Origin of the sequence: Legionella moravica DSM 19234, from assembly GCF_000423305.1 — a bacterium.
GTDB classification, from domain to species: Bacteria; Pseudomonadota; Gammaproteobacteria; order Legionellales; family Legionellaceae; genus Legionella; species Legionella moravica.
Window position 1 is genome coordinate 57,672 of sequence record NZ_AUHS01000003.1, and the last position, 115,343, is coordinate 173,014.

The following is a 115,343-nucleotide window of genomic DNA, read 5'->3' on the forward strand; positions in this document are numbered from 1 at the left end:
TAGACAAAAGAATACGGGCTGAAGACGCCATAGTCTACGATTATAAAATTCAATAAACGAAAAACTTTGACTATTCAGGGACTCGCTGATTATGCGAGTAATGAGAAATCCGGAAATAACAAAAAATACATCCACCCCCACAAACCCGGAAGGGAGAAATGCCAGGCCTCCGTGGTAAATCAAGACCAGCAAAATCGCAATAGCCCTTAACCCATCAATATCCGGCCTGTATTTCATGAAAATAACTCTTGGGAATAAAAACCGGATGATTTTATCATCTTCAACCCAATCGATAAAATTAAATTTCTCTTATTCAGTGATTTGCGATAACTCTTTTTAAGAACTCTGAATCGATGTTCACAACTATTTACCCTATTCAATGAGTGCGTATTGCCCCGCTCATCAAATGATTTCCATCGTCGCGCGAATTATATGATGAGTAAATTACCCCGATTAATTTTTTCTTAATTTATTATGAGTATAATCCGTTTTCCTTTACTAACGATGAACGTACTAATGACCATTAAAAATAGCCTGGATCAACATCAACAACTTCTTCAAATCTGCAGCAATTATAAAACGCACCTGGTTTCACAGCCTAATCTGGCAGATCCGGTCATCAAAAGAAAATTAGAAATTATTGACTCATTACTTGAGTCTTTGGGAGATAATTTATATAGCATGAAAAATCAGGAACGCAGTCAATTCGTCGAACAATTTAAAAGTAAATTTATTGCTGTTAAAGGTGAACTGTCACAACATAGGGATCCGTGTTCAATCCAATTTTTAAAAAATATCGGATATGCACTATCTATTCTGTTATGCGGTAGTGGATTATTGATTTCTTTAATGACAAAAAATAGCCTGGCCTTTTGGAAATCACATGGCCAAATTACATCAGACCAAGTGTCTCAAACACTGTCTATCAAAATAGATGATAGCGAATTGGATCCCAATCAAGAATATACAGTTCAACCAGGATGGAATTCGTAAAAAGTCCTGGCACATTCTCCCTTGCCCTGATTTTCTATCACGATAGAAATACAGGCAGGGAATCTGTCGAAAAGATCAGTTTGAATTGAATCAAAATGATCATTTATATATTCAATGAGAAAGTAAACCGCCAATATCCCAATAGTACTTAAGTCTTCAAGAACAACAGAGAATGCACGATACATCCCTCAATCACGTGACAGAGGCAGCCGTATTGTATAAACTAGCTCATACCACTGCCAGGTGTGATCCATACTTGCGGATGTACATTTGGCGCAATACCTACTCTCAACATGCTAATCAATGAGAGTAAATAAAATTATCGTATGACACATGATACTAAAACATATACCCAATGCGTTAACATTGTTTCGGTTAGGGCTAATTGTTCCATTTTTGATGTATTTATATCATCATGAGTACGTTAATGCTTTTTATACCTTTATCCTGGCCGGAATTACTGATGGACTTGATGGTTGGTTAGCCCGTCATTTTAATTGGCAAAGTTTTTTTGGTTCTTTTGTTGATCCTCTGGCTGATAAACTGTTAGTAGCCTCAAGCTTTATTTCATTAGCTCTCATTGGCTCGCTACCCTGGTGGCTAGTTATTCTGGTATTCCTTAGAGATTTTACCATCTCAATGGGAGTACTGGCCTGGTTTTGGTTTATTCAACGTAAACTTGATTTTGAACCCACTTTATTAAGTAAATTCAATACCACATTTCAACTCATTCTGGTTACCCTATGCTTGTTTGAACTGGCATACTTTAAATTTTCTGTCTACTTAGTAGACTCTCTCATTTACTTAACGGCATTCACTACAGCAACCACGTATCTTGATTATATCTGGACCTGGGGTAAGAAGGCCTGGCCCAAAAAAGAACAAACGCAATGAACAAGCAATTGGCTTTAGCAATAAAACTCAACGATGAAGCTACTCTCGCTGATTTTAATTGGGAGAATAACGGTCTATTACAACAACAGCTAGCAAAGATGCTGACCTTGCAGGAAGACAGGTTACTTTATCTCTGGGGTCCCAAAGGCAGTGGAAAATCACATCTGCTGCAAGCCTGTTGCCAATCCGTCAATTTAAAACAATCGGCAATTTATCTTCCCTTGACGCTTCTTAAGGACTGGGGACCGCAAACGATAGAGGGGCTGGAAGAGCAAGATTTAATTTGTATCGATGATATAGATGCCATTGCGAATAACCCTGCCTGGGAAGAGGCCTTATTTCATCTTTATAATAGAATAAAAGATATGGAAAAAGGATTACTAATCATTTCCGGAAATCTGCCCCCAGCTAAAAGCACTATAAACCTGGCAGATCTTCGCTCACGCCTTGCCTGGGGATTAGTTATTCAACTCAATGAGTTAAGCGATGAAGAAAAAATCAAAACGCTTAAATTACATGCGTTTAAACGAGGAATTGATTTGCCCGAGAGCGTAGGGCAATTCTTGTTGAACCGTTGTTCACGTAATATGCATGATTTACATCAGCTGCTTAATCGTCTGGACGATGCATCCCTGGCAGCCCATCGTAAAATCACCATCCCCTTTGTTAAAGATATTTTAAAAATTTGAAAGACAATTCAAAACGTTTGACAATGCTCAAATTCGGTCTATAAATATTAGAGTTGGTTAGTTTTTATCCGCTCTTCGCCCAATACATTTTATGGATAAATTGAGACGAACGAATAAGCGGAGATGTTCAATGGAGAGAACTATGAAAACTCAAGATGTTATAGCAATTGATTCGTTTGTCATTGCAACTCAGACTTCTTTTTCAGGGCAATTAAGCAAAGATTTATATCGTTTTCTTTCAAAATCCTATCACCTGGCAGATCATGATGAATTTGAACGTTTGATCCTGCAACCGGAAACAGAGGGTGAATTAACAGTACTGTATGGAATGAATAAGGAAATAGCCGGATTTTCACGTATCTACAGGCACCAGGTTGATCTGAATAAAAAACAGGTGATTGTGTACTCTGCTTATATTTATCTGAATCCGCTTTATAAAGTGCGTCCAACAATAGAAAGCTCAGGGTTGACGCAAGCAATAAAAGAAAAACTGACAAACCCTCATGAAGAGATTATCTATCTCGCATTTGCAAACAACCCACTGACTTATGATTATATTTATCAGCTTAGTGATTCCATTTATCCTAAACCTTCTCAAAGAGTTCCTGAGCAAATACTGACGCTCATTAATGCTTTTAAAAGGCAATATGGATGGATTACAACCAATTCCCATCCTCTTGTGATTAATTCACCGTTGGTGCCGCTAAGAAGTCAAAGCAATTTTACAATTGATGAGGGAGATGAATTGCATGAATTTTACTTATCAACAAACCCGGATTATTTACAAGGTAATTCATTGTTAGTCTACATGCCGCTTCATTTAGCAAACATCAATTATGGACTGGATCATCTAGACTCTAATTGTGAGTACAGCCAGCAGCCTTTTCATAGCCCATCTCACTTTGGCTACTCTCCTGCCTTGAAGAATTAAGATGAAATGAGTAGATATTGTTACTGGTATTAATAACTGGATTCTTATCCTTATTGGCACTTGAGGATTCTTCTGGACTATGAGTTTCCTTAAGTGTTGCACTACTACTGACTTGTTGCCATTCAGAGATCTTGTTGATTAATGCCTTGGTATTTGAAACACGCTCCAATAAAATGTCCAATTTGCTTTCTTGATTTGCCAAATTTTCAGAATCACAGAGTTTATCTATTTTTTCTTCGTCAAGCCCAAACCAGGTACTAATCAGTTGTTTTACACCAATCCGCTCTACATTCCAGTAAAGACCGAATGCCGCAAAACCTATGCCTAATCCAAACAAAACTATTGGAAAAAAAACAGGCGACACTGCGGTCATAAACAAACTCAAAACAAATACAGCAACAGACTGGCCTGCAAAATATCCACTACCAAAAAATAACAACCCAGCCACCCAGGAAACAACGGTCTCGGCTAATTTCATGTTCTCGCTATTCAGTGCCATTTCAAATTGCTTACTCGCTTGTGCTACGGCTTTAAGGCGAAATTGCAGCATTACAATTGTATGCTCATAGAGTTCCAATTTTTGCCCTGTCAATTGAGTCAGGTCATAAGATTCCAGTGTTCTTCTAATTGCTTTAATTTCATCCAGCTGAGTTAGATAAATGTCTAGTAATTTAGGAGTATCTCTTAATTTCACTCCTAAATTCTGAGACACCTGGACGAGATCAAATCCATAAAAAACCACAATGGACAAGGCTGAAAATACAACACCAACTGCGAATATGGCTAAAGGGGGAAATGGCAAAACCGATAATAAAGAGGCAATGCTGTCAAAGCCTTCGCAAGCAGCTAATAACGTCCCGGCAATTGCCAAAAGAATAAATTTATTTTGATTACTTGATGAGGCTGGTGGCTCTGCTTTTCTAACATAGGCATTAGTGCCTGGCATGGCGGTCAAAAGATCTTTTAATAATTCAGCACGCAACGAAGCAATAATGAACTCAATTTTTTCTTTATAGGTTTTGGAAGAAGTCTCTGGAATTTTGAGTTCATCAGCCAGCCAATCAATCAATCGTACTGAGTCTACTGGGGAAACCAAAAATTCAGGAATTACAGCTTCAGGTCCATAAGCAGTGATCAATTCGTTCATTAATTTCTGAGAAGTTTCACTTAATTCAACCTGCACTCCCATGCCCGCTCCTTACTCTTTTGAATTTGAAATTTTAATATGAGGCAGTATTTATTTTTAAATTGTTCCGGTAATACCTCGCCAGTGACGACATTTTAACCAATTATAATTAAATAAACATTAAGTGATCAGTATAATAACAACTTATGGGCGTAATTTGAATTTGATATGCTGAAATAAAGGATCCTGGAACAGAATTGCAGTTAGGAGTTAGTTTTCTGAATCATTAAAAGCGCAGTACATAGGCATAAAGCACTATTATACGCCGATTTCAAAAATATGGTATCTTGGAGAAAAGTCAGATTTGCGTGCAGGTTGAGCGAAAACCATTCTGAAAAAGCGCAGCATAGATGACTATGTGAGCATTTTTCAGAATGGTTTTCGCTCAAGATGCACCAAATATGGCTTTTCAATGAGTTGTGCACAAGAGCCAGGGACAAGGCCGCGGCAAATCAAAGAGATATCACTGCCCTTAATGGCTGGGAATATACGTGGTTGAAAACTCAACTGATTCGATTTCATTATTCGAACTTTTGTTGTTTGTAGCAATATATCGGCTTAAGCGCGGTGATAAAATCCACATAATCAAAGCAATCATCAACGTTACAAGACCGATACAGGCAAACACATTAGTGTAAATAAAGAGAGACTCAACGCCAGGTTTTATGTTCTCGGGAAGCGCTGTATATGAAGCCACATAAGCCCCTATAAATCCAGCCACTGAAGAAGTCAAAAACCACATACCCATTACAAAGCCAACAATCCGGGTTGGAACCAATTCGGCAACCATAGCAACCCCGAGAGCGGAAACCAGGAGTTCTCCGAGACTTTGAAATAAGTAACTGAATATAAGCCACCAGGAAGAGACCATGCCATTATCGGTATAAAAATAGCGGGCAAAATAAAGCATCAAGAAGCTCACCGCACACATCGTCATTCCCAGAGCAAATTTGTAAGGGATTGAAAACAAAATTCCTTTGCGATTTAAGGCCCCGTAAATATAAGCTAATACTGGACTCATCAACACGATCCAGATGGGATTAAGTGCCTGAAAACTTTGTGCATCAAAAGTTATCCCCATGACATTGGGAATCACATTGTTTACCGCGAACAAATTAAGTGACGTAGGCATTTGTTGGTAAAGAGTAAAGAAAATGACCGCCTCCACCATTAAAACAAGAGCCACGAGCATTTTCATAAATGCAGCTCTTTTTTCTTTCCTCATCATCAACCCATATGCTACAAGGACCAATATGGTGATACACCACAACAAATTTTTAGCAATCATCACGTGTTGGAGTAAATAAGCGGACAGTTCAGTGAAGAATACAATGCCAACAAAGATTAAAGACCAATGCCAAAGCGTCATCTTGCGCATGTCTGCTTCAGTATTTATATGAGCAACATGGTGATGTTGAAACCAGTAATTGGCAAGCCCCAGAACAAGTCCTATTGCACTGATTAAGTATGCATACGAATAGCCGTATTGACTGGAGATAGAAGGCCCAACAATCAAAGCAACCATACTGCCTAAATTAATAGCCATATAATAAAGAGTAAACCCGCCATGCAACCGAGGATCATTTTCTTCATAACATTTTGAAAGTAAATTAGATGGGTTTGCTTTAAACAAACCATTACCCACACATATCAATCCCAAGGCCAGAAAAACATGCTCCTTATCAACAAAAGCAAGGGAAAAATAGCCTGCGACCAAGACCACCAAACCCAACACAATAGTCCTCTTGGTACCTAGAACCCGATCGCCCATATATCCGCCAATGACCACCATACCATAAACCAAAGCAGAAAAGGCTCCGAAGGTATAGTAGGATACCATATCACTGTATCCTAAATATCGGATAAAATAGAGAGTGAGAATACCCTGGACTGTATAAAAACCGAATCTCTCCCACAATTCCAACATAAAAATCATGTGAAATGCGCGCGGTTGTTCACGTAATAAATTCAGCATGAGTCCTTATTCCTTAAGGAGGGTAAAATTTTAAATTATAGGAATTTTTTGCTTTTTGCAACGGACTTTCAAAGATAAATATTATGGAGTCAGGGATGCTCACTAACCGCTTCATTTTCCCCTTCATCTTCAGTATCGACAACTTCTGAATCCATGTTCGCATCAGGAGTTGGCTCTGGCTTAAATAATAAAGTTCGTTTCGGTTTTAAACCATCCCCATCCAGTTCAGAAACATTGTCTGATTCATCAGACTGTTCATGCTGATGCTCCGAGTATTCTTTAATAGCCTCCTTGCTCATTAAACTAGCCAATACAACGGCAGTAGAATCGACTTCGTGAACCATTAATCCATGCTCGGGTACAAAATCTTGAGAAACAGTTGGGGCAATGACTTTGCTCTCAGGAAACTCATCATCAGGAATCTCACTATTAGTGACCGCACTATTGAGCAATTGATCATCAGGTGATATTGGACTGGATACAGGGTTATTGGACTCTAAAATATTCTCTAAAACGGCCTTATGACTATCCTCCAGCTGATGATCGTTCTCCAAATGCTCTTTTGACTCGTTTTGAACTGGCTCTTCAGTGGGTTTAAATTGATTGATTAACCAATTACCAAGGAATTTAAATACCGGGGTCATTAACCTTGCGAAAAGATAAACCCCACCGGCTATCGCAGCACCAGCGAGTATCCATCCACCTACAGGAGGAACAAATAAGGTCACCACAAGGCCAATAATGGATAGTGACGTTAAACCAATACCAATGCTTTTATCCAGTACACGCATCATACCGACACGCGCTATTTTTTGTTCTATATGGAGCTCTTGATTTTTCAAATCAGAAAGTAGCGATTTTTGTGAATTATAGCGCTCTTCTAAATCCTTAATGTTCAATGCCAGCAATTCATCCCCGGTCGATGCAGTCAATTGTTGTTCTAAATCTTTAGCCTCTTCCTGGAGAGTTTTCATCTCCTCCTCTGCCTTGATAATTTCTTCATGGAGCAACTTTCGCTCTCTACCCAGTTTGTATTGATTGATAAGGGTTCGAGCCAATAAAAAGATACCAAAAACCAAACCAGTCCCCGCGCTAACAAAAGCAATCACTGGAGCAGTCACTGGACTAACGAGAGCGGTTATTGTAAGACCTAATAAAAATGCGGAATAAGCCCATCTTAAGTTAGTACTCATTTTAATAGGAATTTTTTCATTAAAGAGATAGGCTGCAAAATAAATCAAAGGGATACGGACAAAATCAAGAATAGCCATGGCAAGCACTGCGTAATGAAATCCATGGGCTATCGATTCGTTTCCAAAAGAATCATTCACTTCAGTGACGCGTTCGCCTATGTTGATAGCGGTATCTGCTGCATCATCAAACTTTAGAGAAAATTTTGATACCCAGGGAATTCGGGCTAAGGCCGATCTTAATAATGATTTTTTGGTTAAAGGAACCAATGTGTAATTGACAGGAGCTTGAATAGCCTTCAAAACCTCAATCTGCCCTGTTTTATCCTGCTCATCTTCTTTTACACCACTATCGAGTACCATAGTGTCACGCATCAGTGAAATATCTGTATAAATAATATACCAATTAATTCTTAAGATAAAATGACGTGTCATTTCTTCCTTGGAAATTTTCATTAAAATCAGCTATATTTTCCAATATAATAATTAAAAAAAAATCACGATGGTTAAAAAAGCCCTTTATCTAGCAGGTGGTGGTGCCCGAGGCGCCTATCAAGCAGGCGTTCTGAAAGCAATCGGTCATATACTGCAAACCAAAAAACTTCCCTTCGATATGGTGAGTGGAGTGAGTGTCGGCAGTATCAACGCTGCCGTACTCGTAGAAAACGCCGATGATTTTCCTGCTGGACTGGATAAACTGGAATCTATATGGGGCGAAATTCATTGCCAACAAATATATAAAGCCAGTAATTATGAACTAGGCAAATCCGTGATGCGAAACCTGAGTACCTTGATAATAAAACAACGTCAGGCGGGTCATCTTCTGGATACCTCCCCTTTGCGCCAATTTCTTGAAGAAACCATAGATTTCACTCGTATTGAGCAAAATATTGCAGCAGGTAATCTGGATACCTTCGAAGTTTTAACTGCACGCTATGAAACACACCAAACCATTTCGTTTTATGATCATTGCCAACCTGAATTTGAAGATTGGAATTACCCTCGTCATAGCAGTCAACGAGCAACGATTAACGCTGAGCATATTTTAGCATCCAGCGCCTTACCTTTATTCTTTCCGCCAATTCATCTTGATGGATTTCATTACGGTGATGGAAGCGTGGGACTTGGTACTCCGCTAAGAGGGGCAATACGATCTCATGTCGATAAAATCATGATCCTGGGTACAAGAGAACTTCCTGAATTCACGGACCCTGAAACCTTACGAAACGGTGACATTGCATTTGCTCATATATTGGGAAATATGATGAATGGGTTGTTCCTGGACAATCTTGATAGAGATATTGAGATGGTCAACCGGATGAATGAAATAGCTACTCTTCTGTCCATGTGGAAAAAGCGCCGTTCGCCATGGCGACCAATAACAACCCTACACCTTCGCCCAAGCAGAGACATGGCTTCTGTAGCACAAGAACACTTTCAAAGTATGCCGGCTTTACTCCGTTATCTGCTCAACATTCTGGGAGCAAAGAGCCACTCAGGTGACCTTTTAAGCTTTTTGCTTTTTGAAAAAGAATTTACTCGTGTGCTGCTTGATCTAGGCTATCAGGACACGATTGCATCTGCTGATGAAGTGACCGCTTTTTTTAGTTAGTTAGTAACTACCCACGTCATCCCGTTCGCAGTGAGGGATCTCCTGTCTGGTGGCACAATTTTAAAGAATCAAATGGGGCTAATGTGCCAAATGCAATTTGGTTAAATCTTACCAGTGTTGCACTGGAAATCTGAATACCATATAAATCAGAAAATATCGGCTGAAACCTGTTTTCAGGAATAAAATGCTGGAATTTTCGTGAATATGGGCTTCCAGCTTTTTTAGCACAGCAGAAGTTCTCATTCAGTTATTTGGTCATGAGCAAATAATTTTTCAAGTGTTTTGAACTTATTGATTACGTGCCTTTTGCTGGAGATCCCTCACTGCCTTCGGGAGTTGGTAGTTACGTTAATTAATCGATGTAAAATATTTGTTCAATATTTGCGATTGTAGTGATGTTTAACTACATTTGAATTAAATATAATTACAGAATTAACATATGTCTACAAAACTATACAAGCTAGAGTGGATAACCATTTGAAAGAAGTCGGAGATGGCATTTTAAAAATGCTAGGAGTTATAACGAAATAAGCCTTAAAATACTATCAAATAAAGGGAATTTAAAAGAAATTCATATAGTGTCGAAATAGCTAAAACCCACTATTTTTAATTCGTTGTAAACAAGTCGTCGTTGCGATCGAAGTGAAGCAGTACAACATGTTAGCAAAGGCTCGATCTGGATTGCTTTGCTAACGCTCGTAATGACGTTCCTTTATGCAATAAACAAATTGTGATCACATCCCCCTATCAGGACGCAAAAATTTTATAACCGGCTCTGAGGATGGCCTAACTCCATTCCAAATATAAAAGGCTTCTGCAGCTTGTTCGACTAACATGCCCAAACCATCAACAGCCTGACATCCCATCGCTTTTGCGTACTTAACAAAGGGAGTGATGCCCTGTTGAGTGTAAGCCAGATCATAACACAACGGACTGTTTCTCATGACTTCTTCTGGCAAAACCAACCCATGTCCCTCGAGGCTGGCTGAAGTTGCATTAATTATCAAATCGAAAATCCCGCTCACTTTATCCAGGTGGTTCACTCTGATTTGCGGGAAGGCCTTCTGCAGCTCTTCCGCTTTTTCAACAGTCCGATTGGCAACTGTTATTGAATTGGGGTTCATTTCCAATAAAGGATAAAGAATGCCTCGAGTCGCCCCACCTGCTCCTAAAATTAATATATTTGTATTTTGCAGTTCAAACATGCGGGTTAAATCACAAACCAAACCAATTCCATCCGTATTATCTGAATGCAGAATGTCATCCTTCATCCACAATGTATTCGCTGCACCAGCTAATGAACAACGAGGGGTGCGTACTTTTGCCAATTCAAATGCTCGTTGTTTATAAGGCAGCGTCACATTAAGTCCTTTGCCTCCGAGGGCAAAGAACTCAATGACCTGTTGCTCCAATGAAAAATCCTCTCCTTTAATTTGTTCATAAGTCAAAGATATCTTCATTTGTCGAGCAAATTGCTGATGGATCACAGGTGACAAACTGTGTCCGATCGGATTTCCTATAACTGCAAATCGTTGTAACATTATTTGGCCTGCTCATACTGTTCAATCTCATTAACCCATGACTAATTCATTGTTGCATCATTAAACTTGAATCCATCAATTTTTTATTGCATCTACTTTAGGTATCTACTACCAGATGCCCTGTAGTCAGGGTCACTTACGCTCTAGAGCGCCATTAAGACCTTGAACCAACGACTGTTCTAAATTTGAACAATTCCATACCAAAGCCTATTATTAATAATACCATAGAAAAAAAGGCTGATTTAAACCATGCCCAGTAAAATGAGCCAGCTGACCCAACATGCATTACTATACCAGTTGATCACAAGTGAAGAGCGTTATCAAAACTTCATGAATGCATCTTCAGACGCCATTTTTGTGCATGACTTAAATGGCGTTATACTGGATGTTAACAATGAAGCGTGCATCTCTTTAGGATATTCTCGTCAACAACTCATCAATTCTTATGCTTGGGAAATAGAGATTGCTATTACACAAGAAACAATCAAACAAAATATTATAAAACTAACTTATGGACCTTTTAATCTAGAAGGTCTGCACAGAAGAAAAGATGGTTCTACTTTTCCTGTTGATGTGCGATTAAGTATGTTTAGCACTATGGGGAACCAATTTGTATTAGCTATCGTTAGAGATATATCAGAGCAAAAACGAGCAGAAGCGACGATAAAAAAATTAACCCGTGCACTGGACCAAAGCCCATTATTAATTGTTATTACCGACAAAGCAGGTACTATCGACTACGTTAACCAGCAAGTTATCAAGAGAACAGGTTATAATAATCACGAAATTGTCGGCAAAAATTTCCTGATTTTAAAATCAGAAAATGCGCCCCTGGACACGTATCAATCCATTTTAGAACATTTAACAAAAAAGAACGAATGGCATGGAGATTTATTAATCAAAAATAAAAAAGGTGAGCATCTTCAGTTCACAGGAGTTTTTTCACCATTACGTGATGAAACAAATAACCAAATTATTCAATATTTAATTGTCATCGAAGAAGTACCAAAGAAAAAGAATTCGAAATAATGCTTTTCAGAGATTATTGGGCCAATTTCCTGTCCTGCAATTGAACACTGGTCAAAAAACAAACGAGTTTAATCCATTAACTATAAGAATCAACCGGATACTAGGGTCTGTTGACCATTCAAGTTTCGACGTCCCGCGACTTCTTCGCGGGATCCAATCCAATCTTTATAGGCGCAATATATTCTTGTTTTGCGCAAGATCTATCGATTCCGCGAACAAGTCGCGGAAAGTAGGCTTGAACATAATGAAATATAAACAGCCCCTAATAATGGAAAATGTCTTAATCCATGGAGCAGTTTTATCAATAATTGAAAATAATGATCATTTTATGTAGACATAATTCACAAGCTTTGTTACAGATAGAACTGATTTAGCTCATCATCAACAGAGGATGTAAGTACAGGAGGACTTCATTTTTTCTTAAGTATTTTATGCATATAATCCAATTATTGATCTAGTCAAGCATTTAAATGGGGTTGCCTAATGGCTTTAAGTGAGAAAATAAAACTCGAAAGTTATAATACTCTGGTTCATTTATACCAGAGCAGATTGAATGAAACAGACAAGGAGATACTGAATCATATAAATAATTATGCTGCAGATAATGATATACCTTTACATCTCCAGGGAAAGGCTATTACTGATTATTTAGTCAATCAAATCAAACTGGCGAAATCAGAACATAATGAAGATTTACCTGGAACGGCCAATCTGATCTATGGATTAGTTCTTGAGCACATGGATTCTCTCTCAAAATCAAATAGAAGCAGGCACAGCAACCAAGGGAGGTTTGATCTGTCAGGGCTTCATACGCGTTCTCCCAGAGATCAAATGCAAGATCATGACATGACCTTACTGATGCCCAAATCGACTGGCAATATTTCAGTTATGGCAGTACTTAATCGCTTTGATCACAGTTCAGCATTGGCGATCCAGGATGTTCTGGCCAGCGAATTATTCAATGAGGTAATTCAACACGTTATCATCCCGATTGGTCCAGGGCACTGGCGTGGAGCGTATTTAACCAAACCATCAAAAGATGGGGTTATATACGACCTTGAGCTATTTGACCCTTATGGCCGCTCCGGTGGATCTGCAATCAAAGACTACACACTAAATTTGTTAGAGCAATGTGGGATAAACAGAGAATTAATCCGCATAAACTATTCAGGTCCTGCACACCCACAGGGAGATGCTTATTCCTGTGGTGATTTTACCTGCGCGTACAGTCACAAAAAAATGCAAGAATTAGGAGCACCAAAAGGCTCGTACAATAATAATCTCATTGCAACTCTTGATAACTTAGGTAATCAATATGATGCACTCCGAATGGCAACCCGTGCAGAGATTCAACTAATACTTGAAGGTCGACGTGTTAATCCATCACCGGTAGAGTCTGTTGGTTCTTCTGATGAAACGATAAAAAATCCGGAGCAGCCTGAATCGCCCATAGTTCCAATATTGCCTCATTTAAGAGATGATGCAGTAAAACCTGAAATGGATCAGGGAACACATACAGCCAAAATCAAACCAGCTATTAAATCGAGTTCAGATGGTATAACAACTGAAATCACTAATCTGTCTTCTGGTGCCCGTATTGGCATTGAGGCAGGCAGCGTAGCCGGAGCCACTGGAATCGGAGCATTGATTGGTGGATTGATTGGTTTTTTTGCCTTACCAATAGTGGGCGCTCTCGTAGGTTCATTGGTAGGTGCCGGGATTGGTCTATTGTTGTCAACTGCAGCAGCCGGTTTAGGCCGCCTTTTATGGAGTAATGATGCAGGCAACCATCAAAAATCCTCATTAAAATCAGATAATAACGAGGCAGCAGCTTCCAAATCCAACTCTTGTGCAATGAGAGATCTCCCCAAACAGGAACTCGCTGCGGATCAAGAACCGATAATTAGCCCCCCTCTGTTTCAACCCTCATCCCCCCAAACACCCAGGGACGCAGACAACACGGTAGAAAACAGTCCAAATGGCCCAAAGTAATAGATATCACGGCTGTCCCATTAAAAATATGACGTCTTTCCGAGCGTAGCGAGGAATCTCCTGCAAGGTTGCACGATCCCATTACAATGCGGCCATTAAAATCATATCAAGAGTTGAGTCTCCCCAGCCAGCCTTTTTCTGCAGGCGCCTAATGCTCATATCCTTAAATTTCTTTTTGGTATTTTATAACATGCTCCTGAAAATATGCCGAACCATCGCCATATTTTCAGGAGCATGATCTTTGCGTACGCGAGAATCATCTTCACGTAATATAACGTCCAAGACCCAATGTAGACTGTTCTCGACAGCCTAGTAACTACGAATAGTCTGAGCAATTTGTTTAGCATTTGCAACCAAGCTGCTGATAAGGTAATGATAATTAATGCATTAATTCAGATTGTGCCAATTTGCAGGAGATTCCTCGCTACGCTCGGAAAGACGTCACATTTTTAATGGGACAGCCGTGTAATAGATATTAGGGGCTGTTGACTTTTCATTATGTTCAACCTACTTTCCGCGAGTTGTTCGCGGAATCGATAGATGGGGCGCAAAGCAAGAATATATTGCGCCTATAAAGAGTGAATTGGATCCCACGAAGAAGTCGCGGGACGTCGAAACTTGAATTGTCAACAGACCCTAAAATGGCTCAACGAATATTGTACCGTTGAGCCGTATATCTACAACTTTTTACCCGTTAATAATCAGCGCTTTAACTGATTACCAAACTCTTGTCGACCACTTCGCGCAAGTCACGAGACAAATCTTGTTTTGCTAACTGCTTTAATTGATCGCTCATTAATATTTGTCTTGATTTATCATAACGTTTCCATCGTGTGAAAGGCGTTGCCAATCGAGCGGCGATTTGAGGATTTAATTTATCAACAATCAATAACATATCGCTCAAAAATTGATAACCACTTCCATCAATCGCATGAAAATTACGAGGATTGGCCATACAGAATGCACCTATAACTGAGCGCACTTTATTGGGATTTTTAATACTGAATTCAGGATGATTCAGTAATTGTTTAACATGATTTAGTGCTTCAGGTAATTCTGAGGCAGCCTGGAGAGCAAACCACTTATCCAGCACTAAATCATCCTGAGACCATTGCTGATAAAACTCATCAATAGCCTTGATCCGACTCCCCTCATCAGCTGAATTCACCAGTAAAGCAAACCCAGCAATTTGATCCGTCATTGTTTTCGCTGATGCAAATTGCTGTTTGCAGAGCGACAGATTGTCCTTTTCATTCGCTTTCATCAACAGCCACAAACAGACATTTCGTAATTTTCTTCGTCCATAAGCCTGGCCATGCATTTGATGATCTTCTGCTTGCCATAATTGGTTGTAAGCCTGTGTCAAAGAATCATACAAACGAATACCTAACTGTTTTCGAAAATAATCACGTACTGTTTCAACCAGACTGACATCGACTTCTTTTAAAGAGGCGGCAACCTCTTCGAATCCAGGAGGAGTTAATAATTCAGCACGCAAATCGGCATCCAGTGATTCATCAAGCAATACATGCTCAAATGCAGAGATTAACGGCTCAGGAATATGCCATTGAGTTGAGGGCCGGTTTAAACAGTCATCAATACAATTCAATACCAAACGCTGCGCGGCATCCCATTTGGCATAACCGTCAGTTTCGTACCGCAGTAAAAAGATTAAATCATCCTGAGTTAATTCATCCTTTAAACGAATAGGCGCGGAAAATTCACGTAATAGTGAAACCACTGGTTGTTCACTTAATCCAGCGAACACAAAGCTTTGCTCATGTTCTTTCAGTTCTAAAATATCCTTTTCAACAGGCATCATGTGCCCTTTTGAATCAAATAATGCAATCCGAATAGGAATATGGAATGGTTTTTTATCATGACTATCGGGCGTAGGTTGGCAGCTTTGCTGCATAGTCAATGTTAAACGTCCATTAGAGTAATCCGATTTAACCCGTACTTCAGGAGTGCCAGCCTGGCTGTACCAATATTTAAATTGAGTCAGATTGACGCCATTTGCATCTTCCATGGCCGCAACAAAATCATCAATAGTGACCGCCTGGCCATCATGCCGTTTAAAATAAAGATCCATGCCGCGTCTGTACCCTTCCTTTCCTAGCAAAGTGTGCTGCATGCGAATGACTTCCGCTCCTTTATTGTATATGGTAGCGGTATAAAAATTGTTGATTTCCTGATACGACTCCGGTCTTACTGGATGTGCCATGCTACCCGCATCTTCAGGAAATTGTTGGCTTCGTAATGCTTTTACATCCATAATTCGATTAACATCCCTCGAATTCATATCTCGGGAAAATTCCTGATCACGAAATACCGTTAATCCTTCTTTTAAACTTAATTGAAACCAGTCTCTGCACGTGACCCTGTTTCCTGTCCAATTATGAAAATATTCATGGGCAACGACTCCCTCTACATCAGCAAAATCCTGATCCGTTGCAGTATCAGGGCGGGCAAGAATGTATTTTGAGTTAAAGATATTTAATCCCTTATTTTCCATAGCACCCATATTAAAGTCGCTTACTGCGACTATCATAAAAATATCCAGATCGTATTCTCGGCCATAGACCTCTTCATCCCATTTCATTGATTTTTTCAACGATTCCATGGCATGAAAACATTTATCTTCATTGCCTGGTTCAACGTAAATGCGCAAATCCACTGTTCGACCAGAACAGGTGATGAACTCATCACGAATACTTGCCAAATTACCAGCTACCAAAGCAAACAAATAAGATGGCTTCTTAAAAGGATCCTGCCAAACCACCCAATGACGGCCATCGGGCGTTGAGCCTGAATCCACCAGATTTCCATTGGATAATAGAACGGGATAATGTGTTTTATCAGCAGTTATCCTGGTCGTGTAAGTTGCTAAAACATCTGGCCGATCTGGAAAAAAGGTAATGCGTCTAAAACCTTCCGCTTCACATTGAGTACAGAATAAATGATTGGAACGATAAAGACCGGATAGCTGAGTGTTATTTTGAGGTTGAATTCGTGTCACTATCTCAAGACTTGCTTCATTTGGACACTGATCAATAATCAATGCCTCATCATCCAGGGTGTAATCAGAAGATTCAAGCAAACGGCCATTCATCTGTATCTGAACAAGTTCTAATTCATCACCATACAAGACCAAAGCGCCTTCATGTTGACGGTTTAATGTGATGATGCTTTTAACTAAAGCATGGTCGTCATATAAGTCTACATTTAAATCTACAGTATCAACTGAAAATACAGGGGCTTGGTAATTTTTCAAGTAAATGGTAGTGTCTGGCATAGTCATTGCATTCCTATAAAAATAACATATAGTTTATTGATTTATGTATCAAATTAATTTGTTTAGTCTACTATACTAAGAAATAAAAGAAGTTATTTGTTGGTTTTACCAGCGATAAGAACAAAATGCAAAAAATAATAATAAAGAATCACGTTATATCCTAAACAAGGATAAGTAAAAGGGGATGGCACATGAATACACAAGATTTTTTAGCCGGCTATACCAAACGCTTTGTTGAGAACAAAGAAGAGGACATGAGTCTGGACGAATACCTGGAACTATGCAAAACAGATCCTTCAGCATATGCCAACCCGGCAGAACGTTTACTTATGGCCATTGGCGAACCCGAATTGATTGATACACGCCATGATCCGGTATTATCACGTATATTTTCCAATAAAATAATTCACCATTACTCTGTATTCAAAGAATTTTATGGAATGGAAGAACCCATAGAACAAATCGTGGGTTTTTTAAAGCATGCGGCTCAAGGGCTTGAAGAAACCAAACAGGTTCTTTATTTGCTCGGCCCTGTCGGTGGCGGTAAATCCTCTATTGCGGAGAAATTAAAGGATTTAATGGAAAAAACTCCGTTCTATGCCATCAAAGGTTCCCCTGTATTTGAATCCCCCCTCTCATTGTTTAACCCACAGGAAGATGGAGAATTACTTAGAGAGAGATTTGGCATCCCGACACGATATTTACGCTATTTAATGTCGCCATGGGCAGTCAAACGATTACAGGAATTTAATGGAGACATTAGTAAATTCCGGGTAATTAAAGTCAAACCCTCCCGTCTGAAACAAATTGCTGTTGCCAAAACAGAACCAGGTGATGAAAACAACCAGGATATTTCTTCTCTGGTGGGTAAAGTAGACATCCGAAAATTGGAAGAATTCTCTCAGGATGACCCGGATGCTTACAGTTATTCTGGCGGACTTTGCCGAGCGAACCGCGGCTTATTAGAGTTCGTTGAAATGTTTAAAGCGCCCATCAAGGTACTCCATCCTTTGTTAACGGCAACTCAGGAAGGCAATTACAATGCAACCGAGGGTTTATCCGCCATACCATTTGAAGGAATAATTTTGGCTCACTCAAACGAATCGGAATGGCAAACCTTCAGGAACAATAAAAATAATGAAGCGTTTATCGATAGAATCAATATAGTCAAAGTTCCCTATTGTCTTCGCGTTTCAGAAGAAATCAAAATATACCAAAAACTCATAGACAACAGCTCTTTGGCTAAAGCCCATTGCGCCCCCGGCACTCTGGACATGCTGGCTCAATTTTCTGTATTAACTCGATTAAAAGAGCCTCAAAACTCAAGCATTTACTCTAAAATGCGCGTTTATAATGGAGAAAGTTTAAAAGACACGGATCCCAAAGCAAAATCCTATCAGGAATATCGTGACTTTGCCGGTGTCGATGAAGGCATGAACGGAATTTCAACTCGGTTTGCATTTAAAATACTGTCTAAAGTATTTAATTTTGATCACACTGAAATTGCAGCAAACCCCGTGCATTTGATGTACGTCCTGGAAAGACAAATCGAGCAAGAACAATTTCCTCAAGAGGTTCACGAAACCTACCTGAGCTACATTAAAGAATATTTAGCCAGTAAATACGTTGAATTCATCGGTAAAGAAATACAAACAGCTTATCTCGAATCTTATTCTGAATACGGACAAAACATTTTCGACCGTTACATTACCTATGCTGACTTCTGGATACAAGATCAGGATTACAGAGATCCGGATACTGGTGAGATTTTCGATCGCGGATTATTAAATCTTGAGTTGGAAAAAATTGAAAAGCCGGCAGGCATTTCAAATCCTAAAGATTTCCGTAATGAAGTAGTGAATTTCGTATTGAGAGCAAGAGCCAATAATAGGGGCAAAAATCCTGTATGGAACAGTTATGAGAAATTAAAATCGGTCATCGAGAAAAAAATGTTTACGAATACCGAGGATTTGTTACCCGTTATTTCGTTCAATGCAAAAGCCTCTGAAGACGATAAGAAAAAACATGAAGAGTTTATATCTCGCATGGTAGAAAAAGGCTACACACGAAAACAAGTTCGGTTACTTTGTGAGTGGTATTTACGAGTACGTAAATCGCAATAAGGGTCTAATCCATAACTCAAATGTTATGAAACCAGTCAAGGTTGGAGGTCTGAGAAAGAAACAGACTCAGACGACAAGAGAGCACTATCTCTCTCAGCCTTGACCAAAATAAACCTTACCCTGTGCAAGGTGTGGAGCAACTATTATGTCGCAACTGATTGATAGACGACAAAATGCCGGCAAAAAAAGCACGGTGAACCGCCAACGTTTTTTACGCCGTTACAAAAACCAAATTAAGCGAGCCGTATCTGACGCCGTTGGCAAACGCAGTATTACTGAAATCGACCAAGGCGAACAAATTACCATTCCGGCCAAGGATATCTCTGAACCCATGTTCCATCGTGGTCAGGGTGGGCATGTTGAACGCGTACTGCCCGGAAATGACAATTTTATTACCGGAGACCGCATAAAACGACCTAATGGAGGCGGTGCTGGAGGAGATGGCGGCAATGCCAGTGATAGCGGTGAAGGCGAAGACAATTTCGTCTTTGAGCTCTCCCGTGAAGAATTTTTAGAACTCTATTTCGAAGATTTGGAATTACCTGACCTAATTAAAAAAGAATTAGCCCGGATCAGCACCTATAAAACCGTCAGAGCAGGAGTCACTACCAGTGGGATTCCTAACAATATCAACATACTGCGTTCCATGAAGCAGGCGACTGGGCGACGAGTCGCTCTGGCCTCACCCTATAAAAGACAATTGCGAGAAGCAGAAAAAGAATTAGCGCACTTAAAATCACTTTCCAATCCCGATAAAGTTGAGGTATCCAGACTGGAAAGAGACATTGAGTTTTATAAGAAAAAAATACTAAAGGTTCCTTTTATAGACACAATTGATCTTCGATACAACCACCGCGTACGCATAGCAGCCCCCTCAACACAAGCGGTCATGTTTTGCGTGATGGACGTTTCAGGTTCAATGGATGAAGCAAAAAAAGATATAGCCAAACGGTTCTTTATCTTGTTGTATATGTTTCTCACCAAAAATTACGACAAAATTGAATTGGTATTTATTCGTCACCATACCTCGGCAAAAGAAGTCAATGAAGAAGAATTCTTTTACTCTCGCGAAACCGGAGGAACGGTAGTTTCCAGTGCCCTGGAATTATTAAACACCATAATAGAAGCACGCTACCCCCCCCAAGCATGGAATATCTATGTGGCGCAAGCTTCCGATGGCGATAACTGGAATGCGGATTCACCTTATTGCCAGGAATTACTTCAAGAAAAGATTATGCCCTTACTCCAGTACTTTGCTTACATCGAAATTATGCCTCGCCATCATCAAAGTCTGTGGGAAGTATACCAACAGGTAAAAGAGCGATATCCTAACTTTGCAATGGAAAATATTGATAACGTAGCCGATATTTATCCAGTATTTCGCGAATTATTTAAGAGGAAAACGGCATGAAAAAAAAGCCTTTATCAACTGGTGCAGAATGGACTTTTGAGTTAATACAGGCTTACGACCGTGAAATTGCTCGAATCGCCAAAAGTTTTAATCTGGATACTTATCCAAACCAGATTGAGATCATTACCGCAGAACAAATGATGGATGCTTACGCTTCAGTAGGTATGCCTATAGGCTATCATCACTGGTCCTTTGGCAAACATTTTGTCGGGGTCGAAAAAAGTTACAAACGCGGACAAATGGGGCTTGCCTACGAACTGGTAATTAACTCAAATCCGTGTATTTCCTACCTGATGGAAGAAAATACCATGGCAATGCAGGCACTGGTAATTGCCCATGCATGTTATGGACATAATTCATTTTTTAAAAGTAATTATTTATTTAAAATGTGGACCTCTGCTGATGCCATCATTGATTATTTGGTCTTTGCTAAAAAATACATCAGTGACTGCGAAGAACGACATGGTATCGATGAGGTTGAAGCGGTCATTGATGCCTGCCATGCCTTAATGAACTATGGTGTGGATCGCTACAAACATCCGACTGCATTATCCATTCAGGAAGAAAAAATTCGCCAGCAAAACCGGGAAAGTTACATGCAATCCCAGGTTAATGAGCTATGGCGAACAATTCCTCAGAGTAAACAAATTGATGAAAATGGGCAAAAAAAACGCTTCCCGGAGGAGCCCCAGGAAAATATTTTATATTTCATTGAAAAAAATGCACCCCTTTTAGAACCCTGGCAAAGAGAAATTGTGAGGATAGTAAGAAAACTAGCCCAATATTTTTACCCTCAAGGGCAAACCAAAGTGATGAATGAGGGTTGGGCCTGTTTTTGGCACTATACCATTTTACATGCCTTATACGATGAAGGATTAGTGACTGATGAGTTTATGCTGGAAATCCTGCAAAGTCATACCAACGTCATCATGCAACCTGCCTATAACAGCCCCTATTACAATGGCATTAATCCCTATACCTTAGGCTACCACATGATGCAGGATATTAAACGAATTTGTGAGAATCCGACTGAAGAGGATAAAAAATGGTTTCCTTACCTGGCCAATACTGATTGGCTTACCAGTCTGGATACCGCAATGAGAAATTATAAAGATGAAAGTTTTATTGCTCAATATCTGTCACCAAAACTGATACGAGACTTAAAATTATTCCACATAGTCGATGATGACCGCAGCCCAGAGCTCTATGTACATGCAATTCACAACGAGCCAGGCTATCAACAAATACGCGAAGCCTTATCCAGACAATATAATTTGGGTTATTTAGAACCGGATATCCAGGTTTATTCCGTAGATCTGCAAGGAGATCGTTCCCTAACCTTAAGGTACACCCAGCAAAATCGAGTACCGCTGGGAGAGACAACAGCGGATGTTCTAAAACATCTCCATAGTTTATGGAAGTTTCCTGTCATATTACAGGCTGTAGATGCAGAAAACAAAGTAACCGCTGAATATACCTGTCCACCAACAACCGCCAAAGTGCCAAATTAGCAAACACCACCGCATCAAACCGGTTTTTCCTGACCATGCTATTGGGGGAACGACCGGTTTAAAAAGTCCTGAATTCAGAGTGAACTCATATTAAGACGATGTTACTCAGTACCAGTCAGCAGTTCAAATGATGCATCCAGGACTTTAATTCACCCCTGGTAATCCAAAGGAATGAATGTTCGCAGGGGAATCGTTATCTTCATCAGAATGCTCGCCAAAAAAGGTCTGAATTAAAGGCTTTTGAACATCTTTTCGGGGAGTTACATTTCCTTTTGCTTTAAAACTCAACCCTGAAAACTGCTCCTGCTGCAACAGATCATTGAGTTCTTTTAAGCATTCTGTAATATCAAGAACACTCTTGCTTTGTGTCGTTGTATCTTTTGATTTTGCAGCAATGCTGTCAAGGCAAAGCTCAGTTAAAATCATCTGGCCAATTGTTTCTCTTATTCGATGATCCTTGGTAACTGGAGCAAAAATCATATCCTGCAACGATTGTGACTCATCGTCTGTCCTGCTTTTTATAGAAAGGGGCGAAGACAGAGATTGTATCGCAGTAGGAAGAATTTTTAGATACCACATCTTCATAGTGGAATCAGTCAAAAGCTGCGCTTGTTCATAAATGATTGGATTAATGAACCGCAATAAAATTAAAGCCAACAGTTTACGTAACCGAGGCTCATCTGCATTAGACGGTTCTTCTCTTCGTAATAAATCGAAATAACTTAAAGATAAAACTTTCTGAATCAATGAAGGAAACATTTTGGGTGATAAAATTGCACTGACTACACTTGCAAATTTACTCTGAACCGTCTCAACATCCATGGGTTCTGCATCAAAACCTTCAGGAGTCAGGAGCATAGACTCTCGTTGTTTTACTTTTATTTGGGAGAAGGAGGAAGAAAGAGACAAAACAGATTCCCAAATCTTTTTCTTAAATTCGTTACTCTCCTCATGGGCTAAGAACTGTTGTATCAACATGGATAATAATTTATTACCCCGACACCAGCTTTCATCCGTTTCTTCCTTTAATAATTCAGCAAATACTGTAAGAAGTTCTGCCTCTGAAAGATGAGCCGTTAAAAGAGCAGCGATCTGTTTATTGGATTTATGGCAGGCCTCGTTAAGCACGCGCACTCCCCAGATTAATTTCTTTTTGTCTTTAGTCTTAACCAGTGACAGTACAAAATGAGTTGCCTTTTCAAAATCGCAAGAAAAAAGCTCATTAAAATAATCTGCTAATGAGACATCATTCTGCGACGTTCTGCTCAAGGGTAACTTGGAAATAACAGCATGACTTACTCTGCGTTTCACAACTTTATTATCCTCTGAGCTGAGATCCGGTTGATTTATTGAAGCAGGCTCAAGCAAGGAGGCTTTTGAAGAGGAAGCAGAACTACTGGTGCTGCCGATTTTATTTGAACTATAAAAACTGATTGTTCGTGATGTAGAATAAAGACGTCTCTTGGACGATATTAAATCATCTGATTTTTTAGGCCCACTTTCAACTGAACTCTCAGATGCATTCCTTGTTCGTTCAGAACCGTCTCGTTCTATCCGTACCCTACGAGGTTGACTTGAAGTGTCTTCTAATTCATCCCCTAACTCAATGTGTTTTAATTTGACACTGCATTGATGATCACTATCGGATGCTCCAAAACCTGCAAAAATCTGTGTTACTTTTGCCTGGATGTCACTGCCAATCACAAGATCGAGAAATACTGAGGGTTGAGCTGTACTATTCGCTCGAGGTACTGCAAGACTCATTCCAAGTAAAATATGAAATGCACGTGATAACTCAAGTCTTAATTTTTGTAACTCCAAATCCGGCCATGTGCGAGATAATTTTAATTCTATATCGATAATTTCTAACAAAGGTGAAATAAAACAAAAATAAAATGCAGATCTCAAGTACAAATCCGGGCTTGAATTTAATTCGTTAATCTTATCCTCTCTGGCCGCGATATTGTTCCTGGCCACTGAAAGTATATGTCTGAATTGAACGGCCAGATCCAGAGCCGATTCAAAAAGCGCTTGAAAGTGAGGCATAGCGGGATTTACTTTGGCCTCCGACTTTAAGAAATCAATACTGGTAATACTGGTGTCCTCGATTAGCTTCGAAACAAACTGATCACTGATGTCATTACATTTTTTATCTTTTTTAACCATCAATGATAATATTTGAACCAGCATGGTCGAATTACGACAATACAACTGTGTTTGTTCATTTGCAAAAAATGCAGTCATTACCTGACGGTTGTCCTGATTATCTTCAATAAAAAAGTGTAACAATGCACTGGCCAATCGTTCATCCTGAATGCCATTAATGATTTTTATAAATTTATACAAGCCGTTAATATAAATGCCATGATAATTAAAATTTTGTAACGAAGGACTGTTTAATAATACTTGAGGTAATTTAGAACAACTGACTATTGTCGATTCAGCACTTCCAGAATCAACGGATAACTGCTCTGCCAATAAAGCACGAGAGTTCATAATGTCCTTTCTGGTCACCCCAAAAATGAGTTTAATCTGTGTATTAACTCTGGCTCTCACCGATTCCAAAACTTGATTGATATCAATCGATCCATCCGAGAGCCTGGATATGTTTTTAAATTCCTTATCAGTGAGTATTTTGCCAAACTCTTTGGTTTGATAAAAAACGTCCGGCTCGTTAGAAAAAACACTGCCTAACAATTGAATTAAATGAGCTGTATTTTTTTTATAAATTTGCTTAAATTGACTTCCGCTCACCGGCTTCTTCTTTTTCATAGAAAGCTCATTCTCGGAAAGTACCACCAGCTCAAGCAAGCTTTTCGTTCCCGTTGACAGTTGAATGGAGTTTTTGAATTCTTCCAGTGAGAAGGCTCCGTTATTTAATCCAAATTTGATCGCTAAACGATGCGCTTCTTCGATCACAGCTAGTATAATTTGATATTTCTGCCTGGGGGTTAGTTTCATAAAGTACAACTCTTAAAATAAAAATTTTTATATTATCAAACCCAAGTCAGCTATAAGACCAATAAATCTTATAAAGTGACTCGTGCATGAACTGTTTAATCCAACGGATACCACCTTTAATTTAACGGAAGGAATGAGCCTCCCGGAGTTAAAAAATTTCCGGGAGACCACAAAAATACAGCCTTAAGATGCCAATTCAAGTGCCAACGCAACAGCCAGTTTGGCAAAGTTAGTCATATGATTCAGGTTTAAAAAATCCATAGTATCGGAAGAGCTGTGGATATGAGGATTACGTGCCTCAAAATCAGACTCCGATGAAAATGCAGTAGAAATCCCCTCTTCATTCCAAGAGGCATGATCACTACACTCATAACCGCAGCTAGAATAATCTACCGGCACGTGAATGTACGTACTAATTAATTGAGCAATATACCGAGATAAATTTTTGTCGGTGTAATCAGTGTAAACCCACATTGTCGGATCGTCTGGATTGGCGCGATAACCGGTCATATCAAATTGAATTGCCGCATGCACTGGAATGGATTTTTCCTGAAAATACTCTACTACATAGCGCGATCCAGCTAAATTACGAGTTCCCGCAGCGTACCAAATAATGTAAATTGGACGTTTAAAGGTCAACTTGGAAGCAAGTAAAACACGAGCGGCTTCCATAATCGTTGCAGAACCACTGCCATCATCAGCGCCAGGCATACGACCATCTGGGGTATCCATATGAGCACCGATGATTATTGCGGGAGCCTTGATATTCTTCCCAATGACTGTTACCAATGAAGGTTGCTTGTACCAGCCGGCTTTAACAAAGTATGTTTCGGTATCGGTACGACCGTACTCAAGTGCCATGGCGTTAAAAGTAGCTTTTAACCAATTTGCCGCTTCAACTCCAGTATCTTTGGTTGCTGAACGATTAGTATATGAGGTCAGATGATTTAATGTAAGCCAAATATTATCTGGCACGACTGCTTTCAAAGCCGTATTCACTTCTTTTGTATGATTAATTTCGAAATGATTGTGTTGTGTTTTATCCGCTTCGCGAGACTGAGTTACTACTGACTCTTCCTGAGATGATTGAAACTCTGCAAAAATTGGATTACTGACAAATACTAAACTTGCAGCGATCGATAATATGAATTGACGCATTTCCTCTCCCATTTAATTGTTAAACCCATTGTGCCGCAAAATAAATGAACTCACCCAAAAATCCTTTCAAGAAAAACGTCTACCATCAAGGACTTATATGTGTTCTCAATGGCTATTAACAACCATGATCCCGGTTATTTCGTTTGATTTTACAATTACGTGAGCAAATATACTACAACAAACTCAAAAAATATACCTGATACCCTAAAATAGTTACATACTATTTTCGAGGTCAAAAACAATGGCTTAAACAGCCAACGGGAGATATTTTGAGATAAGAGGATGACCCTATTGGGCCTGTAGATCGGTTATCCCCGCTTAACGGGGATAACATTAAAGTAATTTAGGATGTTCTGATTATTCTGAAGCCAGTTCGATCACAAACGCCAAAGCTAATTTAGAGAAATTAGTCATGTGCTCAAGGCTCAATAAAGACATGGTGTCAGAAGAACTATGAATATAGGGGTTGTGTTCTTCAAAATTAGATTCACATGGGAATGCAGCGGGAACTCCTATATCTGTCCAGGATGCATGATCACTGCAACCGTAGCCACAGCGTGAATAATCAACAGGAACCTGTACGTAGGTATCAATTAGTTTTGCAACATAATTACTTAAACCCCGATCAGTATAGTCGGTGAATACCCACATGGTAGGATCATCTGCTTTCACACGATAACCGGTCATATCAAATTGAACGGCTGCTTTAACCGGAATAGAATGGTCCTGGAAGTATTCCACTACATGCTGCGAACCAACCAATCCTCTTTCTTCAGCAGCATACCAAATGATATAAACAGGACGCTTGAATGTTGTTTTAGAGGCCAACAAAACACGCGCTGCTTCCATAACACTTGAAGAGCCGCTACCATCATCACCAGCTCCTGGCATACGACCATCCAGAGTATCCATGTGCGCACCAATAACAATACCGGGTGCCTTAATGTCTTTACCTATAACCGTTACTAAAGAAGGTTGTTTATACCAGCCTGTTTTCACAAAATAGGTTTCTGTGTCAGTACGACCGTATTCAACAGCCATCGCTTCAAAAGTAGCCTTAAGCCAATTGGCCACTTCAACACCCGTATCCTTTGTTGCGGAACGATTGTGATAGGAAGTTAAATGGGTTAGTGTTTGCCAGATGTTATCTGCGACGACTTCCTTCAAAGCCGCGTTAACCTCTTCCTGATGTTTGATTTCATATACATCTTTATTTAACTTACCCAGAGAAAGGGATTTTAAAGCGTCCTGCTCCAGCAGATTTTGTGCGGACTGCTTTTGAACAGCGAATTGTGTTCCGGTGATTTTATGGCTGACGTTCACAAAGTGACCGCATTTAACTTGATCTGCTAATAAGACCAGTTTCTCAACATCACTGGATTGGATATCAATAATTTTAAATTGTTTGTCTTCTGCTAATACATCATAAGGTACCGCAATTTTTGCAGCCAGGCATTGAGGTACTTGTAATTGCTCATGTGCTGGAATGCCTGCAGCAAAAAGTGAGTTTCCGGCAAATACTAAGCCTGTTGTTATACAGGTCATCCATTGGTTTAAACGCATATGCTCTCCTAATTTAATTTCACAAGACTTAAGAAAAAATCCAAGATCAAGGCAAAAGGAATTTTTAATAATGAAGTTTAAATTAATTAAGTGACCTAATTAAAAATTACAAATATCCAAGAGATTGGGCATTTTTCCTAAGTCCTGTTTCAGAGACGATACTACATGATGAACAAAATGATGCAAGCAAACTTTTCAAAATCGTACAATTCACCTGGCTCTTTGTGCTCTATTTTTGCACTTAATGCTATTGATAATCATTTTCATTTGATATACAGTTCAACTTCAAACAATTATGAGCAAAGATATCGCAATGAAACTAAAAAAATCATTTATTGATCCCCAAAAAATTCCACTTAACCTGGCCTTGATACTACTGACACTTGGTGCCAGCTTAATTCTTGGCTTTTTAAGCTTTAGTGGCATGTACGCCCTTATACCAGTTTTGTCATTAGCAATTGCAACATTCGGGCTGTCTGTACTCTACGAAGGGGAAATATATCTCCAAAATATCAAAGGCGCCTTCAACAAATTATTAAAAAATAATTATCTTGAGAACAAGCTGGCAAAAGAATACTTGCTCAATCACCTAAATGAAGATGCCCATGATGAAGACTATCCTCAATTCTTCAAAGACTATAAAACGCAGCTCAAACTTCTTCGCGCCTTTGGCCACAAAGAATTGGATGAAGAAAGTAAAAAAAGCAAAAAGCACATTGAAAAAACACTTGCCGACATGGAACAATGGTTTGCACGGCAGTTGTTCTCAAGTAAAGAAAAACACAATACAGCCGAATCCGAATATGCTTTAAAATTACGGCTTTGGCTCGCGAACCACCATCAAAATGAGTATCAACAACGACTGGAACAACGCCGCTTTCACTATAATATTGTAAAAGCGTTTAGCCTCCTGTCTGGTTTATTCATGGGTTTAGGCAGTACGTACCTCATTGTTGAAGCATTCACTATTATTCCGTTTTTTGCTGTGATTCCCTTCGCTTTATGGCCAATAATGGTCCTTCCCATGGCAGCTATCGCTGGTGCCGCCTACGCTATGCTGACTTTTAATGCCATTACCGACATGATCAATAATAATACTGTTGCCAAATGGTATAACAAAATCAGCCAGGATTTAAGCCAGGGCTTAACTCTACGAAACGTATTCATTGCTTCAACCGCAGTATTTCTTGTTGGGTTGGCTCTAGCGCTTACAATATGTACGGCCGGAACCTGGTGGACGATAGCAACTAACGCACGCCCACTGTTTGACTGGATGAAAAAAATGCCCAGCTTCATCATGGGGGTTATTAATCCAGTAATTACCGGCTTATCCGCTATATTTTTCAACATACAAAATTCTGCTGAATCCCTGGAAATGGTTGACGAAGCATCACAGAGTAAATCGCATTTTTTTGCAGGACTTTACGATTATTTTGTCAAAGGATTTCAAAATCTTATCAAGACCGAAAATTGGTTACAAATCATTAACCCATTTAGGATCTTACTTAAATTAACGGTCACGCCATTACGTATCCTGTTTTTTCTAGGTCATCTGGTGAGTATTGCCTTGACATCGGATCGTATGCCTGGGGTCCCTCAAATAGTATCCATGCTGATCGCCATAATCAGCGAAGGTTTTGAAGACGCACATTATTTTCTTCCCCAGCATCATGATCCTGATGATGAAAAGGATGAACATGGGCACAAAGACATTAATGAACTGCTTCAAGAACGAATGGATGAACATGGCGGACACGATCATAATATGGATATTCCGACCTGGCTTCTCAATACTATTGCATCACCACTCTATGCTCTGGCCGCTCTATGGGACTCACAAGCCAGTAGACTAAATCAATCAAAGCAGAATGAACCATCCGACAATGAGGTTACCAGTCAAACACCACAAGTTTTATCCTTCCAGCAAGCCTGGAACAAGCAGCGAGGCATTGCCAAAGAACACCACGTTGAAATTGATCCTCAAGCCAAACGCCCTTCAAAACAATGGCAAGAAGAACATGCCATTGAACGAATTGAACGGTTTAAAACAAATCATCTCAAAAATGTTCTTATTGGTCATGATAAAGCGAATGCCAAAATCATTGAACTGGATAAATTAAAAGATGCTATTCGTCATCCCCAAAATGGTGAGTCTCTGGCTGAAATACTAAAAGAAGCCAAAAACCAATCGGCGTATAACCAACACCGAATGTTTGCTCAAAAAGATGAAAAAACAAGAACCCAGGAATTTATTGAAGAACTGCCAAAAAGAGTCAATGCATTATAACAATCTTAAGTCATATATCCCGAGCAAAGCAAAAACACTCGCGATGCTCAGGATAATAGTCTTGTAGTCATTCTTCACTTAATGACCACTATCCCCATCAAGTCAGCAGGCTTTTTAAACCGGCTAAATGAGATTTGGCAATATGTTTAGATTTCTCTTCACAACGCTCACCACCTTTACCAAACCACTCAAGATTATCTTGAGGCAATTCATCCAAAAAGCGGCTGGGAATGCAATCCTGAAGCTCACCAGCTCGACGCCGTTGTTTGGCCAGAGTAAAACAAAGGCCTTTTTGCGCTCGTGTAATACCAACATAAGCTAATCGTCGTTCTTCCTCAATCTGATCATCATCGATACTGACTCGATGGGGTAACAATTCCTCTTCCATTCCCACCAGATAAACATAGGGAAATTCGAGACCTTTTGACGCATGCAAGGTCATTAATTGAAGGGTATCGTTATCTTGTTCATCTGACTGTTCCAAAATATCGATCAATATTAATTTATTCACTACATCAGCTAAAGTGTGCTCAGGATTCTTTTTCAATAACCTGTCGACCCATTCAAGCAATTCCCATACATTATCCATTCTCTTTTGTGCTTTGGCAGGAGTATCACTTTGTTCGTAAATATGCGCTTCATATCCACTGTCCTCAACCATTTGCCTTAAATGCTCAAGAACCGCTCCGGAAGACAATCGTCCTTTAACCTGTTCGATCCAGGCCTTAAAAGTCTGCAAAGCCGCCCTAGGTTTATCTGAAAGATGTTCACTTAATGCCAGATGATCCGCCCCTGCATACAGACTCAATCCTCTTGATTGAGCATAGCGACCCAACGCATCAAGAGTGGTGTCGCCAATACCTCGTTTGGGGGTATTGATCACACGCACAAAAGCAGCATCGTCCGCTTCATTACAGAGTAATTTTAAATAAGCAAATACATCTTTTACCTCAGCCTTGGCAAACCAGGATTGTCCGCCGCTAATGCGATACGGAATTCCATAATTGCGTAATACTTTTTCAAAAATTCTGGATTGGTGGTTTCCCCGATATAAAATGGCATAATCACCGTAATTAGTCCGGGAACGCATTTTATGACTGATTAAGTCAGCAACTACATGCTCCGCTTCATCTTGATCATCCCTGCAACTGATGACTCTGAGTAATTCTCCATGCCCCAGATCACTCCACAATTTCTTTTCAAACAAGTGTTGATTATTAGCGATTAAATGATTTGCTGTATGCAAAATTCGACTGGTCGAACGATAATTTTGCTCCAGTTTAATGATTTTAAGTTGAGGGTAATCGCGTTGTAATTGCTCCAGATTTTCAGGCTTGGCACCACGCCAGGCGTAAATAGACTGATCATCATCTCCAACTACCGTAAAATGGGCTCGAACGCCAACCAGTTTTTTTACTAATAAATACTGACTGGTATTTGAATCCTGATATTCATCAACCAATAAATGACGTATTTTATTTTGCCAATACTCCAATACATCCGGATGCTCTGTTAGCAGACTCACCGGCAATCGAATCAAATCATCAAAATCTACGGCATTATACGATTTTAATGCCTGTTGATAGCGAGGATATATCAATGATGCTTCTACCTGAACAGGTGTATCCAGGGGACAATTTAAAACCGATTCAGGGCTTAACAAATCATTTTTCCATCGAGAAATTTGCTGCTGAATTTGCAGCATGTACTCGCGTTCATTCGCTTTATTAGCAGTGAGAAAATGGCGTAAAACCTGCAAACAATCCTCACTGTCAAAAATAGAAAAACCTTTTCTTAACTCACATAAAGCGGCATCACGTTTGATCATACTTAAACCTAAAGTATGAAACGTAGCAACTTTCAACCCACGACGGCTTGATGACGGCAGGACTGTAGCAACCCGGGCGCGCATTTCATTTGCCGCTTTGTTAGTAAACGTTACGGCACAAACTGATTTGGCGGAGTAGCCACAGGTATTGATTAAATAGCCAATTTTTTGAGTGATAACTCGTGTCTTACCACTTCCAGCGCCAGCAAGAACCAACAAAGGCCCATCAATATAATGTACTGCTGCCATTTGTTGGCTATTCAACATACTTTAATCTCGTGCAAAAAGAGGGCATTATCGCTTACCCTGACTTTTCGAATCAACTGTTAATTGCTGGATCGCTCCACGTCAAACTCTTCTTCATTATCCGAGTCAATAAATTCATCCTTTTTTTCGATTTCATTGATCTCGGTAATCCCAAACAATAGTTTATCTATGGTCTTAAACAGTGGCATAAGCATGCTATTATTTTTCATAATAATTCCTCAGGTGTATTTAGGGGGTTTTTTAAGAATAGATCAAGACCACCGAATTTCCAGGAAATACTCAAAAAATAGTTTCAAAATGTATCTTAAAAAGAACCTAAGTAGCCATATAACGTCCTGGCCTGCAAATAAATTAAATCTCAGACTATTCCGCTCCTTAAAGCTCGCTGCACGGGTGTTTTTAATCACAGGATTGGCTATGAATACTCTGACCATATTATGTTATAATAGGCAAATTTGTGTAACGAGCTTTTCCAATGAAAGAATCAGATACATTACAACGATTCATTTTTGAACATGCCAACATCCGTGGCGAAATTGTCCATATTGAAAAAACATTTCAAACCATAATGAATCAACGTACCTATCCACCTATGGTTAAAAACTTATTAGGTGAGGCTATTGTTTCCTGCCTCTTGTTAGCCAGCAGTATTAAATTTGAAGGAGGTTTGAGTTTACAGTTTCAGGGGGACCATCGATTACCATTGCTGATTGTGCAATGTGATCACGAATTAAACATAAGGGCTTTTGCCAAGTGCGCCGAAGATCTGGAAATTATCGATTACGCAACAGCATTTCTTCAAGGTCAAATGGTACTCACCATCAGTCAAAATAATCAAACCCAGGTATACCAAAGTATGGTACCGCTTCAATCGACATCGATGAGTGAAAATCTGATGGGCTATTTTGCGCATTCGGAACAAGTAGCGACACGCGTCTGGTTGGCAGTAAATAATGAGATGGCTGCAGGCATGCTGCTTCAGTTGATGCCAGGACAAGACACGTTGCAAAGAGAACAGTTTTGGGAATATGCCGTACAACTGGGACAAACGGTTAGCGAAGAAGAATTATTAATCCTGGACAATCAAACCCTGCTCTATCGGCTTTATAACGAAACTGATCTCAGAATATTTGAATCTCGATCTACTCGCTTTCAATGTCGGTGTACGAATGAAAAGATGAGGCAGGTGATTACTACTCTGGGCAAAGAGGACGCCGAAGCCTTATTGCAAGAACAAGGTGCGATTGAGATAAACTGTGATTTCTGCAATCAGAAATATACCTTTGACTCCATAGACGTTGCCCTGTTGTTTCATCAATAGACTGGTATCAAATTACATGCAAAACCAGCATATTTACATAAAAGTCATCTAAGATAACCACCATTAGTCTCAGTAGTGACTTCAGTCGGAATCAACACTGAGACTATAAATTGCTTCAATCAGATGATTACTGTAGTGTTAAGTCAATTGAAGATAAAATACCTTTGTCTTTTGGACTAAATTGCACGTACTCCCCGCGCATAGCCTGTAATATTTGTTGTAATGTAATGAATTGCGCGCTTAACTGAAAATACAAATCGGCTGACTCACTTTCCTGCAATTCACCTGCTGTTAAATAGGCAGCTTGCCCCATATCAGAAAAATAACTCAGGCTCACATGACGCTTTTTCGCAATCCCGGGAAAAAGTCCACAGAACAGAAGACTCTTATCCCCTACATCGCGCAATAATTCTAATTGCAGCTGTCGTGGTTTACGCATGGAATCAAGGAAATCAAGAGCCACAACCGATTCAATCAATTTGGGGCCTTGGGAAAAACGCATTAATAAAAAAACGAGATAACTTTCCGTGTTTTCGTTCAAAATTAATCGTGTAGACGCTTGAGCTTCATTAACCAAAGCATGCCATTGACTAATATCGGTGGGATGTAAAATTAGTTGCTTCATAAACTTCCCCCTTTTTTTACTTCCTAATATTAGTCTAGCAAAGCTTGTACCAAAATATCAGAGAGATCATGGAATAAATGGTTAATATGCTGTAACTATGTTTAACGCATCAATATTTTATCTGCGATAAAAAAATGACGGGACTTTGTCATCATTTTGACAGAAGCGGGTTGCTCGGTTGAAGCGAACCCGCAGAGGATAGAATGACAAGAATTCCAAATTCAAATGGATTGATGCAATGCCTTCCATTCAGTCCAGGTTCCAGAATATCCCATCAAGGACTGACGAGAAAACTCATAGAATTTCTTCAGGAATGCAATTCTCTTAATATAATAAGGAGTTAGCTCTGGATCCCCACGATAAATTTCCAAAAGGTTATAATATGGAGAAATGGAGGCCTGACGTTCTATTATTTCCTCAAAACTAACCTTGTCTGCGTTATTGAGCATATCAAACATCGCCAGGATAGTTGAAGTACGTCCTTTGCCACCACGACAATGAACATGGAACCAGGTTTTTTTAGGCTTGCTACGGACCAAATTCAAAAATGCATCGACCTCCGAATCCCGGGGAGCACGGTGATCGGTAATAAACAGGCGATGGTATTCAAAACCCCATTTTGAAACATAATACTCTTCATTTCTAACGGTTCCGACAGCCATGGATTTCCCATTGAAATACTGTTTTTGTCGATATTGAGGCACTGTTAAAATTCCGGGTATGGTTTTTCTAAAGCGTAAAGTCGCCAGCCAATTTTCTTGATCCTGCGCGCTTTGGGCATTGGTTTTGCCAAGATTGAGCCAGTTATAATCGCTAACAAGAGTAATCGCCCTTCCGTTTAAATAACCATGACTTTCCTGTCTTAAATCCAGTACGATGACCGGTTTGCCATTTTTAGGCCGGCGCATCGCAATATATTCAGCGATAGTCCGCCATCCCTTTTCGCTCGGTTCTTCACTTCCGGATAAATAAAGGTCATGAATACCCTGAATATTGCCGTTATAAGCATCAGCAATTGTTGCGACATCACGCATCCATTCAACGGAGGAAAATTGGGTTTTACTGTCCTGCACAATGCAAGGATTATCTACAGTGGATTCACAGACAGCGGGTAATGGGGCAGAAAAAACACGTCCTTGTATTAAAAAAAACATCATTAATACAACTTTAAATCCTTTAAAGTCATTCATATTAAAGCCTTAAAAAAATGCAACTTCTCAATATCCATGAAACCATCATCCATAACGCATAGCGTTCTTCCGGACAGTGACACAGTGCTTTTTTTGGAGATCCTTCACTGAGCTCAGAATGGACAGGATTCTCAAAGGTACTGAGAGATTACTACAAAAAAACTCAATTCATTCTATTTAAATGTTTTTTCATCTTCAACATAATTTTTAGCCACTCAATTGAAAAAAATCCAAGGTTGAGACAAAAAAAATTGTTAATGAAGGAGTTACAACAATTTAATGACTTAATAAAAAATTTCTTTTAACGAAGGGATTGGGCGTTTTTCGTAAGTCCTGATAGAATTAACACCCAGTATCGGATAGGATTTAGTCAGCAATTCGTGTATAATGTTGAAACTATGAACAAATACCCAGCTATTCCTTAACATTAATTCCAGCAATTCCCAACTAAAGGTTATTTATGATTGAACAGATTCGCAATATTGCCATTATCGCACACGTTGACCATGGCAAAACAACTCTTGTAGACAAACTACTTCAGCAAACTGGTACTTTAAATGAACGTGCGCCCAAGGTTGAGCGAGTCATGGACTCTAATGCACTTGAAAAAGAACGGGGAATCACCATTCTTGCCAAAAATACGTGTGTTTATTGGAATGGATATCAAATTAATATCGTTGATACCCCGGGGCATGCGGATTTTGGTGGAGAAGTAGAGCGTATACTCTCTATGGTTGACTGCGTTCTTCTATTAGTCGACGCTGTTGACGGCCCTATGCCTCAAACTCGATTTGTAACTCAGAAAGCCTTTGCCAGAGGCTTAAATCCTATTGTTGTCATTAACAAAATAGACAGACCTGGAGCAAGACCTGACTGGGTCATGGATCAGGTGTTTGATTTGTTTGATAATCTTGGGGCCAACGACACCCAATTGGATTTTCCTGTGGTCTATGCTTCCGCCCTCAATGGTTTTGCCAAACTCAATCTGGAAGACGAAGCAACGGATATGTCAGCGTTACTGCAAACTATTATTGATAAAGTTGCGCCTCCAGATGTGGACCCGAATGGTCCCTTCCAAATGCAAATCAGCTCATTAGCCTACTCTACTTATGTAGGCACCATAGGCATCGGACGAATCACCAGAGGTCAAATTAAAGCAAAATCGCCTGTAAAAATCATAGATAAAGACGGCAACATGCGTAGTGGCCGCTTATTGCAATTACTTGGTTTTAAAGGGCTGGAGCGAGTTGAAATCGAAGAGGCTGGAGCGGGTAATATTATCGCGATAACGGGAATTGAAAACCTGAATATCTCCGATACCATATGCGATCCCAATACAGTAGAAGCGTTGCCTGCATTAATGGTCGATGAACCCACCATCAGCATGACGTTCCAGGTTAATGATTCTCCATTTGCTGGCCAGGAAGGTAAATTTGTCACCTCCCGTAAAATTCGCGAACGTCTGGATACTGAATTATTGCACAATGTGGCTTTACGTGTTGAGGATTGCGAAGATCCCGATAAATTCAGAGTGTCTGGTCGAGGGGAATTGCATTTATCCATTCTGATTGAAAACATGCGCCGTGAAGGTTATGAGTTAGCCATCAGTAAGCCGGAAGTCATTATTCGGGAAGTAGATGGAGAACTGCAAGAGCCTTATGAACGCCTGACAGTAGACGTTGAAGAAAGTCACCAGGGCACCATCATGGAGAAACTGGGTGAACGTCGTGGCGACATGCAAAACATGGTTCCGGATGGAAAAGGTCGAGTCCGATTGGATTATATTATACCGACTCGAGGCTTGATTGGATTCCACAATGAATTTTTGTCATGCACCTCTGGTACTGGATTAATGTACCACGTTTACGATCATTATGGCCCCGCGATTAAAGGCCGAATCGGCAAACGCACCAACGGCGTGATGATCGCAAATTGCCAAGGTACCGCACGTGGCTTCGCTCTGTTCAACCTGCAAGAGCGTGGACGCTTGTTTCTCGATCCTCAAGCTACTTGCTATGAAGGAATGATTGTAGGGATTCATGCCAGAGATAATGACCTGGTAGTGAATGTGACCAAAGAAAAGCAATTAACCAATATGCGTGCTTCCGGTACTGACGAGAACATCATCCTTACTCCGCCAATCAAGTTAACTCTGGAACAGGCTTTGGAGTTTATTGATGATGACGAACTGGTTGAAGTAACACCAAATTCAATTCGGTTGCGTAAGAAATCCTTAAAAGAGCACGACAGGAAAAAAGCATCACGTATTGCTAATAGTGAAGAATAATAACGAAATGAAACAAAAATTTAAGCGAGTCATACTCTATGCTCGTCAGCATAGAGCCAATCAAGGTGTAAGCGAAAGCTTACACCGACTGGTTGAATTTTTAACAAATCAGAACATCAAAATCTATCAGGATCAAGATACTACTGCCGGTTTCATGATGAACATCCCCATATTAGCTCGAGAAGATATGGGAGAAAAAGAGGATTTAATCATCGTTGTAGGTGGTGATGGCAGCCTGCTTTCTGCAGCACGAATGGCAATCCAAGTAAATACACCTGTAATTGGAATTAACCGAGGTCGTCTGGGCTTTTTGACGGACATACTGCCTCAGGATATAGAAACTCAACTGGGTGCTGTATTGAACGGTTCTTATGAAGAAGAACAACGGTTCTTGCTGCATACCCGAATTTACGATCAGGATAAAACCTATTTTGAAGGCGATGCGCTTAACGATGTGGTTTTAGGCAGGGGAAAAGAAACCCATCTGATCGAGTTTGATGTGTACGTTAATCAACAACTGGTTAGTCATTATCGCTCCGATGGTATGATCTTATCCACACCTACTGGCTCTACTGCTTATGCTCTATCAGCCGGAGGCCCTATTATGCACCCCCAACTGAATGCGATTGTGCTAGTACCCATGTTTTCGCATAGCCTTAGTTCCCGGCCTCTCGTGGTTGACGGGGAAGCTAAAATTGAACTGCACATCAGCGAGTTTAATGAAACTGAATTACGGGTCAGTTGTGATGGCCATGAATCACGAATGGTTAAACCAGGTCAACGTGTGTCAATATACAAAAATGGCAATCAACTCCGCTTGTTACATCCACTGGATTACCATTATTATGATACATTACGTAGTAAACTTGGCTGGGAATCAAAACATCAGGGATAAATCATGCTCACAACCTTGCGCATTGAACATTTCGCTATTGTTAAACAACTGGAACTGGATTTTTCAAAAGGCATGACCGCCTTCACAGGTGAGACCGGAGCAGGCAAATCCATCATGATAGATGCCTTAATGCTGGCATTGGGTGGTCGTGGTGATGTCTCAGTTATTCGCCCTGGTCAGGAGAAATGTGATATTACCGCTGGTTTTATTTTTGATCAATTATCAGAGCCTGCCCAGTGGTTGGCAGAACACGATATTTCCTGTGATGAAGGCGAACTATTTTTAAGGCGCATTATTTACGCTGAAGGACGATCAAAATCCTATATTAATGGCCAACCTGTTCCACTGCAAAAGGTAAAAGAACTCAGCGAAAAACTGGTTCATATTCACGGACAACACCAGCACCAGACACTGATGCAACATCCAACACACAGACAGCAATTGGATCAATACGCCAATCACCCCAATTTATTGGATGAAGTTTCTCGCTTGTACAAACAGTGTCAGCATATTAAGCTGGAAATAGATCAGTTAAAAAACCAGGAACAACAAGCAGACAGAATCAAATTATTGCAATTCCAAATCGAGGAATTTGCAGCCCTGAATCTACAGGAAGGTGAAATTGTGGCATTGCATCAAGAACATCAAATGCTGCATCATGCCAGAGAATACCTGGAGCACAGCCATCATATAAATACCCTGCTTAATGGCGACGATCAGATGAATATCTGCTCAGGATTAAATCAAGTTATTCAATTAATCAATCAACTTCCTCAGGAACAAACTCAGATTAAGAATTCACTTGAACTGATTAACGGCGCCCTGATTCAATGCGAAGAAGCATTGAATGAAATGCACCAATTTAGCGAACGCGTCCAATTGGATCCCCAGCGCCTTCACGAAGTAGAAGAGCGGATGAGTGCCATCCATCACCTGGCTCGAAAATACCATATTGACAGCCATGCAATTCCTGAACATGAACGTTTACTACACAATGAACTGGAACAGTTACAAAATGCGGAATGCCAATTAGCTCATTTGCAATTGCAGCTGAGCCAATTGACTAAATCCTATGATAGGGCAGCACAAAATCTTACCGAATCACGACAGCTCCATGCTAAAAAATTAGCTCAGGAAATCACTGCCAGCATTCAACAATTGGGTATGCCAAAGGGCTGGATAGAAATTGACATTTCACCACTGGAAAAGATGCAGTCTCATGGCCGTGATAAAGTTGAATATAAAGTATGTACTAATCCCGGCATGGAGCCTGATGTGCTGGGCAAGGTTGCTTCTGGTGGAGAGCTGTCCCGTATTGGTCTGGCCATTCAAATGATCACCGCGCAAAGAGGATCGACGCCAACCCTGTTATTTGACGAAGTGGATGTCGGTATTGGCGGAGCTACTGCTGCACTGGTAGGAAAGATGCTCCGGAAGCTTGGAGAGCGATTACAGGTTTTCTGTGTGACTCATCAACCACAGGTTGCAGCATCGGCTCACAATCACTTCAGGGTAGAGAAGCAAAGTGACAACAAACAAACAGTAACTCAAATTACACTTCTGAAATCAGATGATAAAGTTGACGAAATTGCCCGAATGTTAGGGGGATTAACCATCACCGAGCAAACTCGTTCGCATGCAAAGGAACTTTTAATTCAGAGCAATGACTGATTTTGTTGATTAATCATTGTGCTTTTACTTTATTTTTGTGCCAAATCACCTTAATTTTAAAAAATATTAAAAATATTTCATAAAAAAACAGCACAAATAATAAAATAATGCTACAATGGTTGGGTAACAATTTAGGAAAATAACATGTCAGATAAAATTCGCGGTACAGTAAAATGGTTTAATGAGTCCAAAGGTTTCGGTTTTCTAGAAAGTGGCGGTAAAGATTATTTTGTGCATTTCAGCGCAATCCAAAGCAGCGGTTTCAAAACTCTTGCTGAAGGTGCAACTGTAATGTTCAAAGCTAGCAACGGACAAAAAGGTCCTCAAGCTGAAGAAGTTGAAGTAGTCTAATTCATTTATTTTACGCCTTGTTCGTGTCTAGATATTCTTATCTACTAATGAACAAGGCGTTTTTTTTGCTCTAAATTTCATAGCTCCCCAAATCCACAATATTCTGATATATTTTAATCTGCAACAATATGCGAGCCTTTTACTACAAAAAGCTTCAAACTATTGATTCTGTCAGGTGATCAGAGCAGCGTTCTTTCAGCCCTGCCCCTATCAATATCACTAACGATTCACTTTCAGGAAATTGTATGGCGTTAAATAGTTCAACCGTACTCATGGTGCCTCCGGCAAGTTTTCAGTTTAATCATGAAACAGCCACAAGCAATACGTTCCAATCAGCAACGCATATTGATGATAGCGAAATAAAGGCCATGGATGAATTTAATGCCATGGTACTCAATTTAAGAGAGCAAGGGGTTCAGGTATTAATCCTGAAACAAAATAAACTATTACCCGATGCTGTTTTTCCCAATAACTGGTTTTCCACTCATGTTGATGCCGAAGGCCATAATATCCTGATAATTTATCCCATGCTTACCCCGAATCGGCAGGCAGAAGTTAACATCGCTGGATTAACTAAAGTATTCAATGAGGCTCAGTACACGGTGGATAAGATCATTGATCTGAGAAATCATGACAATAACATTCTGGAGGGAACTGGAAGTCTGGTCTTGGATCGCAATAATCAACTGATTTATGCAGCTCTATCTCCGAGGACATCGCCCGTCATGGTCAATAAAGTTGCCGAGATTTTGAATTATAAACCGATTGTTTTTAGCAGCGTTGATGAACATGCTCATCCTGTGTACCATACTAATGTCATTCTAAGTATTACTCAAAATTACGCTATCGTCTGTTGGGAATCGATAAAAGATTCCCTTCAAAAATCTGCTCTGTTGCACAGTTTTAAAATAACCCAAAAGCACGTAATTGAACTATCGTATGATCAAACTCGGCATATGTGCGGAAATGTACTGGAGCTTATTAACAACAAGGGAAAGAGCATTTTAGTCTTATCCAATCAAGCAATGAATCATTTTAACAAAAAGCAATTGGAAACCCTGCAGCACTTTTCAGAGTTAGTGCCGGTTGATATTGAAACTATTGAAACTATTGGCGGTGGAAGTGCCCGATGCATGATGGCGGAAATTGTTTACTAATTAATTCAGCGCGAAGAATATCTGGAATAACATTCTTGTCAAAGAAATATCGAACCTCTACAATCCCAAATTCAGTGAACACTCTGCAATCTACTCAGTGAAGAGCGTTACCAATCTTATGAGGAACTTACTTAATTTTCTCCAATAATAATCAAAGTGAGAATATTTTCATGATGAATAACAATTATTTCGATAGTCCCTTTAAAGGAATACCCTTATCAGAGCAAGTTACAAATCCCAACATTATTGTTGGACGACACAGTTACTATTCGGGGTATTATCACGGTCATTCCTTTAATGAATGTGCACGATATTTGCTGCCTGATGAGCCCGGTGTAGATAAGCTGATAATTGGCAGTTTTTGCTCAATAGGTACCGGCGTTTCCTTTATAATGGCAGGGAATCAAGGACATCGAATGGAGTGGGTTAGTACCTTCCCGTTTTTTTACACAGGCGATGAATACGCGCAAAATGCCATTGATGGATTTAAAAATGTTGGGAATACAGAAATAGGTCACGACGTTTGGATAGGTGCAGAAGCGATGATTATGCCGGGCATCAAAATTGGCCATGGAGCTCTAATCGGTGCACGCTCGGTTGTAACAAAAGATGTTGAACCGTATACAATTGTTGCTGGTAACCCTGCAAAACCCATTCGAAAACGCTTTTCTGAAGTACAAATCAAACAATTACTGACAATGGAATGGTGGAATTGGCCAGAGAGTCTGTTGGCCTCAGCCATGAAGTATTTATGCTCCACTGATATTGATGGGCTGTTTAATTTCTGGTTATCACATCAAAAAGAAACGATAGCGTAAATGCTCAACCAGGCTCTTTATGTTTGGATCTTATGGTCTATCATAAAGAGTGGTTAATTGCATCTTCTAATATCAGTCAAACAATCATTAACGTTCCAAATCTGAAAAGTAACCTAAATCCAAGGATACATTCTTAAAAATTTATTCTTTTATCCAATTGATGAACATGGGCAACAAAAATATTCGATATAACAGGGTTCTCCATCTTAGTTGTATTTGGAGTTTATCAGACGGCACGATCAACTCCCTTCTCCCCTGAGGGAGAAGGGCTGGGGATGAGGGTGGAGATTTGGCACACTCTTTATTGAACCATTGACATAAAAAACACAATTGATTTATTTCTCTGGTTTTATCGAAAATGAACGGGGATGCAGAAGAATATACCGGAAGGGAGGGATGGTTTTTACAACTACTTGAAACTGTGCCAAATCATCACCCTCATCCCCAACCCTTCTCCCTCAAGGGAGAAGGGAGTCTTGCTGATTAACTCCAAATACAATTAAGATGGGACAACCCTGATCTGTATAAAATATCCTCTTTATTTTTCATAACCCAGCTGATAATATCTCCGCATCCTGGCTCATAACATTCGAGATAAATAATTTGACTCTTGTTTCAAATAAATTCGTCACGACTCATTTACCTGACCCCCGCCAAACAATAATTGAAAAAGTCGTTATCATTATCCCAACTTATAATGAAGCCGCAGTTATAGCAGAAACAATTCATCAGGTATTTGATTGCGTAGAGCCACTGAAAAGCCATGATATTCATGTGTTAATTTTTGATAGTGCTTCTAAAGATAGCACGCAACACATCGTCCAAAACTTACAATGCACATACCCAAAACTTCATTTGAAAAGTGAATCAACAAAATCCGGATTAGGTTCCGCGTATTTACAAGCGATGAAATATGCACTGACAGCACTCGATGCAGACATAATCTTTGAGTTTGATGCTGATTTGTCACACCAGCCTAAATACATTATCGGTATGCTGGAACTGATTAAAAACTGTGATTGTGTCGTAGGTAGTCGCTACGTTAAAGGCGGAAGCATACCCAAGAACTGGGCGTTTCATCGTAAACTGTTCTCAATATTGGGCAACTACATCGCCCGTTCAGTGCTCACCCACAAGTATAAAGATTTCACAAGTGGTTTTCGTGCAACAAGGCGTCACATACTCCAAAAAGTATTACCTAAAAGCTTCCTATCGAACCAATATGCGTATAAATTGGAACTCCTCTGGTTGCTGCACAAAAATAACGCCAAAATTTGCGAATACCCTATTGAATTTATAGATAGGGAAAAAGGAGTCAGCAAATTGCCTAAAAACTGCATCATTGATTCGCTTAAGGTAGTTTTTACACTTCGATTTTATGAGCTAAAGCGGTTTTTAAGTATGTGCCTGGTTGGCTCCATGGGTATGCTCATTCAATTCATGGTCTATAACGTATTGCGCGAATATCTTACTCCATACAACGCATCACAAATTGCGGTAATAGCGGCTATTATCAATAACTTTATACTGAATAACCGATTTACGTTTAGAAGCCACTCTTTTGTTGGCTGGTCATTTAAAATGAAGCGCCTGGCAGGCTTTGTCATTTACTCACTAGTCATGATATATCTACAAAGTCATTGGATTAAATTAGGAATCAGTTATTTGGGTACCGGTACCTTGCAAGAGAATATATTATTAGCGACAGGGATAGGGCTTGGTTCTTTATTAAATTATTTTACCTATACTCGCCATATTTGGGCTGAACGAATTCCATCATAAATATCGATGGAGCGCAAAGTGCAGTTTTAGCAAGCAACCTGTTTTCACCTTAACGTGCCAAAGGATAATTCGTGATAAAAAAATCCAAATTGTGTTTTTTTATTTATTTTTCAATTTTGCTAATCCTGGCCCCGTTTAGTCTACCTTCTTTTGATACTTATTATTATTGGGACTGGAGCCGTCATTTAGATTTATCCTATTATGATGGTTCACCAATGATTGCTTATTTGATCAAATTATCGACGTTGTTTTTTGGCGATACAGTTTTTTCATTAACTTTTTTAGGCATAGCAGTCACTGCCCTAACCAGTTGGATTATATACATTACAGCGAGGCAATTTTTGTCGCAAACAGCCAGTTATGTCGCTACATCATTGTGGTTATTTTCGCCGTTAATGACGTTAGATCTGTTACAACAAACAACCTATGATACACCATTATGCTTATTTTGGGCGTTAACACTTTATTACGTTATTCACTATTTAAAAAATCATGAAAGCCGTACAATATATTTTATCGGTATCAGTATTGGCTTAATGTTATTATCAAAATACTCAGGAATTGTTTTAGTTTTAGCATTACTTATCTTTCTGATTTCCACTAAATATCGTTGTTTATTCAAAACCAATCACTTCTATCTTGCCCTCCTGATCGCAGTTATTTGTTTTAGCCCAGTTATCATTTGGAATTATCAACATGAGTGGCAATCATTTTTATATCAGTTAAAAATTCATCAACTCAAGGAGAATACCAATCACCTGAAAGCGATATTTCACTCCTTTTTTTGGGTTATTTTACCTTCACTAAATATCATGTTACTCCCAGCTCTGTTATGTTGGATACATAAGGATTCAACAAAATACTCCAAAGCTAAATACAATTACATCGAACACATCATACTGCTATGTCAAATTATCTGCATCACGTTTATAGGCTTTTATCTATTTACTGCATATAAAGCAATTATCAGGGATAATTGGCTTACTCCATATCTGATTGCCAGTGCTTTGTTAGGGGGATATTGTTATCAAGAATATTTCTATCGTAAATCTGTAGCTATTGTTCTCGTCGTATATACTCTGCTTTGCGTACTGATAGTCATAAATAACAGTACTCTTTATCGCATTATTCCAACAAAAAAATTAATTTATTATCGACTGATTCAACAAGTCAATGAGCAACTCAAGAACATTCCATCATCCATATTTTCTTCTGGATGGTTTGAGGCACGAATGTTGTTTTTTATTAAAAATAAACCCATTATCTATACTTTGGATTGTGGATCATTACAGAACCAATACTCAATTTGGAGTAAAGACATCAACCAAAAAATAGCAAATAAAACTGTTCAAGAAATTTTATTTATTGATTTAAGGGACAGAAGTGAATGTTTAAAAAAATACTTTGAACGATGCGAACAGTTACCTACACAAACACAAATAACGCCCAAAGACATATACTCGGTATATGCATACAAATGTACAAATAGGGTAGATCTTTCGAATCACGATCAACCGCTTTTAACGGCTACTCAATAAGCAATAAGGTGCTCATCAGAAACTTAAAGTGAACACAAGAGTTCCATATTATTGTCCTGGAGTTTTTCATAATTCCAGTAACGGTATAAAAATCAGGTCCCAATATATTCATTGGGATTTGCTCACTATTCCTGACTTAAATGAGTTTTTCTTTCCTGCATGGTTTCAACACTGTTGATTACCGTCTGATGACAAATTTCTTTCATAACGGGAATGTCCTTTAGCGGTATGCCTTCGTGTATGGTGTAGGCAATTAGAAAACTGTCCTGCCATACCTTTTCATTTTTTCTCGCCTTGGCCTTAACCCATAAAGCAATCCAGAGAAAATGAAATTGCCATTTATCCCGATGCAATTCCATTTCTTCGATAAACACAGCATCCATGGCATCGGCTAATCGACACACCTTAACTCCGTCGACAAAACTGCTGTTATGATTCACTATTTTATCAATAAGCGGATTTTCTATATACCAGGACTCAGTAAATTGTTTGTTTTTAAGCCAGGATTTTGAGCGTTGCAATGATTCTTGTATGGCCTCTTGTGTGAACGGAGTGATTTGTACACTAAGCTGCTCAAACAGGTATTCCAAATCCAGTTTCTTTGGTCTCAACCGAATTCCTGACAATTCCTGAATTTCCAGAAAATGCAAATAAGGAATGTCACCCTTTTCTATCGTTATAGCAAGAAAATGCTCAACCATTTGTTGAAAATAGGATGTGTCTACTTCTCGTAGAGTGACACTTTCGGCAAACGCCTGCTTGTAATATTCGGTTACTTCGTTGGCTGGAATGATTGGTGTAATCCAGGCATCCTTTAAGCCCATCTCGAACTTTAATAATAAACCACAAAGCCGATTTTTCCGGTTTTTGCGGATATGGATGAAAATGCCCTGGGAACCGGTTCCATCGACTTCAGTTGCCTTGATCTCCATCCAGACGGGTTTAGGCTCCACTTCAAATACCACGCCTTTTTTACGTTGTATTTTAATCCAACGATCAAACATAGTGTGGTAACTCTCTGGATACCAATATTTTATAACCTGTAAACGTGAAAGGGATATAGAGGTCAAAGTCACTTTATCCATCACCTGATCCAGGGTCGCTACAGCAACTTCGCGTACTTCTGATTTTGGATGCAATAAAGTCAATAAAGCAATATCATGCCCTTCATCGATACTGTACAAATCAATGATCAAATCAGCAAAAAAGTCTGCTGGCATTGCGTAACTTTGCGCAAAAAAATTTTCAGCAATATCAAAAGTTGACAGATCGGATAACTCATTAATTAAATCCCGAATGGAATCTAAATGAGACACCGGATCAATCTCGTCTATATGGTCATCTTCCTGGTTGGCCAAATCAAAGTATGCGTCTTTTAAGTTCTGAGTCAATTCTACATGAACCTCATAGAATGCATTTAAAACCGGCAACCAGAAACTTAAACTGTGTTTTTTGGTTTGAATCACATCAGCCAGATGATTCATTAACTGATTTAATGATTTTGAAGTGACTTTATTATGTGCATCGACAGCTGCTTGTAATTGAGCCACACAGATATCCAAGGCAAATACACACGCAGAGTAAACAGGGGGGCCCTCATGTATCAGATCTTCATCCAAATCATTTAATAAATCGATAAGTTTCAGTGCATACTCAGGATGCTGAAAAAACAAGGCATATAGCTGCGGATCAGGATCGTCATTATGTTCAATTAATTCCGCCATTTCCGCTATCAAACGATGCAAAAGTTCAGGTTGATTCGTCATATATGTTTTGGTACCTGTCTTGGTTTTCCCTGTTCATCAATGGCGACAAAAACAAAAGTACCTTCTGTTACTTGATATTTCTCACTCTGAGTCGCTGGAAGTGCCCATACTTCAACGCCTATAGTCATTGAAGTAGTGCCTTGCTTTATCAGCTCAACATGACAGCTGACCACATCCCCCACATGCACCGGTTTCAAAAATGACATCGAATTTATAGCCACCGTAGCAACTCGTCCCTGAGCTATGTTTTTGGCCAGAACCCCGGCAGCCAAGTCCATTTGCGAAACAATCCATCCGCCAAATATATCGCCATTGGCGTTTGTACTCATAGGCATAGCCAAGGTCTGAATGGTCAGTTCACCTTTGGGTAACCGTGTCATTATTCTCCACCACGCTTTAATTTGGCTAATGCATCAGCCATTGCAGTATTAAATACGGTTTTCTTCACTGGTTCTGATTTTTTAGCCGGTTCGGTTTTTTTCTTATGCTCCACCTTTTTCATTTCTGGTTGCTTCTTGGGTGGTGCTGTTTTTGCAGTCTTTTTAGCAGCAGGCTGTGAACTATCATCCCCTAGTTTCATGCTTAAACCGATACGTCTGCGTTCTTTATCTACTTCAACAACTTTGACGGTGACAATATCGCCAGCTTTAACCACAACCCTGGGATCAGTGATGAACCTATTGGTCATTGCAGAAATGTGTACCAATCCATCCTGGTGCACCCCAATATCGACAAAGGCACCAAAATTAGTCACATTGCTGACCACTCCTTCCAGAATCATCCCCTCATGAAGATGATTAATGTCTTCAACACCTTCTTTGAACTGTGCCGTTTTAAATTCTGGCCGCGGATCACGCCCTGGTTTTTCCAGCTCACGTAAAACATCTCGAATTGTGGGTAAGCCATAAGTATCATCAACGTATTTATCCGCATTTACACTTTGCAGAACTTCGCGATTACCGATGATTTGAGGAATATCCAGTTTCTGATCAGCAATGATTCGCTCAACAAGAGGATAAGCTTCGGGATGCACACAGGATGCATCAAGGGGATTCTCACCCTTCATAATACGCAGGAAACCAGCTGCTTGTTGAAACGCTTTTTCCCCCATGCGATTAATATTTTTTAATTGCTCCCGATTGACAAATGCTCCATGTTCATCGCGATACTGGACTATATTCTTGGCTAAAGTCTCATTGAGTCCTGAAACATGGGCCAGCAACGCGGCTGATGCGGTATTTACATCAACCCCAACAGCATTCACACAGTCTTCAACCACGCCATCAAGACAGCGAGCAAGCCTTGCCTGGTTTACATCATGCTGATATTGTCCAACTCCAATGGATTTCGCTTCAATTTTTACCAACTCGGCCAAAGGATCCTGTACACGCCGAGCAATTGAAACGGCGCCTCTCAACGTTACATCCAAATCTGGAAATTCACGGGCCGCAATCTCGGAAGCCGAATAAACGGAAGCACCCGCTTCACTGACGATGATTTTAGTTAATTGCAAATCAGGGTACATTTTAATCAGATCAGCAACCAGGCGTTCAGTTTCCCTTGAACCGGTACCATTACCAATACTGATTAAGTTAACATGGTGTTTTGCCGCTAATTTCGCTAAATCAGCAATGGATTGATGCCATTCATTTTGTGGGGCAAAGGGAAAGATGACGGTGTAATCGAGTAACTTGCCTGTAGTATCCACTACAACCACTTTTACTCCAGTTCTAATGCCTGGGTCCAAACCTATAGTAATTTGAGGTCCTGCTGGAGCAGCAAGCAATAAATCGCGTAAATTTCTGGAGAATACTTTGATCGCTTCCTCATCAGCCATTTCACGCAAACGAGTTAACAGCTCCAATTCCAGTTTAGTAAATAATTTAACTTTCCAGGTCATGCGTACTGTTTCAAATAACCAGCTATCGGCTTTTCTCTGCTGATCTGCAATGTTAAAATGTGCTGCAACCCGATTCTCTCCGTAGTTCAAATCCTGTTCTGGAAGAGTGAGACTTACCTGCAAAACACTTTCACGCCGCCCACGGAACAAAGCAAGTGCACGATGAGACGGAATTTTCTTAATGGCTTCAGAATAATCAAAATAATCGGAAAATTTATTTACCGTTTCTTTCTTCTTGGAGCTGCCTACGGATTTAACGATCGCATGTTGCCATAAATACTCACGCAACTCATTGATCAAATCCGCATCTTCAGCAAAATGCTCCATCAATATGTGTCGAGCGCCTTCAAGTGCTGCTTTAACATCTTCAACACCCAGTTCGACATTAATATACTGAACAGCCTGCTCTTCGGGATCAAGAGTGGGATCCTTCCACAACGCAAGAGCCAATGGCTCTAATCCTGCCTCGACAGCGATCTGAGCTTTGGTGCGTCTTTTCGGTCTAAAAGGCAAATACAAATCTTCAAGGCGCGTTTTAGTGTCCGCGGCCAGGATACTCTGCTCTAATTCAGGAGTTAATTTTTCTTGCTCCCGTATGGACTGCAGAACCACCGTACGTCGTTCATCCAACTCACGTAAATAGAGTAACCGTTCTTCCAGATAGCGCAATTGCACATCGTCAAGTCCTTCAGTCGCTTCTTTTCTATAGCGAGCAATGAAAGGAACTGTTGCTCCCTCATCCAGCAAACGAATAGCAGTCTCAACCTGCGACACCTTTACCTTAAGTTCTTGCGCTATAATCGCAGCTGACGCTAACATCTCTTGAGCCATTCACATCCCCGTAAAACATGGTAAAAAATCGACACATTATATACTCAACAGGTATTGTTGCGATATATAAAGCATCCAATATTAATCTTAAAAACCCCACTCATCCTCTTTCCGGATAAACGGGCGCTTTTTTAATACACCAAACCGTATCCTTTACTTTTTTTAATCCTCGTACAAAAAAATGATCCGAAGCATCCAATACGCGTGATATGCTGCTTAGACTGCGAATTTCTTCACAGTTTTTATAAAGCGCTTGTACCTCTTCATCTGTAACGCTGTAGGGAGGTCCTTGCATCTCCTCTTGATTATATCCCATAGTTTTCAGCAAAATCTTCCCCTCAGGCTTTAACCAATTTAAACACACATTGACATATGTAGCTCGTAATTTGGCAGGCAATGCAATCAATGCCGCTCTGTCATAAATGGCATCTACAGGAGGTATAAAAGAAGAAGGTAGTTTAAATATATCCGCAACCCAAATACTGAATTGTTCATTAAAATACTGAACAATCTGGCCGAATTCCTTTTTATGAAACAATAAACCCTGCTCATCAGCGAATTGTTGTACTGCCTGTTCACACAATTCAATACCAACGACCTGATACCCTTGCTGAGCTAACCAAAGCATATCGAGGCTCTTGCCACATAAAGGGACTAGCACAGTAACAGGTGTTGAAAGCTTTAATTCGGGCCAGTGCTTGATAAGACCTGGATTGACCTCTTCTTCATGAAAAGCAGTGCGTCCCTGCTCCCATAATTCAATCCAGAATTCCCTTCCGTTACTCACTCTACAGTCACCGATTTAGCCAGGTTACGTGGCTGATCAACGTCAGTACCTTTTGCTACAGCTACGTGGTAGGCCAATAGCTGTAAAGGCAATGTATACGCTATGGGAGCAATCCAGGAACCGCATGATGGAACTTTAATCAATCGTGCACCGTTTCCTTTCCAATCCTGAGAATCATCCACAAAGACAAACAATTGTCCGCCTCGCGCACTCACCTCATGCAAATTAGATTTTAATTTATCCAAAAGCTCATCATTTGGAGCAACCGCAACTACTGGCATGTCTTTATCGACCAAGGCAAGAGGCCCGTGCTTTAACTCTCCAGCAGGATATGCTTCAGCATGAATGTATGAAATTTCCTTAAGTTTTAAGGCACCTTCCAGGGCAACAGGATACTGTACTCCCCGACCTAAAAATAAGGCATGAGCTTTATTCACAAATAAAGAAGATAAGGCTTCAATTTCTTCATTCATCTTTAAAATTCGCTCACAGCATGCGGGTAATTCCTGTAACTGATTTAACACGTCCTGTGCTCGATCATCATGACAAAGCGCAGCAGCCAACATCAAAAAGGCTGCCAGCTGTGTAGTAAAGGCTTTAGTCGAAGCAACACCAATTTCAGTTCCCGCACGAGTTAAAAAGACACAATCAGCTTCTCGTACCAAGGTACTGGTGGCAACGTTGCATATGGCCAGACTGGCTAAGTAATTCATTTTCTTTGCTTTATACAACGCCGCCAGAGTATCCGCTGTTTCACCCGATTGTGACACCGTGATGAATAAGGTATTTTCCGAAACAACCACATCCCGATACCGATACTCACTGGCAATCTCAACCTGAGTAGGAATACCGGCCAGGGATTCGAGCCAATATTTAGCAATCAACCCCGCATGATAACTGGTACCGCATGCGACTATATGAATTTGTTTGACTTGAGGAAATACGTGGGAAGCACGCTCTCCAAAACTTGCTTTAAGTACTTCTGGACTGTTAATACGCCCTTCGATAGTGTCAGTGAGTACTTTAGTCTGCTCAAAGATCTCCTTAAGCATGAAATGTCGATAAGGCCCTTTACTGACTATTTCTGAATCACTGGTCAGGGGATGGGTTGTTCGTTCAACCAACTCTCGTCCGGCATTATAAATTTGCACCTGATGGGCAGTTATGCACGCGCTGTCCCCTTCTTCCAAATAAATGACCGATTGTGCGAAAGACCTTAAAGCCAAGGCATCGGAGGCGATAAAATTCTCGCCGATCCCAAGGCCAACAACCAGGGGACTTCCCTTGCGAATTGCGACCAGCTCGTGTGGTCTTTGTTGATGAATAACTCCAAGAGCGAATGCTCCATGCATTTCTGATGCTGCAGTTTGTACCGCTAATAATAAGTTTTCATGCTGTATATAATAGTAATGGATTAAATGAGCAGCAACTTCAGTATCTGTCTCAGAGGTAAATTGATACCCACTTGCGATAAGACGTTGTCTCAACTGATCGTGATTTTCAATAATCCCATTATGTACCAAAGCAATTTGCCCATGAGACAAATGAGGATGTGCATTTTGCTCAGAAGGCTTTCCATGGGTAGCCCAACGCGTATGGGCGATTCCAGTATTACCAGCAATTGCCGTTTCTTGCATGGCATCAGCCAAATTTTGTACTTTACCTTGAATTCTAACTCGCTTTAATCGAGAGTTATTATCGATTACTGCAATACCAGCAGAATCATATCCTCTGTATTCCAAACGTCTTAATCCTTCCAGCAAGACTTTACTGATATCCCTTTCTGAAACAACTCCCATAATCCCACACATAACCCGCTCCTCATTCCGGAAACTGCTTTATAGATGTTCTATCTATGTATTTATTTATAGTACCTAAATTCAGCTTATGATTCATTTTCAATGACAGGTCATACTCAATTTAGATTGCGAAAAAACATTCCTCATCAAAGATGAGGCAGTCAATTAAAAAGAGGAATTATGCCATAAAGATGAGTAAATCACTAAAGCAATTGCCTGAACAATACTACAATTTTTGTTCAGGCACTATTTTGCTCTATGCTCGAGGGGATTCTGGCTGCTTACACGTTACAGCGTAACCATGCTCTTTCATTGCGGTACAGACTTCAAAAGCAAAATATTGATGAGCCCGCGTGCTTGGATGGATCTCATCCCAGAATAAATAATCTTCAGGCACATCACACACGTGATAATTGGTTTCGCCAGGTGCAAAATTATTCTCTTTATGCTGAAGTACCTGAGCGTATCTTAGAACAAAGTTATTAGCAAAGGCCGAACGTTCAAGCCCCTGGAACATAGGAAATTTAACATCGATGCATGCGTCGGTTACGTTGGCAAACCCATAGTTCTCTGGATTATTGACTGCTCTTTCCAGATATTCCTGGGTATTGATGAAGAAAATGTCGGCATCAGGATAAAGTTGTTTCCACTCATCAACACGAGCCGCCAATCGCTCATTATGTGTGTCAGAAGCAAAATTTAATAATTCCCTGTCCGCTGTTTTAACAAATTTTGGAGTATCTCCCGCATGAGGAACACCCAACACAATAATGCGTCTTGCTCCAGCTTGCGCCAGCTTCAATACAGCAGAACTAACACCGTCAACAATGTTATCTATATAGGCACTCATCACAGCGGAATCGTATTTATCCTCATACTGCAAGGCATTGATATAATCATTACCACCTGAAAACACAAAATACACCGTCTCATGACTTAATTTTTGATGTTCTAATAAATAGGCTTGTACGGTTAATCCAAGGCTGGGGGGAATCAATTTTCCTACAATTAATGTTTTAATAATTCCCAAAGGATGACGTATCACATTCCAAACGGTGAGCTGAGTGTCATAGGTCGCAGCCCAACTTCCGCCAAAAGCCCGGTTTAAATAAACATCGTCATCATCTTTTTGAATGGACAACATGTCGGCCAGATATTCATTCCAGACACGACCATTAGAAAATCTGGATTTCCAATAAGGTTTACCTGGTAATATGGGTACTAATTTAACCTGGGCAATTAAATTAACGATATAAGGAGCCAAATCATGATCAAAAAAATCGGTCACAGCAAGAATTCCGGCATCCAGGACTACTTGCGGGACATAATAATCATTCGCAAACTCGATCATTTTATTGATAACAAAGATTTTAAAAGGAGCCACAATATAAGCGGGGTTTTCTTCGTTGCGTAAACTTTTAAGCAGATGAGTAGTATTCCCGGTATCAGATAAACTGTCCCCAAAGACAACTATAGATTTAACAGGGATGGATGCAGTACTAACTAATGGAATAAAAAATAGCAAAATACACAGCCAGCGACACATTCTCTTGTGATGATACATACCAATCTCCTTATAAAAGCTAGCAAACCCAATTTAACGTTAGCTTGATCCTAAGAGTACGATCGGTATGAAATTGTTGTCAACGCATTATGAAATTTTTAGAACAACTGGTTTCTAATAGTGCATTTAAATCATTCCTATTGATTAAATTGTGAGTAAATGTTAATTTTTACCAAATTTTTTTGTCATTTTTAGGTAGTCCCGTGAAAGAAATAGTCATCGCTTCATTTTATAAATTTATACCTCTGATTGATTTTGAAACCCTGAGAGAACCCATGTTGGCTAAAATGCGTGAGACGGGCATTAAGGGTACCATTATACTTGCTCATGAAGGCATTAATGGCGGCTTTGCAGGTACCAGGGAACAAATGGATGTTTTTTATCAATACATGCACAGTGATGCTCGTTTTGCCGACCTGAATTTCAAAGAGACATTTGATAATGAAAATCCGTTCGATAAAGCCAAGGTTAAACTCCGTAAAGAAATCGTTACCATGGGCGTTCAAAACGTGAATCCTGTTGCAAATGAAGGCACCTATCTTGATCCGCAACAATGGCATGAATTGATTCAGGATCCCGAAGTCATTTTGTTGGACACTCGTAATGATTATGAGTTTGAACTGGGCGCATTCAAAAATGCAATTAACCCTGATATTGAAAACTTCCGTGAATTTCCTGAGTACGTAGAACGCCATTTGAGTGACAAAAAAGATAAAAAAATTGCAATGTACTGCACTGGCGGTATTCGTTGCGAAAAAACAACGGCATTTATGAAAGAACAAGGCTTCCAGCATGTATACCAGCTGCATGACGGAATTCTTAACTACATTGAAAAAATCCCCGAAACGGACTCATTGTGGGAAGGAAAGTGCTTTGTTTTTGATGATCGCGTTGCGGTAGATCAAAAATTAGAACGTGTCTATCCGCAGCTGCCACAAGATTACAAGGATGAGAGATACCCCAAATAAATTCGGACCGTTCGATACAATCCTGTTCAGACTTACTCTGCGAATTCCCAACACATGAGCTTGGGAACTCGTTTAAGATGAGCCCAAGAAACAGCATTCATTCAGGACGATCGTTTTTTCAAGGTTAAAATGGCATTTAGATAATATGGCTCGATAATCCATAGCATTAATGCAACCTGCATGTATCTCATCATACCTTTCAGTTATAATAGATTCTTTTTACAGTTCAGGCGTCTTATGACAACCAAAAAACAATCCGACTCCAGCATCGCGCTGAATAGAAAAGCCGGTTTTGATTTCTTCATAGAAGATCAATACGAGGCAGGCCTCGTCCTAGAAGGTTGGGAGGTTAAAAGTCTGCGCGCAGGAAAAATCAATCTCTCGGATGCCCATGTCATCATTAAATACGGCGAAGCTTATTTATTAGGGGCGCAGATTCAACCATTGAAAACAGCATCGACTCACTCAATCCCCGATCCAATACGCACTCGCAAATTATTATTAAACCGCAAAGAATTAAACCATTTGATTGGCAGCGTTGAACGTCAAGGCTATACCATCGTGCCCCTGTCTCTCTATTGGAAAAAAAATAAAATCAAAGTAAAAATAGCTCTGGCTAAAGGTAAAAAAGAACACGACAAAAGGGATACCATCAAAAACAGAGAGTGGCAAAGAGATAAATCGCGCCTCATGAAAAAGAATCATTAAGGAGAACGTTGATGCAAATAGGTCAAGAAATACCAAATTTTGAATTCCATGCAACGAATCAATTAAACGCTCATATTCATGACTATAAAGGTAGAACGGTGATTCTCTATTTCTATCCTAAAGATGCAACCCCAGGCTGCACTACCGAAGGCCAAGACTTTAGAGACGCTCATTCGAAGTTCCAGGCGATGGATGCTGTTCTGTTTGGTATATCACGAGACAGCCTGAAATCTCATGAAAATTTTAAAAGCAAATACAATTTTCCCTTTGAATTGATCAGTGATCCCGAAGAACATTTATGCCAACTGTTTGATGTCATCAAAATGAAATCTATGTATGGAAAACAAGTTCGCGGTATAGAGCGCAGTACCTTTATCATAGATAAAACTGGTGTTTTAATCCACGAATGGCGAAAAGTTAAGGTCAATGGACATGTCGAAGAAGTGCTGAACTATGTAACATCATGCTAACTCGCTCTATTCAGCTGTTTGTTGTTATTGCCTCTTCAATACTGACCTTGGTCGCCACTGATATTTTACTACCCAGTCTGCCTCAGATTGCCCAATCATTTGCTGTCCCCTCTAGCGAGGCAAAATTAATCATTTCAATTTTTATGCTAGGCCAATTTGCAACAGTGCTTGTTTGGGGAATCATTGCCGATCTAATAGGACGTAGGCAAACCTTATTAACAGGCATGCTGATTTTTCTTATCGCTTCAATACTGAGCCTTTATGCTCATTCAATAAACTTCCTCTTGGCCTGTCGATTCCTGCAAGGAACAGGGGCTGTAGTGGTTCCTGTTGCAGGCTGGGCTTTAATCCAGGATCTATACCCCAAAGATGAAGGGGCACGGATTATGTCCTGGATTGGCACCCTTGTCGCAATGCTTCCTCTTTTTGCACCGGCAATCGGTGGTAAAATAGATGTACTTTACGGCTGGCAAATGAATTTGTATGGGATTGCCCTATATTCTACAATTTTGTGCATTTTGATGCTTATTTTACTAAAACGCTCAGCCAATAATAGCAATAGTGCAGCCCATGAATTAAAAGAAACATTGCTTATTTACAGCAAGATATTAAAAAACAAAACCTTTATTTCCTACATTGCTCTTTTTGGTTTGTTGAACTGTGGCGAATGGTGTTTTCTTACTGTGGCTCCTTTTTATTACGATCACATTCATATCTCTCCGGATAAGATGGGTATTTTACTGATGCTTACCTCAATGGGATTTCTTTTTGGTTCCATGCTGGCATCCAGGTTATTCAGCCGGCTGGGGGTAGACAAAACCTTTTCATTAGGAATACACATCGCATTAGCAAGCAGCGCCCTACTTCTTGTGGGCAACTACCTCGGATGGTGTGACTATCAGATATTTAATGCCATTGATATCAGCATGTATATATTTAGTTCCGCACTTCTGTGGGGTGGATCAACGTCGAGAGCATTACAGTGTTTTGATGAATTTCGTGGTTCCGCTTCAGCGGTTCGAAGCCTAATCCTGTTATGTTTCTCCGCGTTCGGCACCTATTCAGGAAGAGTGCTCAATCATGAAAGTTTACTTCCAACGGGAATTGTTCTCTTGATTTTAGCCTTGTGTGCCTTATTTGTGTTTCATAGTAAAGAACTAAAAGCAGAACGGCTTAGCACTGAAGTGGTCTATTAATTATAGCTGAAAAATCTTAAATAATTGTTCCTAAACAAAAAAATATAGTTCTTGACGTCTTTAACTTACCTCCTCACAATGAAGATAGGCCAATAGTTCAAGCGACACAATATGAATCCAGACGCCTTAATTGATCTCTCAGGTGGTATGGTACAACTTGAATTATAAGAAATACTATTTTAGCTGACAGGGTGACCCTATGGATAATACCAATATTGGACTAAAGCTGTTCGTGCTTGATACAAATATATTAATGCATGATCCCACTGCAATTTATCAATTTGACGAGCACGATATTTATTTACCAATGGTGGTTCTGGAAGAACTGGATAGCCACAAAACAGGTACTTCAGAATTAGCACGCAACGTTCGTCAAACAAACCGCATGCTGGTGGAATTGATGAGTAACGCATCACATGAACAAATTGTATCCGGTCTCCCTATCCCCAGTTTCATCCGCTCCAATAAAGGAAGCGTAAGCGGCAGATTATTTTTTCAAACGGATGAATTTGATCAGGTAGTACCATCCACTCTGCCGGGGCACAAAGTAGATAATACCATCCTGGCAACAGCATTAGGCTTACAAAAAAAATACGCTGGCAAGAGACAGGTAGTTATTATTTCCAAAGACATTAACTTGCGCATTAAAGCAGGAATTCTGGGAATACCAGCTGAAGATTATTACAATGATCAAGTGCTGGATGATGTAAATCTTCTGCATCGAGGACTGCATATTCTGGACAACGATTTTTGGGATACTCACGCCAAAGACATGGCATCCTGGCAAGAAAGCGGAAAAACCTTTTACCGGGTCAGTGGCCCCTTGGTCAAGGAGTGGAATCCTAATGATTGCATCAGTACACAAGACGATGAATTTCAGGCCTTGGTAAAAAAAATAGACGGTGAACATGCCGTAGTTCAGCTGGTACGTGATTACACCCAAGCAAAAAATTCAGTTTGGGGTATTACCGCACGTAATCGTGAACAAAATTTTTCTTTAAATTTACTGCTCGATCCGGACATCGATTTCGTAACATTGCAAGGCTCTGCCGGTACAGGGAAAACATTACTGACCATTGCTGCCGGACTGACTCAAGTCATGGATCAAAATCGTTACAACGAAATTTTAATGACTCGGGTAACCATCCCTGTGGGTGAGGATATTGGCTTTTTACCAGGAACCGAGGAAGAAAAAATGACCCCCTGGATGGGGGCATTAATGGATAACCTTGAAGTACTTCATGGTTCTCAGGTGGGAGGCAGTTTTGGCCGTGGAGCAACACAAGATTTATTACAAAATAAAATAAAAATTCGTTCTTTAAATTTCATGAGAGGACGTACTTTTTTAAATCGCTACATCATCATAGACGAGGCACAAAACCTGACCTCAAAGCAAATTAAAACTCTGGTAACTCGTGCAGGTCCGGGCAGTAAGATCATTTGTCTGGGGGATATCAAACAGATAGATACGCCGTACTTATCGGAAACTACTTCGGGATTAACTTTTGCGGTGGATCGTTTCAAGCACTGGGAACACAGCGCACATATGACTTTAACCCGTGGAGAACGATCAAGGCTTGCATTTTATGCCGCGGAGCATTTATAGTACGTGTTTTACGAGGATTAATCATGACCGATCAAGCCATCACTTTTGATGATGTTTTACTTGTTCCCTCATACAACCACCATGAATCGAGACGTGTCGTTGACACGTCTAACACGGACCGATTGGGTAAACTGAGCTTAAATCTCCCGGTGATCAGTTCCAACATGGATACCATTACTGAAAGTACCATGGCAAATTTCATGCACAGCAAAGGAGCTATGGGAGCGTTACATCGCTTTATGTCTATTGAAGAAAACATTCAAGACTTCAAAAAATGTCATGGCAACGTTTTTGTTTCCGTAGGCTGCACTGATGCGGAATTACAAAGAGCCGAAGCATTACGTGATGCAGGTGCTGATTATTTTTGCGTTGATGTAGCTCATGCCCATGCAAAATACGTCGGTAAGACGCTGAAAAGTTTGCGCAAATTGCTGGGCGACCGCTGCATCATGGCAGGAAATGTTGCCACCTATGCAGGTGCCGATTATCTTGCTTCCTGTGGCGCAGATATTATTAAGGCAGGTATTGGAGGCGGTTCAGTTTGCAGTACGCGAATTAAAACGGGATTTGGAGTTCCGATGCTCACCTGCATCCAGGATTGTTCACGTGCCGATCGCTCTATTGTCGCGGATGGAGGGATTAAAACCTCCGGGGATATAGTCAAGGCACTGGCCTTTGGAGCTGATTTTGTCATGATTGGTGGAATGTTAGCAGGAACCACACCAACACCTGGTGATGTCATTCAAAAAGAAGATGGCTCAAAAGTCAAACGCTACCGCGGTATGGCATCCAGAGAGGCGCAGGAAGCATTTTTAGGTCAAATGCACGAATGGAAAACTGCTGAAGGAGTCGCAACAGAAGTTCCATTCAAAGAAAATCCTGATGGAATAATTGCTGATATCGTAGGTGGCTTAAGATCGGGTCTAACCTATGCTGGAGCAGATACAATCAGTGAATTACAGCGAAAGTTAAATTATCTGGTGGTAACCCAGGCAGGTCGTATCGAAAGCTTGCCTCATAAATTGCTTGAGCGTTAACAGTATATGAGATCAAGCTAATCGGATCATTCATGCTCAGGTTAGCTTGCTGTTTTATTGCAAATCTCCATAACATAAAATGCTCTGTTTAAAACATGCAGGGAACTCATAATCCAAATTAAATATTCATTGCATTGCCCAAATCTTCTGTAGGTTCCATATCGGGCTGTGTTTTATTAGCCTTCGATGATTCTTGACTTTTTTGATCATAAGCAGAGGTATCTGCCAATTTTAAAGGTTCTTCTCCCTTCGGTGAAGGGGAATCTGGAAATGGGGTCATTGCAGACACAGACTCATTCTCTGCCGATACATCGGCACTTTGCTCCTGTTCAGAAGTGGGGACATCGCCAGAAGGGTTGACACTAACCTCATCAGTAGGTTTATCACTGATCGCTTCAGTAACTTTGGGGCTGACCTCATCATTCGGTTTGACACTGACTGAATCAGATTGTTCGATACTTACCTTTTCTACAATAGGGGGATTATTCTCATTACTACGACTCTGAGATGCTGTTGACGACTGTTCAGATGAAGGAGAGGGTTGTTGATTTGCTGGCTCGTTTCCTGACTTGGAAAAAGCACTCTTAATTTTATCAACAGCAGCATCGGCTCCTTTTTGAGCCAGATTTCCCGCAATGTTTCTAATGGGATCGTATAATGCGCTATTAATTTTGGAAACAGTGCCATAAAGCTGATTAAACAATTGCATCATGGGATCATCTGATTTTTCCGCTTGCTCTTCTTCTTCTTGCTTTTTCTTCTTTCTTTGATTTTCAGCGAACTGATCTGCAGGGGCTTGTGCCAACTTGCTCAATCCTTCTTTCGCTTTTGAAGCAAGAGCTGCGCCTTTTTTGGCAAAATCAACCGCTTTATCTAAAAAACTTGGGCCTGAATCAGGGGCTGGTGTTGGGGAAGATGTTTTGGAAGCACCTGCTGTACTCGTTGTAGATGTTGGTTCGGAGCTTTGTGGAGTATTCTCTGCCATATCAAATTACCTATTTAAAACTTATTTAAATAAATTATAGTAGCTAAACAGTGATTTGCATTTTTTAAACACGAAATTAACTTTTATTTAACAATTAAATTTGATTTTCACCATTCTGAACTTTTTAATGGGCATTGCATTGAATCGGTCTCAGAGGTAACTCATGTTACATAGCTCGGCTGAAATGGACGAACAGCTTAAGGTAGGATTGGTCTGTATTCGGAGATTCTGTATTTTGGTGAGGAGGTCGAAAATCTCAAAATAACCAAGAGATTGGATCAAGATGACTGGCTAACTCGCTCTATAACAAATAAGAGTCTATAAGGCCATAACCAGTTCAGGATTCTGAGCTATAACCTGTGCCGCTTGCTGTATTAATTGAGCGGTATTTAACTCATGCTGCGATCCGCTGATTTTATGATTGTATGCTTTAGCTTTTGCATCATAAAGATCGAAAACAGTAGAAGATTCTAAAGGCTCATTTGCACTATCCGCAGTCATTGGAGTTAAATTCATCTAAATCACTCACTAAAATTATGTATTATAAAGCAATTATATCAAAATAAGTTCTATAATAAATTAAAGGCTCAATAAAAATAATGCTGTTTCACCATCTTAAAAGCAGGTAAGCCATGAACGATAACGACTTTCGCTACATGAGACGCGGTAAACAACTCTCAGGGTTAACGAAGGAAGAACTAACCCTTCTTAAGCCCATCAACCAACGAGGGGTGGAGTTCGAGCGTGCTTTACTTGTACTGCATGGTTTTTCATCTTCTCCGGCAGTTTATCGCTATATTATTCCAGAAATAAAGCACTACGATGCTATTGTGTGTCCGGTTCTTCCCGGTCATGCTGAGAGTATTGAAGCATTTTCTCACGCCAAAGCATCTGAATGGTTGTTAACAGCACACCATGCCTGCGAAACACTAACCAAAGAATACAAGAAAGTCGATGTATTAGGCCTATCTTTGGGAGGTTTATTAGCCTGTGAACTCAGCCAGCGTTTTAACCTGAATCATCTCTTTCTCTTGGCGCCGGCTTTAAAACTACACATGAAAATAAACTCCATGCTCAAGCTAGCCCAAATACTAAAATATTTTGGATTTCGTCATCTTCGTAATGCAGCAGGAAACCTCAAAACCAACGAACATGCTGAAATTGCTTATAGAAAACTTCCGATAAATTCTATAATAGAAATGCTGACTCTGGCCCAACAATATGAATGGGTTCCACCTACCTGTCCTGTCGACCTGTTTCTAGGTGCCTTTGATGAAGTCGTTGCATCAAAAGAAGTGGAGCAATTGTTTTCATCACTTCCCAATGTCACCATACACTGGTTAAGAAATTCTGCGCATGTATTACCATTAGACAGTGATCTTCAAGAAATAATAAAATGCATTAACAGGGATTAGATTGGTTCACTGATCAGATAGAGCGTCAGGACTTTGCTGCACATGATGACACGGGATATTCAGTACGACAATCCGAAAAAATTGCCGTACTCATCCGGCTGCGCTAAGGAAATTGTTTGTTATATCGATTAAAGTCCTCTCTATCAAACTGACTCCATTCACGCAAATCAAGTACAGAACCATTATAAGCCATAAAATCAGCTCGAGTTGTTGGAATATTAAAATAGTAGATATCACTGGCATCTGTCGCCAGATTGCTTTGATGATTCACTGCAGAAATTTCCGCAACCGATTTATCATGGGTCTTCACAAAACTTCGTTGAGCGCGTAAATAGCGCCCTTTAAACTGCGCAACACCCCACAGCTCGACATCAAGTTTATTGACTATTCCAGCCAATTGTACTCTAGCAGCACTTTTTGCCCGAATGATCAAATCGTTGCTTTTTACCCAATACAGGCTTAACCAGGCATCACCATCAATATCAAGCTTGGCAAGATTAACAAATCCCGTTAATTGAACTTTGGGATTTCCTTTTAAATAAACGTGCAAATTACGGCTTGTTAGACCATTAATTTGTGTTAGCCCACCACCAACTACTTCCAGGCGCTGCAACCCTATAGTTCCTGCCAATCGGGTTGTACCCGGATTTGAAATGTACAGATTTAAGTAACTGGTATGCAATCGGCTACCGCGTATAGAGCCAGCACCAATATATCGAACACCGTTTAAAAATTTACCGCGAATGTCTGCATTAACCGCCCCAAAACGTGGAAATCCTTTACCTAAAGCTAAATATAATGTTCCGTTGGATACTACTGAAGTGACCTGAGCCAAATCTCTGGGATCACCCGTTAACAGAACCTGAGGCTTTTTATAGCCAGTATGCAAATGAATGTTCATTTGTCCTTGAACGTCCACTTGGTTAAAAGCAGGAACCTGCCGATGCTGGTTCATACTGCTGCTTGGATAGTGAGATACTGGAACAGGCGTCTTTTGCCCATTATGAATGCAACCAGCCAATAAAAAGGCCATTAAAATCAATGAATAATACCGCTTAAGCATAATCTTCATTCCTATTTCAATAATCTCTCTACATTAGAGTAAGTTATAGTAATGTGCAAGGCAGTATCCCTGATTAGGCACAGGCCAAATGATCATTTGGCCTCCAAAAAACTAATACCAGCTGTCTTTACTAAAATCTGAGATAGTGACATTGCTGGAGCACGAATCATGATATTGATGATCAGGAGCCTTATTAATTAAGGATGCCACAGGCTCATTAAAAGGAATTAATGACGGTAATTGAATAAATACATCGACCAGATAACCGTCCTTACACCCCAAATAAATTTTTCCGGCGTTGTTTGAGCCAAAAGCCTGGCTGATGTTCTCACGTAACAACGACAACTGTACCGTCTTACCTTTATGTCTCGTTAAAAATTGACCAAAAGCAGATTCATCCACTTCGCGCGCTAACTTCATTGCCAATGAAAAATAATCATCCGGTTTTAACGCCTGGCAACTACCGTGTTTGTTCCATTCATGTCGCTCCAAACAACTACCGTATTTATAACTTGGCATGAATATTTTTAGTTGTTCATCAACTGATGAAGATAAATTCAAGGGAGTGTAATCACAATGATTGGCGCGTGGTTTCACATCACAAAAGCCATATCTTTGACCACAATTATCCTGATTTGGCCATAATCCATGCAAGGTCAAATGATTGGCCTGATAGGAGTTTACCGTTAATTTCCTGCATTCAGGCTTACCGGCTTCATAGCCATAAGTTTGACAAAATCCAGGTTGTGAACTGAGAGCTAAAACATGTGAGTCGGCCATACCGGATCTAGAATCACATTTTTCGGTATTGCGCTCGGTATACTCTGTAAGGCCACAATCAGCACTGACCCAGCGTAACGTATTATGATGCTCGGGAATAACGACGCGCAACCAATCCGGTGGGCTTTTATTAATTTCTTTTAGTGGATACTGCTGATGGATTTGTACCATTAAATTGTCGGGATTTGTTTTATTATTCTTAGACAGGTATGCGGGGCATGTTTTCGTTGCTTGGAAAGTACCACTTACTGCATTTAAGGCGTTTACATTAACAGAAAAAGCAAGGAACAACAGGGTGAGAAACTTTATCATTATGCATCCCGACCATAGTTTGGTACGCACATTATACCTAAGTCCTTTTCGAAAGCCAGCTTTAAACTATTCTGTAATCAAATTTGATAAATAAGGATTTTTTTCCATCTTCTTCAGTGACGTAACCAAGCAAATCTAAACCAATTGAATCGTTAATGAGGTTAAAAAAATTTACGAGTGGGCGAAATTCTGTATTAAAATTTTATCAAAAAAACAGTTTACCGATACCAAAACGATGAAACAGTGTCACTTTTCTATCTATTTCACACGATTCAGATCTTGTAAAATTTCTCACTCTTGCCGCAGCACGGACGCAAACAGCTCGAGTGAGACAATTTAAGAAAAAGCGCTTTTATAAAGCAGTTACTTCCTCAGCTTGCAGCCCTTTCGCACCTTTAGTCACCAGGAACTCAACTCGTTGACCTTCCACTAAAGTTTTACGCCCTGCACTGCTGATAATGGATCTAAAATGAACAAAAACATCATCCTGACCATTATCCCGACTAATGAAGCCATACCCTTTATCATCATTGAACCACTTAACGTGACCAGTTTCTTTAACAGACATTTCTACATTCCAATTAAAATTAAACACAAACCTGTGATCAAATTCAGGTAACAAGGAGAAGCTTTTAGCGTAATTAATTCGAATTGCTCAGAACAGCCCAAGATTGAATCCCGCGAAAACCAACATGTTAACTGAAAATCATTAGCTCACAAGTAATTAAAATTATAATATGATGTTCTACAAATAGCGAGGAATATGTACAACTTCTTTATAAATGGTGCAGAATTACCAGTTTCAATTGTGATTGAAACTAAGGATACCAGGCCTTTAAACTACAAAGGTCTGGTGTGATCATGACGTAACTTAAAGAATACTGCAGCGCTTTTTTTCACTCATTTCTTTATCAAGGTTATTGAATGGTGAAAACACCGGAGCCGTAAAAAACTGAATTCCCCTCATTATATTTTTAAACGAGAAATTCTCTTCATATGTGGGCGTAGGGGTAAATAATTCGCTCATTGTATCGGTTGCTTTATTGCCGACGCTGACTACGTCCTCAAAGCCACCTAAAACGTAGGATCCCAAGTAAATAGTATTCCCGGTTTGCTGTTCTTTATCCAGATCCAAACGAACCTCCCACGGCAGAGTAGACATATAGTCTTCCCAAATTTTTTCTTTAATAACCTCTACTTCAGTTACGCCTTCAATAGACTTTAGTTCCTCTATCAACGCAGCATGATCAAAAGTAAAATCATTATGATTTGGAGGCAAATTTACATAAACAGTACATAATCGGCCATCATCTGGTCCTGTGCGATTATCTCGGGTAGTAATGAGAGCCAAATGACCAAAACCGGCTTCATCAAGTCCTTGTGGGAAATAATATTGATGCGGAGGTAAGCCCTTGATCTTATATACAGCAACAGGATATCTATAAAATTCCAATTGTTTCACACAGTTTGTTTCAGTTTCGGTTAACTCCATCCCCAGGGAAGGCCAATTTTTAGGAGAAGTAGCTAAAACCAAAGTATCCGCAATTTCTGTATATTCAATACCATTTTGTACATAATTAACGGTAACTTGATCCGAATTCCGCTCAATATGAGTGACATGTGCATTCAGGCGAACATCAAAATTCCGGGCAATCTGTTGCATCAGCAGCTGAAATCCCCCGTGTATTGCCAATAATGCGGGTTGTTGAACGATGTGTTCCACCAAAGCAAGCTCAGGCAGTGTCATTTTACCGAAATACTCAAGAACACTATAAGTAGGGCAATGAGTTATAGCACCATAACCAAAACCAGGCACGAAAGGCTTGGTCAAAAGAGGAATATGTTTCATTTCTCTTAACGTGCAATACTCAGTAAATGGACGTTGTAACTCATCTGGAAGTTGTTTTTTATTTTGTTTTGCGTCTTGATAAATATCATAATCTTCATTAAAAGTTGACATCTCACTAATAAGTTCTTTAACAAAGACTATTTTCTCAGCAAAAGATAATCCATTATATTTTTTTTGTATTTCAACTGTTTCCTGTTCCATTGGCACCATGGTTTCGTAAGTGAGGCCATGCTCGATTAACGCATCAATCACTACCCCATAGTTAGGTGCTACAGCCCCGGCTCCCAGTTCAGTTTTCAGCTCCGGATGATTAGGGTCGGAATAGGTACGACACTTTCCACCCACTTCACCGTCGCGCTCCAAAAAGAGCATTTCTATGCTCACATGGTGTTCGTCGGCTATTTGTCGAAGCTTGCGAGCACCAAATAAAGCGCTAGGCCCTGCACCAATAAAAATCACTTTAGAGGGAAGTTTTTTCATGACAATCCTTGTTCATTTAACTTAATTAAAACATCCATTCATCGTTGAAGTGGAATCATTTCGCTACCGGTTTATCATAAAAAAGGATAAACGGCGCCCTGCTCCATATACATCCAATCAATATGAAGCACAAATTAAATTAACATAGGAATTAGGGAGTTAAAACCAGGGGCTATTGAATACTCCGGAGAAACATCACCCGAAATGCACTATAAGCCCTCTTGCCCTAAAATGGATTGATAGGTGGTAATACATTAGAACTCTGTTTTTTATCGGCATTTGATCGTTTAAGAGCTATTACGGCTCGCAATAACTCATCGCCTCGCCATAAAATTTTCTCATCACTTTTATATAAAACCTGTGACAGTAGATGAATCTGTTTTTTTAATTGAGCATCTCTAACCAGCTTGGTCAAATCAGAAAGATTCAGTAACGGAGCATCAGGCCATTGCACCTTACCCCATTTTAATAATGCATCACGTGCTTTTTTCGGATTGCATTCCGTACATGCTTTATTTAATTCCGTAAAAGCCTTCCTGACTTGTTTTTTAGAGGAATGACGGTTGTGTTTTTGCCATCCCCACAATCCTAAAGTGATGACCCATGCAAAAGCAAAGAGAATGGCGACAATCCACCCCCAGTTAAATGAAGCATGTGGATATGAATCAATTTCTCGGCCTTGGTTTTCTGTCGTTGGCATTACGGAACTGTTTTGGGATTCAGTTTTTTCATTGCTGGTCGCTAAAGAAGGAGTAATATCAAGACTTCGAGGCGCCAGAACCGCAACTTCATCCTTACCCGTTTCTGTATTAAACCAGTGGAGGCGTAATTCAGGGATGGTAATTTTTCCTGCTTTATTAAACAAATAAGTTACTTTAAACTGGGTACTGCCTACCAACTCACCCTGTTTTACCTGATTTTTATCAGCACCTTTTTCAGGGTACACGCTAAACGCATCCGTTTCTTCAAAATCAAGGGTAGGCAATAGTTGTGCGGGAATGGATACCCCTTCAAGCGTTACTGTGCGGGTTAATGTACTTCCTTGTCCAAGGGTCTGGCTCGAGTTTTCATACTGCTCACTTAATTTAACCTGTTTTGCAGGTAACCATAATGTTCCCTTATATTGAGAGGGAATAGGCTGTACGTTTAGCTTGATTGTTTTATCTTCAACTTTGATTCGCTGAGAATTAATATCATAAATCAAAGCTGTAAACTTTGGAGAAATGATATCCAAAGTACCGCTTTTTTGCGGGAAAATCGCATAATTTTGTTCTTCTACAACATAGTTAACATTATTTTGTACGGTTTGATAGCGCTTGGCATCCCCTAGCGGAATTAACAGGGCATTATCTACTTGTGGCCCCTGATATTCGGCATCCAGAAGTCTTTTGCTGTTGTATAACTTAACGGTATAAATGATCTGTTGATTCACATAAGGTTTCTTTTCATTCACATCTGCCGTCAAAACAACATCTTGTTGCTGCGCGGAATTGTTTTGAAAATCCTGATTAGTCTGACTGCCATCTACATTAATAGTAATAGGATTGCTTTTATCCAAGCCCAGTTTTATTGCAGGAATAGTTAATATGCCTGGCTTTAAAGCTTTTAACGAAATAATCCATTGACTGGCCGTTTGAGCCTGACCATTAATAAGTATGTAATTAACATGACGTTCCGTACCGTAAATGGTGAAGTCCTTTTGCAACACGGTCAAATCTGGAACCCCTCCATTTTGGGCACTGTCATCAGTTATGATTAATTTAAAAACATCACCCAAGGCTACCTGGGATGGTTCAACTTGCACCTGAATTTCCGCAAAAGCAAACAGCGCATAACAACTTAACAATACCGATACTATTATTTTTTTCATTGGTACCACCCACGTTCTCTTCGTAAATGATCTCGTAAAAACTTTTCTCTCAGCAAACCACCTGGATCGTCAGGAATCAGCCGTAACCATTGCTGTTTTGCTTGTTGCTTTTCCTGCTCCGCTTCAGACTGAGCATCACCTTCCTGCTGATCCTCATTTTTTTTACTTTGATCTTGTTTGTTATTCTGCTGATCTTTGTTTTGCTGATCTTTATTTTGTTGATCTTTATTTTGTTGATCTTTATTTTGTTGATCTTTATTTTGTTGATCTTTGTTTTGTTGATCTTTGTTTTGCTGATCTTTGTTTTGCTGATCTTTGTTTTGTTGATCTTTGTTTTGTTGATCTTTGTTTTGTTGATCTTTGTTTTGTTGATCTTTGTTTTGTTGATCTTTATTTTGCTGATCTTTGTTATTTTGGTTCTTATCGTCCTTATCTTTATTTTGTTTTTGCTCTTTATCTTTCTTTAACAATTCTTCTAACAATTTACGGTTATACAATGCATCCTGATTATCAGGATTAATTTTTAACGCTTTATTATACGCATCTATAGCCTGTTCGTATTGCCCCATATGTGCTAACGCATTGCCTTGATTGTAATAGCCCTGCTCATTATTTAATTCTTTAAACAATTCAGCGGCCTGCTCATAATCACCGGCACGATATGCGGCTGACCCGATCCAATCATTTCGTTCAAATGTCTCTTTTGCTTTCTTAAACTGCCCCTTTTCCATCAAATGTTGGGCCTGTTGATCGGGTGTATACCACAAATCAGACCAGCTAAATGCTTTGGCTTGCAAGGAAGAGAGTAGAATCATTAAGAATATCAAACAGCGGATCATACGGCCACCCTCTGCAACCAGCCTCGTCGAAATACAGGTAACAAGAACATTAAGGCAGGAATTAAAAACCATCGTCCCTCATCTCGCCAAAGCGGGATGTCATCCTCTTTGCTTAATGCATACTCCTCATTTCCAGTGCTATTAAGCCATAGGTCCAAATCACGCGAATCAGAGGAGTATCTTAATAATTGACCATTACCCGCATTGGCAAAATTTTGAAACAAGGGATTTAATTTACTGTCTGCCCTAACAGGTAAAATCGAAGAATGAATACCGGATTGAGCCATTTTTTTTGCTTTATTAATGGCATCAGATGAAGGCGTGTCGGCAGTTAAGACTAAAATTTGACCGTGTTGATACCCAGCCTGACTAATCAATTGACTGGCTTCATTTAGGGCACTAACCAAATTTTGTCCTCCTACTGGCATTACGTCCTGTGTCAAAGAAGATAATAGAGAAGATATGGTTTGCCCATCATCAGTTAACGGAGAAACGACAAAAGGTTCTCCTGTAAAAACAATCAATCCAAATTGCCCAACATCCTTACGTGTCAATACATCGTGCAATTTGAATTTAGCTCTGCTGAGTCGATTGGGGGTCAAATCATCTGCCATCATATTATCTGACATATCCAATACCAGAACTCGGGGTTCTATAGGTCTGTAAGTGGGAACCGGTAATTTAACCCAACTGGGTCCAGCACTACTGATAATCATGAAAAAAACACTCAACAATAGTAAAATCACCGAGAATTTTCGCGTTCCCTGACGTTTACTTTGAATTAAATGACCCAGCAAATGGCTGTCGCATACCTCCCCCCAGGCATGTAACCGGGGAGTTTGCCGCCATAGAGCAAGGGCTAGACCTACCAAAGGGATTACCAATAATAGCCACCATGGCCTTAAAAAATGAAAATCAGCTATCATGACTTCAGTTCCTCCCTGGATCTAAATAGTGCCTTCATGTTAAGAACCCATTCGGCTTTTCTACCCATCCAATAAAAACTTAATAATAAAGCCAATCCAACAAACCAGGGATAATATTCTTTTTGTGGACGGACTGTAGCCTGCTCCTGCTTGACGGTTTCCAGTTGGTTAATAGTCTGATAGATAGCTTGTAGAGACTCTGTATCTGTTGCTCTAAAATAACGTCCACCCGTCATATCGGCCATTTTCTTTAAAGTGTCTTCATCAAGATCAGCAGTCACGTTCTGATTAAAGAAATCCATGCTTAACGCTCTGGGATCTGCCTCAGAACCTAATCCGATAGTATAAATTTTAATTCCATCATCACGGGCTAACTCAGCGGCTTTTAATGGAGCTAAAACTCCCGAATTATTTGCACCATCTGTTAAAAGAATGATCACCCGACCCTCTTTGGGCACTTCATCCAATCGTTTTACAGCCAGGCCCACAGCATCTCCGATTGACGTTGTTTTTCCTGCTAAACCTGCAGTTGCATCCTCAATGCGCATTAGCACACTGTGCTTGTCATATGTAAGAGGAGTTTGCAAATAGGCGCGAGTTCCAAAAAGAATCAAGCCAATTCGATCACCCTTTCGATCCTGTACAAATTGCTCTGCAGCTCGTTTCACAACCAATAAACGGCTGGCTGGACGACCATGCAAGATCATGTCATTAATTTCCATGCTTCCTGACAAATCAAGTACCATCATGATGTTGTAGCCCTCTCTGGCTACTGGTTTAGGCTCACCAACCCAACGCGGACCAGAAAGAGCCAATACAAGCAATAACCAAACTACAGCAGGGATGATTAATAATTTCTGGGCTGAAACAGATCGCTTTTCCTGTTCCACGATTCCTGCCATTGCTTCAAAAAAGGGGACTTTCAATGCAGTAGGCAAGGTAACGGTGACTCTGGGTAACAGATACCAGATCACCACAGGTAAAGGCAATGCAACAAGCACCCAGGGATTCACGAGTTCAAACATGGAGCCCCCCGTTGTTTAATCCATTGCTCTGCACAAGTAAATAAAGGATCCAGATTCACAGACTCCGCCGTTTTAAATGGCGACTCCAGAAGCATGGCCTTAACTTGTTTAAAATCAATGTTTTTACTGGTTTTATTTAAAAAATCGATCCAATCGTCACCATGAATACTGGCCACTTCAGCTCTCGGAAAATACACTAAAGCAACTCGTCGTAATAACTCTGAAATTCGCGCACTGGCGATTTGGACATTTCGATCCTTGAGGTAATTTTCTTTATAAATATGTAATAAACCAAGAGCCTTGCGTTTTGCCAAACCGTTAATGTGTTGTTTATAAGACCAATACGCGATACCGATGATAAGCAAAAACATCATGCTCATCACCACATACCATCCTGGAGCCAAGGGCCACCATCCTATGGGATCTGGTAAATGGATGTCCTTTAATTGAGCCAAGGGATCGGTTTTAGCCACGAGACCTCCTCGGAAAAGTCTGGCGCACCAATTGAGTCAGATTTGTCTCGGAGGTAGCCTGTACGTATTGAATTTGCAAGCGCTTGAATTGTTCTCTTAAGTATTCAACTCTCTGCTGACAATACAGTTCATAAGCAGAACGTACGGCAGATAGGCTGGTATCCAGTATTATTTCATGCTGACCATTAGTCATCGCATACTGCTCTGGCTTGGGTGGCACTAACTCTAGACGGTCACAAATATGGTACGCCAGGATATCATTATGGCCACGCAATCGATTCAGATGCTTTTCACATTCTGCATCCATAGTATAAAAATCACTGATTAATACCAAAATACTTCCCGGTCTGATTACCCGACGCAATCTCACAAGCGCATCACTGAGCAGTCTGGGTTTTTCTTCCCGTTGTGCTTCTGTCTGTGCAGTGTATTGGCTCAGTGATGCCAACAAAGGCAAAACGCCTGAATCACGGCCACGCGGAATAAATTCACTATGTTCTGAAGCTGAAAAAAAGAAACCGCCTACCCTGTCTCCTTGTTTAATGACAGTCCATGCCAGAATCGCTGCCAATCGTGCAGCAACTACTGATTTAAAAGCGACACGAGTACCAAAAATCATGGATGGATTAAAATCAACAAGAAGAACGACTGGCCTCTCACGTTCTTCCTGATAAATTTTTACATGAGGCCTGCCTGTACGAGCAGTAACTCGCCATTCCATATGACGAATTTCATCACCTGCCTGATAATTTCTCACCTCGGCAAAATCCATTCCACGACCACGCAATTTGGACAAATGAGAACCAGAACGCAAAGCCCTGCCTTCAGGTTGATATTGAATCGATTGAGCATAGCGTCTCAGATCGATTAATTCATTTAACTCAGCAACAACACCATCTGCCATAAAAACCTCTAAGGAATAGCAACCAAGCGTAATAGCGAGTCAATAAAATCATCGCTGCTCACTCCCTCAGCCTCGGCTTCATAACTCAAAAGTATTCTATGCCGCAACACATCATGGGCGACGACATGAATGTCATCTGGAACCACATAATCTCGCCCCGCAAGCCATGCGTGTGCTTTCGAACACCTATCTAAAGCGATAGTAGCACGAGGACTGGCGCCATAGCGCAACCAACGACCCAGTTCGTCACTATAGACGCCAGGATTTCGCGTTGCAATCACCAACTGCACCAGATAATTTTCCAATGCCTCGCTGGTATGTACTTTTAATACCTGCTTTCGGGCTTCAAATAAAGTGCTTTGCTGCAATTTGGGAAATTGTTCGTGTTTCACTACAGCCGCCCCCAATGCTTCTTTGCGAGTCAAAGCAAGAATATCATGCTCTACCTGAGCATCAGGATACCCAATTTTAACGTACATTAAAAATCGATCCAGCTGAGCTTCCGGCAAAGGATAGGTACCCTCCTGCTCAATTGGATTCTGCGTCGCCATGACTAAAAACAACTCAGGAAGTGGATAAGTTTTACCACCAATGGTAACCTGCCGCTCAGCCATTGCCTCAAGCAAGGCGGATTGGACTTTTGCAGGGGCACGGTTAATTTCATCTGCCAAAATAAGATGATGGAAAATAGGGCCGGGTTGAAATACAAAAGAACCATTTTGCGGATGATAGACATCCGTTCCTGTTAAATCACCGGGCAAAAGATCAGGAGTAAACTGAATACGATGAAAATCACCTTCAACCCCATCAGACAACTCTTTTACCGCCCTTGTTTTAGCCAGACCAGGTGCACCTTCAACCAATAAGTGTCCATCAGCTAGCAAAGCAATTAAAAGCCGGGAGATCAGGCCTTTTTGACCCAAAATCCGCGAATTAAGGTGATCGCTTAACCGCAATATCTGATTCTGCACCGTGTCTACACGTTTATCGTCCAGTTGCTCCATTACAATTACCTTTCGAAAAAAAGCTTATCCTAACGTGATTCAATCCAGATGCCAAGTAGCTATCCCAACCATGGCATCAGCTAACCTATTCTAATGGCATTATATAAAAGCAACATGGAACAATCACTATTCAGTCGTCCAAAAAATGGGCTGTCATTAGGGTTGATTAACAATAATAGACCCCGAACCAAGATCACTCTCGACAAGCTCAGACGTTTATTTTACATGGGGTAGATGGATGAACGATCACTGATAATCACTATGAAGCTCAAGGGGCATCATCGCCTGAACCCGCTCGTATAAAGAAATTATTTTTTCGCAAAACACATGAAGCTGTTGCGTATTTTCCCATAAATCATAGCCAATTCCTTTATTGAACACCTGTTGTCTTGATAAAGTTTTGAGCAGAAAAATCTCTTGGGTAGAGAATCCCAGATGGATATTTAACTCAACCAGCTCCATCAGATTTTTATATTCCTTGATGGGTCGATGTTCATGCAGGCAATAAGCTTTCAAAGTCAGTTGAAACGCCTGATACATCAGCGAAGTTATAGGGGTAAATGAATCCAGAGAATCCCCATTCCTGATGATTCCTTGTGAAATCTGTTGGAGCAAATAATCGGCAGAATAGGCATGTTGAGTCGCTATGCTGACTAATTCCAAAGGCGATAAATAACGCTTGTCCATCTGGAGTCTCTCCTGTTCCAAAAGGTACGGAGTAATCAAATCCCTATTACGCCGATGATGACTACTTCTTAATATTAGATATGTGATAAAATGGGACTGATTATATCCTTTAATTTATTACATGCACACAATTATTAATAGCCCATTTCAAATAGGTTCCCTTAAACTCCCTCATCGACTCATTCAAGGCCCATTAGCTGGCTACAGTTGCGCGCCATTCAGAGAGTTGTTTCATCAATACACCCCGCCGGCGTATTGCGTATCAGAAATGAGCTCTGCTCTTGATGTCTTACACAAACATGACGATCGCTCTCGTTACATTTATCGGTCACCGAATGAAACCGTACTGGCTTATCAAATCTCTGGAACTGATCCCGATGTATTGGCCCAGGCTGCGATTAAACTACAATCCTGTGGTGCTGACTTAATTGATATAAATTGCGGATGTCCCAAAACTAAAATCCGCAAAAAAGGGGCAGGCAGCGCTTTACTGGATACTCCGGAGAAGCTCATTAAAATCATCCAGAAAGTACGTGAGTTGCTATCCATTCCTCTTACAATAAAAATTCGCATTCAAGGTAATAAAAACGATGTACTTTTGGCCCAACAGATTGAAAAAGCAGGCGCTGACGCCCTCATCGTACACGGAAGACGCTGGATTGATGATTATGACATTCAATGCAATCTACACCAGATTGCACAAATAAAACAAAACATCAATATTCCGGTGATTGCCAATGGAGACATCAGTACGCAAAGCAACTTGTATGAAGCATTAAGAATCAGTGGCTGTGATGGCTTTATGATCTCTCGCGCAGGCAGCGGACGCCCATGGTTGTATCAGGAGTTACTGGAACAACGTACTGTGCCTATCAACAGCACTGAGATCATTCAGATCTTTATGACCCATTTACATGGTCTCAAAACACTTGAAGATGAGTATAAGTCGGTTCTGCAAAGTAAATCGCTGGTACGCTACTACTTCAAAAACTTGCTGGATATCACACAATTGAATCGATTTTACCAATTGAATTCATTAACAGAAATTAATGAATTTTTGCTTGAAAACGTCACTCGAAACTAAAAATAGTTAGCTCATTTTTTACCCGATTAGGCTTCGTCCTCCATCCACGTTTAAAACCTGCCCGGTTATAAATGGATTTTCAACCAGAGCCAGTATTGCCTGAGCAATGTACTCAGGATCACCATGACGTTTTAAAGGCGTTTTATCAACGATATTTTGTTGTTCCTTTGTACTTAAACTGTTTGCTTCTTCTGGCCAGGCAATAGCTCCGGGCGCTACTGCATTCACTCTGATTGAGGGTGCGAATTCGCGAGCCAGACTTCTGGTTTGCATTTCAAGCGCGGCTTTACTTTGGCAATAAACTGAATAACCTTTAAGGGGTTTTTGGGCATGAATATCCGTCACGTTAATGATAGTTCCTGAGTGTTTGCTTAGTAAAGGACGCGCTGCAAGACTCAATAAAAAAGGAGCTTTTACATGAATGTCAAACAATTGTCGCCAATCGTCTTCATTGAATAAATCTGAATTATTTCTGATAAAAACCGATGCGTTGTTGACTAATAAATCCAATCGGCCAGCCCACTCGGATACTGTAGTGATGATCTCTGATGCAGCCCCTTCTTCAGTGAGTTCTCTTTGAATAACGATGGCGCTATTAGCTCGTATATGATTTAAATCAGCAGCCAATGCGTTGGCATCCTTTAGAGAAAAACGACAATGAATCACAACCTTATATCCGGCTCCATGAATTTTTTTAACAATGGCAGCACCTATTCGCCTTGCGCTTCCAGTGATCAATGCCACCTTTGCTTCTTGTTTGTTGTTCTGATTCACGGTATGGTTCCCCTTTTTTTAAATAGTTTAATCGATTATGAGCTTAATACATACACTGCATACTCAGCTTAAGGAACAAAATGAATTGCCTTTTATAGAATTCATGCAACTGGCTTTGTATGCTCCGGGAGAAGGTTACTACAGTTCAGGATTACCCAAATTGGGAAAGCAAGGTGATTTTATTACGGCCCCTGAATTAACCCCCTTATTCGGAAAAACACTGGCCAATCAATGCAAACAAATTCTCACATCAATAGAACAGCCTATACTCTTTGAATTTGGTGCTGGTACCGGAGCGCTGTGTAGTGATATTTTAACTCATCTTGAACACCTGAATTGCTTACCCGAAGCTTATTATATTCTGGAAGTCAGCGCTGATTTAAGGCAACGTCAGCAAGAATTGGTTCAACAAAAAATCCCTCATCTGGCTCACAGGGTTTCCTGGCTTGATCGCTGGCCTGAGACTCCATTTAATGGCGTTGTATTGGCCAATGAAGTACTGGATGCCATGCCGGTAAACCGATTCATGCTCAAGGGCAATGAGGTGTTGGAGAGTTATATTGCCCTGGATAGAAACAATGAGTTAATAGAGCACTTTAAACCCTGCCAAAACGAGCGGTTATATCATTACGTTAAAAATAATCTACCGCAACAAACCACAGAATACGTATCCGAAGTAAATCTGTTTATAGAAGATTGGTTGGCCAATATTTATAACATGCTCAACCATGGCGCTGTCTTTTTAATCGATTATGGTTTTCCTCGACACGAATACTATCACCCCGACCGAAATCAGGGGACATTGATGTGTCACTACCAGCATCATGCTCACCCAGATCCCTTACTTCATCCTGGTGAGCAAGATATTACTGCTCATGTTGATTTTACTCATGTTGCCGAAGCCGGACAGCAGGCTGGATTTCATATTGCCGGGTATACTAATCAAGCCTCTTTTTTGCTGGCTAATGGTCTGCTAAGCTTTATTAATTCGCTGGAAGATGAACGGGAACAATTCCGAGCAAAACAAGCCATAAAGCAATTGACTGATCCCAGTGAGATGGGCGAGTTATTTAAAGTCATTGCCTTAACCAAAAATCTGGACATTGATTTGAATGGATTTCTTCTAATCGATAAACGAGTGAATTTATAAAATGAAAAAATACCTGACTACTGTGGAATTACAAAAAGAATCCATGAAATTTTCCGCAGGACACACCACGATTTTCTCGGCAACGGAACGAGAACCCTTGCATGGCCATATGTATGGGGTTTATCTGGCCTTGTCGACCTGGGTTGAAGAAAATGGGATGACCTTTGATTATCGCTATTATAAAGAACGCATCCATAAATTATGCCGTCAATTGAATCAGACTTTTTTAATGCCGCAATTCTCTCCATTTCTGGAGTATGCAGAGGATGCAGAATATTATTATTTTACTTTTAACGGTAAAAAAATTCCCTTCCTGAAAGAAGATGTTACCCTGATGCCATTAACTAATATTACCGTCGAGGAACTGTCACGCTGGTTTGTTAATGAATTAATAAAAGAGCATGAAGAACTGGACAAACATCGTATTGATAAAGTGGTTGTCAAAGTATTTTCTGCTCCAGGACAATCTGCCAGTCATGAATGGCACAGAGATTAGATGAAGGCCGTTTATCAAGTCTGTATCCCACATACCAGTCGTGATTTTTTTGACTATGCAGCAGAGAATATTAGCCCGTGTATAGGCGCAAGGGTTTGGGTACCATTCCGCAATCAGACAAAGTTAGGGATTGTTGTTGGCATCAACTCCTCTCAACAGCCGCCAACGTCTTTAAAGAGTATCAGTGCCCTAATTGATGAACACCCGATACTTGAACAGGACCTTCTGGAACTGTGCCGATGGATAGGCAATTACTATCAATCGCCACTTTCAGAGGTACTCCCTTTGGCTTTACCTAAAAAATATCGATTGGGTCAAGCCTGTCAACTACCTACGGGGGATTACTATCAATTAACTGTTCCAATTGAACATGCACGAAGTAAAATTTCAACCCGCTCTCGCAAACAACTGGAATTGATTGAGTTGCTCAATAAGCATCAAGAACCTGTTTCCAAACACTATTTAACCAAAAAAGGCTTTAATTCAAACCAGCTATTAGCTTTGGTCGCAGCCGAATTGGTTGCATTATCGCAACAGGTTATTCTACCCGAGCAGTCCGAACAGATCTGTTCCCCACCATTAACTCTGAATCCGGAACAAGCCGTTGCCGTATCAACACTTGTAGAGCATCTGCATTCTTTTCAGTGTTTTTTACTGCAGGGAATAACGGGAAGCGGGAAGACGGAAGTTTATTTACAGGTAATAGAGAAAGTTCTGGCGCAAGGTAAACAGGTTCTCGTCCTGGTTCCCGAAATCGGATTAACGCCGCAATTATTATCACGGTTTACCGCGCGATTTAAAGAACCCATTGCCGTGATACATTCTAATTTGAATGAAACGGAACGACAAATAGCTTGGCAACTGGCTAAAGAAAATCACGCTAAAATGATTATCGGAACCAGAGCCGCCGTATTTACACCCATGCCCGAATTGGGATTAATTATTATTGATGAAGAACACGACAGTTCATTAAAACAAATGGAAGGGGTACGCTATTCAGCCCGGGATACTGCATTAATGCGCGCCCATTTAGCCAATATTCCTATTATTCTGGGTTCCGCCACTCCCAGTCTGGAAAGCATGCACAATTGCAAACAGAATAAATACACCTTACTGCGTTTGAATCATAAAGCCTTATCGACCACGCCCTTACATTATCAATTAATCGATCTGCGCGCTCAGGCCCTGCAACATGGATTGGCGACTCCAACATTAAAAATCATTGAAGAACATTTAAAGAACAATAATCAGGTGTTGGTGTTTATTAATCGCCGGGGATTCGCTCCAGTATTACTGTGCCATGAATGTGGATGGATGGCAGATTGTAAAGCCTGTGACAGTCATTTAACTCTTCATAAACAGTCTGGACAATTGCTTTGCCATCATTGTGGATTAACACAGAGAATGCCTGTTCATTGCAAAAAATGTCATAGCAAAGAATTGATTCCGATTGGAGCTGGCACACAAAGAATTCACGAATTTTTAAGTACCTGTTTCCCCAAAATCAATATGATACGTATTGATCGCGACGTCATTCGTAAGAAAAACGCATTAGATGAGCAACTTGATAAAATATCCAACGGTGAGGTTCAATTAATTGTGGGTACCCAAATGTTAGCCAAAGGGCATCACTTCCCACGCTTATCGTTGGTTGTCGTTCTCGATGCAGATGCAGGATTATATAATCAGGATTTCAGAGCCATGGAACATTTAGGGCAATTATTAACCCAGGTTTCAGGACGGGCAGGACGAGCAGAACACCCTGGACAAGTAGTGATTCAAACTCATTTGCCCAATCATCCTTTGCTTAATTTACTTATTAAACAAGGCTACGATCACTTCGCTGAAGCCTTACTTACTTCCCGTAAAGAAGCAGAACTACCACCTTTTCACTATTTAGCAGTCATCAGAGCCCAAAGTAAAACCATCAGTACTGTATTAAAATTTTTACACGCCACTAAAGATCACATTCAAATGAGCCCTGTCACGGTAATGGGCCCGGCACCAGCGCCGCTCCCCCGTAAAGCCAATCAGCATCGTATGCAATTATTGATTAAGTCTCCCTCAAGAAAAGCTTTAAAAAGTTCATTGACGCAATTACGCGAGTGGTTAACAATAAATAAACTGAGCAATGGCGTTCGCTGGAATGTGGACGTTGATCCTATGGACCTATCATGACAGACCCTAAAATTACCGTTCATCAAAAAACCTTTAATATCGCTTGGGGCGATATGGATGCATTAGGACACGTGAATAATGCCCGATATTTTGATTATTTTCAGGAAGCACGTATTGAATGGTTAAGAGAACTTAATATAAAAATGACGGAACAAACCGGGCCAGTGGTCATTCATGTAGCCTGTACCTTTTTAAAGCCCGTAATTTATCCTGCTACAGTCTCCATCATTAGCAAGATACACAGCCTCGGTAATTCCAGTATGATCATGGATCATGATCTGTATCAGGGGGACGTTCTCATGGCGCAAGGCGTGAGTAAAATTGTCTGGGTCGATTATTTAAAAAATAAATCGATACCATTGCCCGATTTATTTCGCACCTTTACAAAATAGGAATACTCCAGGCTTTGTGCCTAATCAGCAGATTTCGCTTGAATACACCATACCAGCGCTACCCAGGAAGGAGCTTACATACTCAATCCATCAGTGGAATTTGAACGTCGTAGCTGATGATCATGAATGTGTTGTCGCTCAGGTAAAGGTAGCGATCTACTGAACAGGGTTACATCTCCAGCATCAGTAGTAAATAATTTGGCCGATGATTTTTTCTTGCTCTGCGCCTCATCCAGTTTTTCAACCAATTCAATTTCCAGCAAGTCTTTTTCAATATCACTGATTTGAAGGGTTATATTACCTAGAGACCAGTTCAGTGACTCTTCAGCCTTACCAAAATCAGAAACAAACTGTACATCAAGCTCCAAAGTACTCACCTGTCTTTTGAATTGCTTCAGTTCTGTTCGCTTTTGGTCTAAAGTGTTATCGAATGTAGCTTCTATACCCTTTTGCAATTGCGTTAATCCATCCGTAATTTTGTTAGTAGCTAGCCGAGTCTGTGTAATGAAAGCGAAAGTAATCAGTGCAAGGCTGATAAAAGCTAATGCAGCGCCAAAATACATGGTAGGAAGTAATAATCCAGAAACAATGATAACTCCTGTAATCGCTAAAATGGGCAGCCCTGCTACTGCAGCAAACACAGCCAAAGGTTTTAATGTTTTGTAATTGCTTTCAAGACGATTAAGTGCCTGCACTTGTTCGTTTATTTTTTCCTTTAAATATGCTATTTTTTTAACAATAGCGTCCCCATTACCATCATGCTGAACCAATTGATGAAATTTATTTTTAGCTTTTTGTATTTTTTCACGCTGCTCTGTTAATATTTGAAGCAAATAATGTTGTACTGCCTTAACATTTGCAATATTTACATCAAGCTCACTCACCCAGCCTGTTAACTCGGAGTTTTTTTGCTGATTTGTTGATTGTTGAATTTCTGTTACTAGCTTCGATTTTAATTTAATCTCTTCAATAGCGGTAATTTTTAACAAGTCTTTAACAAGAGGAGTTATTAAATCGGCACCCTGATATGGGGCTGGAACGGTGATAATCTCATCACCCGTGATCGTCATAAGAGATTTAGAGATAGAAGACAAATCAAGTATAAACTCCAAATGACTCTTTGCAGCCTGTACTGTGCCACGAAATTGTTCATTCCAATACATCAGTTTCGCTTTAAGAACATCCTTTCTGGAACCCAGCGATGGCATTGGAGTTGAAGAATAGAAAATCGAATTCATGCGCTGCATTAAAAGCACGGGTTCTTTAGACCACTGCAATTCATTCATTAACGTTAAATCAGACTTGATTTGAGCCAGAGATATTTCTCTGTTTTGTGCGTCAAAAAATCGAACGCTCGTGCTATTAATTTCATCAGCGCTAGCCTGTTCAAGAAAGCTCTGAATGTCATCCCTAAAATAAATGTTATTGTCATTCGCCTGTATAAATTTACTTGCTAATTGCGAAACAGAAGGGCATATGATTTTGCCATTATTTGTGACCAACTTGATCAAATCTGAATGGTGCAAACGATTTAGAAAGTCATAAAAAGATTGGGCATTTTTAAAGCGTAGCGGACTGAGCATCATCTATAACTCCAGAGCATAACAGCATTTTTTGCATAACATCAAAGAACTTAATCAGCATAAAATGTACAACTTTAATACAACGACCAGGATAAGTCAAATTTTATTTATCTTGATCATGATTAAATCGCAATGATAATTTATCTGTCTCTTTATTTTGGACTGCTGAACACATTAAATGCCGCCTTTGAGATCGTAAAGGGACAAAGACGAAAATTCATAGCGAATATTAGGGACTGTTGGCATTTCATTCTTTTCTGGCCTACTTCCCGGGGAAATCGTAGAAAGTCGAAACCTGAATTGTCATCAGGTCCTGGAAAAGAAGAATCTACACATTTTTAGATAGAGTTAATTAGCACAAAAAACAATAGAAACCATTTATATCCATACCGCTTAGTGCATCGCTAAATGATATTAGCGATCATCACAAACGGTGTAATGGCCATGCTTATATGGATTGGAACGTCCACGAAATTCATAATCACGGCATCGTTGACCATGATTATCGGTATAGCGTTGTTGCAATCGAAAGACAAAATCACCAAAATTCATATCCTGCTGCCACTCTTGAGCATCTCTCTGTTTTTGCTCGTCATCCATTTTATTTAAAAATTTACTCAACTTACTGGTGTACCCAGGAGCACAACACAAAGAAGTAAACAGAAAAAGGAATAGCAAAACACTCTTCATGTCATTGACTCGCATATGATCAATAAAGACAAGATTAAATCACATATGGCAATTAAAATCCATCTATTTGGGCAAAATAAGCACATTATTAACCAGATCCTTGAGCCAAGGGGCTCAATTCAAACCATCTAAAAAACGTTCAAACAGCAATGGGTGCTTTTATCGCAGGATGAAATTGATAATTTTCAAACTCAAAATCTTCAAATTGATAGTCGAATAACGACTCTGGTTTCCGCTTAATAGTTAAAGAAGGGAGAGGAAATGGCTCTCTGGCTATTTGAGTTCGTGCTTGTTCCAAATGATTCAGATATAAATGACAGTCCCCTCCTGTCCATACAAAATCGCCGACGTCAAGTTCACACTGCTGCGCGACCATATGAGTTAACAAGGCATATGAAGCGATATTAAAAGGAACGCCTAAAAATACATCTGCGGAACGCTGATACAATTGGCAAGATAACTTATTATCCGCCACATAAAACTGAAATAAAGCATGACAAGGCATTAGTGCCATTTTATCCAGTTCACTTACATTCCAGGCACTGACGATTAAACGTCGAGAATCTGGATTGGTTTTTATCTGCTGCAGGACTTCACTCAATTGATCGATAGTCCGACCATCCGCAGTAGGCCAACTTCGCCATTGTCTGCCATATACAGGTCCCAAGTCACCATGAGCATCCGCCCATTCATCCCAGATGGTCACACCATGCTCATTTAAATAAGCAATATTGGTATCGCCTTGTAAAAACCATAATAATTCGTGCACTATGCTGCGCGTATGAAGTTTTTTTGTAGTAACTAATGGGAACCCTTGTTGCAAATCAAAACGCATTTGATACCCAAAAACAGACAACGTACCAGTACCTGTCCTGTCCGTTTTTTCATGACCATTTTGCAAAATATGCTCTAACAACTGCAAATAAGTTTTCATCGTTTAGCCCGCCACCATATCCAAAATCCTAATAATAGCATGGGAATGGATAATATTTGCCCCATAGTCAACCAGCCGAAGGCTACAAAACCCAATTGAGGATCAGGTTCGCGAAAGCACTCTGCAATCAAGCGGCACAGGGCATACCCCATTAAAAACACCGCAGATACCCTGCCAGTAAGACGCGGCTTTGAGGCATAGCACCAGACTAAAATAAATAACCCTATACCCTCTAGCCCAAATTCATAGAGCTCTGAAGGGTGGCGAGGCTGGTTGTCTACGTGACTGTACACAATGGCCCAAGGTACCTCAGTTACCCGCCCCCATAGTTCACCGTTTATAAAATTGCCAATTCTTCCTGCTGCTAATCCGACAGGAACCAGAGGGGCAACGAAATCACCAACCTCCAGAAATGTTTTCTTGTATTTACGAGCAAACATCCAGACCGCAATCAGTACGCCTATTAAACCTCCATGAAAGGACATACCTCCTTCCCAAATTTTGAATAATATCCAGGGTTGATGAATTAATTCCTGGGTATTATAAAAAAGCATATAGCCTATGCGCCCCCCCAGAATGACACCCAGCGCAGCATAAAATATCAAATCACTGAGCTGCTCGGAGGTCCAATTCAGCTTATAGTGCTTTATTCGCCAATAACCCAGTAACCAGGCACTAAGAAAACCGATCAGATACATCAGGCCATACCAATGCACTTTGATGGGACCCAGAGTAAAAGCAACAGGGTCAATATTTGGAAAGGTGAACATTTTGAATTATATTCCTAGTAAAATAACATTTTGATAGCCGTTATAATTAATATCACAATGAAACCGTATCTTAATTGATGCACCGGCAAAACATAATTTAATTTAGCACCAAAGGGTGCAATCAAGCTACTGCTTAACCCGACCAAAAGAACGGCAGGCCAATAAATATATCCGGTTGTATAAGGAATTGCAGCCATTTCATTCTGACCGGTGATCATTGATATCAAAGACCCGATCAAACCAACAATCAAAGTACATAAATTGGAAACAGGGGATATTTTTCGAATAGCTACACCGCTGTATTCTAGATAGGGGACAATTAAAACGCCGCCTCCCACACCAAGTAATCCGGAAATCACACCAATAACGGAACTGATACATCCATTAACCCAATAAACAGGAAAGTGGCCTAAACTTGGAAAATGCTTCATAAAGAGCATTCTTAATGTAACCAGAATTAAAAAAAGACCAAACACCATTTTCAGCCAGTGAGTTGGCAAAAAATCGGATGTAATGACTCCGCAAATAACTCCAAAAACAAGCCAGGGCCATATTTTGTTAAACAGAGGCCAAAGGATTTCTCCAATTTTGTAATGAACCCTGAGTGACGATAAGGAAGTAAATATCATAACAGCCAAAGAGGTACTGGCGGCAACGTGCATAATACTGAGTTCAGGGATCAATTGATTGTATTGAAATACAAAAACGAGTCCTGGAACGACAATGATCCCCCCACCGATACCTATTGCTCCGGACATTACACCAGCAAAAGCACCGATTAGAACATAGACCAAGTTACCAATAACAGCGTGTGATAAAATCATGATTTTCCAGCTCTGATTAGTCCGCCTAAACCCTCATCCTCCAAAGCCTTTTGCAAATGGAATCGAATTTCAGCGGGATGCTCAAACTCCAGTACTTCTGCCAGTATCTTACGAGCATTTGCAATGGCAAAATTACGAATCACCCACTTTACCCGTGGTAAGCTGGCAGAGTTCATACTCAACGTATCAAAGCCCATGGCAATTAATATAATTACGGCCAGAGGATCACTGGCCATTTCACCGCAAATGCTAACTTCAACCCCGGCGGCATGTCCGCCTTCTACCACTTTGAGCAAAACACGCAACATGGCAGGATGCAAAGCATCATAGAGTCCTGCGACCCGAGCATTATTACGGTCTACAGCCAACAGGTATTGAGTCAAGTCGTTACTGCCCACTGAAATAAAATCAACGCGCTTGGCCATCTCTCTCGCCAGATAAGCAGCAGCTGGCACTTCAATCATGACTCCCAGTTTCGGTTTTTCTATAACACAACCTTCCTCTAGCAACTCTTCAAATGCCTGTTCGATAAGATAAGTCGCCTCCTCCACCTCACTTAAGTTGGTGACCATAGGCAGCATAATTCGCAAATTATTCAATTCTTCACTGGCACGCATCATGGCACGGACCTGAACCAGAAAGACATCCGGATGATCCAGAGTAATGCGTATGCCTCGCCATCCCAGATATGGGTTCTCTTCTTCCACAGGAAAATAAGGGAGCACTTTATCGCCACCAATGTCCAGGGTTCGCATGGTTACCGCGCGAGGAGCAAAGGCTTTTAGAGTCTGTCTGTAAATAATGGTTTGTTCATCTTCTGAGGGAAAACGATCTCGGCTCATGAACGGCACTTCGGATCGATACAAACCGACTCCTTCTGCGCCAACGCTCATGGATAAACCAGCATCCATTGCCAATCCTGTATTGACCTGGAGTGAAACGCGATAACTGTCTGTAGTTTCTGCAGGCTTGTCTCTCAAGCTGACCAGACTCTGATTTAATTCATGTTCTTCCTGCGCTAACTGTTTAAATTCAGCCAATATTGCTTTGGACGGGGAGACATAAACATGACCATAATAACCATCTACAATTAACGCCCGGCGAGAAACCAGTTCAACTTTTAATCCACGAAGCCCCATTACAGTTGGAACGCCCAAAGCCCGAGCTAAAATGGCGACGTGTGAATTATTAGAACCTTTTGCAGAGACAACACCAGCCAATTGCCCCTCAGGAACTTCGGCAAGAGCCGCTGCAGTCACTTCTTCACCGATTAGGATAGTGCGTTTGGGATAAACAATTTCCTCTCGTTGAGACCATTGTAATTCAGCCAGAACCCGTCGACCCAAATCACGAAAATCACTGGCACGCTCGCGAAGGTAATCGTCTTCCATACTCTCAAACTGAGATACATGCTTTTTAATAACGGTCGCCAAAGCTGCTTGAGCGCTGATTTTCTCCTCACGAATCACATGCTCTACTTCTGCACCCAGGCTGTCTTTATCCAAAATTCGCAAATAAACGTCAAATAAGGCATGCTCTTCCTCAGCCACAGTAGCCTTCATGCGCTTGCTTAAACGCCTCATGTCTTCTCTGGCTGACTCTAAAGCCTCATAAAAAGTACTGACTTCATCATCCAATTCCTCTACAGGATTACGAGGTACCGCATCAATATCTGCCTGAGGGTATACCACTACTGCCGTGCCAATACCAATGCCGGGCACACTACCTATTCCGGTGAGTGCGGTCTGGCTTACTTCGACCTTGGTTACCGTTCCTAGTGGTCTAGGCTGGGTCAATTCTGCTAATTCACCGGTTGCCTCAGCGTGAGCAATGATTCCGCCAAGCTGTGCAGCCAAGGTAATTAAAAAAGATTCTTCTGCATCATCAAAACAGCGCTGTTCTACCTGCTGAACAATCAAAACACCATAAAGCTTCCTGTGCTGAATAATAGGCACGCCCAAAAAGGCATTCAGATGTTCCTCACCTAACAATGGATTATGGTAAAAGTCAGGATGCGTTGGCGCATCTTTCATATTAATGGGCTCTTCACGTCGACCTATTAAACCAATAAGGCCACTATCAAGAGCAATACGTACACGAAATTCGGCTTGTTTGTTGAGTCCTTCAGTGGCAATTAACACGTATTCCGCATGTTTATTATCGATAAGGTAAACGGAAACGGCCTCAGCATTAATGGCTTTATGAATCCGTTGCACCAATATACCAAGTGCCTCTGTTAAATGATCGGCAGTGGTGACGTCTTGAACTATCCGTTTAAGTACTTTTAGCATCTATGGCCTATGATTACCTCTTTTCCGTTTCATACCGTAGGGAGTACGGCGAATTTTTAATAAGGGTTCCAATTCCTTTAAAGCTTGTATGTACACTTGTCTCTTAAAAAAGATAACCTGTTGCTCTGGCTCATGAAAATCAATCCAGCGCCAACTATCAAACTCTGGAGAATCGCTTAAATCCAATCTAACTTTCTGCTCACTGGAAATGAGCTTTAATAAATACCATTTTTGTTTCTGGCCAATGACCAAGGGTTCACTGCCATGACGTAAATATTGTTTTGGAAGTCGATACTTAAGCCAACGTTTGGTTGAACCAATAACCTCTACATCATGCCTATCCAAACCGACTTCTTCATGCAGCTCCCGAAACATCGCCTGTAAAGACGTTTCACCTGCAGCCAATCCACCTTGTGGAAATTGCCAGGCATCATGTCCACTGCGTCTACCCCAAAATACTCTATCCGAACTGTTGACCAGGATAATTCCTACATTCAACCTGTAACCGGCACGATCAATCACCATGATGTCACTGCTTAGACTAAACCGTTAATATCCTGATTTTTCCACAAAGTACAAGACCTTGGCAATTAATTCTGAAAATATTATTGAAATCCATGGTCAGAACACACATATTGTGCCTCTGAATACCTGTTTAGTGCGGCTAAACCATTCGATTTCGGATATAACAAATATAAATTTCCGCTACTGTAATAGCTCGATCGCTCCTCCGGGACTAAAATGATTTGGTGTACAGCAGCTTCTCCTTGAATATGACGAATCAAATCCCCTAGGGCTATATCAGCGTCCTTTAACATCGCGAGCTTCAGATGCTCCATTTGATCCTGCATGATTAATGAAAATTGGGACAGTTCCGTGGATAAAACAACACAATATTCTGGATTCAACGACAATGCCCCTCCGATCACATAAGCATAGCTGTAATATCGGGCAACCAGTTCACTGAGCAAACCAATCACAAAAGGACGCCAACCGTCTCCAAGCCAGGTCTTGTCGGGATAGGCCGTTGTTGCATCAATTAATTTTAATCCGGTACCATTAATCGCCTGACAAATTGCAGCCAATGCGCGTTGCATTTGTTCTGCAAACGGCTCTTTCCAGGCATTCACCTTGATGTGTTGTTCTTTCAGTCGAACTTGAATGGACAAAGCACGCTGATAATAAGCTCTTAAATAAATACCGTAATCAGAATCAGACGAAGGTCCCGAATAATATTTTTTGGTTAACTCATTCACCTCATGCCGAAAATGTTCATATTCTTCGGTCTTAATATGAGGATTGTTCAGTATAGTGGAATATATCTGCTCGATGCCAATACAAATTCTACACGCGTTCAAGGCAATGGCCAGTTTATTCATGAATTCGACTGTATCTGGCTTTAAACCCTCTGAATACTTGAATTCAAAAAAATCGCTGTCTTCTTCTAATATAAGGCCTAAACCGGACTCCTGGATGGTTTGGGTAAATTGGGCCAGAGTATCAAATTTTTTCTGAAGAAATTGCTCATTCACCGGCACCTGATCTATATTTTTAGCAACGTGCTGAGTGACTTCCAGGATTTTGTCTTTATTCATTTCATTAAAGAAATGGCTGACTACACTGGCTAACATCATTGCAGTAGCGTTCTTGTAGTGTTCGTACCTGGCCACAACCGGATCTGCAACTGCTTTTATTTGTTGTTGCAAATCGACCACACTTGTTGAATCCCATCTGCTCAGCATCATCCTCTCCCTGACATCCTTCCTGGCTTTAATTTCTACATTGCAGCTCTAGAGCTGTCAAGTATTCTCAGGGTAAAAGGTGAAGAATTGTTTTTTCGCTATCTCGAAGAAAGGGCGATATAATTGAAACAAATAACTTAAATCAATTCCCATGAACAAACGCATATTAATCATCAATACGGGTGGAACCATCAGCAGTGTCAAAACACCCAATGGGTATGAACCTTCACCGGGTTATGTAGAAAAAGCCATAGCCCAAATCCCCACATTGAAACATAGGGACATGCCCGCTTACGTCATAAAAGAATACCAACCGTTGCTGGACTCCTCGAATATGACGGTCCATGAGTGGAATCGGATTGCTAGCGATATTGCTCATGAATATGATCATTTCGATGGTTTTGTCGTTTTTCATGGCACCGATACCATGGCTTACACTGCCTCCGCTTTGTCGTTCATGCTGGAACATTTAAGCAAGCCTGTCATCGTAACCGGCTCACAAATTCCTTTATCCGAAGTACGTAACGATGCCATAGATAATGTCATTACCTCACTTTGGTTGTGCGCTCATCAACCAATCAACGAAGTATGTATTTATTTTAATCAGCACTTGTTACGCGGCAACCGGTCACAAAAAATAAGCGCCCAGCGTTTTAATGCCTTTGACTCACCCAATTTTCCGCATCTTGCGACTATTGGTATAGACATTGAGCTTCACCAGCATCTATTGCAAAAACCACCACAAAAACCGTTTCGCTTGCAAACCATCACCCCCCAATTTATAGCCAATTTTCGTTTGTTCCCAGGTTTTGCAACCGATGTTTTGGCCTATATCTTAAATCAACCCTTAAAAGGGTTAATTCTCGAAACTTATGGTGCCGGGAATGCTCAAAACAACGATCCCCGATTTTTAAATCTTCTTACAGAGGCCTGTAATCGAGGTGTAATCATCATTAATTGTACCCAATGCCAACACGGTCATGTTGAAATGAGTCACTACGCAACAGGACATACTTTAAAACAGGCAGGGTTAATCAGCGGCCACGACATGACCCCTGAAGCAGCTCATTGCAAGCTTCTGTATTTATTAAGTAAAAATTTGGAGAGCACTCAAGTTAAAGCTCTGATGGAAACTGATTTATGTGGTGAACTGCATCACACATAACGATTAAAGCAACGATATAACGAATCAAGGTATTAGGATAAGCCCCAATACCTTAAATAAAATTGAATTATTGCATTGCTCTACTAATGGATAATTGCTCTTCCTCTGAGGGTTTAAATTCAAGTTCTGACATATCATGTACCTCGCTTTCAGCGAAATTGAATAATTTCCCAAACCGTCCTTCACTGGGGTTAAATAATGTAGTAGGTACTTTAACTGAGAACATCCCGCCTAAAGAAAGGAATGGAATACCGAAACTGGAACTCGACTCAGGAGTGATAATGGCTTTATTATCCATTGATAAATCTTTAAGTGCATCAGTCGCTCTTTGCTTTCTATCAACAAGTCCATGCTCTGGACGAATTCGTTCATATAAAGATTGAATTCTTGATAAAACGGCCTCTTCCTTTCTCGCTCGAATTTCCGCATCTTTGTTAGAGGGCTTAAAAATTTCCTCCCCCAAATAACCCGCAGCAGTGTAATAAATGATGTGTTCAGGGGTATTATAAAACTGATGATTAATTAACCTCAGCTTACCCGAACCAGCTGAAGATGAAGCCTCCGATTTGTTATATTTATCCAGTTTACTAAAAAGGGCATTGGTGTGAAAAATTAAATCGCTCATCATTGTAAGCGTTTCACCGATATCCCGCGGTTTATTATGCGCCTCTTGTTTATCTTGGACCTGAACACGAGCATCCTCTATCCATTTAGTAATGGTTTTAGAATCAGCCTCATCGTCTCCAGTACCAATAAAGCTGACTATCCTCCTTTCCAAAGCATCAACTATATTTTTTTTCTGTAACGACAATAACTGATTGTAAATTTTCGGATAGTTCGCTTGATATTCCAATGTACTCGACATTGCATTTAATTGTTCTTTAATCAATTTTATTAAAACAGTTAGAAATATTGTCATTGCTCTACTCCTTTAACGGCAACTTATTTATTATACTAATCCTTACAACAATAACTTTGAAACAGACTGCTTAATTCAACTCCTATTTATGCAACCTAACCTAGGAAATCACAAATCTCATGAATTTACAAATTATTATTTTAGCTGCAGGTCAAGGCAAAAGAATGTATTCCGATACACCTAAAGTCCTTCATCAACTAGCCGGAAAAGCAATGCTTGCCCGCGTAGTTGAAACCGCACAGCAACTCAATCCTGATGCAATCCACGTTATTTATGGCCATGGTGGTGAACTAATAAAGAATTCACTCCCTGATTTACCTGTGCATTGGGTACATCAGGCAGAGCAACTGGGCACTGGGCATGCCGTAATGCAAGCGCTACCTCATATACCGCCTCAAGCACAAGTCATTGTGTTGTCTGCTGATGTTCCGCTCATTCAGGTGGATACCCTTCGAGCACTGCTTGAATGCAGTAAATCAACACACTCACATCAATCCGTTCTCGCACTCCTGGTTGCCAATCTCGAAGACCCAAGTGGTCTTGGACGCATTATTAGAAACAACCAAGATGAAATTTATGCCATTGTAGAAGAAAAGGATGCAAATGAGCAAGAAAAGAAAATAAAAGAAATATATACGGGCATATGTTGCGCTAAAGCAGCTGATTTGGAAGTATGGCTACCCAAATTAGGCAATAATAATGCGCAAGGCGAGTATTATTTGACCGAAATTATTGCTTTAGCAGTTGAGAATCAAACGCCGATAACCTCATTAACTGCCCGAAATAATTTTGAGATCCAGGGAGTTAATAATCGTTTGCAATTACAGCAGCTGGAAAGAATATGGCAAAAGCGTGTTGCGGATCAATTTCTGGAGCAAGGTGTTGGGTTGGCAGACGCAAACCGCTTTGATCTGCGTGGCGATCTGGTTTGCGGTAAAGACGTTTACATTGACATTAATTGTGTCTTCTCTGGCACCGTCGTTCTAGGGGATGGTTGCATTATAGGCCCTAACTGCAGCTTAAAAGATGTAACCCTGGGAGCGGGATGCACCGTCTACGCAAACAGCGTGCTGGAAGGATGTCAGATAGCGAATAATTGCGATATTGGTCCCTTTGCACGGCTTAGAACAGGCACTCAATTGGCAGCGGAATGTAAAATTGGCAATTTTGTTGAAACCAAAAAAGCAGTATTTGATGAGGGCAGCAAAGCCAGTCATTTAAGTTACCTTGGTGACGTGAACATAGGAAAAAAAGTCAATATTGGTGCAGGAACCATTACGTGTAATTACGATGGGGTAAACAAACACCAGACCATTATTGAAGATGGAGTTTTTGTTGGCTCGGATACGCAATTGGTTGCCCCTGTTACCGTTGGCAAAAATGCCACTATCGGAGCCGGAAGCACGATTCGCAAAAATGTGCCGCCAGATGAATTGACATTAACTGAATCGCGACAAAAAACATTGTATGGATGGCAAAGACCTACGAAAAAAACCTGACATCTGGACTTCAAGCCTGAACGATCCTCTTTTTTAGTGAGAAATCCTCACGAATGTTATCTAGATCTCAATAGAATCTCCTTCTCCCTCCGGGAGAAGGTGCCGACAGGCGGATGAGGGGATTAAACATCACTCACTCTTTTTCAATACAAACGAAATCTACACTTCCGCGACTAACAAGACATGACCCTCTGGATATAAATGCCTGAACTCCTCGCGAACCCAGCGAGATCTCTCGATTACCAGAACAAGTCGGGGAAAGTCGGCTTGAATAGGTTTATGATCCCCTCATCCGCCTGTCGGCACCTTCTCCCGAAGGGAGAAGGCGATTCTAGTGAGATCTAGATAACATTTGAAACTGTACATTTAGCATTTTATCAAGAAAAACTTGAGGCTCATTGCTCTGTTCCCCCTACGCGGGAATATGGCACATTATATTAATGTGCCCCCAGATGAATTGACATTAACTGAATCACGAAAAAAAACTGACATCTGGACTTCAAGCATGAACGATCCTTTTTTTAGTGGGAAATCCTCGCAAATGTTATCGAGATCTCACTAGAATCACCTTCATGAGAATATAGGTTGAGAAGAGAAATAAAATTACCGAGGGCAATTAAACCGGTTATCCATGACACGGTACATCGGCGTGAAATTTTTTTTCAACATATTACACAACCAAAAAATAAGTGGTAATGAGATCAAAGTCATCAATAATTTATATTGCCAAACGTTTATTGCTAAATTCAAAATCTGTTCATAGGAATAGATACCTCCAAACAGCACGCTGTAATCAACAAGACATAACAAAGAACTGGCACAAACATTAGCTATTAAAACCCTTACAGGACGACTGAGTTCCCATTTCAGAATTTTTAAGTAGTGCATCAACATAGCGTTGCTAATAAACGTGACAAATAACGATAAAGAATCTGCAGGTAATCTTCTGGGTAAAATATAGTAATAAAATGGATTCAAATTATAAAAAGTTGGCGATGGAAGAGCTACTATTCCCATTAACAAAGTATCAAAAGCCAACTGAGTCGCGATTAATGCCATAGCAAATTTTAAATTCGCTTTATACCCCCATATTTCACCGATTACTGTGCTTACTATCATAGTAATCGGAAAAAAAATACAACTTGCCGCAAGGATACCGTCTTTGGTAAATGACACGATACGGTATTCACACGCAAGACACATCAACATAACGACAACAGCAGAACAAAGAAGATAATGATAAACAGGCGAGGGCTCATTTGAATTATCATCAATCCGCTCGGAATTGAGTTGGTTTTCATCCAAGATAAAAGACAAATAACTTATTCCAATAATCAACAATACCAGTGAGGCGACCATGAATGAATCAATAAAAATCTGTTTGAAACTATGAGCATGAGGTGCTGAAAAAAGTAAATAAAAATCCATGGTAAAAAAACCAATTCCTCCAAATAGTGCAAGAATAACGCACTGTTTTGGTGAAGACAGGATGGAGCTTGATTTGGTGCAGAATAATAAATGGGGTAAATAAAAACTTAAAGCAAAAGAGATCGTAGTTGCGAAAAATTTTTTGGGGATGTCTTCAAATACAATCTGATATACAGGATTGTCGTGCATGAACTCAGCTGCAGGCAGGTTAACCAGCACATAAACACCAATGCAATAAATATACAGGGTCATTAAAGAGATATTCAGCACATGGCGCTGCTCTTTAAACGTGCAATGCCTTAATGTGAATAAATACACCCCTGCAATTAAGGGACAAAGCAAACTGCTCATGGAACATACTAAGCCCTGAAGAATAATAATTTTAAACGATACGTTAATTAATAAAATCAGGCAGGTAATTACACTAACCGACAGAAAAAGAAACCCTGGGGTGTGGTGTAAGGACAAGGATTGCTTCATACTCAGATTTTTTCCATTATATAACACGCGCCCCTATCTTCACGAACTCAAGCAGCCATACAGTATTTAACAAGCCGCTGCATTGACCAATCCAGGAAGGATAAGCTTGATTATGTACTATCAAACAAGTGCTTTTTATTAAGCTAAGCAGTTCGTCAATATAACACCATAGTCTTTGATATAGCAAGCAGAGCAAATTAAGTAACCTCCTATCCATTCATGACAGGTCGACTACACCCCGGAAATCCTGTTAAGCTAAACAATACAATGGTAACTACTCAATAACTCAGGGAGTTTTGTCATCCTGCAATCAGTGAAGGCTCTCAAAATAAAGCCACTGTTCAGATGGTTCACTTCGTTCGAGATGACACTTCCAGGACCTACTGAGAAGGTACGTAGATGCTGTTATTTTCCAAAATTCATCAAAAGCGAGCATTAAATGAGCAATCACAAAAAACATGCGTCCTCCAAAACAGGATTATTGCCAGGCACTGCCGTGTATGTAGGCGAGCACCCACCCAAACCAACTCAGATCAATGTTCATATTTATGATACCCAAAGTTATAAAATGCTCAGTACTTTTCATGCTGATAAAATAAATTCTGCGCTGAATGAAGGAAAACATGTCTGGATCGATGTAGCAGGATTGGAAAACAGCAAAGAAATTACCAAAATATGCAGTGAATACAAAATTCATCCCCTTGTGATTGAGGATTTACTGAACACTCGACAAAGACCTAAAATCGATATTATCGAAGATTATTTGTTCATTGTTTTTAAATTATTGGAAACACCAAAAGACCAATTAACCTATTCTACAGAACAGTTCAGTTTAATTATCAAACAAAATTTGTTAATCACATTCAGAGAATCGCAAAATTATGACTTATCCCCTCTTTACAAACGACTCAGTGCAGAACACTCTCTGGTTCGCGAGCATGGGAGCGATTATCTGACTTATCTTATCATGGATTATATAGTTGATGATTTTTTTAATTTTGTTGAAGAAACGTCCACTCTGCTTGAAAAAATAGAGGATCAATTAATAAAAAAACCGGAAACCATAGAACTTCAATCACTTTATATGACCAAAAGACGCACCATCACACTAAGAAAAACAATAGCTCCATTACGGGATATAGTGCATCTCTTGTTAACCAATGATGAAGGATTTATAAACAATCGCTACAATCTTTATTTTCGCGATCTCTATGATCACTGTATTCGCCTTGTAGAATCTATCGATCTGCATCGTGAAATGTCATCCAGCATGCTGGATATATACCTCTCAACTTTGAATAATCGAATGAATGAGACTATGAAAATCCTCACTATGTTTGCCAGTATCTTTATTCCATTAACTTTTATCGTTGGGGTTTATGGAATGAATTTCGAATTCATGCCAGAACTGGGATGGCGTTATGGTTATCCTGTAGTCCTGACCTTGATGACCATTTTAGCTATTTCAATGTTATTTTACTTCAAACGTAAAAAATTATTTTGAAGCAGCTGCCCATTGCATGCTGCCTCAAACAATTCAACCGGGACCTACATATAATACCCAACAGGTTGTCTCTCGATTTTTGCAGACTCCTCACGACCTCTCCTGGTAAATAAACTTTCAGCAGAAAACGGTACGCTGGCGCGTTGCTTTAATTGCTGATTGGGTACTAATAGCTCGGCAGAAATTACTTCCTGCTGTTGAGTCCGAGTCGAAATCAATTGATCTGGAGGCTCGCTTGGTTGTTTTTTCTCTTCTATTGGAACAGGCTCCAGTCTTCTCTCACCTGGCAAATCAATGCCGCCATGAGGAACCAATTGCACTTCGCCCTTAATATTGTTCCGCTCCAGCCAGGATTTTAAAGCATCCATAAAATCCCAAAAATCTTCCTCTTTACTCAGCATGATCAAAAACTGCGTTAATCTTTTAGGTATTCCGAATTTAAGATTTATCGCTACAGCCACTGCTTTGGGAGGAACCCATCCTAAGGTTGTTTTGGTTTTACTTTCCTTATAGCTCAATATTATTTTAACGGTATTTAAACTGCCTTGTTGTATTCCATGCCAATATTTCGAAATGATGGGATCGTTTATAAAATCACGCCAACTTTGAAAAATAGTTGGCGCAGCCAAGGCACGTACTGAATTAAATGATTTACTAAAAAATCCTGGAGCCGTTTTAATTTCCCGCTCCTTATCGCTGTTTAATAATGAAGTACCGTATTTCAAAGCGGGAGATAACGGTATTAAAGGAGGGGCACCTTTTACCGGTTTAAAATCAATTGGTATTCTTTTCATTAAGCCAGCAAAGATCACATCCGCTATAAAACGACACACTCGCTCATAAATATTCAATGGATCGAACATCAAAGTCGCATCTTTATCTTCTACTAAAGGAATAGCCATATGCGCTGCGAGATTAACATGCAATAAAAGCAATAAATGCTTCATTGTGCGATGAAACAGAAACGGGGGAACTCCAACCGTGGATTCCAGTATGTAATCCATGATCATCGTTGATGCTTCATAGGTCAAGCCTAAAGCTAAAACAGATTCCTGCATCATCGCCTTGTGCCGTTCACAACGCTCAGGCGTTACCAATCGTGTAATATAACGCCCGTTAAAAAAGATTCTAATCCCTTGAGACGTTGTTTCCCCAACGTAAGGAATACAACTTATAGCCCAGGTGATTAAGTCATTGGCTGCCAGGATAAAAGGCTCTCTTAGTATCCCTTTTGTTTTTCTCTTGAAATTACAATCCAAATCTTTACATAAAGTGGGAGGAGTTATTACTTTGTTTGAATTAAATGCAGAAGGACCGACTGAATCCAGGATGGTAATGCGCATCAAAGATTGTGTCCCTTCCCGGTAAGTATATGCTTTAACGCCATAATGGACTAATGATAATCCCGCTAAAAAAGCCGAGTAAGGCGTAAACCAGGGATCTGCATCATGACCTTCACGGAAATAATTTTGAACTGAGTTATTAACACAATTCAGAGCAACAATGCGTAACACATCATGTACAGCAATGTAAGCCATACCATTGACAATGTTTCTTGCTGCGGGATTATTGATTAATGTTGGAACAGCTTTTCGCCAGGCCAAGCCTTGTTCCAATATCTGAAAAGTTGTGTTTGTTGTATAGGTAAACACACTTGTTGTAATTTTTGATATTGAAGTATTATTCCAAAGCCATTGGGCTCCATCTTTCAATTTAGTGCCTACAGCCTTAACTCCATCAACTACTGATGACCACCAGCTCATAACGCTCTCCTTGCTACAGCAGAACTTCATTCTAGGGCTAATAAATTAGAAATACCAGTTTTTTAAAAGGTCATTTTGCTGAAAATTGAAAAAAAAATTTTGCCCTGAGAAAAAGCACTCTATAAAAATCCTTTTCATATAGATAAAATGCTCAAGCTCAAGTAAGGCATTGAAAAGATATTTTTAATTCGGCTTCGTATGTCTTTGGCAATCCTTCTCGGTGATCGGAATAAATGGGGCAGTTACCAATATGGAATAACAACTTCATTTATCGTTTATCAAAACACCTCATTTCGTAACATGAACTCATTAGAACCCATTTTAGAGTGTTTTAGGGTCTGTTGACAATTCAAGCTTCGACGTCCCGCGACTTGTTCGCGGGATCCAATTCACTCTTTATAGGCGCAATATATTCTTGTTTTGCGCACGATCTATCGATTCCGCGAACAAGTCGCGGAAAGTAGGCTTGAATATAATGAAATATCAACAGCCTCTAGTATTTTTATCTTTATATTCACATAAATCTTTAATAGGACAAGTACTGCATTGAGGATTACGTGCGGTACATACATAGCGACCATGTAAAATTAACCAATGGTGTGCATCATGTAAAAATTCAGGTTCAACATTTTTTAAAAGCCCCTGCTCTACGGCTAGAGGAGTTTTGCCCTTTGCCAAACCAATACGATTGGCTACTCGGAATATATGCGTATCAACAGCCATAGTCGGTTGTCCAAAAGCGGTATTAAGAACCACATTGGCAGTTTTACGACCTACTCCTGGTAATGATTCCAAAGCATCTCGTTGATTCGGCACTTCACCATGATATTGGTTCATCAGGATGTCGCAGGTTTTAATAATATTTTGCGCTTTACTGTTATACAAGCCAATGGATTTGATATAGCCTTTCAATCCTTCCAGCCCCAAATCAAGAATACTTTGCGGTGTATTGGCCACAGCATACAGATGTTCTGTTGCTTTATTCACACTCACATCAGTCGCTTGCGCAGAAAGAATAACCGCGATTAACAATTCAAAGGGGGATTGATACTTCAGTTCCGTTGTTGGATGAGGATTCAGGTTACGAAAACGTTCAAAGATCTCGCGTCGTTTTTGCTTATTCATCACATTTTTTTCGCTTTAACGCGAGCCAGGGCCTGTTGAATGTAATCCTGTTTCGCCTTTTTATCATCCAGATGATCCTTTGATTGCAGTGCTAATTGGCGCTTTTCTCGATAAATTTGTTGCTTTTCATGCTCCTCTCGCAACAAACGTGCTTGCCGGGCATGATAGCGGTCACGAGCTCTATCCTTGTTGTATGCCGGCTCTTCAAGCGTCTTCATTTCAATACAGTCCACCGGGCAGGGTTCAACGCATAATCCGCATCCTGTACATTCATGAGCAATAATCGCATGCATTAATTTACCACTACCAATAATTGCATCAACTGGACAGGCCTTGATGCATTTAGTGCAGCCAATACACTCTGCCTCACGAATCACCGCAACAGAAGGTTGGCGTGTACGTTCAGCGACCTCATCTAAATAAGGCGCAGGATCAACATGCAACAGAGCACCCAAAGCCTTGACCGTTTCAGCTCCTCCCGGAGGACACTGGTTAATCAGAGCGGTACCTTGAACCAAAGCTTCCGCATAAGGCATGCATCCAGGATAATTACACTCGCCGCATTGCGTTTGCGGTAAAAGCGCATCAACCTCCTTGACTGTTGTCATTATTTCACCTTCATGCCTGGAAGCGCTCCGGAATCGGGTTGTAATAAGAAAATTCCTTTACCATCACCTGCAGCCAAAACCATCCCTTCTGAAACACCAAACCTCATGGTCCGCGGTGCTAAATTAGCAACCATCACCGTCAATCGGCCGACTAAATCTTCCGGTTCATAAGCACTTTTTATTCCTGCAAAAACCTGTTTCTGGCAATCGCCTAAATCCAGTTTCAAGCACAATAATTTATCTGCGCCTTCAACAGGTGACGCTGATATAATTTTTGCAATCCGCAGATCAATTTTAGCAAAATCATCAATACTGATCGTATTCTCTTCGGTCGTCGTTTTTTGTTCAACTACTGGTGCAGTCATCAAAGACTCCTTGGTTTGAGCAAACATGGCATCAATTTTTTCTTTTTCTACTCGAACCATCAAAGGCTGGAAGGTATTGATTTGATGATCCAGCAACGGCTGATTAATGGAATCCCAAGTTAACGCGTCACAATTCAAAAACTGCTCTGCGGCCTGAGCCATCATAGGTAATACTGGTTTCAGGTAGGTTATCAAGATGCGAAATAAATTAATCCCCATGGTGCAAATCGCATGAACATCGGCCAAACGATGTTCCTCTTTAGCCAGAACCCAGGGTTTATTGGCATCGATGTACTGATTGACTTTATCAGCACAATCCATAATCTGCCTGATGGCGCGAGCATAATCTCTGGATACAAAAGACTCAATTACTGTTTCTTTAGCCGCAAGCAATTGAGCGTATAATTGGGGCTCAGCCAAAGAATGGCTCAAATAATTATCAAAGCGTTTGTTAATAAATCCTGCACAACGGCTTGCTATATTAACTACTTTGCCAACCAGATCCGCATTCACTCGGTTAGTAAAATCATCAAAATTCAAATCAATGTCGTCAACCCGTCCGTTCAATTTAGCAGCAAAATAGTAGCGTAAATATTCGGGATGCAAATGCGCAAGATAGGTTCGAGCCTCGAGGAATGTACCCCGTGATTTGGACATTTTCTGCCCATCCACTGTTAAAAATCCGTGCGTATAAACCGCTGTAGGTGTGCGGTGACCGCTTGCTGCCAACATGGCAGGCCAGAACAGGGCATGAAAATAGACAATGTCCTTACCAACAAAATGGTATAATTCAGTTTTTGAATCTTTATCCCAGAACTCGTCAAAGGAAACACCCTGCTCATCACAGTATTTTTTAAAACTTGCCATGTACCCTATAGGTGCATCCAGCCAAACATAAAAATATTTATCCTTTGTACCAGGGATTGGGAATCCAAAATAGGGCGCATCACGGGAGATGTCCCATTGTTTTAATCCAGCCGCAAACCATTCTTCCAGCTTATTGGCCACCTCTGTTTGCAAATGTCCATTAGCAGTCCATCGTTTTAATAATGTTTCATATTTTGGCAAATCAAAAAAATAATGCTCTGAATCCTTTTCTATTGGTTTTGCACCTGAAATTGCCGATACCGCATCTATTAAATCAGTTGGAGAGTATGTTGCGCCACAAACCTCACAATTATCCCCATATTGATCCAGAGCACCGCATTTAGGACAAGTGCCTTTAACATAACGATCAGGCAGAAACATTTTTTTCTCAGGATCAAAAGCTTGACGAATCGTTTTTTTAATAATATCGCCACCGGCCTGTAACTTTTCATAAATAGCTGAAGCCAACATCTGATTTTCAGGGGAGTGAGTCGTGTGATAACAATCGTAATCAATAGCAAATGCTTTAAAGTCACTCTCATGACTTAACTTGATCTGGGCAGTCAACTCCTCGGGGGTAATGCCCATTTGCTCCGCTTTAAGCATAATAGGAGTCCCGTGTGCATCATCACCACAGACACTAATGCATTGAATACCCAGCATTTTATGAGTACGGACCCAAATATCCGTCTGGATATGTTCTACCAAATGTCCCAGATGTAAATGTCCATTAGCATAAGGAAGAGCGCTGGTCACCAGCATTTTGCGTTGTGTTAACATAGATCTCGAATACTCATCAGTAGAAAAACGGGTAATTATAACGCAAAGACAGATTAAATGCTGCATGCAAATACTCGACAATCACGGCTGTCCCATTAAAAATGTGACGTCTTTCCGAGCGTAGCGAGGAATCTCCTGCAAATTGGCACAATCTGAATTAATGCATTAATTATCATTTCCTTTTAAACTCTTTGTTTTTACAAGGAATTTAATGTTGTCATCAGAAGATGTACCTGGATTTTTATATCATTTCGACACGCTAAAGAAATTTAAGGATATGAGCATTAGGCGCCTGCAGAAAAAGGCTGGCAGGGGAGACTCAACTCTTGATATGATTTTAATGGCCGCATTGTAACGGGATCGTGCAACCTTGCAGGAGATTCCTCGCTACGCTCGGAAAGACGTCATATTTTTAATGGGACAGCCGTGGCTCGACAATTCTGGACTTCCCATCAATTTCTTCTAAAAAAATAAGTCATGTTCACCGCTTCACGAGTATAAAAGAATGTATTTCGTTCAGTATAACAACCAGGATCAAGTTTTATTTTCAATAATTTGCTAATATCAAACTAATTCTTTTTGTAAAGCGAATTACCATGACCAATAAACCACGCCTTATTATAGGCATCAGCGGCTCTTCCGGGATAATCTATGGCATCAGGCTACTGCAGGTATTAAGGCAATTATCTGTAGAAACCCATCTGGTAGTCAGTAAAGCCGGACAGTTAACACGAGCCTATGAAACAGAACTCAGCTCTGCTGAGCTTAAAGCCCTGGCTGACGTATATCATCCTTGTGCCGATGTGAGTGCCAGTATTGCCAGCGGATCATTTAAAACCATGGGGATGATTATCGCCCCATGCTCAATGAAAACCCTGGGGGAAATTGCTTCTGGAGTTAGCAGTACCTTGCTCACCCGCGCTGCTGATGTTGTTTTGAAAGAACGCAGAAAATTGGTTTTGATTCCTCGAGAAGCTCCGTTGCATCTTGGTCACCTTAACAATATGGTCAGCATTACACAAATGGGAGGCATCATATACCCGCCCGTTCCAGCTTTTTATACCAAACCGCAAAGCATAGCCGATTTGGTGGATGAAACAGTAGGCAGAGTATTGGATTTGTTTGATCTGGAAAGTGGTTTGCTCAAACGTTGGGGCGAAGAATAAAAAACGCGGCATCAGCCGCGCTTCTTAATAACTGCACGATGTAATGATTAGCATCCTGCTGCATTGGATGGATTTTCGACTGTATGCTCACCATTTAGAGGTTCAGTTGGTTGTGCAGACGAAGTTTCTTTTGCGAAAATTGCTGGAGTAAATATTGGCGCTTCATCAGAAGAGTCTAGTTTCAATAAACTTGAATCAGCATTAGTTTGAGTAGACATCAAACTGGACATGGGATTGTTTTTTGTACTTATTGAATCCACATCACCAAGTCCTTGGTAAGCCGAATTGTCTTGAAAACCATTTGACCCTTTAGGTTTAAAAAAGAAATCTCTAATGCCAGTGATTGTGTTAATAACAGCAGCACTGACATAAACAACAGCGCTGGTTGCTGCAGTAGCAAGACCACCAATAGCGCACAATTGAGCAACATAACCAGCACCCACAAGTGAAGCAATAGAGACCCCACCAATTGCAAAATTAGCAACGGCAGAAAGGGCGGCAGGCCAAAATGCAACAGAGAGGACAGCAAGACCAGCAGTAACCAATGAAGCCCAAAATGCAACAGCTATCGCTTTTTGATGATTACCGATAAAAGCAGAAATGCCTCTTGCAACAGCTTTGGTCGCATCAAGAATGAAATTACCAACCATTTTGGATACATCAACGATCACACTAAATAAGCCAGGGCGTATTGCTTCTTCACCGTCAGCGTCTATATAAGTAGATCCTAGTAATAAATTGGTCATACCAGAAAAAGTCCTGGCAGGAAGATAAAAAACACCTGTTGCAATATCCTTAAATGTCATTTTGTTACTCCAAAGTTATAAAACCAAACGGATTGTAGCAACCATGTTCCGGGTTGAGAATCCAAAACGTGCAAGATGTTGTAACAAAAGTGTAAATTGAACTGGTTCTTCTTTGATCGAATATTAAATATATTTACCTAAAAGGCAAAATTAATTGATCGCAATTAATCATAATTGATTAAATAATTTTACAATAGTACATTTTATGCCAATAAATGCTCTGTTGCGCTCACATCCTAAAGCTATGGCCAATTTTTGTGACCATTCTCACAAGCATAAAGCGCAAAACGTTGGGAATGCATTGATGAATTATCAATGCACCGCACTAACATTCAACCCAGAGTCGGACGGCTGTTTGATTCTGTAGAATCGATAGAATGTTCAACTAGTAAAACACTGTCGTCTGCATCATCAGAAGAATTATCGGAGCTCAATTCATAAAACTCCTCGTCATCATCTTTTTCAACATAATCATACGAATCAGGTTGAAAATACTGATTAAAATAATTATAGGTTCCCGTCGTAAGGATGTCTGTTTCGTGCTGTTCCTCATGTGTAAATAAAGCGTACAGATGAATTCCAATAGTAGTCAATTGTTTCACGACCATTATGCCTGGGGCAAGCACGCCAGCGCTGATCCCGACCATGATGGCGCTTAAAGCAAGCGCAGCGAGTGGGGAAGGCAAAGTCGTCAAAAATGCCAATGGAGTGATGCCGAAGAGAGTTATAGTGGAAAAGGCAAACAGAACCGGTGGAAAGATGACACTTAAAATGCCGGCGAGTAAACCGACGGTCAATGATGAGAGAAACAGCATCGTCAAATAAGATTTATTTCTTTTAAACCATTCGTTTATTATCGACCACATAGCATGACCTCAGCACAAAAAATGGGTGATTGTATCATTTCTTGCATCTAAATGAATTAATTATGACCAGCGATTTGGTAAATCGTCGGATCGTCTATTCCAGATCCAGAAAAACCCCGTTTTCTGAAAGTACAACTATCGCAAGAACCACAGGCCTCGCCCTTGTTATTTGCCTGGTAACACGAAACCGTCATTCCGTAATCAACACCTAATTGTATCCCCAACTGAATGGTTTCAATTTTACTTAAATGCTGCAAGGGGGTGTTAATACGAAATGAGTCCCCTTCAATACCCGCCTTGGTCGCCAAATTTGCCATATTTTGAAAAGCCTGAATAAATTCAGGCCGACAATCCGGGTAATGGGAAAAATCGACTGAACTGGCACCTATAAAAATATCTCTGGCACCGATGGATTCAGCTAAACCCAATGCCATTGATAAAAATATCGTATTTCGAGCAGGAACATAAGTAACCGGTATTTTTGGACTGTCCAGATAATCAGGAACATCAATGGATTGATCTGTTAACGCAGAACCACTAAATAATTGGGTATCCAGATTAACTATCTTGTGCTCGACCACACCATAATGCTGCGCTATCCTCGCAGCCGCAAGTAACTCAGCAGAATGCCTTTGACCGTATGAAAAACTGATTGCGTAACAGGCAAAGCCCCTGGATTTTGCCAGAGCCAGACAAGTGGTTGAATCCAGCCCACCAGATAGCAACACAACTGCTTTATTCATAAAATAACACCTCGTCTACTTTGAGCATTGCCTGCTCTTAAAATTTCCTGTTAAAATGCTGGCCAATTATGCCACAACTTGGAATGTGATGACGACTACTCTTTTTCCTGTAATTCTTGCTGGAGGTTCAGGTACGCGGTTATGGCCACTGTCCCGCCAGAACTTCCCAAAACAATTTCTCACATTAAATGGTGAATATTCTCTCTTGCAACAAACCATGAGAAGAGCGACCAGTTTACATTACGAGCGCATCACCATAGTGAGTAATGATGCTCATTACTTTCTCTGCCAGGAGCAACTGCAGGATTTTGATACACAGACCACTTATTTACTGGAACCTTGTGTACGCAATACCGCGCCTGCAATTGCCTGCGCTGCTCATCATTTAGTGCGTACAGCAGGACATGATGCGATCATGCTGGTCTTGCCCTCAGATCACTGGATAGCTGATGATCGTGCCTGGAAAAAAGCGATGCTCGATGGTGCACAATATGCCCTTGAACATAAGGCAATTGTCACATTTGGCATCGAACCTGATAGCCCAAAGACAGGTTATGGATACATTGAGTCAGGATTGGAATTAAGCGAAAATGTGAAACAAGTACTAAGCTTCCGAGAAAAACCCGATGCTCAAACTGCTGCTGAATTTATTGCTGACGGCAATTATTTTTGGAACAGCGGGATGTTCGTCTGTACGGCTGGCGTTTATCTGGAAGAATTGAATAAATTGGAACACAGCATCCATCAATACAGTGAACAAGCCTTGATTCACGCTCAGCACCATCATGATTTTGTACGACTGGATTTGGAACTATTTTCCCAATGTAAAGATGAATCGATTGATTATGCGATCATGGAAAAAACAAACAAAGCGGTTGTTATTCCAGTAAGCATGCAATGGAGTGATCTGGGCTGTTGGGCTGCTGTTGCTGATGCAAATCAGCCAGATGAGCACGGAAATACAATAACCGGCAAAGTCATCGCACAAGACAGTCACAATTGTTTAATTAACAGTGAACACTTACTCGTAACAACCGTAGGAATTAACAACCAAATCATTGTAGCCACCAGTGATGCTGTTCTGGTTGCCGATAAACAATACTCGCAACAAGTCAAAGAATTGGTTAATTCATTGCGCAAAGAACATCACCACCTGACCCAGGATCACCAACGGGTAAATCGCCCTTGGGGTTACTACGAAATTTTAGCCGAAGGTGTTGCCTTTAAAGTAAAACGCCTCATGCTAAAACCAGGAGCAAAAATATCCTTACAAATGCATCAGCATCGAGCAGAACATTGGGTCGTAGTCGGTGGAGAAGCGGAAGTGATTAACGGGAAACAAAAAATTCAATTGTCTGTAAATCAATCCACTTACATCCCGCAAAATACGCTGCATCGTCTGAGTAATCCGGGAAATGCTCCACTGTATGTAATCGAAGTACAAAGCGGAGCCTATCTTGGTGAAGATGATATAAAACGTTTTGATGATGTTTATTTAAGAAGAGGCGTTGAACCATTACCGGCTTGATAACATTCTTAACTTGAATGAACATGATTGGCGCATCCTGCTGACTGAAGGGACTTAGCAGACCAGTAGGTTGCCCTAATCACACTCACAAAACAAGCACTCGCACCAATTCAGTAAATCGCTGCAACCCTAATGCACTGGAAAATAATTCAATTCAACTAATTACTGCCTTCAATTGAACAGTTGCACTCAATCACTCTATTTTACGCAAAATTTAGTATCAATACTGTAAATCTGCAAATAATCACCTTGTTTTTAAATTAAATGCTATGTTATAAAAAAATACACTTCTGTTCTATTTTTAGTATAATTAACAGGTAGTCACCAAAAAACACTTAATCCTAGAGGTGATGTTATGGCAACAAGCAGCTTAATTCTCGAATCTTACCGTCAAACTGTTGATATGGATAAGATGGATAAGCGACGCCGTAACATAATGGTTGAGAATCTCATTGCCTATAATAAAACACAGAGTGGCGTGGATTTTTTAACCCCACTGAGTTATTACCTGTCTATGTTGGAAGATACTGACGAAGTCATGTTTTCTTACATGAGTCAGGAAAAAAAAGATATTCTTCTGCGCGATTTACAAGTCACTTATTTATTGTTGCTTGCTCAAAAAAGACATGAAACAACTCATCAGAAAACAGAAAATGTCAAATCCTATAAGGCCAGTATTACACGATGTCAACAATTAATTGATGCCCTCAACTATCAAAAAGTGTGCGAGGAGCAACAAATTGATCCAGCGCCCGAACACGGCTATGCCACCGATGGCTATCCAGTAACCTATTCATTTATTGATTTAGGACAATGGTTTGGTGAAAAAATGGATGAAGTCTCCAGCCGTGCAACCAAAACCATCAAGGAAGCGATGGGCTGGTTTAATGAAAAACGTCTCTACTGGGTATGGGGAGGCGGATTTTTAAAAACGGTGCTTGAATTATTGCCGCCTGATTTCTTTAATGTTTCAGATGCTACAACCGTAGCCAAATCACCCGATCCTTATACGGGCGCACTGAGTTGGGGTTTGTATTATTTTCGTGGCTCACTCAATTTATTTTTACTTCTTAAACACACCATTAAAGGTCCCTGGATGAGTGAAGAAGAGAGTAGCACTCCATGGACACAACGATTTCTTACCCAATGGAATCAGAGAAAATTTACTCTTCTCAACGATTTTGTCTGGGCAACAGGAAACTGTCTTTGCTACTTTGTTCTGACTGGAAAAGGAACATTAGGGACTTGGGGGGATTTTTTAACTATAGCGCTCCTGGCTTTTGATATTGCACTTGCTGTATGGGACTTTGAAGAAAACAGAACTCAGTTCCTCAAAGAAATGCAGGAATATGATCGAGAAATCGGGGAAATAAAGGAATTAATCAAAAAAATTAACGAGGATCCTGAGGCTGATGAGACCGAGCAAAAAAGGCTTAAAGAGTATTATCTGCAATTGCAGGGTTTGGAGAAAGCTAGAAGACAGTGCCAGAAAGACTGGAATTATCAAAATATAAACCTGGCTGCCAATATCGGTTATGCTGTTGGTTTAATGCTGGCCTTCACATTGGTAGCATTACCCTTCCTGCCGATAACAGGCCCGCTATTAATCGCCCTAAGCGTCACGGGAACCGTGCTTTGTTTTGCATTTACGGTGATTAATAACGCCGTCAAAGGAGGCATAGAAATTTACAAAGCCTATGAATCCAAAAAAGAGGCGCAACAGGATTACAAAAATAAATTAGCAGAATTCCATGAATTGTTATTAAAGAATCCTGATTTGGATGACAATGAAAAGAAATTAATGTTCCTGGAAATCAAAAAAACTCTGGCGGAAACAGAATATCAAAAGCAAATGATCGTTTTTCAAACCATGCATCTTGTTCGATCACTGATCATGGAAACATTTATTCCGGCCTTTATTTTTGTTAATCTGGTTTTTTTACCTATGGGAATTGGGCTAGCCTTTTTGGGCGCGGCATTTGTTCTGGCGATATGCACTAATTTATTGATCAATAAACTGTTTACACCTGAAAAAATGGCGCTTAAAGAGTTTGATGAACTTGAATACAAAGCCTTTTGTGCCGATCCCGACCATTGGGGTACGAAACCCTCAAAAGGATCACAGGGTTTCTTTAAACCAGAGGAACATCCATCCCCTCCTGTAAAGCAAGTTTCTGATGAGACAGAGGATGACCTTACTGACGAACAACAACCTCTTCTGGAACCTAAACCAGCCCCCTGTAATGGCCTTGACTAAATAACAATTGTCCCACTTAAAAAATGAATTTGGTTGGGACAATTGCTAAAAAAGTGTATAATTGCTCTTTTTGTTACACAATAAATGGTCAGACATGAATCTTCAACAGTTATATGATGTCATTGTAGTCGGTGGCGGACATGCGGGAACAGAGGCAGCTCTTGCAGCAGCTCGTATGGGCATGCAAACCTTGTTACTCACACATAATATGGACTTGCTCGGTCAGATGTCGTGTAATCCAGCCATTGGCGGAATTGGTAAAGGGCATCTGGTTAAAGAGATTGATGCACTGGATGGAGCAATGGCCAAGGCTGCCGACAAGGCAGGAATTCAATTCCGGATACTCAATGCGTCCAAGGGACCAGCCGTTCGTGCCACACGAGCTCAGGCTGATCGGGTACTTTACAGACAAGCAATTCGAGAACAATTACAAAACCAACCCAATCTGACCCTGTTTCAACAGGCTGTTGACGATTTATTAATTGAAAGCGGGAAAGTTGCCGGTGTAGTAACCCAAATGGGTTTTACCCTACGCGCTCGTGCAGTGGTACTCACCGTAGGGACCTTTTTAGGCGGAAAAATTCATGTTGGAATGAGTCAATACGCAGGTGGCCGTGCAGGCGATCCTCCATCCATTGAGTTAGCAAACAGCCTGCGTGACCTGGAGCTTCCTGTTGGTCGTTTGAAAACGGGAACTCCTCCGCGAATAGACCGGCGTTCACTTGATTTCAGCCAGATGACCGTGCAGCCTGGTGACAGCCCATTGCCCGTATTTTCCTACCTGGGCTCAGTCAGTGATCATCCAGAGCAAGTACCTTGCCATATAACACATACTACAGAAGCCACTCATGACATCATTCGTAACAACCTGCATCAATCACCGATGTATGCGGGGGTTATTGAAGGAGTTGGGCCACGGTATTGCCCTTCAATCGAAGACAAAGTAGTGCGTTTTGCTGATAAACTATCGCATCAGATTTTTGTCGAACCAGAAGGATTGACTACTGAAGAAATCTATCCGAATGGCATTTCAACCAGTTTGCCTTTTGAAGTCCAGGTTCAATTTGTAAGAACGATAAAAGGATTTGAAAACGCGCACATTACCCGGCCAGGATATGCCATAGAATATGATTATTTTGATCCCCGTGGACTGACTTCGTTTCTGCAAACCAAAGCAGTACCCAATTTATTTTTTGCAGGACAAATTAATGGCACTACCGGTTATGAGGAAGCAGCAGCTCAAGGAATCATTGCCGGGATGAACGCGGCCCTGCAAGTACAAGGGAAAGATTTGTGGTGTCCACGCCGTGATGAAGCTTATATTGGCGTGCTGATTGACGACCTGGTTACTTGCGGAACTCAAGAACCCTACAGAATGTTTACCTCCCGAGCAGAATATCGCTTGCTTCTTCGTGAAGATAATGCAGATTTGCGTTTAACAGCCAAAGGTCGTGAGTTGGGATTGGTCGGTGACGCCCGTTGGGAACGCTTTTCTAGCAAAAGAGAGTCAATTGAAACGACTCAGTCGTTATTGCATGAAACCTGGGTTCGTGTCGGTCATTATGACGCATTAAAAGATATTCTTGATAAACCCATGCAGCATGATAATCGAGCGTCCGAATTTTTAAAACGCCCCGAAATCAATTACCAGCATTTATTAATGCTTCAAGATTTGAACTTGCCTCAATTACCTGCTGATGTTACTGAGCAAATTGAAATTCAAAACAAGTACGCCGGATACATTGAAAGGCAAGAACAGGATATTGAAAAATTACGTAAATACGAACACACAGCGTTACCTGAGCATCTCGATTACACTACGGTTACCGGACTATCAAGCGAAGTAATGCAAAAATTGGCTAAAATAAAACCCACTTCGTTAGCCCAGGCAGGTCGTATTTCAGGAGTTACTCCTGCTGCTTTGTCGCTCTTATTAGTACATTTGAAAAAAAATCGGCTAAGCGCATGAATGATGATTTAATTCTTAAAGACATACTGGATAATGGACTGAACCAATTTGGTCTAAATACACTTTGTGACCCATTATGGCATTATTTGCTTTTGTTACAAAAGTGGAATACAGCATATAATCTGACTGCGGTTCGCGAGCCTGAGGCGATGATCAGCAAACATTTGCTAGATAGCCTGGCGATTTTCCCCTGGCTAAAAGGCAACCGTATTCTGGATGTCGGAACTGGCGCAGGATTACCCGGTATTCCTTTAGCTATAGCCAATCCGGATAAGCATTTTGTCCTTCTGGACAGCAATGGAAAAAAAATCCGGTTTTTAACTGAAGTGAAACGGCAACTTGACTTAAAAAATCTGGAAGTTGTACAATTTCGAGTCGAAAACTACCACCCAGCTCAAGGTTTTGATACAGTAACAAGTAGAGCATTCAGCAGCCTGGAACAAATGATTTACTGGACGAAGCACCTTATTGCCAATAATGGAATTTGGCTGGCAATGAAAGGACGATATCCAGATACTGAATTAAACATGATTCACCAAACATACCAAGTCGAGAAGTATACCGTTGACGGTGTTGATGGTGAACGCTGCTGTGTCATTATAGATAACACAACCAAGGAATAATTATGGCGAAAGTCATAGCCATTGCCAATCAAAAAGGTGGAGTGGGTAAAACCACTACTGCCATTAATTTAGCAGCATCTTTAGCTGCAAATCGTCAGCAAATATTGCTTATTGATTTAGACCCTCAGGGTAACGCCACTATGGGTAGCGGTGTTGATAAAAATCAGTTGGTTCATACCACAAATGATGTATTGTTACATGACTGCCTTGCAGAACAAGCCAGTCTTTCAACGGTCTGTGGCTATGACTTAATCCCGGGCAATGGCGATTTAACCGTAGCTGAAGTCAGCCTGATGGAACGCAACCATCGAGAAACTTTTTTATATAAAGCCCTGCAACCAATAAAAAGCAATTACGATTTTATACTGATTGATTGCCCACCCGCTTTAAATACATTAACAATAAATGCTTTTGTCGCTGCGGATTCCGTGTTAATTCCCATGCAATGTGAATATTATGCCCTGGAAGGTTTGGCCGCGTTATTATCGACTATTGAACAGGTAAAATCTTCAGTAAATCCTCGTTTACATCTTGAAGGGGTTCTTCGTACGATGTACGACGCTCGAAACCGCTTGTGCGCTGAAGTTTCCAAGCAATTATTAGAGCACTTCCCGGCAAAAATCTATAGGACAGTAATTCCGCGTAATGTTCGGCTGGCTGAAGCACCCAGTCACGGATTACCGGCTTTACACTATGATAAATCATCACCAGGCGCGGCAGCATATATGGTGCTTGCCTCTGAAGTGATTAGCAAACAAACCGTAGCAGGCTAATTTGGGGTAATTTATGACAGTAAAACGCAGCAGCTTAGGACGTAACTTATCCGCCTTATTAAGTCAATCTGGCACGACTCTGCTTAATGATAAACCACAAACTGATAACCTTAAATTAGCAGTTAACTGTCTACAGCCTGGAAAATATCAACCTCGTGGGGAAATGGAACAAGCACCACTGCTTGAGTTGGCTGAATCGATAAAAAAGCAGGGCTTATTACAACCTTTATTGGTGCGTGAATTAAGTAATGGCCGCTATGAAATCATTGCTGGAGAACGGCGCTGGCGCGCCAGCCAAATTGCTGGACTTACCGAAGTACCTGTCTTACTAAAGCAGGTTGATGATGAAACTGCTATGGCGATGGCTTTGGTGGAAAACCTGCAACGTGAAGATTTAAATGCCATGGATCAAGCAAGAGCCATGCACCGGCTTACCAGTGAGTTTGCGCTGACCCACCAACAAGTTGCCGATTTACTGTGTAAATCGAGAACCGCAGTCAGTAATTTTCTCCGCCTGCTCTCTCTTTCATCCTCGGTAAAAAAACTACTGGAGCATGGTGATATCGACATGGGACACGCTCGTGCCTTACTCATGCTGGATGAAGAGCAGCAAAGCCAGGTTGCGCAATTAATCATCGCGAAAAATCTATCTGTGCGAGAAACTGAAAAACTGGTCGAGCGAGTTAAAGCAGGAACAATAGAGCAAAAAACAGATGAAGAACCGGCTCCGCTCTACAAAGAAAAAATAAGTGATTTGGCACAACACCTGCAGACTCAAGTCAAGTTAAAACCTGGTAAAGCAGGAAAAGGCTCATTGGTCATTCACTATGAAAACGCCACAACCTTACAAAAAATATTTGAGCAATTGATGAGTTAATGGCATTGCTCAATCGCTCATAGTTCAAATAACGGAGTATTCCTGATGGAAAATCATTTTTGTTCCCGACTTTCCAACTGAATTCGTTCAAACCGAAAGAGTCTTAATATTGCCTTAATGATTTAAGATTAAACTTGTCTGGGTAGTAAAACCAAGGTTCTTGCAGGAGTACTTAATGCCTAAAATTCATAATTTTTTCTCAAACACTAAAATTTTTGTTAACCAAAAAACACCCGATCCGAAAAAGAATTTCTTTGAAAATTATTCCGATCATCTCGATTTTATGATCATTCATTTTCAACAAAAATTTAATAAATTAAAGAATATAAACGATCTGGACGTTGCTTTGGACTATATAGGTGACGAGGCCATCAAACGCCTTAAGATGTTTGATCCCCTTCGTGATGGACATGACTATTTTGATGAAGTCGTTGGAGCTACAGGCCTTCCAGCCCTTGGCATCATTGCCTCAATTGCCAGTTTAGGAACCGCAATATGGGAAAGTGCTCAAGCATTAGCCATTGAAATGGGGATTAAACGCAATGATCGTGAAGACCATCTGGATATTGCTGCTGGCTATCTAATTCTCTCAGCTGCAGCAATTATTATCGCTATAGCCAGCTTTGTTAAATCTGCGATAAGTTTAATCACACGGCCTTTAGTAACCGCTTTATCTGGATACGCTGAGCAAGATGAAGACCGTTTTCATAATGAAGACGCGCTTATTGGCAAATCCTTTAGATAAGGTATTTGTTTAAAGCATAATCTTTTGAGTCATATCCAGAAATAATTAGTGCTCCATTCTTTTTTTGCAAGAGCACTGGTATTAATACCCAATACCCCATTCTATTGAGCAATAGAATGGGGTAACTTGAACATTAAATTTTTGTTACCAAATCTAGTAATATGATTATTTTCTGCCCATACCCTTTAGTGTGTCACTAGCAGATAGAATTTCTTCTTCGCTTAATTCGGAGCCCTGCTCTATGTCTTTAATGGCGGATTCAAC

The 115,343-nt window shown here is 40.4% G+C and carries 96 protein-coding genes and 1 pseudogene (2 of these 97 cut by a window edge); 45 read left to right on the plus strand and 52 right to left on the minus strand.

Annotated features, from left to right (window positions below; genetic code table 11):
- On the minus strand, positions 1-237 hold the 5' end (the start) of the coding sequence (locus tag G543_RS0100245) for an acyltransferase family protein (protein ID WP_028382728.1). The gene continues 1,740 nt to the left of window position 1, outside the view; only the first 237 of its 1,977 coding nucleotides appear in the window; its start codon is at positions 235-237; its stop codon lies off the left edge, out of view.
- A 279-nt stretch (positions 238-516) separates the two neighbouring features.
- On the opposite strand from G543_RS0100245, the gene G543_RS0100250 reads away from it, so the two are divergent.
- The 4 genes from G543_RS0100250 to G543_RS0100270 all read left to right on the plus strand — a co-directional run bounded on the left by G543_RS0100250 (position 517) and on the right by G543_RS0100270 (position 3,507).
- Positions 517-993 carry a hypothetical protein gene (locus tag G543_RS0100250; RefSeq protein WP_028382729.1) on the plus strand — a complete coding sequence of 159 codons (477 nt, stop codon included), beginning with the start codon at positions 517-519 and terminating at the stop codon, positions 991-993.
- A 333-nt stretch (positions 994-1,326) separates the two neighbouring features.
- Positions 1,327-1,887, plus strand: a complete 561-nt coding sequence (locus tag G543_RS0100260; protein ID WP_028382731.1) for a CDP-alcohol phosphatidyltransferase family protein — start codon at positions 1,327-1,329, stop codon at positions 1,885-1,887.
- Positions 1,884-2,576: a DnaA regulatory inactivator Hda gene (gene hda / locus G543_RS0100265; protein WP_028382732.1), complete on the plus strand. Its 693-nt coding sequence runs from the start codon at positions 1,884-1,886 to the stop codon at positions 2,574-2,576. The genes G543_RS0100260 and hda overlap by 4 nt, the downstream gene beginning before the upstream one ends.
- A gap of 142 nt (positions 2,577-2,718) precedes the next feature.
- The gene (locus tag G543_RS0100270; RefSeq protein WP_028382733.1) at positions 2,719-3,507 is read left to right on the plus strand and encodes a hypothetical protein; all 789 of its coding nucleotides are present in this window, start codon (positions 2,719-2,721) and stop codon (positions 3,505-3,507) included.
- Here the strand turns inward: G543_RS0100270 and G543_RS16775 are convergent.
- The 3 genes from G543_RS16775 to G543_RS0100285 form a co-directional block, all read right to left on the minus strand.
- Complete coding sequence (locus G543_RS16775; protein WP_051190531.1) at positions 3,434-4,696, minus strand: hypothetical protein; 1,263 nt, start codon at positions 4,694-4,696, stop codon at positions 3,434-3,436. The genes G543_RS0100270 and G543_RS16775 overlap by 74 nt on opposite strands.
- A 469-nt stretch (positions 4,697-5,165) precedes the next feature.
- The gene (locus G543_RS0100280; protein WP_028382734.1) at positions 5,166-6,668 is read right to left on the minus strand and encodes an oligopeptide:H+ symporter; all 1,503 of its coding nucleotides are present in this window, start codon (positions 6,666-6,668) and stop codon (positions 5,166-5,168) included.
- A gap of 89 nt (positions 6,669-6,757) precedes the next feature.
- Positions 6,758-8,314, minus strand: coding sequence for a hypothetical protein (locus G543_RS0100285; RefSeq protein ID WP_035921104.1), 1,557 nt, complete (start codon positions 8,312-8,314; stop codon positions 6,758-6,760).
- A 46-nt stretch (positions 8,315-8,360) separates the two neighbouring features.
- Here G543_RS0100285 and G543_RS0100290 point away from each other — a divergent pair, with 46 nt between their 5' ends.
- Entirely contained in the window at positions 8,361-9,470 is a 1,110-nt protein-coding gene (locus tag G543_RS0100290; protein WP_028382736.1) for a patatin-like phospholipase family protein, read from the plus strand.
- A gap of 734 nt (positions 9,471-10,204) precedes the next feature.
- Here G543_RS0100290 and aroE read toward each other — a convergent pair.
- On the minus strand, positions 10,205-11,011 hold the full coding sequence (gene aroE, locus G543_RS0100295) for a shikimate dehydrogenase (RefSeq protein ID WP_028382737.1): 807 nt from the start codon (positions 11,009-11,011) through the stop codon (positions 10,205-10,207).
- A gap of 249 nt (positions 11,012-11,260) precedes the next feature.
- Here aroE and G543_RS0100300 point away from each other — a divergent pair, with 249 nt between their 5' ends.
- Together G543_RS0100300 and G543_RS16780 are read left to right on the plus strand one after the other, a co-directional pair.
- Positions 11,261-12,040, plus strand: coding sequence for a PAS domain-containing protein (locus G543_RS0100300; protein ID WP_028382738.1), 780 nt, complete (start codon positions 11,261-11,263; stop codon positions 12,038-12,040).
- A gap of 483 nt (positions 12,041-12,523) precedes the next feature.
- On the plus strand, positions 12,524-14,032 hold the full coding sequence (locus G543_RS16780; RefSeq protein ID WP_051190532.1) for a DUF456 domain-containing protein: 1,509 nt from the start codon (positions 12,524-12,526) through the stop codon (positions 14,030-14,032).
- Positions 14,033-14,741: 709 nt separating this feature from the next.
- Here G543_RS16780 and pepN read toward each other — a convergent pair.
- On the minus strand, positions 14,742-17,327 hold the full coding sequence (gene pepN / locus G543_RS0100310) for an aminopeptidase N (protein ID WP_028382739.1): 2,586 nt from the start codon (positions 17,325-17,327) through the stop codon (positions 14,742-14,744).
- 191 nt (positions 17,328-17,518) lie between these two features.
- Between pepN and G543_RS0100315 the strand changes: the two genes are divergently transcribed.
- The 3 genes from G543_RS0100315 to G543_RS0100325 all read left to right on the plus strand — a co-directional run bounded on the left by G543_RS0100315 (position 17,519) and on the right by G543_RS0100325 (position 22,372).
- Positions 17,519-19,450, plus strand: a complete 1,932-nt coding sequence (locus G543_RS0100315; RefSeq protein ID WP_028382740.1) for a PrkA family serine protein kinase — start codon at positions 17,519-17,521, stop codon at positions 19,448-19,450.
- 145 nt (positions 19,451-19,595) lie between these two features.
- A complete protein-coding gene (locus G543_RS0100320) occupies positions 19,596-20,861 on the plus strand; it encodes a YeaH/YhbH family protein (RefSeq protein ID WP_028382741.1) in 1,266 nt (421 codons plus the stop codon).
- Complete coding sequence (locus G543_RS0100325; protein ID WP_028382742.1) at positions 20,858-22,372, plus strand: SpoVR family protein; 1,515 nt, start codon at positions 20,858-20,860, stop codon at positions 22,370-22,372. The genes G543_RS0100320 and G543_RS0100325 overlap by 4 nt, the downstream gene beginning before the upstream one ends.
- Before the next feature lie 144 nt (positions 22,373-22,516).
- On the opposite strand, the gene G543_RS0100330 is transcribed toward G543_RS0100325, so the two are convergent.
- The 3 genes from G543_RS0100330 to lapA form a co-directional block, all read right to left on the minus strand.
- Positions 22,517-25,333 carry a hypothetical protein gene (locus tag G543_RS0100330; protein ID WP_028382743.1) on the minus strand — a complete coding sequence of 939 codons (2,817 nt, stop codon included), beginning with the start codon at positions 25,331-25,333 and terminating at the stop codon, positions 22,517-22,519.
- A 183-nt stretch (positions 25,334-25,516) separates the two neighbouring features.
- Positions 25,517-26,491 carry a M28 family peptidase gene (locus G543_RS0100335; RefSeq protein ID WP_238584737.1) on the minus strand — a complete coding sequence of 325 codons (975 nt, stop codon included), beginning with the start codon at positions 26,489-26,491 and terminating at the stop codon, positions 25,517-25,519.
- A gap of 357 nt (positions 26,492-26,848) precedes the next feature.
- Positions 26,849-28,054, minus strand: a complete 1,206-nt coding sequence (gene lapA / locus G543_RS0100340; protein WP_028382745.1) for an aminopeptidase LapA — start codon at positions 28,052-28,054, stop codon at positions 26,849-26,851.
- A gap of 313 nt (positions 28,055-28,367) precedes the next feature.
- On the opposite strand from lapA, the gene G543_RS0100350 reads away from it, so the two are divergent.
- A complete protein-coding gene (locus G543_RS0100350) occupies positions 28,368-30,341 on the plus strand; it encodes a hypothetical protein (protein ID WP_028382746.1) in 1,974 nt (657 codons plus the stop codon).
- Between the two features lie 97 nt (positions 30,342-30,438).
- On the opposite strand, the gene G543_RS0100355 is transcribed toward G543_RS0100350, so the two are convergent.
- Together G543_RS0100355 and G543_RS19150 are read right to left on the minus strand one after the other, a co-directional pair.
- Entirely contained in the window at positions 30,439-32,436 is a 1,998-nt protein-coding gene (locus G543_RS0100355) for a UvrD-helicase domain-containing protein (RefSeq protein WP_028382747.1), read from the minus strand.
- A 59-nt stretch (positions 32,437-32,495) separates the two neighbouring features.
- Positions 32,496-32,645: a hypothetical protein gene (locus tag G543_RS19150; protein ID WP_165482377.1), complete on the minus strand. Its 150-nt coding sequence runs from the start codon at positions 32,643-32,645 to the stop codon at positions 32,496-32,498.
- 266 nt (positions 32,646-32,911) lie between these two features.
- Between G543_RS19150 and hslO the strand changes: the two genes are divergently transcribed.
- Positions 32,912-33,757 (plus strand): Hsp33 family molecular chaperone HslO, encoded by an 846-nt coding sequence (gene hslO, locus G543_RS0100365; protein ID WP_028382748.1) that lies wholly within the window; start codon positions 32,912-32,914, stop codon positions 33,755-33,757.
- Positions 33,758-33,884: 127 nt separating this feature from the next.
- Here the strand turns inward: hslO and G543_RS0100370 are convergent, their stop codons facing one another.
- A complete protein-coding gene (locus G543_RS0100370; RefSeq protein WP_028382749.1) occupies positions 33,885-34,382 on the minus strand; it encodes a hypothetical protein in 498 nt (165 codons plus the stop codon).
- Between the two features lie 221 nt (positions 34,383-34,603).
- Positions 34,604-35,572: a phosphatase domain-containing protein gene (locus G543_RS0100375; RefSeq protein WP_028382750.1), complete on the minus strand. Its 969-nt coding sequence runs from the start codon at positions 35,570-35,572 to the stop codon at positions 34,604-34,606.
- 460 nt (positions 35,573-36,032) lie between these two features.
- Here G543_RS0100375 and typA point away from each other — a divergent pair, with 460 nt between their 5' ends.
- From typA to G543_RS16785, 8 genes are all read left to right on the plus strand, one after another.
- Positions 36,033-37,859, plus strand: coding sequence for a translational GTPase TypA (typA, locus tag G543_RS0100380; RefSeq protein ID WP_028382751.1), 1,827 nt, complete (start codon positions 36,033-36,035; stop codon positions 37,857-37,859).
- A gap of 7 nt (positions 37,860-37,866) precedes the next feature.
- Positions 37,867-38,754 (plus strand): NAD(+) kinase, encoded by an 888-nt coding sequence (locus G543_RS0100385; protein ID WP_028382752.1) that lies wholly within the window; start codon positions 37,867-37,869, stop codon positions 38,752-38,754.
- A gap of 3 nt (positions 38,755-38,757) precedes the next feature.
- Positions 38,758-40,425 (plus strand): DNA repair protein RecN, encoded by a 1,668-nt coding sequence (gene recN, locus G543_RS0100390; protein ID WP_028382753.1) that lies wholly within the window; start codon positions 38,758-38,760, stop codon positions 40,423-40,425.
- Between the two features lie 144 nt (positions 40,426-40,569).
- Positions 40,570-40,776, plus strand: coding sequence for a cold-shock protein (locus tag G543_RS0100395; RefSeq protein ID WP_028382754.1), 207 nt, complete (start codon positions 40,570-40,572; stop codon positions 40,774-40,776).
- 245 nt (positions 40,777-41,021) lie between these two features.
- Positions 41,022-41,933, plus strand: a complete 912-nt coding sequence (locus G543_RS0100405) for an arginine deiminase-related protein (protein WP_238584738.1) — start codon at positions 41,022-41,024, stop codon at positions 41,931-41,933.
- 173 nt (positions 41,934-42,106) lie between these two features.
- The gene (gene catB / locus G543_RS0100410) at positions 42,107-42,751 is read left to right on the plus strand and encodes a type B chloramphenicol O-acetyltransferase (protein ID WP_051190544.1); all 645 of its coding nucleotides are present in this window, start codon (positions 42,107-42,109) and stop codon (positions 42,749-42,751) included.
- A 660-nt stretch (positions 42,752-43,411) separates the two neighbouring features.
- A complete protein-coding gene (locus G543_RS0100415) occupies positions 43,412-44,533 on the plus strand; it encodes a glycosyltransferase (RefSeq protein ID WP_028382757.1) in 1,122 nt (373 codons plus the stop codon).
- A gap of 71 nt (positions 44,534-44,604) precedes the next feature.
- Positions 44,605-46,071, plus strand: coding sequence for a glycosyltransferase family 39 protein (locus G543_RS16785; protein WP_051190533.1), 1,467 nt, complete (start codon positions 44,605-44,607; stop codon positions 46,069-46,071).
- Positions 46,072-46,196: 125 nt separating this feature from the next.
- Here G543_RS16785 and G543_RS0100425 read toward each other — a convergent pair whose 3' ends face one another.
- The 6 genes from G543_RS0100425 to plaC form a co-directional block, all read right to left on the minus strand.
- Positions 46,197-47,837, minus strand: a complete 1,641-nt coding sequence (locus G543_RS0100425) for a hypothetical protein (RefSeq protein WP_028382758.1) — start codon at positions 47,835-47,837, stop codon at positions 46,197-46,199.
- Positions 47,834-48,217 (minus strand): acyl-CoA thioesterase, encoded by a 384-nt coding sequence (locus tag G543_RS0100430; RefSeq protein WP_028382759.1) that lies wholly within the window; start codon positions 48,215-48,217, stop codon positions 47,834-47,836. The genes G543_RS0100425 and G543_RS0100430 overlap by 4 nt, the downstream gene beginning before the upstream one ends.
- Entirely contained in the window at positions 48,217-50,568 is a 2,352-nt protein-coding gene (locus G543_RS0100435; RefSeq protein WP_028382760.1) for a Tex family protein, read from the minus strand. Before G543_RS0100435 ends, G543_RS0100430 begins: the two co-directional genes overlap by 1 nt.
- A 100-nt stretch (positions 50,569-50,668) precedes the next feature.
- Positions 50,669-51,355, minus strand: coding sequence for a thiopurine S-methyltransferase (locus G543_RS0100440; RefSeq protein WP_028382761.1), 687 nt, complete (start codon positions 51,353-51,355; stop codon positions 50,669-50,671).
- Positions 51,352-53,166, minus strand: a complete 1,815-nt coding sequence (glmS, locus tag G543_RS0100445) for a glutamine--fructose-6-phosphate transaminase (isomerizing) (protein WP_028382762.1) — start codon at positions 53,164-53,166, stop codon at positions 51,352-51,354. Before glmS ends, G543_RS0100440 begins: the two co-directional genes overlap by 4 nt.
- Before the next feature lie 244 nt (positions 53,167-53,410).
- Positions 53,411-54,718, minus strand: coding sequence for a lysophospholipase/glycerophospholipid:cholesterol acyltransferase PlaC (gene plaC, locus G543_RS0100450; RefSeq protein ID WP_028382763.1), 1,308 nt, complete (start codon positions 54,716-54,718; stop codon positions 53,411-53,413).
- 203 nt (positions 54,719-54,921) lie between these two features.
- On the opposite strand from plaC, the gene trhO reads away from it, so the two are divergent.
- The 6 genes from trhO to G543_RS0100480 all read left to right on the plus strand — a co-directional run bounded on the left by trhO (position 54,922) and on the right by G543_RS0100480 (position 60,703).
- Positions 54,922-55,686 carry an oxygen-dependent tRNA uridine(34) hydroxylase TrhO gene (trhO, locus tag G543_RS0100455; protein WP_028382764.1) on the plus strand — a complete coding sequence of 255 codons (765 nt, stop codon included), beginning with the start codon at positions 54,922-54,924 and terminating at the stop codon, positions 55,684-55,686.
- 237 nt (positions 55,687-55,923) lie between these two features.
- Positions 55,924-56,394, plus strand: a complete 471-nt coding sequence (gene smpB / locus G543_RS0100460) for an SsrA-binding protein SmpB (protein WP_028382765.1) — start codon at positions 55,924-55,926, stop codon at positions 56,392-56,394.
- A gap of 11 nt (positions 56,395-56,405) precedes the next feature.
- Positions 56,406-56,864 (plus strand): peroxiredoxin, encoded by a 459-nt coding sequence (locus G543_RS0100465; protein WP_028382766.1) that lies wholly within the window; start codon positions 56,406-56,408, stop codon positions 56,862-56,864.
- Entirely contained in the window at positions 56,858-58,060 is a 1,203-nt protein-coding gene (locus G543_RS0100470; protein ID WP_028382767.1) for an MFS transporter, read from the plus strand. The genes G543_RS0100465 and G543_RS0100470 overlap by 7 nt, the downstream gene beginning before the upstream one ends.
- A 199-nt stretch (positions 58,061-58,259) precedes the next feature.
- Positions 58,260-59,666 carry a PhoH family protein gene (locus G543_RS0100475; RefSeq protein WP_028382768.1) on the plus strand — a complete coding sequence of 469 codons (1,407 nt, stop codon included), beginning with the start codon at positions 58,260-58,262 and terminating at the stop codon, positions 59,664-59,666.
- Positions 59,667-59,689: 23 nt separating this feature from the next.
- The gene (locus G543_RS0100480) at positions 59,690-60,703 is read left to right on the plus strand and encodes a guanosine monophosphate reductase (RefSeq protein WP_028382769.1); all 1,014 of its coding nucleotides are present in this window, start codon (positions 59,690-59,692) and stop codon (positions 60,701-60,703) included.
- Between the two features lie 118 nt (positions 60,704-60,821).
- Here the strand turns inward: G543_RS0100480 and G543_RS0100485 are convergent, their stop codons facing one another.
- Together G543_RS0100485 and G543_RS0100490 are read right to left on the minus strand one after the other, a co-directional pair.
- Positions 60,822-61,688 (minus strand): hypothetical protein, encoded by an 867-nt coding sequence (locus G543_RS0100485; RefSeq protein WP_028382770.1) that lies wholly within the window; start codon positions 61,686-61,688, stop codon positions 60,822-60,824.
- Positions 61,689-62,006: 318 nt separating this feature from the next.
- Positions 62,007-62,204, minus strand: a complete 198-nt coding sequence (locus G543_RS0100490) for a hypothetical protein (RefSeq protein WP_028382771.1) — start codon at positions 62,202-62,204, stop codon at positions 62,007-62,009.
- A 116-nt stretch (positions 62,205-62,320) separates the two neighbouring features.
- On the opposite strand from G543_RS0100490, the gene G543_RS0100495 reads away from it, so the two are divergent.
- Complete coding sequence (locus G543_RS0100495; protein ID WP_028382772.1) at positions 62,321-63,103, plus strand: alpha/beta hydrolase; 783 nt, start codon at positions 62,321-62,323, stop codon at positions 63,101-63,103.
- 103 nt (positions 63,104-63,206) lie between these two features.
- On the opposite strand, the gene G543_RS0100500 is transcribed toward G543_RS0100495, so the two are convergent.
- From G543_RS0100500 to G543_RS0100520, 5 genes are all read right to left on the minus strand, one after another.
- Positions 63,207-64,166, minus strand: a complete 960-nt coding sequence (locus G543_RS0100500) for a GIN domain-containing protein (RefSeq protein ID WP_028382773.1) — start codon at positions 64,164-64,166, stop codon at positions 63,207-63,209.
- A 111-nt stretch (positions 64,167-64,277) separates the two neighbouring features.
- Positions 64,278-65,258, minus strand: coding sequence for a ribonuclease T2 family protein (locus tag G543_RS0100505; RefSeq protein ID WP_028382774.1), 981 nt, complete (start codon positions 65,256-65,258; stop codon positions 64,278-64,280).
- A 352-nt stretch (positions 65,259-65,610) separates the two neighbouring features.
- Complete coding sequence (locus tag G543_RS0100510; RefSeq protein WP_018578299.1) at positions 65,611-65,826, minus strand: cold-shock protein; 216 nt, start codon at positions 65,824-65,826, stop codon at positions 65,611-65,613.
- Between the two features lie 303 nt (positions 65,827-66,129).
- Positions 66,130-67,587 (minus strand): FAD-dependent oxidoreductase, encoded by a 1,458-nt coding sequence (locus tag G543_RS0100515; protein WP_028382775.1) that lies wholly within the window; start codon positions 67,585-67,587, stop codon positions 66,130-66,132.
- A gap of 226 nt (positions 67,588-67,813) precedes the next feature.
- On the minus strand, positions 67,814-69,457 hold the full coding sequence (locus tag G543_RS0100520) for a BatD family protein (RefSeq protein WP_028382776.1): 1,644 nt from the start codon (positions 69,455-69,457) through the stop codon (positions 67,814-67,816).
- Between the two features lie 97 nt (positions 69,458-69,554).
- Here G543_RS0100520 and G543_RS19500 point away from each other — a divergent pair, with 97 nt between their 5' ends.
- Positions 69,555-69,977 (plus strand): Cys-every-fifth RiPP peptide CefA, encoded by a 423-nt coding sequence (locus G543_RS19500; RefSeq protein WP_420795223.1) that lies wholly within the window; start codon positions 69,555-69,557, stop codon positions 69,975-69,977.
- A gap of 13 nt (positions 69,978-69,990) precedes the next feature.
- Here the strand turns inward: G543_RS19500 and G543_RS19505 are convergent.
- From G543_RS19505 to G543_RS0100555, 7 genes and pseudogenes are all read right to left on the minus strand, one after another.
- Positions 69,991-70,368 (minus strand): annotated as a pseudogene (locus tag G543_RS19505) (tetratricopeptide repeat protein); the annotation flags it as partial.
- The gene (locus tag G543_RS0100530) at positions 70,293-71,222 is read right to left on the minus strand and encodes a vWA domain-containing protein (protein ID WP_028382778.1); all 930 of its coding nucleotides are present in this window, start codon (positions 71,220-71,222) and stop codon (positions 70,293-70,295) included. The pseudogene G543_RS19505 and the gene G543_RS0100530, both read right to left, overlap by 76 nt.
- The gene (locus tag G543_RS0100535) at positions 71,219-72,247 is read right to left on the minus strand and encodes a VWA domain-containing protein (RefSeq protein WP_028382779.1); all 1,029 of its coding nucleotides are present in this window, start codon (positions 72,245-72,247) and stop codon (positions 71,219-71,221) included. The genes G543_RS0100530 and G543_RS0100535 overlap by 4 nt, the downstream gene beginning before the upstream one ends.
- Complete coding sequence (locus G543_RS0100540) at positions 72,232-72,720, minus strand: DUF4381 domain-containing protein (RefSeq protein ID WP_028382780.1); 489 nt, start codon at positions 72,718-72,720, stop codon at positions 72,232-72,234. The genes G543_RS0100535 and G543_RS0100540 overlap by 16 nt, the downstream gene beginning before the upstream one ends.
- A complete protein-coding gene (locus tag G543_RS0100545) occupies positions 72,713-73,624 on the minus strand; it encodes a DUF58 domain-containing protein (RefSeq protein ID WP_028382781.1) in 912 nt (303 codons plus the stop codon). Before G543_RS0100545 ends, G543_RS0100540 begins: the two co-directional genes overlap by 8 nt.
- An 8-nt stretch (positions 73,625-73,632) precedes the next feature.
- Positions 73,633-74,628, minus strand: a complete 996-nt coding sequence (locus G543_RS0100550) for an AAA family ATPase (protein WP_028382782.1) — start codon at positions 74,626-74,628, stop codon at positions 73,633-73,635.
- A gap of 246 nt (positions 74,629-74,874) precedes the next feature.
- Positions 74,875-75,315: a hypothetical protein gene (locus G543_RS0100555; RefSeq protein WP_028382783.1), complete on the minus strand. Its 441-nt coding sequence runs from the start codon at positions 75,313-75,315 to the stop codon at positions 74,875-74,877.
- A 121-nt stretch (positions 75,316-75,436) separates the two neighbouring features.
- On the opposite strand from G543_RS0100555, the gene G543_RS0100560 reads away from it, so the two are divergent.
- A complete protein-coding gene (locus G543_RS0100560) occupies positions 75,437-76,399 on the plus strand; it encodes a tRNA dihydrouridine synthase (protein WP_028382784.1) in 963 nt (320 codons plus the stop codon).
- An 18-nt stretch (positions 76,400-76,417) separates the two neighbouring features.
- Here the strand turns inward: G543_RS0100560 and G543_RS0100565 are convergent, their stop codons facing one another.
- Positions 76,418-77,173 carry a pteridine reductase gene (locus G543_RS0100565; protein ID WP_028382785.1) on the minus strand — a complete coding sequence of 252 codons (756 nt, stop codon included), beginning with the start codon at positions 77,171-77,173 and terminating at the stop codon, positions 76,418-76,420.
- Between the two features lie 37 nt (positions 77,174-77,210).
- On the opposite strand from G543_RS0100565, the gene G543_RS0100570 reads away from it, so the two are divergent.
- The 4 genes from G543_RS0100570 to G543_RS0100585 are packed head-to-tail and all read left to right on the plus strand — an operon-like array spanning position 77,211 to position 81,389.
- A complete protein-coding gene (locus G543_RS0100570; protein ID WP_028382786.1) occupies positions 77,211-78,323 on the plus strand; it encodes a class I SAM-dependent methyltransferase in 1,113 nt (370 codons plus the stop codon).
- Between the two features lies 1 nt (position 78,324).
- Positions 78,325-78,819 (plus strand): 6-pyruvoyl trahydropterin synthase family protein, encoded by a 495-nt coding sequence (locus tag G543_RS0100575; RefSeq protein WP_028382787.1) that lies wholly within the window; start codon positions 78,325-78,327, stop codon positions 78,817-78,819.
- On the plus strand, positions 78,820-80,997 hold the full coding sequence (locus tag G543_RS0100580; protein WP_028382788.1) for a primosomal protein N': 2,178 nt from the start codon (positions 78,820-78,822) through the stop codon (positions 80,995-80,997). It begins immediately after the preceding gene.
- Positions 80,994-81,389: an acyl-CoA thioesterase gene (locus G543_RS0100585; RefSeq protein ID WP_028382789.1), complete on the plus strand. Its 396-nt coding sequence runs from the start codon at positions 80,994-80,996 to the stop codon at positions 81,387-81,389. The genes G543_RS0100580 and G543_RS0100585 overlap by 4 nt, the downstream gene beginning before the upstream one ends.
- A 74-nt stretch (positions 81,390-81,463) precedes the next feature.
- Here G543_RS0100585 and G543_RS0100590 read toward each other — a convergent pair whose 3' ends face one another.
- From G543_RS0100590 to G543_RS0100630, 8 genes are all read right to left on the minus strand, one after another.
- Entirely contained in the window at positions 81,464-82,975 is a 1,512-nt protein-coding gene (locus G543_RS0100590; RefSeq protein WP_028382790.1) for a hypothetical protein, read from the minus strand.
- 411 nt (positions 82,976-83,386) lie between these two features.
- Positions 83,387-83,662, minus strand: coding sequence for a hypothetical protein (locus tag G543_RS0100595; protein WP_028382791.1), 276 nt, complete (start codon positions 83,660-83,662; stop codon positions 83,387-83,389).
- Positions 83,663-83,801: 139 nt separating this feature from the next.
- Positions 83,802-84,596: a thymidylate synthase gene (thyA, locus tag G543_RS0100605; protein ID WP_028382792.1), complete on the minus strand. Its 795-nt coding sequence runs from the start codon at positions 84,594-84,596 to the stop codon at positions 83,802-83,804.
- On the minus strand, positions 84,593-85,366 hold the full coding sequence (lgt, locus tag G543_RS0100610) for a prolipoprotein diacylglyceryl transferase (RefSeq protein ID WP_028382793.1): 774 nt from the start codon (positions 85,364-85,366) through the stop codon (positions 84,593-84,595). Before lgt ends, thyA begins: the two co-directional genes overlap by 4 nt.
- Positions 85,367-85,380: 14 nt before the next feature.
- Entirely contained in the window at positions 85,381-86,190 is an 810-nt protein-coding gene (locus G543_RS0100615) for a sulfite exporter TauE/SafE family protein (protein WP_028382794.1), read from the minus strand.
- Positions 86,187-88,481 carry a phosphoenolpyruvate--protein phosphotransferase gene (gene ptsP / locus G543_RS0100620; protein ID WP_028382795.1) on the minus strand — a complete coding sequence of 765 codons (2,295 nt, stop codon included), beginning with the start codon at positions 88,479-88,481 and terminating at the stop codon, positions 86,187-86,189. Before ptsP ends, G543_RS0100615 begins: the two co-directional genes overlap by 4 nt.
- On the minus strand, positions 88,482-89,006 hold the full coding sequence (locus G543_RS0100625) for an RNA pyrophosphohydrolase (RefSeq protein WP_028382796.1): 525 nt from the start codon (positions 89,004-89,006) through the stop codon (positions 88,482-88,484).
- 80 nt (positions 89,007-89,086) lie between these two features.
- Positions 89,087-90,226 (minus strand): hypothetical protein, encoded by a 1,140-nt coding sequence (locus tag G543_RS0100630; RefSeq protein ID WP_133141351.1) that lies wholly within the window; start codon positions 90,224-90,226, stop codon positions 89,087-89,089.
- A gap of 148 nt (positions 90,227-90,374) precedes the next feature.
- On the opposite strand from G543_RS0100630, the gene ansA reads away from it, so the two are divergent.
- On the plus strand, positions 90,375-91,388 hold the full coding sequence (ansA, locus tag G543_RS0100635) for an asparaginase (protein ID WP_028382798.1): 1,014 nt from the start codon (positions 90,375-90,377) through the stop codon (positions 91,386-91,388).
- A 67-nt stretch (positions 91,389-91,455) separates the two neighbouring features.
- Here the strand turns inward: ansA and G543_RS16790 are convergent, their stop codons facing one another.
- Positions 91,456-92,307, minus strand: coding sequence for a hypothetical protein (locus G543_RS16790; protein WP_051190534.1), 852 nt, complete (start codon positions 92,305-92,307; stop codon positions 91,456-91,458).
- Between the two features lie 119 nt (positions 92,308-92,426).
- Between G543_RS16790 and glmU the strand changes: the two genes are divergently transcribed.
- On the plus strand, positions 92,427-93,806 hold the full coding sequence (gene glmU / locus G543_RS0100645; protein WP_028382799.1) for a bifunctional UDP-N-acetylglucosamine diphosphorylase/glucosamine-1-phosphate N-acetyltransferase GlmU: 1,380 nt from the start codon (positions 92,427-92,429) through the stop codon (positions 93,804-93,806).
- Between the two features lie 603 nt (positions 93,807-94,409).
- Here the strand turns inward: glmU and G543_RS0100650 are convergent.
- Positions 94,410-95,714, minus strand: coding sequence for a VUT family protein (locus G543_RS0100650; RefSeq protein ID WP_028382800.1), 1,305 nt, complete (start codon positions 95,712-95,714; stop codon positions 94,410-94,412).
- Between the two features lie 439 nt (positions 95,715-96,153).
- Between G543_RS0100650 and corA the strand changes: the two genes are divergently transcribed.
- Positions 96,154-97,218, plus strand: coding sequence for a magnesium/cobalt transporter CorA (gene corA, locus G543_RS0100655; RefSeq protein WP_028382801.1), 1,065 nt, complete (start codon positions 96,154-96,156; stop codon positions 97,216-97,218).
- Between the two features lie 44 nt (positions 97,219-97,262).
- Here corA and G543_RS0100660 read toward each other — a convergent pair whose 3' ends face one another.
- The 4 genes from G543_RS0100660 to metG all read right to left on the minus strand — a co-directional run bounded on the left by G543_RS0100660 (position 97,263) and on the right by metG (position 102,726).
- Positions 97,263-98,981 (minus strand): hypothetical protein, encoded by a 1,719-nt coding sequence (locus G543_RS0100660; RefSeq protein WP_028382802.1) that lies wholly within the window; start codon positions 98,979-98,981, stop codon positions 97,263-97,265.
- Between the two features lie 483 nt (positions 98,982-99,464).
- On the minus strand, positions 99,465-100,106 hold the full coding sequence (gene nth, locus G543_RS0100665; RefSeq protein WP_028382803.1) for an endonuclease III: 642 nt from the start codon (positions 100,104-100,106) through the stop codon (positions 99,465-99,467).
- Positions 100,106-100,714 (minus strand): RnfABCDGE type electron transport complex subunit B, encoded by a 609-nt coding sequence (locus G543_RS0100670; RefSeq protein WP_028382804.1) that lies wholly within the window; start codon positions 100,712-100,714, stop codon positions 100,106-100,108. Before G543_RS0100670 ends, nth begins: the two co-directional genes overlap by 1 nt.
- Entirely contained in the window at positions 100,714-102,726 is a 2,013-nt protein-coding gene (gene metG, locus G543_RS0100675; RefSeq protein WP_028382805.1) for a methionine--tRNA ligase, read from the minus strand. Before metG ends, G543_RS0100670 begins: the two co-directional genes overlap by 1 nt.
- A 211-nt stretch (positions 102,727-102,937) precedes the next feature.
- On the opposite strand from metG, the gene G543_RS18860 reads away from it, so the two are divergent.
- On the plus strand, positions 102,938-103,081 hold the full coding sequence (locus G543_RS18860) for a hypothetical protein (RefSeq protein ID WP_155824900.1): 144 nt from the start codon (positions 102,938-102,940) through the stop codon (positions 103,079-103,081).
- A 241-nt stretch (positions 103,082-103,322) separates the two neighbouring features.
- A complete protein-coding gene (locus tag G543_RS0100685) occupies positions 103,323-103,892 on the plus strand; it encodes a UbiX family flavin prenyltransferase (protein WP_028382806.1) in 570 nt (189 codons plus the stop codon).
- 47 nt (positions 103,893-103,939) lie between these two features.
- On the opposite strand, the gene G543_RS18225 is transcribed toward G543_RS0100685, so the two are convergent.
- The 3 genes from G543_RS18225 to queC all read right to left on the minus strand — a co-directional run bounded on the left by G543_RS18225 (position 103,940) and on the right by queC (position 106,307).
- Positions 103,940-104,698, minus strand: coding sequence for a hypothetical protein (locus tag G543_RS18225; RefSeq protein ID WP_051190535.1), 759 nt, complete (start codon positions 104,696-104,698; stop codon positions 103,940-103,942).
- 332 nt (positions 104,699-105,030) lie between these two features.
- Entirely contained in the window at positions 105,031-105,564 is a 534-nt protein-coding gene (locus G543_RS18865) for a hypothetical protein (protein ID WP_133141353.1), read from the minus strand.
- Between the two features lie 56 nt (positions 105,565-105,620).
- Positions 105,621-106,307, minus strand: a complete 687-nt coding sequence (gene queC / locus G543_RS0100700; protein ID WP_028382807.1) for a 7-cyano-7-deazaguanine synthase QueC — start codon at positions 106,305-106,307, stop codon at positions 105,621-105,623.
- 88 nt (positions 106,308-106,395) lie between these two features.
- Here queC and G543_RS0100705 point away from each other — a divergent pair, with 88 nt between their 5' ends.
- The 7 genes from G543_RS0100705 (at position 106,396) to G543_RS0100735 (ending at position 115,079) form a co-directional block, all read left to right on the plus strand.
- On the plus strand, positions 106,396-107,835 hold the full coding sequence (locus tag G543_RS0100705; protein ID WP_028382808.1) for a mannose-1-phosphate guanylyltransferase/mannose-6-phosphate isomerase: 1,440 nt from the start codon (positions 106,396-106,398) through the stop codon (positions 107,833-107,835).
- 355 nt (positions 107,836-108,190) lie between these two features.
- The gene (locus G543_RS0100710; RefSeq protein WP_028382809.1) at positions 108,191-110,092 is read left to right on the plus strand and encodes a hypothetical protein; all 1,902 of its coding nucleotides are present in this window, start codon (positions 108,191-108,193) and stop codon (positions 110,090-110,092) included.
- A 94-nt stretch (positions 110,093-110,186) separates the two neighbouring features.
- Positions 110,187-112,061 carry a tRNA uridine-5-carboxymethylaminomethyl(34) synthesis enzyme MnmG gene (mnmG, locus tag G543_RS0100715; protein ID WP_028382810.1) on the plus strand — a complete coding sequence of 625 codons (1,875 nt, stop codon included), beginning with the start codon at positions 110,187-110,189 and terminating at the stop codon, positions 112,059-112,061.
- Complete coding sequence (gene rsmG, locus G543_RS0100720) at positions 112,058-112,684, plus strand: 16S rRNA (guanine(527)-N(7))-methyltransferase RsmG (protein WP_028382811.1); 627 nt, start codon at positions 112,058-112,060, stop codon at positions 112,682-112,684. The genes mnmG and rsmG overlap by 4 nt, the downstream gene beginning before the upstream one ends.
- Before the next feature lie 2 nt (positions 112,685-112,686).
- Complete coding sequence (locus tag G543_RS0100725; protein ID WP_028382812.1) at positions 112,687-113,457, plus strand: ParA family protein; 771 nt, start codon at positions 112,687-112,689, stop codon at positions 113,455-113,457.
- Between the two features lie 13 nt (positions 113,458-113,470).
- Positions 113,471-114,334, plus strand: coding sequence for a ParB/RepB/Spo0J family partition protein (locus tag G543_RS0100730; RefSeq protein WP_028382813.1), 864 nt, complete (start codon positions 113,471-113,473; stop codon positions 114,332-114,334).
- Positions 114,335-114,509: 175 nt separating this feature from the next.
- Positions 114,510-115,079, plus strand: coding sequence for a hypothetical protein (locus tag G543_RS0100735; RefSeq protein ID WP_051190538.1), 570 nt, complete (start codon positions 114,510-114,512; stop codon positions 115,077-115,079).
- Between the two features lie 165 nt (positions 115,080-115,244).
- Here G543_RS0100735 and G543_RS18240 read toward each other — a convergent pair whose 3' ends face one another.
- Positions 115,245-115,343: the end of a hypothetical protein gene (locus tag G543_RS18240; RefSeq protein ID WP_051190539.1), read on the minus strand. The gene runs 2,853 nt beyond the window's last position; only the last 99 of its 2,952 coding nucleotides appear in the window; the start codon falls outside the window, past its right edge; the stop codon is at positions 115,245-115,247.

What these genes read in the sequence shown, in the direction of transcription:
- G543_RS0100595 (WP_028382791.1), bottom strand. Translation starts at nt 83,662, where the DNA reads ATGAAGAGTGTTTTGCTATTCCTTTTTCTGTTTACTTCTTTGTGTTGT.
- ptsP (WP_028382795.1), bottom strand. Translation starts at nt 88,481, where the DNA reads ATGCTAAAAGTACTTAAACGGATAGTTCAAGACGTCACCACTGCCGAT.
- G543_RS0100625 (WP_028382796.1), bottom strand. Translation starts at nt 89,006, where the DNA reads ATGGTGATTGATCGTGCCGGTTACAGGTTGAATGTAGGAATTATCCTG.
- G543_RS0100710 (WP_028382809.1), top strand. Translation starts at nt 108,191, where the DNA reads ATGGCAACAAGCAGCTTAATTCTCGAATCTTACCGTCAAACTGTTGAT.
- G543_RS0100585 (WP_028382789.1), top strand. Translation starts at nt 80,994, where the DNA reads ATGACAGACCCTAAAATTACCGTTCATCAAAAAACCTTTAATATCGCT.
- G543_RS0100475 (WP_028382768.1), top strand. Translation starts at nt 58,260, where the DNA reads ATGGATAATACCAATATTGGACTAAAGCTGTTCGTGCTTGATACAAAT.
- G543_RS0100385 (WP_028382752.1), top strand. Translation starts at nt 37,867, where the DNA reads ATGAAACAAAAATTTAAGCGAGTCATACTCTATGCTCGTCAGCATAGA.
- G543_RS0100650 (WP_028382800.1), bottom strand. Translation starts at nt 95,714, where the DNA reads ATGAAGCAATCCTTGTCCTTACACCACACCCCAGGGTTTCTTTTTCTG.
- G543_RS0100505 (WP_028382774.1), bottom strand. Translation starts at nt 65,258, where the DNA reads ATGATAAAGTTTCTCACCCTGTTGTTCCTTGCTTTTTCTGTTAATGTA.
- G543_RS0100495 (WP_028382772.1), top strand. Translation starts at nt 62,321, where the DNA reads ATGAACGATAACGACTTTCGCTACATGAGACGCGGTAAACAACTCTCA.
- G543_RS16780 (WP_051190532.1), top strand. Translation starts at nt 12,524, where the DNA reads ATGGCTTTAAGTGAGAAAATAAAACTCGAAAGTTATAATACTCTGGTT.
- G543_RS0100430 (WP_028382759.1), bottom strand. Translation starts at nt 48,217, where the DNA reads ATGACACGGTTACCCAAAGGTGAACTGACCATTCAGACCTTGGCTATG.
- G543_RS0100485 (WP_028382770.1), bottom strand. Translation starts at nt 61,688, where the DNA reads ATGGCAGAGAATACTCCACAAAGCTCCGAACCAACATCTACAACGAGT.
- G543_RS0100435 (WP_028382760.1), bottom strand. Translation starts at nt 50,568, where the DNA reads ATGGCTCAAGAGATGTTAGCGTCAGCTGCGATTATAGCGCAAGAACTT.
- G543_RS0100370 (WP_028382749.1), bottom strand. Translation starts at nt 34,382, where the DNA reads ATGAAGCAACTAATTTTACATCCCACCGATATTAGTCAATGGCATGCT.
- lapA (WP_028382745.1), bottom strand. Translation starts at nt 28,054, where the DNA reads ATGCGTTTAAACCAATGGATGACCTGTATAACAACAGGCTTAGTATTT.
- lgt (WP_028382793.1), bottom strand. Translation starts at nt 85,366, where the DNA reads ATGTTCACCTTTCCAAATATTGACCCTGTTGCTTTTACTCTGGGTCCC.
- G543_RS0100725 (WP_028382812.1), top strand. Translation starts at nt 112,687, where the DNA reads ATGGCGAAAGTCATAGCCATTGCCAATCAAAAAGGTGGAGTGGGTAAA.
- G543_RS0100465 (WP_028382766.1), top strand. Translation starts at nt 56,406, where the DNA reads ATGCAAATAGGTCAAGAAATACCAAATTTTGAATTCCATGCAACGAAT.
- G543_RS0100425 (WP_028382758.1), bottom strand. Translation starts at nt 47,837, where the DNA reads ATGACGAATCAACCTGAACTTTTGCATCGTTTGATAGCGGAAATGGCG.
- G543_RS0100325 (WP_028382742.1), top strand. Translation starts at nt 20,858, where the DNA reads ATGAAAAAAAAGCCTTTATCAACTGGTGCAGAATGGACTTTTGAGTTA.
- rsmG (WP_028382811.1), top strand. Translation starts at nt 112,058, where the DNA reads ATGAATGATGATTTAATTCTTAAAGACATACTGGATAATGGACTGAAC.
- typA (WP_028382751.1), top strand. Translation starts at nt 36,033, where the DNA reads ATGATTGAACAGATTCGCAATATTGCCATTATCGCACACGTTGACCAT.
- pepN (WP_028382739.1), bottom strand. Translation starts at nt 17,327, where the DNA reads ATGCCAGACACTACCATTTACTTGAAAAATTACCAAGCCCCTGTATTT.
- plaC (WP_028382763.1), bottom strand. Translation starts at nt 54,718, where the DNA reads ATGTATCATCACAAGAGAATGTGTCGCTGGCTGTGTATTTTGCTATTT.
- G543_RS0100280 (WP_028382734.1), bottom strand. Translation starts at nt 6,668, where the DNA reads ATGCTGAATTTATTACGTGAACAACCGCGCGCATTTCACATGATTTTT.
- G543_RS0100510 (WP_018578299.1), bottom strand. Translation starts at nt 65,826, where the DNA reads ATGTCTGTTAAAGAAACTGGTCACGTTAAGTGGTTCAATGATGATAAA.
- G543_RS0100300 (WP_028382738.1), top strand. Translation starts at nt 11,261, where the DNA reads ATGCCCAGTAAAATGAGCCAGCTGACCCAACATGCATTACTATACCAG.
- hda (WP_028382732.1), top strand. Translation starts at nt 1,884, where the DNA reads ATGAACAAGCAATTGGCTTTAGCAATAAAACTCAACGATGAAGCTACT.
- G543_RS0100405 (WP_238584738.1), top strand. Translation starts at nt 41,022, where the DNA reads ATGGCGTTAAATAGTTCAACCGTACTCATGGTGCCTCCGGCAAGTTTT.
- G543_RS0100575 (WP_028382787.1), top strand. Translation starts at nt 78,325, where the DNA reads ATGAAAAAATACCTGACTACTGTGGAATTACAAAAAGAATCCATGAAA.
- G543_RS18860 (WP_155824900.1), top strand. Translation starts at nt 102,938, where the DNA reads ATGTTGTCATCAGAAGATGTACCTGGATTTTTATATCATTTCGACACG.
- G543_RS0100615 (WP_028382794.1), bottom strand. Translation starts at nt 86,190, where the DNA reads ATGATTTTATCACACGCTGTTATTGGTAACTTGGTCTATGTTCTAATC.
- G543_RS0100555 (WP_028382783.1), bottom strand. Translation starts at nt 75,315, where the DNA reads ATGGACAAGCGTTATTTATCGCCTTTGGAATTAGTCAGCATAGCGACT.
- G543_RS0100320 (WP_028382741.1), top strand. Translation starts at nt 19,596, where the DNA reads ATGTCGCAACTGATTGATAGACGACAAAATGCCGGCAAAAAAAGCACG.
- G543_RS0100290 (WP_028382736.1), top strand. Translation starts at nt 8,361, where the DNA reads ATGGTTAAAAAAGCCCTTTATCTAGCAGGTGGTGGTGCCCGAGGCGCC.
- G543_RS0100250 (WP_028382729.1), top strand. Translation starts at nt 517, where the DNA reads ATGACCATTAAAAATAGCCTGGATCAACATCAACAACTTCTTCAAATC.
- G543_RS0100395 (WP_028382754.1), top strand. Translation starts at nt 40,570, where the DNA reads ATGTCAGATAAAATTCGCGGTACAGTAAAATGGTTTAATGAGTCCAAA.
- G543_RS0100375 (WP_028382750.1), bottom strand. Translation starts at nt 35,572, where the DNA reads ATGAATGACTTTAAAGGATTTAAAGTTGTATTAATGATGTTTTTTTTA.
- G543_RS0100480 (WP_028382769.1), top strand. Translation starts at nt 59,690, where the DNA reads ATGACCGATCAAGCCATCACTTTTGATGATGTTTTACTTGTTCCCTCA.
- thyA (WP_028382792.1), bottom strand. Translation starts at nt 84,596, where the DNA reads ATGAAAACTTATTTGCAGTTGTTAGAGCATATTTTGCAAAATGGTCAT.
- G543_RS0100705 (WP_028382808.1), top strand. Translation starts at nt 106,396, where the DNA reads ATGACGACTACTCTTTTTCCTGTAATTCTTGCTGGAGGTTCAGGTACG.
- G543_RS0100685 (WP_028382806.1), top strand. Translation starts at nt 103,323, where the DNA reads ATGACCAATAAACCACGCCTTATTATAGGCATCAGCGGCTCTTCCGGG.
- G543_RS16775 (WP_051190531.1), bottom strand. Translation starts at nt 4,696, where the DNA reads ATGGGAGTGCAGGTTGAATTAAGTGAAACTTCTCAGAAATTAATGAAC.
- G543_RS0100580 (WP_028382788.1), top strand. Translation starts at nt 78,820, where the DNA reads ATGAAGGCCGTTTATCAAGTCTGTATCCCACATACCAGTCGTGATTTT.
- G543_RS0100335 (WP_238584737.1), bottom strand. Translation starts at nt 26,491, where the DNA reads ATGCGTCAATTCATATTATCGATCGCTGCAAGTTTAGTATTTGTCAGT.
- G543_RS0100550 (WP_028382782.1), bottom strand. Translation starts at nt 74,628, where the DNA reads ATGGAGCAACTGGACGATAAACGTGTAGACACGGTGCAGAATCAGATA.
- G543_RS19150 (WP_165482377.1), bottom strand. Translation starts at nt 32,645, where the DNA reads ATGAAAAATAATAGCATGCTTATGCCACTGTTTAAGACCATAGATAAA.
- G543_RS0100270 (WP_028382733.1), top strand. Translation starts at nt 2,719, where the DNA reads ATGAAAACTCAAGATGTTATAGCAATTGATTCGTTTGTCATTGCAACT.
- aroE (WP_028382737.1), bottom strand. Translation starts at nt 11,011, where the DNA reads ATGTTACAACGATTTGCAGTTATAGGAAATCCGATCGGACACAGTTTG.
- G543_RS0100520 (WP_028382776.1), bottom strand. Translation starts at nt 69,457, where the DNA reads ATGAAAAAAATAATAGTATCGGTATTGTTAAGTTGTTATGCGCTGTTT.
- G543_RS0100535 (WP_028382779.1), bottom strand. Translation starts at nt 72,247, where the DNA reads ATGTTTGAACTCGTGAATCCCTGGGTGCTTGTTGCATTGCCTTTACCT.
- corA (WP_028382801.1), top strand. Translation starts at nt 96,154, where the DNA reads ATGAGCAATCACAAAAAACATGCGTCCTCCAAAACAGGATTATTGCCA.
- G543_RS0100355 (WP_028382747.1), bottom strand. Translation starts at nt 32,436, where the DNA reads ATGTTGAATAGCCAACAAATGGCAGCAGTACATTATATTGATGGGCCT.
- G543_RS0100590 (WP_028382790.1), bottom strand. Translation starts at nt 82,975, where the DNA reads ATGATGCTCAGTCCGCTACGCTTTAAAAATGCCCAATCTTTTTATGAC.
- G543_RS0100285 (WP_035921104.1), bottom strand. Translation starts at nt 8,314, where the DNA reads ATGAAAATTTCCAAGGAAGAAATGACACGTCATTTTATCTTAAGAATT.
- G543_RS0100570 (WP_028382786.1), top strand. Translation starts at nt 77,211, where the DNA reads ATGAGCTTAATACATACACTGCATACTCAGCTTAAGGAACAAAATGAA.
- G543_RS0100560 (WP_028382784.1), top strand. Translation starts at nt 75,437, where the DNA reads ATGCACACAATTATTAATAGCCCATTTCAAATAGGTTCCCTTAAACTC.
- G543_RS0100630 (WP_133141351.1), bottom strand. Translation starts at nt 90,226, where the DNA reads ATGATGCTGAGCAGATGGGATTCAACAAGTGTGGTCGATTTGCAACAA.
- recN (WP_028382753.1), top strand. Translation starts at nt 38,758, where the DNA reads ATGCTCACAACCTTGCGCATTGAACATTTCGCTATTGTTAAACAACTG.
- G543_RS0100260 (WP_028382731.1), top strand. Translation starts at nt 1,327, where the DNA reads ATGATACTAAAACATATACCCAATGCGTTAACATTGTTTCGGTTAGGG.
- nth (WP_028382803.1), bottom strand. Translation starts at nt 100,106, where the DNA reads ATGAATAAGCAAAAACGACGCGAGATCTTTGAACGTTTTCGTAACCTG.
- queC (WP_028382807.1), bottom strand. Translation starts at nt 106,307, where the DNA reads ATGAATAAAGCAGTTGTGTTGCTATCTGGTGGGCTGGATTCAACCACT.
- smpB (WP_028382765.1), top strand. Translation starts at nt 55,924, where the DNA reads ATGACAACCAAAAAACAATCCGACTCCAGCATCGCGCTGAATAGAAAA.
- G543_RS0100670 (WP_028382804.1), bottom strand. Translation starts at nt 100,714, where the DNA reads ATGACAACAGTCAAGGAGGTTGATGCGCTTTTACCGCAAACGCAATGC.
- glmU (WP_028382799.1), top strand. Translation starts at nt 92,427, where the DNA reads ATGAATTTACAAATTATTATTTTAGCTGCAGGTCAAGGCAAAAGAATG.
- G543_RS18225 (WP_051190535.1), bottom strand. Translation starts at nt 104,698, where the DNA reads ATGACATTTAAGGATATTGCAACAGGTGTTTTTTATCTTCCTGCCAGG.
- catB (WP_051190544.1), top strand. Translation starts at nt 42,107, where the DNA reads ATGAATAACAATTATTTCGATAGTCCCTTTAAAGGAATACCCTTATCA.
- G543_RS16790 (WP_051190534.1), bottom strand. Translation starts at nt 92,307, where the DNA reads ATGACAATATTTCTAACTGTTTTAATAAAATTGATTAAAGAACAATTA.
- G543_RS0100490 (WP_028382771.1), bottom strand. Translation starts at nt 62,204, where the DNA reads ATGAATTTAACTCCAATGACTGCGGATAGTGCAAATGAGCCTTTAGAA.
- G543_RS0100530 (WP_028382778.1), bottom strand. Translation starts at nt 71,222, where the DNA reads ATGATAGCTGATTTTCATTTTTTAAGGCCATGGTGGCTATTATTGGTA.
- G543_RS0100515 (WP_028382775.1), bottom strand. Translation starts at nt 67,587, where the DNA reads ATGAAAAAACTTCCCTCTAAAGTGATTTTTATTGGTGCAGGGCCTAGC.
- G543_RS18865 (WP_133141353.1), bottom strand. Translation starts at nt 105,564, where the DNA reads ATGTGGTCGATAATAAACGAATGGTTTAAAAGAAATAAATCTTATTTG.
- glmS (WP_028382762.1), bottom strand. Translation starts at nt 53,166, where the DNA reads ATGTGTGGGATTATGGGAGTTGTTTCAGAAAGGGATATCAGTAAAGTC.
- hslO (WP_028382748.1), top strand. Translation starts at nt 32,912, where the DNA reads ATGAAAGAATCAGATACATTACAACGATTCATTTTTGAACATGCCAAC.
- G543_RS0100735 (WP_051190538.1), top strand. Translation starts at nt 114,510, where the DNA reads ATGCCTAAAATTCATAATTTTTTCTCAAACACTAAAATTTTTGTTAAC.
- G543_RS0100330 (WP_028382743.1), bottom strand. Translation starts at nt 25,333, where the DNA reads ATGAAACTAACCCCCAGGCAGAAATATCAAATTATACTAGCTGTGATC.
- G543_RS0100730 (WP_028382813.1), top strand. Translation starts at nt 113,471, where the DNA reads ATGACAGTAAAACGCAGCAGCTTAGGACGTAACTTATCCGCCTTATTA.
- G543_RS0100500 (WP_028382773.1), bottom strand. Translation starts at nt 64,166, where the DNA reads ATGCTTAAGCGGTATTATTCATTGATTTTAATGGCCTTTTTATTGGCT.
- G543_RS0100545 (WP_028382781.1), bottom strand. Translation starts at nt 73,624, where the DNA reads ATGGCAGATGGTGTTGTTGCTGAGTTAAATGAATTAATCGATCTGAGA.
- mnmG (WP_028382810.1), top strand. Translation starts at nt 110,187, where the DNA reads ATGAATCTTCAACAGTTATATGATGTCATTGTAGTCGGTGGCGGACAT.
- G543_RS0100470 (WP_028382767.1), top strand. Translation starts at nt 56,858, where the DNA reads ATGCTAACTCGCTCTATTCAGCTGTTTGTTGTTATTGCCTCTTCAATA.
- G543_RS0100350 (WP_028382746.1), top strand. Translation starts at nt 28,368, where the DNA reads ATGAAACTAAAAAAATCATTTATTGATCCCCAAAAAATTCCACTTAAC.
- G543_RS0100660 (WP_028382802.1), bottom strand. Translation starts at nt 98,981, where the DNA reads ATGAGCTGGTGGTCATCAGTAGTTGATGGAGTTAAGGCTGTAGGCACT.
- metG (WP_028382805.1), bottom strand. Translation starts at nt 102,726, where the DNA reads ATGTTAACACAACGCAAAATGCTGGTGACCAGCGCTCTTCCTTATGCT.
- G543_RS0100315 (WP_028382740.1), top strand. Translation starts at nt 17,519, where the DNA reads ATGAATACACAAGATTTTTTAGCCGGCTATACCAAACGCTTTGTTGAG.
- ansA (WP_028382798.1), top strand. Translation starts at nt 90,375, where the DNA reads ATGAACAAACGCATATTAATCATCAATACGGGTGGAACCATCAGCAGT.